The organism is Cellulomonas sp. P24 (genome assembly GCF_024704385.1).
GTDB lineage: Bacteria > Actinomycetota > Actinomycetes > Actinomycetales > Cellulomonadaceae > JAJDFX01.
Window position 1 is genome coordinate 1434603 of sequence record NZ_JAJDFX010000002.1, and the last position, 115343, is coordinate 1549945.

Sequence of the window (115343 nt, forward strand, 5' to 3'; positions counted from 1 at the left end):
CCAGCCGTACTCGCGGGACGCCACCCAGCTCATCGTGCTGAGCATCGTCGCGAAGTACAGCGTGCGCGGGACGATGCCCTGAATCCTCAGCAGGTCAAGCACGAAACCAACGGCGATGAACGCGAGCGCCACGGCGATGATCTTCTTCATTCCCCTGTCACCTCAGCCCGTGCAGGTGCCGCCCTTGAAGAGCCGGACGTCGCCCACGCTAGCCAACTCCGACAGCGACGGCGGTGGCGATCGCCATCGCGATCGCCACCGCCGTCGTCCGTACGCGAACGGTGGGTACGTCACCGGTCGCCGGGTACCCCTCTCACCGGCACCCGGCCGACCGACCCGTCACCTGCCGATCACCAGTGCCAGATCGACCACCAGCCGCCATGCCCGTGGCGGGGCCACGCCTTGACGGTCAAGGTCTCCGAGTCCGAGGACGGCGCGAACGTCGCGCTGCCCAGGTACTCGACCGTGACCGTGTGCGTGCCCGTCGCGAGGTTCCTCGGCAGCAGGACCCCGGTGACTCCCCAGCTGAGCGTCCGGGTCGCCACGACGGTGCCGTCGACGCTGATCTGCACCTGGCCGGCCGGCCGCGCGTGGTGCGCGGAGACCTGCACCAGGACGACGGACGGCATCCCCTCGAACGTCGTGCGCGGCACCAGGGTCGCGCGCGTCGTGGTCGCGATCCGCGCGGCCTCGACCGTCACCGGGACACGAACCGTGGTGCCCGACGGGGTCGCCACCAGGACCAGCGTCGCCGCACCGACCACATCTGTCGGGACCGTGACGTCGACCTGCGCCGCGCCGTCCGTCACCGGCACGTCCACCGCTGCGGCAGAGCTGCCCTCCCACGTCGCCCGCAGGCTCGTGTTGGCCGGGCTGCCGAGCGACGTGAGGTCGAGCTTCGAGACGCCGAAGCTCACCGCATCGCCCTGCGTCACGGTGCCGGGAAGGCCCGACGCCGCCACCGCGTGCCGTGCGAAGTCCGGGCTGACCGGACGGTTCGCGGACAGGTAGGCGATCCACGCGTCCCGGTCGATCAGACCGGAGTCACGCACGTCCGTCGCCTCGGTGAAGACGCGGAAGTTGTCGCCGCCCGTGGCGAGGAACGAGAACGTCCCCACCCGGTACGACGCCGCCGGGTCGAGCGGCACGCCGTCCACCGAGACCGACGTGATCCGGCTGCCGGCCGGCAACGTCGCGTCGTACGTGTACGAGACGTTGTCGGAGAGCCCGAGCTGCAGGTACGGCCGCGACGGCACGGTGCCGTCCGGGAGGGTCTGCCACTGCTGCTCGAGCATCGTGCGGACCTGCTCGCCCGTCATGGACATGGTCCACAGGTTGTTGACGAACGGCAGCACCGCGTTGGCCTGCGCGTACGTGATCTCGCCGTCGGCCGCAGGCCCGGGCGGGCTGTAGGACGACTGCGACGCGAACAGGTCGGACCGGAGCCCACCGGGGTTCACCACCCCGATCTGCGCCCCGCCGCGGTCGGCGCTCGCGAGCGAGTCGCGCAGCGCGTCGGCCACCAGGTTGCCCAGGGTGGACTCGGACGCCCGGTCGTCACGCACCGGGCCGATGTAGGCGGTCGTGATGTCCGCCGTGAGCGAGCCGATCACGACGTCGCCCTGGGTCTTCGCGTTCGCGAGGGCGGCGTCGACGACCTCCTTGACCGCGGCGACCCGCGGGTACGTCGCGACCAGGTCGGCCGCCGGCGTCGTCGTGCGCGGCACGTTGGTCGCGGTGTAGGCCGTGACGGTGTCGGTCGCGTCGTCGATCGTCAGGGTGACCTCGCCGATGTACGCCCCGTAGGAGCCGGTCTGCACGATCGGCCGCGTCGTCCCGGGCTCGCCCGGTACCGGTGCGTCCCACGCGTACAGCTTGTGGGTGTGACCGGTGAAGATCGCGTCGACCGACGCAGCGGTCTGGTTCACGATCTCGGCGAACGCACCGCCCGCGGCGACCTCCTGCTCGAGGGTCGCGCCCTCGGCCAGGCCGGCGCCGGCACCTTCGTGGTACTCGGCGACGAGCACGTCGGCCTCACCGTTCGACGGGTCGCCGTCGCTCAGCTGGGCTGCGACCCGGTTGACTGCGGCGACCGGGTCGCCGAAGTCGAGCGTCGCGATCCCCGCCGGGCTGACCAGTGACGGCGTCTCCTGCGTGATGGCCCCGATGATGCCGACCTTCTTGCCCGCGACGTCGAGGATCGCGTACTCGGGCAGGGCGGGCGTCTGGGTGCCCTTGAGGTACACGTTCGCCCCGAGGTAGTCCCACCGGGCATTCGTGCCACCCGCGACGACACGGTCCGTGAGGTCCGTGAAGCCCTGGTCGAGCTCGTGGTTGCCGACCGCCGACGCCTTCAGGTCCAAGGCGTTCAGCACGTCGATCGTCGGCTGGTCCTGGGCGATCGAGGACGCGAACAGCGACGCCCCGATGTTGTCGCCCGCCGAGAGCAGCACGGTGTTGCCCTCACCCTTGGCGGCGCGCTGCTGCTCGATCGTCCCGGCGAACGCGACGGTGTTGCCGTCGATCCGACCGTGGAAGTCGTTGATGTTGAGGAACGTCAGGTCCGTCGTCGAGGCCGGTGCGGTCGCGCTGAAGCCCAGCAGCACCGGGTCGTGGTCGGAGGACCGGTACGGGTCGGCCGCGTAGAACAGGGTGCCGTGGTAGTTGTACCGGCTGTACTCGAGGGCGATCGACTCCTCGGCGTTGATCCCCCAGATGTCCGCCCCGGTCGCCCGCGCGAGGAGCGCGTCGTTCACCAGGACGTGGTCGAGGGAGCCGGAGAGCCCGCTGTAGCTGTACGACTGCTTGCCCGTCGCGAAGCCCGTGTTCACATCGGTGTACCCGGCTGCGTAGAGCACCTGCAGCGGGTCCTCCTGGGTGTAGGAGTTGAAGTCGCCGACCAGCGCGACCGCCTCGACCGGTGTGGTCGTGTAGGTCGCGAGGACCGTCGGGATCCAGTCCTTCAGCGCGGTGGCCTGGGCGACCCGGGACGCGTTCGACGCGCCCTGGCCGTCACCGGAGTCGACGTCGCCCGGCAGCGGTCCCGCCGAGCCCTTCGACTTGAAGTGGTTCACCGCGACGAAGAACGGCGCGCCCCCGGCGACCGGCGTGAACGCCTGGCCGATGGGCTCGCGGGCGTTGTCGAACGCCTGATCGGTCCCGCTCAGCGTCCCCAGGGCGTGCGAGACGCCCAGCGGGCTGACCGCGCCGGTCCGGTAGATGAGCGCGTTCGAGATGACGTCCATCTCGGCCGGGTCGGGGAGCTCCGTCGACGACGGCACGTACGCCCAGTGCGCACCGGGGTCGGCGGCGTTGAGCGCGTCGACCAGGGTGCTGACGGCGGTGTCGGGCGCGTCACCGAGGACCACGGAGTTCTCGATCTCCATGAGCCCGACGACGTCCGCGTCCAGCGCGTTGATCGCCGCCACGATCTTGTCCTGCTGACGCTGCAGGTTCGCGGCGTCCCACGCCCCGCGCGGACCGGTTCCCGGGCAGCTCTTGACCGTGATCGGGTTGCCGTCACGGTCGTTGTACGACGTGCAGCCGGCGACGTCGGCGCCGAGCGTCGTGAAGTAGTTGAGCACGTTGAACGAGGCGACCCGCAGTGCTCCGGACCCGAGCGCCGTGGCGTCCGGTGCCGAGGTCCGCGTGTTGCTGAACTGCGTCCGCTCCGCGAGCGGGGTCGCGGCGGTGACCTGGGAGGTCGGGTTGAGCTTCCAGGTGCTGTTGCGGTAGTCGACGATCAGCGGCGTCACGAAGTCGACCTGCGCGCCGACCCGGACGGGGTTCGTCAGTGAGACGTACGGCGGCGTGAGGCCGGAGTTCGCCGCGGACAGGAAGTTGGTGGTCGCGCCGTCGTCCAGCACGACACCACGGGCGGCGTCGTCCGCCACGACCGCGGCGGCCTCGGCCGAGCCCGGCAGGGCGACGTCCGTGGGCTGCAGCAGCGGGGTGGTCCCGGCAGCCAGCCCGACCTCGCCGTACTGGTTGGTCGAGTAGGTGTTGGTGACCGTGAAGTCACCCGCCGGTGCGACGAGCATGGACTCGAGCCGCTCACGCTCGTCTGCCGTCGTGGGCCACGCCGTGACAGACGCGGTGACCGGCGCTGCCGGGTCGGCGTCCACCGCGTAGCCCGCGGCGCTGGAGATCGTGAGCTCGGTGAGCCCGTTGTACTCCGAGACGGAACCGGTCACCGTGAGGTGCTGGCCGATCGTCGGGAGCGTCCCGGACTGCTGGTACACGAAGATCGCGTCCGACGCGGTGCGGGTCGCCGGGTCCGTCGGACCGCCCGTCCCGGGCGTCTGGATCACGAACCCGGAGAAGCCACCCGTCGGGTAGGCCGCGGTGACGATGCCGGTGGTGGTGACCTGCTGGCCGACGTACGGGCTGCTCGCGCCGGTGCCCTGCACCTCGGCGATCGTCAGCGTTCCGGCCGGCGGCGGAGGCGGCGTGGTGCCGGACGCGGCCGGCGTCGGCGCGGCGACCGTGAAGTCCGCGCCGTTGTCCGCGGTGTTCACCCCGCCCGTGCGGTTGACGGAGGTGGTGTTGCTCGGGGCCGGGGCGGCGGCCGTCCCGGCGAACGCCTGACCGGTGCCGTAGCCCACGAGGTCGACGACGGCGGGGTCGGTCGCGCACGCCGACGTCACGCACGTCAGTGCGCTCGCAGCGGAGACGAGGGCCACGTTGCCGTTCGTCGCTGAGAGGTTGACGGTGCCGCTCGCGTCGGCTGGCGGCAGGTTCGAGACCGTGCCCGTCCCGAGCTGCGAGGCGCCCTGCACCAGGTAGGTGGCCCCTGCGGCGATCGACCCGGTCAGCGGGATGACCCCGCTCCAGGTCGTGCCGGCGGACGAGGCGTACTGGACGGACCACCCGGAGAGGTCCACCGGTGCGGAGCCCGGGTTGTAGAGCTCGACGAAGTCGTGGGTCAGCGGCGCGCCGGAGTTGCCGCCACCCCCGTAGACCTCGTTGATGACGACAGGGGCCGTGACGGACACCGCACCCTGCGCAGGTGCGAGACCGACGACGATCATGGCGAGGGTGGCGAGGACTGCCGAGACGATCTGTCTGGGCCTACGCCTGCCGCCCTGTACGGGGACTTGTGACATGAGGGGTTCTCCTCCGGAGGGGTGTCGAGACCGACACGCCAGGTCTACCGGGGAGCGGGTGAAAGCGCGCGCTGAAACTGTGAACTGACAATGTCCAGCCCATGAATGTCCTGTTGCAGCGTCGCGCCACCCGTCGCGGGGCGGGACGACGACGCCCGCGCCTCCGGACCGGGGCGCGGGCGTCGGGACGTGCGGTCAGACCCGCTCGGCCGCTTCCACCACGTTGGCGAGCAGCATCGCCCGGGTCATCGGCCCCACCCCGCCGGGGTTCGGGGACAGCCAGCCCGCGACCTCGGCCACGCCCGGATCGACGTCCCCGGCGAGCCGGGTCTTGCCGGTCACCGGGTCGACGACGCGCGTGACGCCGACGTCGAGCACGACCGCACCCGGCTTGACCAGGTCCGCCGTGACGATCCCCGGCACGCCCGCCGCCGCCACGATGATGTCGGCGTAGCGCGCGTGCTCGGCGAGGTCGGCCGTGCCGGTGTGGGTGAGCGTCACCGTGGCGTTGTGCTCACGGCGGGTCAGCAGGAGCCCGATGGACCGACCGACCGTGGTCCCCCGGCCGATCACCAGGACGTCCGCGCCCGCGAGCGCCACACCGTGCCGCGTCAGCAGCTCGATGATCCCGCGGGGGGTGCACGGCAACGGCGAGTCGATCGGGCCGTTCACGCGGAGCACGAGCCGCCCGAGGTTGGTCGGGTGCAGGCCGTCGGCGTCCTTCGCCGGGTCGATCAGCTCGAGGACGCGCTGGGTGTCGATCCCGCCCGGCAGCGGCAGCTGCACGATGTACCCCGTGCACGCGGGGTCCGCGTTGAGCTGCTCCACGGCCGCCTCGACGTCCGCCTGGCTCGCATCGGCCGGCAGGTCGACGCGGATCGAGGCGATGCCGACCTCGGCGCAGTCCCGGTGCTTGCCCGCGACGTACGCGCGGCTCCCGGGGTCGTCGCCGACGAGGATCGTCCCGAGGCCCGGCACGACGCCGCGGGCGGCCAGGGCCGTCACCCGCTCGGTGAGCTCCGCCTTGATCGCGGCGGCGGTCGCCGTCCCGTCGAGGACCCGAGCCGTCACTGCTGCAGCCCGGCGTAGAGCGGGAAGTCCGCGGCGAGCTTCGCCACCCGCACGCGGAGCGCGTCGACGTCGGCGCCGCCCTTGAGGGCGGTGGCGATGACGTCGGCGACCTCGGTGAACTCCGCGTCGCCGAACCCGCGCGTCGCGAGCGCCGGGGTGCCGATCCGCAGACCGGACGTCACGCGCGGCGGGCGCGGGTCGAACGGCACCGCGTTGCGGTTCACGGTGATGCCGACGGAGTGCAGGAGGTCCTCGGCCTGCTGACCGTCGAGGTCGCTGTTCCGAAGGTCCACGAGCACGAGGTGCACGTCGGTGCCACCGGTCAGCACGGAGACACCGGCACCTGCGACGTCCGGGGCGCTCAGACGCTCGGCGATCAGGCGCGCGCCGTCGATCGTGCGCTGCTGGCGCTCACGGAACTCCTGCGTCGCGGCGACCTTGAAGGACACGGCCTTGGCGGCGATGACGTGCATGAGCGGCCCGCCCTGCTGGCCCGGGAACACCGCCGAGTCGATCTTCTTGGCGAGCTCCTCGCGGGAGAGGATGAAGCCCGACCGCGGGCCGCCGATGGTCTTGTGGACGGTCGAGGACACCACGTCGGCATGCGGCACGGGGCTCGGGTGCAGGCCCGCGGCCACCAGGCCCGCGAAGTGCGCCATGTCCACCCACAGCTTCGCGCCGACCTCGTCGGCGATCGAGCGGAACGCCGCGAAGTCCAGGTGACGGCTGTACGCGGACCAGCCGCCGATGATCACGTCGGGGCGCTGCTCGAGCGCCTTCTCGCGGACCTTGTCCATGTCCACCAGGAACGTGTCCGGGTCGACGCCGTACGCGGCGACCTCGTACAGCTTCCCGGAGAAGTTGATCTTCATGCCGTGGGTCAGGTGCCCGCCGTGCGCGAGCTCGAGGCCGAGGATCTTGTCGCCCGCGTTGATGAGCGCGTGCAGCACCGCCGCGTTCGCCGTCGCGCCGGAGTGCGGCTGGACGTTGGCGTGCTCGGCACCGAAGAGGGACTTCGCGCGGCTGATCGCGAGGTTCTCGGCGATGTCGACCTGCTCGCAGCCGCCGTAGTACCGCTTGCCGGGGTAGCCCTCGGCGTACTTGTTGGTCAGCACCGAGCCCTGCGCCTGCAGGACGGCTCGCGGCACGAAGTTCTCGCTCGCGATCATCTCGAGGGTGCTCTGCTGACGCAGCAGCTCGCCGTCGAGGACCGCCTGGATCTCGGGATCGAGCTCGGCGAGGGTCTGGTCGAGGATCGGGGTGGAGTCGGAGCTCATGGTTCTCCTTGCAGACAGCGGTGGTCGGTTGACGTCCACGAGGGACTGGCGGGCGACCCGGCGGATGACCGGGTTCGCGCACCACGAGGTGCGGTGACCCGGGGCCCAGGCGTACGACCCGTCGTCGGCTGCTGCTCGTCGCTCCCCGGTGGTGACCCACCCTTTCGCCAGTCGCGACGCGCACAGCCTACCAAGGGGACAGGTCGGGGCAAGGGGCGACGAGGCCCCGGGCGCACGGGAGCCCGAGGGGCCGCACGGGGCGTGCGGGGTCAGGCGTCGCCGAGGATCTTGCGCAGGTAGGCGTACGTCAGGTCGCCGGCCGTCTGGTCGTACTCGTGGGCGTAGCCGTGCTTGGCGTACAGCGCGAGGTTCTGGACCGAGTCACGCCCCGTGAAGACCCACACCTCTTCGATCCCCTCGGACAGGTGCGGCACGACGGCGAGCAGGAGCTCGGTGCCGATCCCCATGCCCTGCAGGTCCGGCGCCACGGCGAGCCGCCCCAGGGTGGCCTTCTTGCCCTCGAGCAGCACCCGGATCGACCCGACGAGCCGGTGACCGAGCCACGCCCCGAGGGTGATCACGTTCTCGTCGGCGAGGTCCTCGACGAGCTCGTCGAGGGTCTGGGTCAGGGGTGGGATGTGCGGGTCGTCGTAGAGCTGCGCCTCGCTCACGAACGCGGCACGTCGCAGCGTCAGCAGCTCTCCGGCAGCGTCGCGACTGACGACGTCGATCCTCACCTCGGGCGCACTCATGCGGCCATCGTCTCAGAGGACCGCGCGTGGAGCACGCACGTGACCATTCCCGGCGCGGGCCGGCGGTCAGGACTACCCTCAGCACTCGTGTCCCCCGCCATCGAGGTCCCGCAGCGCACCGACTCCCCCGACGCGACCGCGACGCACTGGGTGCTGACCCTCTCGTGCCCCGACCGGCCCGGGATCGTGCATGCCGTCGCCGGTCTCCTGGCCGAGAACGGCGGGAACATCACCGAGTCCCAGCAGTTCGGCGACCCGCTCACCGGGCTGTTCTTCATGCGGGTGCAGGTGACCGCGACGGCGTCGCGCGCCACCCTCGAGGCGGCACTGGCGGACCTCGCCGCCACCTTCCAGATGACGTGGGGCCTCGACGTCGCCGGCCGGCCGGTCCGGACGCTCGTGCTCGGCTCGACCGCGGCGCACTGCCTCAACGACCTGGCGTTCCGGCAGCGGTCCGAGAACCTGCCGATCGACATCGTCGCAGTGGTCTCGAACCACACCGTGCTGCAGGAGCTCGCGGAATTCTACGGCATCGCGTTCCACCACGTCCCGGTCACGGCGGCAACCAAGCCTCAGGCGGAGGCCCGGCTCCTCGAGCTCGTGCACGACCTCGACGTCGAGCTCGTCGTGCTCGCGCGGTACATGCAGATCCTGTCCCCGGAGCTGTGCCGTGAGCTCGCCGGGCGGGCGATCAACATCCACCACTCGTTCCTGCCGTCGTTCAAGGGCGCACGGCCGTACGCCCAGGCCCACGACCGCGGCGTCAAGCTGATCGGCGCGACCGCCCACTACGTGACCGGCGACCTCGACGAGGGGCCGATCATCGAGCAGGACGTCGAGCGGGTGGACCACACGCGGAGCGTCGAGGACCTCGTGGCCCTCGGCCAGGACGTCGAGCGTCGGGCCCTCGCCCGCGCGGTGCGCTGGCACGCCGAGCACCGCGTCCTCCTCGACGGGCACCGGACGATCGTCTTCCGCTGAGCGGGCGCTGTCGGCCCGCACGTCCTGCACGGCGCGCACGGTCGATCGGACGGTCGATCGGACGGTCGGAGCAGGCGTCCGGACGGCAGCCCTCAGATCAGCACAGACTGGTCAGCACAGGCTGGTCAGCGCGGGCGTGCGACCGCTCGCGGACGACGTGCGACGGCGTCGTCGGTCGCCCCGGTCACGGCCGCGATGATCGCCTCGTAGCTGGCGTCCGCCGAGTGGAAGCTCCCGTTGTTGCGGCCGAGTCGCAGCACCACGATCCGATCGGCGACGGCCTGGACGTCGGCCATGTTGTGGCTGATGAACACGACGCCGTGGCCACGATCACGCAGGTTCTCAACGAGGTTGAGGACCTCGGCGACCTGCGCGACCCCGAGGGCGGCGGTCGGCTCGTCGAGCACGACCACGCGCGGGTCGCCCAGGAGCGCCCGTGCGATCGCGACCGACTGCCGCTGGCCACCGGACAGCTGCGCGACCGGGACCCGGGTCGCCGGGATCCGCACCGAGAGCTGACGCATGAGCTCCCACGCACGCTGCTCCATCTCGACGTCGTCGAAGATGCCGTAGCGGTTGATCTCGTGACCGAGGAACAGGTTCGCGACCACATCGAGGTTCTCGCACAGCGCGAGCTCCTGGTACACCGTGGCGATCCCGAGGTTGCGCGCCACGGCGGGGGTGCCGAGCACGGCCTGCCGTCCGTCGACCCAGATCTGCCCCGAGTCCGGCTGGAGCACGCCCGCCATGATGTCGACGAGCGTGGACTTGCCGGCGCCGTTGTCGCCGACTACGGCGACGACCTCACGGCTGTGCACGTCGAGGTCGACGTCGACGAGCGCCTGCACCGCACCGAAGCGCTTGTGGATGCCGCGCAGCGAGAGCAGTGGGACACGTGCCGACGCTGCCGGTGCGCGCGCAGGCTCCGGCACCGCAGCACGACCGTCGACCTCCGTGTGGGTCCAGGTCATGACGTCCTCCTCGTGTTCTGCCGCCGGTCTGCGTCCTTGCAGGCCTGCCCGTAGGACCGTCCGTGCGACGCGCGTCGGGTCGCACCAGCCCGGTCCACGCGCCCCCACCTGACACTCTTCACGCTCAGTGGTGCGCGTGTCATCAGCCACACGCGAACTTCTTTCGCGAGCGGTGCCGGGGATGTCGTGTGGGCGGGTCGCTGCCACGCGGCGCAGGACCCGCTCCCGACGCGGACCCCGCTAGCCATGGAGCACCGCCAGGGACATGGTGTCGATCTTGACGGAGTCGAGGGCGAGGGCGACCGCTCCCCTGACCTCGACGTCCTGACCGAGTGCCGCGGGCAGCACCGGGATCAGCTGCTCGCTGTTCGGGATCACGCTGCGACCGAGGACCTCCCGCAACGGGTCGAGCACGAGGTCGCCGGCCGCCGCGAGCTCTCCGCCGACCACCACGACCTCAGGGTTGAGGAGGTGGCACATGTTCGTCACGGCGACCCCGACGCGCCGGCCGGCCTCCTCGATCACCTCGACGCACGCCGGGTCGCCGTTCCGTGCGTCCACGATGATGTCGCCGAGGGTGAGGTGGCCGTGGCTCGCCTCGAGCCGGCTGACCAGCGCCGACGCGCCGACGAAGGACTCGAGGCAGCCGCGGTTGCCGCACCGGCACAGCGGGCCGGTGTCGTCGACGATCGTGTGGCCGAGCTCCCCCGCCGTGCCGAACGCGCCGTGGAACACGGACCCGCCCAGGACCAGCCCGGCGCCGACGCCGTGCGACAGGTGGATGTAGGCGGCCGTCTGGTACCCCTGGATCGCCCCGTACCGCAGCTCCGCGAGAGCGCTGAGGTTCCCGCTGTTGTCCACCCGCACCGGCACCCCGAGCCGGGTGCCGAGGCTGCCGGCGACATCCACCCCGTCCCACCCTCGCAGGATGCCCAGCGCAGGGACCCGACCGGAGCGGGGATCGACGGGCGCTGCCACCCCGACCCCCACGGCCAGGAGCTCGTCGAGCGAGGAGCCGACCGACTCGATGAGCTCGGTGACGAGCAGCGCGACCCGGTCCAGGCCGCTGTCCGCCCGGTGGTCCGGCGCGAGCGGCAGCCGCCGCTCGGCGATGAGCTGGTGCGCGACGTCCACGACCTGCAGCCGGAGGTTGCGGACCCCGAAGCTCGCGCCCACCACGAGCCCGAGCTTGCGGGCCAACGTGACCTCTTGCGCCCGTCGTCCGCTGCGGGACGTCGGGGACGTGTGCAGGAGCCCCGCGATCGAGAGCTCCTTGACGATGTTGGACACCGTCGCCGGGGACAGCCCGGTGACGCCGGCGAGCTCCACCTGGGTCAGCGACCCGCGCTGCGTGACCGCGCTCACGATCCGCGCTCTGTTGGCCTCTCGCAGCGAAGTCTGGGACCCGGGGGTGACCCGGCCGACGCTCACGGGGGCATCATAGAGGTCACGCCGCACGCGCTCCAAGGTTCCCCGTCGTCGCTGCCGCACGTCACGGCCGCGGTCGGAGCCGCACATCGCTGCCGCACGAGACCGACGCGTCCGGCTCTCAGCGTTCCGTGGCGGGTGTCAGGAGCCGGCTCAGCTCCCGTGCGACCTCCTGTCGGCGGACCTCGTCGGCGCAGGCGATCTCGACGACCTTGTCCCGGCTCGTGACGCCGGACGCCAGCCGCACGTCGCGCCGTCGCGCACCGAACGCGTCCGCCACCGCCGCGAGCGCGGCCTCGGTCGCCTTGCCGTCCACGGCCCGCGCGGACACCGCCACCACGAGCCGGTCCCCGTGCGCACCGCCGACCCGCACCCGCGACGCACCCGGCTTCACCCGGATCGGGACCCTGGCCCACTCCTCCGCGCTCACCGCTGCACCTCCTGGTCGTCGTGCCGGTCGCTGCGAACCGTCAGGGACGAGCATGACGCAGGGCCCGGCGGTACCGACCACCGGGCCCTGCGTCGAGTCGTCGTGCGGTTCAGACCAGCCCGAGCTCCTGCACGGCAGCGCGCTCCTCGACGAGCTCGGCGACGGACGCGTCGATCCGCCCCCGCGAGAACTCGTCGATCTCCAGGCCCTGGACGATCTCCCACGCCCCACCGCGCGAGACCACGGGGAACGACGAGAACAACCCCTCGGGGACCCCGTAGGACCCGTCCGAGACGACCGCTGCCGAGGTCCAGTCCCCCTCCGGCGTGCCGTTGACCCAGTCGAAGACGTGGTCGATGGCCGCGTTGGCCGCCGAGGCCGCCGAGGACGCGCCCCGGGCCTCGATGATCGCCGCGCCACGCTTCGCGACCGTCGGGATGAAGTCGCCCTCGAGCCAGGTCTGGTCGTCGACGACCTCCGCGGCGGAGCGCCCCCGATCCGGGCCCGGAAGATGTCCGGGTACTGGGTGGCGGAGTGGTTGCCCCAGATCGTCAGGTTCGTGATCTCCGCGAGCGAGACCCCGGCCTTCTTCGCGAGCTGGGTCAGGGCACGGTTGTGGTCCAGGCGGGTCATCGCCGTGAAGCGGTCCGCGGGGACGTCCGGTGCGTGCGCGGACGCGATCAGGGCGTTCGTGTTGGCCGGGTTCCCGACGACGAGCACGCGGATGTCGTCCGCCGCGCCGGCGTTGATCGCCTCGCCCTGCGGCTTGAAGATCCCACCGTTCGCCGAGAGCAGGTCCCCGCGCTCCATGCCGGCCGTCCGCGGCCGCGCACCGACCAGCAGCGCGACGTTCGCCCCGTCGAAACCGGCGCGCGCGTCGTCGAAGATGTCCGTGCCCGCGAGCAGCGGGAACGCGCAGTCCTCGAGCTCGAGCGCGACGCCCTCGGCGGCCTTGACCCCCCTGCGGGATCTCGAGCAGCCGGAGCCGGACCGGCGTGTCCGGCCCGAGGAGCTGACCGGAGGCGATGCGGAAGAGCAGCGCGTAGCCGATCTGCCCCGCAGCGCCCGTCACGGTGACGGTGACGGGGCTCGTGGTGCTGGCAGTCATGATGAACTCCTTCGTCCAGGTCCTGCGGTGCGCCCGGTCGTGCCGTGCGTCCGGTCGTGCGGTGGGTCGGTCGTCGGTGAAGGTCGGGCGGCGACCCGTCGGCAGCAGGCCGTCGACGGGTCGCCGTGCGCGACGGGTCAGCGCAGGCGCGCCGCGAGGTTCTCGTCGAGCGTCGCGAGGAACTCCTCCGTCGTCTGCCACGCCTGGTCGGGCCCGACGAGCAGGGCCAGGTCCTTGGTCATCGCCCCGCCCTCGACGCTCGTGATGACGACGTCCTCGAGGGTCTGCGCGAACGCGGTGACCTCCGGCGTGGAGTCGAGCTTCCCCCGGTGCTTGAGGCCGCCGGTCCACGCGAAGATCGACGCGATCGGGTTCGTCGAGGTCGGCTTGCCGGCCTGGTGCTGGCGGTAGTGCCGGGTGACCGTGCCGTGCGCGGCCTCGGCCTCGACGGTCTGGCCGTCCGGGGTCATGAGGATCGACGTCATCAGGCCGAGCGAGCCGAACCCCTGAGCCACCGTGTCCGACTGCACGTCGCCGTCGTAGTTCTTGCAGGCCCAGACGTAGCCGCCCTCCCACTTCATCGCGGAGGCGACCATGTCGTCGATCAGCCGGTGCTCGTAGGTCAGCCCGCGCGCGGCGTAGTCGGCGGCGTAGTGGGCCTCGAACACCTCCTGGAAGATGTCCTTGAACGCGCCGTCGTAGGCCTTGAGGATCGTGTTCTTGGTCGAGAGGTACACCGGGTAGCCGCGCTGGAGGCCGTAGGCGAACGACGCGTGGGCGAAGTCCTCGATCGACTTGTTGAAGTTGTACATGCCCATCGCGACGCCGCCGTCGGCACCGTAGTTCGCGACCACGTGCTGGATCGGCTCGGAGCCGTCCTCGGGCGTGAAGGTGATCGTGAGCTGGCCCGCACCGGGGACCTTGAAGTTCGTCGCCTTGTACTGGTCGCCGTGCGCGTGACGACCGATCACGATCGGCTTGGTCCAGCCCGGGACGAGCCGCGGGATGTTCGAGATGATGATCGGCTCGCGGAAGACGACGCCGCCGAGGATGTTGCGGATCGTCCCGTTCGGCGACACCCACATCTTCTTCAGGCCGAACTCCTGCACCCGCGCCTCGTCCGGCGTGATCGTCGCGCACTTGACGCCGACGTGGTGCTCCTTGATCGCGTTGGCCGCGTCGATCGTGACCTGGTCGTCCGTCGCGTCCCGGTTCTCGATCGACAGGTCGTAGTACCGCAGGTCGACGTCGAGGTACGGGTGGATCAGGCGGTCCTTGATGAACTGCCAGATGATCCTGGTCATCTCGTCGCCGTCCATCTCGACGACGGGCCCGTCCACCTTGATCTTGGCCATGGGAGACCTTCCTGTGCGCGTGTGGGTGCTCCGACAGATTACTCGACATCGAGAGATCTCGGTGCGGGGCCGCTCGGCGAACCGACTGTGACGCGGCGGCGAGGCCTGACATGCTGGTGTCGCCCAGCGGGCGCACAGGCGCCGCTGACATCATGCGCCGGGGGCCCGGACGGGTCCCCCGACATCGTTGCAACGACAGGATGATCATGGCCAACGACCACCCCGAGAACCTCCCCGGAGACGACGCGGACCTCGTCGAGGTGACCGCGACCCCGGAGACCCCCTCCGACGCCCTTCCCGACGAGCTCGCGGACCTGCCCGAGGACGCGGACGACGACTACGACGACCTGGACGACGAGCCCACCGGCCCGTCCCTGGCCGCCCGGGCCGGCGCAGAGGCGCTGGGCGCGTTCGTGCTGGTCCTCGCGAGCGTCGGGATCGCCGTGTACACGGTCCTCACCACCGCGGCCGACCTCGGCATCGCCCTCGGCTCCGGGATCGCCGTGCTCGGCGCGATGCTGGCGTTCGGGAACGTCTCGGGCGGGCACTTCAACCCGGCCATCACTCTCGGCTCGGCGATTGCCGGTCGCCTCCGCTGGGCCGACGTCCTGCCGTACTGGCTCGCCCAGATCGTCGGTGCCGTCGCTGCTGCCGCGGTGATCCTCGTGACGATCCCGAGCGCACTCCCCGCACTCGTCGCCTCCGGGGCGGCCAGCTCGCGGCAGACCTTCTTCGGCGGGGTGGCCAACGGGTTCGACACCCACTCGCCGCTGCACACGCTGTCCCAAGGACGCGCCACGTTCAGCCTGATGTCCGCGCTCCTCATCGAGGCCGTGCTGGCCGCGGTGCTCGTCGCGGTCTACCTCGGCGCGACCCGGCGGCGCACCGACCGCACCGTCGCACCGGTCGCCGTGGGTCTGACGTTCGGCATCCTGATCCTCATCAGCCTCCCGATCACGAACGGCGCGCTGAACCCCGCCCGGGCCACCGCGGTCGCGCTCTTCTCGGGCTCCGCAGCACTCGGCCAGCTCTGGCTGTTCTGGGTCGCCCCGCTCGTCGGAGCGGGCGTCGCGGCGCTGCTCTACCGGGTGTTCTCCGGCTCCCCGACCGAGCAGGACGAGTACGACCAGGACGACGACGCCGTCGAGGAGCTCGACGTCACGTTCGTCTCCCAGCGCTGAGCGGCATCAGCCAGCGCTGATCGCCGTCCGGACCCGACCGACACGTGCGGCCCGGCACCCCTCGAGGTGCCGGGCCGCACGCGCGTCCGGGCACTGCTCCGGTCAGGCCTCGGGGATGAGCTGCGCGAGGATGCCGACACCCACCGCGAGCAGCACGAGGACGACGACGTCGACCGGTCGCGACCGGACCGTGAGCGCGACGGGTCCCGGAGCCGGAGCTACCACCCGTGCCACCGCCGCGGCCCCCAGCAGCAGCGCCATCGTCGTCGCCCCGGCCCAGGCCGACACGACGACCGCGAGCAGCACGACGACCACCACACCGGCGCAGACCCACCACAGCGAGAGGGTTGCGCCCGGCGATCAGGGACGCACGCGCGATCTCACGTGGGTCCGGCAGCAGCTCGGGCGGGACGTCGTCGAGCAGACCGGGACCGACCACGACCTCCGGGTCGTCGTCGTGGTCGGGACCGTCGACGCGAACCCGGTCGTCGTCTCGGTCGGGATCACCGACGTGACCCGGGTCGTCGTCGTGGTCGGAACCGTCGTCGCGACCCTCGCCATCCGGTGCCGGGCTCGACGCGACGTGCCGGCCGGCCGGTGCACCGGCGTCCGTGGGCTCGTCCGCGCCGTCGAGCAGCTCCCGCCCGGGTTCCTCAGTCATCGATCCCGCCTCTCCGCGGCGCACACTACCGTGGCCGGGTGAGCATCACGGGGGTCCCCGCACCGGACGCAGCCACGCGGCACCGCGAGCAGGAGCGACCCGCGTCGATCGTGGTGGTCGGTGCCGGTCTCGCTGGGGCGCAGACCGTGGCGGCGCTCCGCCGGCACGGTTTCGACGGGAGGGTGACGCTCGTCGGCGCCGAGAAGACCCTGCCGTACGACCGCCCACCGCTGTCCAAGGAACTCGTCACCCGTGCCGAGCCGGCCTGGCTCTCCGACGAGCTCGACGTCGACGTCCTGACCCTGGCGGACGACGTCCGGCTCGCCGAGAGCGCCGTCGGCCTGGAGCTGCTGGAGGATGGCGTCGTCGTGAGGACCCGCCGCACCGCGAGCGCCCACGACACCGACGACACGATCAGTGCCGACGCCGTGGTGCTCGCGTGCGGGGCCCGGGCGGTGCGGCCGACGGCCTGGCCGGACGCCCTCGTGCTGTACACCGCCTCCGACGCCGCTGCACTGCGGCAGCGACTCGCCTCGGCCCACCGGCTCGTCGTGGTGGGCGCGGGCTGGATCGGTGCGGAGGTGGCCGGTGTGGTCGCCGCCTCCGGGACGGCGGTCACCGTCGTCGAGGCGGCGCCGGAACCGCTCGCCGGGCAGCTGGGAGCCGACGTCGGCGCCTTGACCCGGCAGTGGTACGCCGACGCCGGGATCACCCTCCTGACCGGCGTGACCGTCGGCGGAGTCGACGCCACCGGCGTCGTGCTCGCCGACGGGACGCGACTGCCGGCGGACGTCGTGCTCGCCGCCGTCGGGGCGGTCCCCGCCACCGCCTGGCTGCGCGGCACGCTGCCGCTCACCGCCCGAGGCGCCGTCCCGGTGGGCCCCACCGGGAGCCTCGAGGTCGGCGGGGCTGTCGGCGGCCCGACGCTCAGCGAGCGTGCCGCCACCCGGATGTGGGCCGTCGGTGACTGCGCGGACCGCCGCACGGATCGCTTCGGCGTGGTCGCCGGGGCGCACTGGACCGGCGCCCTCACGCACCCCGAGGCGGTCGCGTGCGCGATCACCGGCCACCCGGCGCCGCCCGAGTCCGCGCCGTACGTGTTCTCCGACCAGCTCGGACATCACCTGACGGTGGTCGGGACACCGGAGCCGGACGCCGAGGTCGTCCACCGAGGTTCTCCCGGGGGCCCCGACGGCTGGACGACCCTGTGGGTGCGCCGCCCCACCGACGGGGCCGCGGCAGATGTCCGCGAGCTCCTCGCGGTCCTCACCGTGGACCGCCCGCGGGACGTCGGACCCGCGCGACGGCTCCTCGCCGGGAGCCGACCGCCCATGATCGACGTGCTCCGCGCATGCGACCCGGCCGTCCCGCTGAAGGCGAGCGTCGTCGGCCCGGCTCCGTCGGTCTGACGGAGCCGGGTCCGGACGGCGTCGTCGGGGATCTGGGGTTGTCGGGGAGCTGGGGTCGGCGGCGACCTCAGTGGGCGAAGTGGCGCGTCCCGGTGAGGTACATCGTCACGCCGGCGGCCTCGGCCGCCGCGATCGCGTCGGCGTCCCGGATCGATCCGCCGGGCTGCACGACGGCGCGCACCCCGGCGTCGATCAGCACCTGCAGCCCGTCCGCGAACGGGAAGAACGCGTCCGACGCCGCCACCGAGCCGACCACCCGGTCGCCGGCACGCTGCACCGCGAGCCGACACGAGTCGACACGGTTGACCTGACCCATGCCGACGCCGACGGACGCGCCGCCGGAGGCGAGGAGGATCGCGTTGGACTTCACGGCCCGCACCGCACGCCACGCGAACGCGAGGTCCGCGAGGGTCGCCTCGTCGGCCGCCGGACCCGCAGCGAGGGTCCACCGTGACGGGTCGTCGCCACCGGTCTCCGTGACGGCGTCGACCCGGTCCGCCTGCTGCATGAGCAGGCCGCCCGAGATGTTCCTGACCTCGACCGGCGCCGAGTTCGGCACGCCGGCGACGGTCAGCAGGCGGATGTTCTTCTTCTTCATGAGCAGCTCGAGCGCGGCAGGCTCGTAGGCCGGGGCGAGGACGACCTCGGTGAAGATCGGGGCGATCTGCTCGGCGGCGGCGAGCGTCACCGTGCCATTCGTCGCGATGACCCCGCCGTAGGCCGAGACCGGGTCGCACGCGTGGGCCTTGGCGTGCGCGTCGGCGATGTCGGTGCCGACGGCGATCCCGCACGGGTTCGCGTGCTTGATGACGGCGACCGTGGGGCCGCTGTGGTCGTGGGCGGCACGCCAGGCGGCGTCGGCGTCGACGTAGTTGTTGTAGCTCATCTCCTTGCCGTGCAGCTGGGTCGCCCCGGCGAGCCCCTCACCGGCGAGACCCTCCGGGGCGAGGTACAGCGCGGCGCCCTGGTGCGGGTTCTCGCCGTAGCGGAGCACCGCGCCACGTTCCCAGGTCGCGCCGACGACGGCGGGGAAGCCCGACTCAACAGCGACGTCGTCGGCCGCGTAGCCGGAGGCGAACCAGGACGCGACGGCGACGTCGTACGCGGCTGTGTGCGCGAACGCGTCGGCCGCCAGCCGACGACGCTCGGCGAGCGTGAAGCCTGCGGACGCTGCCGCGGCGACCTCGCCGTAGCGGACCGGGTCGACGACCACGGCAACGCTCGGGTGGTTCTTCGCGGCGGCCCGCACCATGGACGGACCCCCGATGTCGATCAGCTCGACGCACTCGTCGGGACCGGCGCCGGAGGCCACCGTGGCGGAGAACGGGTACAGGTTCACGACGACGAGGTCGAACGGCGCGATGTCGAGCTCGGCCAGCTGCGCGAGGTGCTCGGGCCGACGGGTGTCCGCGAGGATCCCGGCGTGCACCCGGGGGTGCAGCGTCTTGACCCGGCCGTCGAGGCACTCGGGGAAGCCGGTGAGCTCCTCGACACGGGTCACCGGGATCCCGGCGGCAGCGATCGTGGCGGCGGTGGACCCGGTCGAGACCAGCTCGACCCCGGCCGCGTGGAGCGCCGCGGCGAGCTCGGCGAGGCCGGTCTTGTCGTAGACGCTGACCAGCGCGCGGCGCAGCGGGCGGCGGGTCTCGGGTGCGCTCGCGTCGGCGACGGAGGCGAGCGGTGGCAGTTCGTGGGACATGCGGGTGACCTCCCGGGTCGTTGCGGTCTCGTGAGACTTCATGGACCCGAGCACCCAGGCGAACGGTGCACCGGCGGGGACTTCCGGCCGCTCCCCGGTGGTTCGGTCCACCTCAGGTACGCCAGTCACGGCCAGGGGTAGTTTAGCGGGGCGCCGGGACTCCCGGCACCCCCCGACGAGCACCGAGGACTGACATGACGGCATGGATCGACCAGCCCAGCCACCACGCCTGGCTCGAGGCCGAGTCGCAACGCCTGCTCGCGTTCGGGCGCCGCTTCCCCGCACCCGACGGCGGGTCCCGCTGGCTCGACGACGACGGCGTGCCCGACCCCGACCGGCCGGTGTTCACCTGGATCTCGGCCCGGATGGCGCACGTCTACGGCCTCGCGCACCTTCGCGGCACCCCGGGCGCGGGGATCCTCGCAGGCCGCGCGCTTGCCGGGCTCACCGGCCCGCTGCACGACGACGTGCACGGTGGCTGGTTCGCCTCGGTCGGACCGGACGGTCAGGTGGCGGCCGAGAAGTCCGCATACGCGCACGCGTTCGTGATCCTCGCGGCCTCCACCGGCACCGTCGCACACCTGCCCGGCGCGCGCGACCTGCTCGACGACGCCCTGGCGGTCTACCTCGACCGCTTCTGGGACGAGGCCGACGGCCTGGCGCGCGACGGCTGGGACCGCTCGTGGACGACGCTCGACGAGTACCGGGGGGTCAACGCGAACATGCACTCGGTCGAGGCGATGCTCGCCGCCGGGGACGCGACGGGCGACCCGTCCTGGCACGCGCGCGCCCTGCGGATCGTCTCCCGGGTCGTCGACGGGTGGGCGCGTGACAACGACTGGCGGATCCCGGAGCACTTCGACTCGTCGTGGAGCCCGCTGCTCGAGTACAACGCCGACCGGCCGGACGACCAGTTCAAGCCGTACGGCGCGACGATCGGGCACGGCCTGGAGTGGGCGCGGCTGACGCTGCACCTGCGCGCTGCCCTGGGTGACGCGGCCCCGACGTGGATGCTCGACGCGGCGGTCGCCCTGTACCGGCGCGCCGTCGCGGACGGCTGGGCGGTCGACGGTGCACCGGGTTTCGTCTACACGACGGACTGGTCCGGCACGCCGGTGGTCCGTACCCGCCTGCACTGGGTGCCGGCCGAGGCGATCGGGGCCGCCGCGGCCCTCTACCTCGCGACCGGCGACGAGGCGTTCGACGCCGACTACCGGCGGTGGTGGGACTACGTCGCCACCGACGTGATCGACCTCGATCGCGGGTCCTGGCACCACGAGCTCGACACCGACAACCGCCCCGCGGCCACGGTCTGGCCCGGGAAGGCGGACATCTACCACGCCTACCAGGCGACGCTCGTGCCGCGCTCACCGCTCGCCCCCGGGCTGGCGCTGGCGCAGCGCGCCGGGGTCGTCTGACACGTCGGCCCGGTCGATCGGGCCCCGACGAGGCAAGGAGGCGCCAGGTGGTGGCTCACACCTCGGCGTGCAGCCCGACTCCGGCCGCGGCGGTGGCGATCGTGACGTCGAACAGGAGCGCAGGGTCTCCGGCGATCCCGTGCAGGTGGCCGAAGAGCTCGGCCGTGAGTGCCCCGATCAGGCTCGTGAAGAGCGTCACCGACCGGGCGACGGCCTGGGCGACGGGGCGCGGTGGCACCGCGCCCGGTGCGGCGAGACCGGAGAACGCATAGACGGACGGGTCGAGGGTCGGTCCGGGGGTGAAGTCGGGACCCGCGGGTCGCAGGGTGTGGTCCTCCAGCCCGGCCCGGAGGATCCCGGCGATCACGTCCCAGATCCGGACCGCCGCAGGCACGGTGTCCTGTGGCGCCCGATACCCGGGGACCGGGGTCCCGTAGATCAGCTCGAAGGAGTGCGGGTTCTCGAGTGCCCAGGCGCGGACGGCTCGCGCGACCGCGAGCCAGGTGGACGCGGGGTCGGCGCCGTCTGCTCTCGCGGCGGCGGCGGCATCCTCGGCGACCTGGCCGACCGCGTCGTACGCGTCGATGATGAGCAGCGTGAGGAGGGCGTCCCGGGACGCCACGTACCGGTACACCGCCGACGAGGCCACCCCGAGGTCGCGCGCCACCGCACGCAGGGACAGGTTCGCCGGCCCGTCGGCGATCAACCGGGAGCGCGCGCTCGCCAGGAGCTCCGTCATGACCTCGACCCGGGCTCGGTCGCGCGCGGACTGGGGAACGCTCCGCTCCGTCGGCACCGCCCGATCATCGCGCGCCGAGAGCGGCGATCGCAAACGAGAGCAGCGCTCTTGACTCCGGACCCTCCCGCTGAGAGCATCGCTCTCAGAAGAGAGCGGTGCTCTCACAACGGATCGATCGGAGCAGACCATGTCTCGCCACCTCGTCCTCGGCAAGGGGCCCATCGGGACGACCCTCGCCGGCCATCTCGCCGCGCAGGGCCACGACGTCGTCGTCGTCAGCCGCACAGGTGCACCGACGGCAGGTCACCGCGCCGCCCCGGTGACGACACCGCACGTCTCGGCGACGACCTCGACCGCCGTCTCGACATCCGCGGCCACCCGGCCCGGGCGCTTCGCGCACGCGGCGGCCGAGGCCACCGATGTCGCGCGCCTCACCGACCTTGCCGCCGGGGCCGAGGCGATCTACAACTGCGTCAACCCGCCGTACCACCGGTGGCCGGCCGACTGGCCCCCGGTCATGTCGGCACTGCTCGACGTCGCGGAGGCGACCGGAGCCGTTCTCGTCACGGCGGGCAACCTCTACGGCTACGGCGCGGGGACACGACTCATGCGCGAGGACTCACCGCTCGCGAGCGCCGAGAGCAAGGGTCTGACCCGCGCCACGCTCTGGCACGACGCCGAGCAGAGGCACCGCGCCGGGCGCGTCCGCGCGACCGAGGTGCGTGGAAGCGACTACCTCGGTCCCGGCGCGGGCTCGACCGCCCATGCCGGAGACCGGCTGATGCGTCCCCTTCTCGCCGGCGCGACCATCCGTCCTGTCGGGTCCGCGGACCAGCCGCACACCTGGACCTACCTCCCGGACTTCGCCCGCGCTCTGGCCGCCGCCGCGGTGGTCGAGGCCGCGTGGGGCTCGGCCTGGCATGTCCCCTCACCCGAGCCGCTGACGTTCCGGGAGCTTGCCGGGCGGTTCGCCTCCGCCGCCGGAGCCCCCGAGCCACGGATCCGTCCCCTCCCGATCGGGATGGTGCGCGCGCTCGGTGTCGTCTCCCCGCTGATGCGCGAGGTGGCCGCGGTGGGCTACCAGTTCACCGAGCCGTTCGTGATGGACTCCGCATCGTCTGCGCAGGTCCTGGGTCTCACCCCGACTCCCTGGCCGACGATCGTCGACGCCACGCTCGCCGCCTGGCCGTCCGCAGCCCACCACTGATCGTCGCCGGCCGGACCGCGCCGGCACCGCTCCCGGCACCGGCGGCGGAACCCACGGTCAGCCGACGCGGACCTGTCGACCGTCGATCTCGAGACCGCCGCGCGCGATCCGGCCGACCCAGTCGACCAGCAGCTGCCGTTCGGCGATCTTGATCCGCGCGTGCAGCGACGCCTCGTCGTCGTCCGGGAGGACCTCGACGGCCGTCTGCGCGACGATCGGCCCGGTGTCCGTCCCCGCGTCGATCACGTGCAGGGTGCACCCGGTCACGCGGACACCGTAGGCGAGCGCGTCACGCACGCCGTGCGCGCCGGGGAACGCCGGCAGGAGGGCGGGGTGCGTGTTGAGGATCCGCTCGGGGAACCGGTCGAGGACGGCAGCGCCGAGGATCCGCATGAACCCCGCGCTCACGACGAGATCCGGCCGGAACACGGCGATCGCCTCCGCGAGCGCGGCGTCCCAGCGGCTGCGGTCGGTGAAGTCCCCCGGGGTGACGACCACGGTCGGGACGCCGGCCTCGCGCGCGAGGTCGAGGGCGGCGATGCCGGTCTTGTCCGCCACGACCCCGACGACGCGGGCGCCGTACGCCGGGTCGCCGTGCGCGGCCAGCAGGGCGCCGAGGTTGGTGCCGGTGCCCGACACGAGCACGACCACACGACGCGCCGACGTCGTGGCGACGGGTTCCCCGGAGGGCGTGCGGACCGGCGGACGCGGGCCTGGACGACCTGCGGTGTCGGCAGGGACGTGCGGGGACCTGTCGGCTGGGCTCACGTCCTGGACTCTATCCGCGTGCGCGACAATGGACCGTCGGCGGACCACAGCCGACCCCAGCAGAGCAGGGAAGGACGCGGTGAGCAACCCGTACGCGCCACCGTCCGGAGACGGACGACCGGGCCCCGTCGGCCGACCTCCTCACGGACCGACCGGATCCCCGCCGGCACCCCCGCCCGCCCGTCCACCGATGCCGCCCCGGCAGCCGGACCCGGAGGCGATGCGGCGGACGAGTCGCCACGTCATGCACTTCGGGGTCCTCATGCTCGCGACCCTCCTGGTCAGCTCGCTCCCGTTGCCGTGGCAGGCGGCGGCCCTGCTCTTCGCGATCGCCGCGCTCGTCGAGGGGATCCGTGGCCTGCGATCGGCGTGGACGGCCGGGGTGCGTGGCGCTCTGGTCCCGATGCTCGTGATGGGCATCGCGGCCTCGTCGTTGCTGACCGTCGGCACCGCCGGGATGATCGCCCTCTGGCCCATCCAGATGGAACGTCAGACGTGCCTGCGTGACGCCCTGACCATCTCGTCGCAGGAGCAGTGCGAGAACGCGTATCAGGCCTCGCTCGACTCGCTCCGCTCCCGGCTCTCCGGAACCACGCCCTGAGCTGACCCGAACGCACGGCGGGCCGTCCGGACCACCGCGGCCCGGACGGACGCGTCGGCGGGAAGCATGACGAGCAGCGCGCCGAGCAGCACCTCCCCGGCGACCGCCGGTCCGACCGCCCACGCCTGGGCACCGACGTCGAGCATGCGCCCGGGGCCCACCGCACCGCCGGCGAGCACCACGAGGGCGGCCGCCCCGAGCCCGGCGGTCCCGGCGAGAACCGCTGCGGCCGTCAGGGCCTGCCACCACGGTCCGCCCGGACGTCGCCGGAGCGTCCACAACCCGCACACCGCCCCGACCGCCACGAGGACGACCGGCGCCCAGCGGAGCAGCCCACCGGCACCGTCCGGCTGCGGCAGGGCACCGAGCAGCGGGAGCGCCGGGAGCGGCCCGGCGACGACATGGCCCGGTGAGAACAGCGACCCTGCCCCGACGGCGAAGCCCGGACCCGCCAGCCAGGACAGGCCCCACACGACCAGGTTGGGCACGAGCACGGCCTCGGCGAGGCCGAGCACGACTCCCCCGACGGGATCCAGCCCGAGACCGGCGAGGAGGTCCGAGATCGTCGCGCGACCGCCCAGCACCCAGGCGACGACGAGAGCGCTCGAGGCGAGCACCAGCAGGGCGAGGGCCAGCACACCACCGGCCGCCCCGACCCGCACCGGGGCCGGGATTCGCACCCAGCCGACGCGGGTGACCTCGCGCAGGGACGGTGCGCCCGGCCGCGCCAGCAACCCGGCGCCGAGCCCGATCCCGCCGACGACCGCCGCACCCAGGAGGGTCAGCACGATCCCCTGCGCCGTCCGGTCCACGACCACGGCGACGACGACGGCGACGGTCACGTAGGCGCCGACCGCCCCGAGGAACCCCGACCGCGTCGCACGCCCGGAACGCCGCGCGGACGCGTAGCAGGAGAACAGCGCCAGACCGGTGATCCCGAGCGGGACGATCGTGACGGTCGCGCTGGAGGTGACGATCGGGACGCCGTGGGCGAGCAACCACAACGACGACGCGAGTGCGGCCGAGCCCTGCCACCCGACGTCGGCGTTCGTCGGGTCGGCCGAGGTGGCGACGTACGTGGCGAGCGCCGGGGCGACGACCACGAGCAACGAGAGCAGCGCCGCCTGGACCCCGGCGAGGACGCCGGCCGCCCACCGGGGCGCCCCGTCGATCGCGCTGCCGGTCCAGCCACCGGCGACCGAGCCCCGCAGCGACTCCCAGCCACCGTGGACCCGCGCGCCCATCGTCCCGACCAGCCCGGGCTCGGCCTTCCGGGACGACGGCGCCCCGGTGCGGGTCGGGCGACGGGTCGGGAGGCGGAGCGAGGGGGACTTCACGCCTCCATGGTCACCCGGGCAGGGACGAGAGGCGGCGAAGGGGGCCGCCACGCCGGTGCGTGTCGGCCCCCTCGCATCCGAGTTGTCGGGCGTGCTCAGGCGAGCAGGGCCCGCATGAGCTCGGCGGTCTCGCTCGGCGTCTTGCCGACGCGCACGCCGGCGGCCTCGAGGGCCTCCTTCTTCGCCTGCGCCGTGCCGGACGAGCCGGAGACGATCGCACCGGCGTGCCCCATGGTCTTGCCCTCGGGGGCGGTGAAGCCCGCGACGTACCCGACGACGGGCTTGGTGACGTGCTCGGCGATGAACGCCGCGGCACGCTCCTCGGCGTCCCCGCCGATCTCGCCGATCATGACGATCGCGACGGTCTCCGGGTCGGCCTCGAACGCGGCGAGGGCGTCGATGTGCGTGGTCCCGATGATCGGGTCTCCGCCGATGCCGATCGCCGTCGAGAACCCGATGTCACGGAGCTCGAACATCATCTGGTAGGTCAGCGTGCCGGACTTCGACACGAGACCGATCGGGCCGGGGCCGGTGATGTCCGCCGGGATGATCCCGACGTTCGACTTTCCGGGGCTGATCAGGCCGGGGCAGTTGGGGCCGATCAGCCGCACGCCCTTGGCCTGGGCGTAGGCGAAGAACTCGGCCGTGTCGGCGACCGGGATGCCCTCGGTGATGATGACCACGAGCGGCACACCGGCGTCCGCCGCCTCGATCACGGCGGCCTTGGTGTGGGCCGGCGGCACGAAGATCACCGAGACGTCCGCACCGGTCGCGGCGACCGCGTCGGCCACCGTGCCGAACACGGGGACCGCGACGGTGCTGTCGCCGACGGTGAAGTCGACCGATGTGCCGGCCTTGCGCGGGTTGACGCCGCCGACGACCGTCGTGCCCGAGGCGAGCATGCGGGCCGTGTGCTTCTGGCCCTCGGAGCCGGTCATGCCCTGGACGATGACCTTGGAGGACTCAGTCAGGAAGATTGCCATCTGTCAGTTCTCTCGTCTCTGCGTCAGCGGTCTCAGGCGGCGTCGCGGCGGGCGGCGGCGAGGGCGGCGGCCGCGTTGGCGCCACCGTCCATGGTGTCGGCGAGGGTCACGAGCGGGTGCGCCGCCGCCGAGAGGATCGCGCGGCCCTCGGCCACGTTGTTGCCGTCGAGGCGGACGACGAGCGGCTTCGTCGCGTGGTCACCGAGGATCTCGAGAGCGGCCACGATGCCGTTGGCGACGGCGTCGCACGCGGTGATCCCGCCGAAGACGTTGACGAACACCGCCTTGACCTGCGGGTCCGAGAGGATGATGTCGAGGCCGTTCGCCATGACCTCGGCCGAGGCGCCGCCACCGATGTCGAGGAAGTTCGCGGGCCGGACCCCGTCGTGGGACTCGCCGGCGTAGGCGACGACGTCGAGGGTGCTCATGACGAGCCCGGCGCCGTTGCCGATGATGCCGACCTCGCCGTCGAGCTTGACGTAGTTGAGGCCCTTCTCCTTGGCCCGGGCCTCGAGCGGGTCGGCCGCGGCGACGTCCTCGAGCTCGGCGTGGTCGGCGTGCCGGAAGCTCGCGTTCTCGTCGAGGGTGACCTTGCCGTCGAGGGCGACGATCGCGCCGTCCTCGGTGCGCACGAGCGGGTTCACCTCGACGAGCGTGGCGTCCTCGGCCTGGTAGACGGTCCAGAGCTTCTGGAAGACCTCGGCGACCAGAGGCGCGACCTCGGCGTCGAAGCCGGCCGTCGCGGCGATCTCCGCGGCCTTGGCGGCGTCGATCCCGACGAGCGGGTCCACGGCGACGCGGGCGAGGGCCTCGGGGCGCTCGACGGCGAGCTGCTCGATCTCCACGCCGCCCTCGACCGATGCCATCGCGAGGTACCGGCGCTCGGCGCGGTCGAGCAGCACCGAGAAGTAGTACTCCTCGGCGATCTGGGCTCCGGCGGCGATCATGACCCGGTGGACCGTGTGGCCCTTGATGTCCATGCCGAGGATCTCGGCGGCCTTCTCGGCGGCCTCGTCGGCCGACCGCGCGAGCTTGACTCCGCCGGCCTTGCCGCGTCCGCCCGTCTTGACCTGCGCCTTGACGACGACCACACCGGGCTTGCCGCCGAGCAGCTGCTCCGCTCCGGCGCGGGCCTGCTCGGGTGTCGTGGCGACCACGCCGCCGAGCACGGGAACCCCGTGCTTCTCGAAGATGTCACGTGCCTGGTACTCGAACAGGTCCACCTGGCTTGGTCCTTCCGTCGACCCGCGTGCGACCTCGGTGGCCGCAGCGCCCCGACCGATCGTAGCCGCGCCGCGCAAGTATCTTCACATCGAGAGATGTTGGCTCGGCCACATCGACGGCCGGGCGGACGCGTCAGAGCTTGGTGACCGGTGAGTACCGCAGCAGCAGCCGCTTGGTGCCCTCGGTGCCGAAGTCGACCTTTGCGACCGCGTTCGGGCCGCCGCCCTCGACACCGACCACGGTGCCGAGGCCGTACGCGTCGTGCGTCACGCGGTCGCCGACCGCGAGGCTCGGGACCTCGGCGTCCGGACGCGGCGTCGCGGAGCCGAAGCGCGGACCGTCGGCCGCGGGCACCCCCGTCTTCCGCGCGGTGTCGCTGCGCCCACCGGCGCCACGGGTGGTGTACCCGCCCGAGCCGTGCGCGCCAGAGCCGTACCCGCCGGAACCGAAGCCGCCCGCCCCGAACCCGCCGGGCCCGCGAAGCGCTGACATGGACGACTCGCGTCGACGCCAGTCCAGCAGGTGCTCCGGGAGGTCGTCGAGGAACCGGCTCGGCGGGAACTCGTTGGGCACCCCCCACGCCGTGCGCACGGCGGCGCGCGAGATGTACAGCCGCTCCCGGGCACGGGTGAGCCCGACGTAGGCCAGGCGCCGCTCCTCGGCGAGCTGGTCGGTGTCGGCGAGGGACCTCATGTGCGGGAAGGTCCCGTCCTCCATCCCGGTGAGGAAGACGACCGGGAACTCGAGGCCCTTGGCGGTGTGCAGGGTCATGAGCGTCACGACGCCCTGGTCCACGGTCGAGGTCTGCGCCGCGTCGTCGCCGCCCGCGTCGGGGCTGGGGATCTGGTCCGAGTCCGCCACCAGGGACACCCGCTCGAGGAAGTCCGCGAGGTCACCCTCCGGCTCGCTCTGCTCGAACTCGCTCGCCACCGCGTGGAGCTCCGCAAGGTTCTCGACCCGGGACGCGTCCTGCGGGTCGTCGCTCCCGCGCAGCTCCGCGAGGTAACCGGTCCGGTCGAGGACCGCACCGAGCACCTCCGCCGGCCCGGCACCGCTCGAGGCGAGCGCGCGGAGGTCCGTCATCAGGTCCGCGAAGGTGCGCAGCGCGTTCAGGGACCTGGTCGCGACGCCGGGGACCTCGTCGACACGGTCGAGCGCGGCACCGAACGAGATCCGCTCGCGCTCCGCGTAGGCCGCCACCATCGCCTCGGCCCGGTCGCCCAGACCACGCTTGGGGACGTTGAGGATCCGCCGGAGGTTGACGTCGTCGTCGGGGTTCGCGATCGCGCGCAGGTACGCGACCGCGTCCTTGATCTCGCGACGCTCGTAGAAGCGGGTGCCACCGACGACCTTGTACGGCAGGCCGACGCGGATCAGCACCTCCTCCATGGCGCGGGACTGGGCGTTCGCGCGGTAGAAGATCGCGACGTCGCCCGGCCGGACCCCGTCGGAGTCGGCCAGTCGGTCGATCTCCTCGGCGATGAACCGGGCTTCCTCGTGCTCGTTGTCCGCGACGTACACGACGATCGCGGCGCCGTCGCCGGAGTCGGTCCACAACCGCTTGGGCTGACGCCCGGGATTCCGGGAGATCACCGCGTTGGCGGCCGAGAGGATCGTCTGCGTCGAGCGGTAGTTCTGCTCGAGCAGGATCGTCGTGGCGTTCGGGTAGTCGTGCTCGAACTCGAGGATGTTGCGGATCGTCGCACCGCGGAACGCGTAGATCGACTGGTCGGAGTCCCCGACGACGGTCAGCTCGCCGGTCTCACCGGCCAGCTCGCGCACGAGCGTGTACTGCGCGTGGTTCGTGTCCTGGTACTCGTCGACCAGCACGTGCCGGAACCGTCGGCGGTAGTGCTCGGCGACCGCCGGGAACGCCTGCAGCAGGTTGACGGTGGACATGATGAGGTCGTCGAAGTCGAGCGCGTGCGCCTGCCGCAGCCGGGTCTGGTACCGCTGGTAGACCTCGGCGAGCGTCGCGTCGAAGTCGTTCCCGGACCCCGCGGCGGATCCCGACACCCGTGCGTACGTCTCGGGGTCGACGAGCTCGTCCTTGAGGGCCGAGATCTTCGAGGCGAGCGCCTTCGCCGGGAACTTCTTCGGGTCGAGGTCGAGCTCGCGGGAGACCATCGTCAGCAGGCGCTGCGCGTCGGCGGAGTCGTAGATCGAGAAGCCGGAGCGAAGTCCGAGCGTCGCGGCCTCCTTGCGCAGGATCCGCACGCAGGCCGAGTGGAACGTCGAGACCCACATCGACCTCGCGGCCGGGCCGACCAGTGCCTCCACGCGGTCGCGCATCTCCGCCGCGGCCTTGTTCGTGAACGTGATCGCGAGGATCTCGCCGGGCCGGGCCCGCCCGGTCGCGAGCAGGTGACCGATCCGGTGGGTCAGGACGCGCGTCTTGCCGGAGCCCGCGCCGGCGACGATGAGCAGCGGACCGCCGGCGTGCAGGACGGCGGCACGCTGCTCGGGGTTCAGCCCGACGAGCAGGCGCGCGGCCTCCTCGGCGTCGGGCCGGCCCGTGGCCCCGGTCGTGGAGCGACCGGACGGCCGGTCGCCGAGCGACTCGTCGCGTCCCTCTCCGCCGACGGACGTGGTGCTGCGCGCGGAGGACTCAGGGACGTCGTCGGCGTCACGCAGCTCGTCGTCGTCACGCGGCGCGACCACGGGCAGGCGGGCTGCTGCGGTGGGGCCGAGTCCGGGCAGGGGGAGGTTCTCGAAGAGCGACGTCATGGCACCTCTAGCCTAGGCAACGTCACCGACACCCACCGACACCCACCGACAGCCGCAGCCACCCCGAGGCCCGGCTTCCCCCGGGCGCCGGACCGCCCACCGGAGCGGCCCGGATCCCGCCCGACGCTCCGCTTCCGGCGGCGCAAGGTCTCAGGCAGCCTCAGGCTCGGTACACCGTCACCGCGGACTTCAGCCCGGCCGAGGTCCCGACGAGCTCGCGGGCCTCGGAACGGATCGTCTCGAGCTCACGGGTGGTCTCCGCGGTGCCGTGACCGACCTCCTCGAGGTTCGTGACCATCGTCCGGCTGTGGTCGGCGACGCTCGACACGCTCTCGGCCATCGCCGACGTCGTCGCCGTCTGCTCCTCGACCGCACCCGCGATCGTCACCTGGTAGTCGTTGATGCGCCCGATGATCTCGGCGATCTCGGCGATCTCGGCGGCGGCCTCCTGGACGGCGGTCTGGATGGACTCCACGCGGTCGGAGATGTCACCGGTGGCCCGGGCGGTCTCCTGGGCGAGCTCCTTGACCTCGCCGGCGACGACCGCGAAGCCCTTGCCGGCGTCCCCGGCCCGCGCGGCCTCGATCGTCGCGTTGAGCGCCAGCAGGTTCGTCTGCTCGGCGATCGCCGTGATGACCTTGACGACGCTGCCGATCTCGGCGGACGAGGCGCCGAGGGCGGCGACGGTCTGGTTGGTCGTCTCGGCGACCCGCACCGCGTCCGCAGCGATCCGCGCGGCAGCGTTCGCGTTCTGGGAGATCTCGCCGATCGACGCCCCCATCTGGTGCGTGCCGGAGGCCACCATGTCGATGCCCTCGCTGACCTGCAGCGCGGCGGCGGTGACGGCAGCGGTCTGACGCTGGACACCGTCGGCCGTCCGCGCCATGCCGTCGCTGCTCCCGACGAGCCGGCCGGCTGCTGCGTCGAGCTGGGCCACTGCTGCCGACACCTCGCTGGCGACCGACGCCGACCGGTCGAGGGTGCGGTTGAGCGCAGCGCCGAGCTGCTCGAGCTCGGTCCGTCCACGTCCGGTCTCGAGCCGCGTCGAGATGTCCCCGCTCGCGAGCACCTGCGTCGCGTGGCGGATCGGGCGGACAATGCTCCGGCCGACGACCATCCCGAGACCGGCGACGGCAGCCAGGATGGCGAGGGCGCTGAGGCCGAGCGCCCGGGTGTCGGCCAGCGCGACGCTCTGGACGTCGTCGACGTAGATCCCCGACCCGACGACCCAGCCCCACGGGGCGTAGCCGGCGACGTAGGAGACCTTCGGCTGCGGCTTGTCGGAGCCCGGCTTCGGCCAGAGGTAGTCGACGAACCCGGCGCCGTGCGCCTTGACCTCGTCGACGAACGCGACGAAGAGGTGCTTCCCGTCGGGGTCGACGGTCGCGCTCAGGTTCGTCCCGTCGAGCTCCGGCTTGATCGGGTGCGCGATCATCGTCGGCGTCATGTCGTTGATCCAGAAGTACTCGTTGCCCGCGTACCGCAACGACAGGACGGTGTCGATCGCGGCCCTCTTCGCCTGCGCCTCGGTGAGGGTCCCGGCGGCCGCCTCGTCCCCGAAGTGCGTGACGACGCCGAGCGCCTCCTCGACGACCGAGCGCGTGGCGTTCTCACGCTCGGTCATGATGCGGGTGCGGATCTGCGCCGCGGCGATCGCGGCGAGGCCCGCCATCCCGAGCGCGACGACCACGACGACGGCGACGAGGCGGGCAGAGATCGACAAGGACGACAGTCGGCGCATGGGGGGCTCCTGGGGGAGAGAGGACGACTCCCCTCCCCTATCGGCCGAGTCCGTTGCGCCGTAAGGGGTACACCCGGGACGTCACCCGCCCGGGTGCACGACGGTCAGCCGAGCGTCGCGCTCAGCTCCACAGCACCGCGAGGCAGACGTTCACGACCACGAGGCCGGCGATCGCCCCGAGGAATCGCGTGGTGACCTTCGCGGGCTCACGGGTCCCGACGATGACGAGCGCCGTGACGACGATCGCGATGACCAGCTTGATGCCGAACTTCGCCATGACGAGCTTGGGGTCGCTCGGGTACACCGAGTCGTGCATCCCGACCATCGCGATGCCGGTGACCAGGGCGGTGAGGATCCCATGGAGCACACCGGGCGCGATGCGCGGGGACTTCATCGACACCAGGGTGCCACCGAGCACGATGGCCCAGCCGAGCAGGTGCAGGACGAGAAGGATGCCGTAGACGATGGTCATGCGCCCACCCTAGGTCACGTGCTGACATCTTGTCGCAAACCTGCCGTCAGCCCGATGCGCGCCCGGCTGGACACCGCGCCATCCCAAGGAGCGGGCACGCATGGACATCAGGTGAGACGCCACCTAGCCTCGTCGCGTGACGTACCGACTGAGCGCCGCCCGCGCCCGCACCACGACCGCCTCGGCGCGTCGTGCGTGTTGTTGTCGTTGACCGTCGCGTGACGCGGTCCGCCTCAGCGCCTCGTCGCTGAGCGCAGGACACCCCGCCACCACCCGAGGTACCGCCCCGGCCGTCTCGTCGCCGACGACCTCCTGCGCGCACGCAACCAGCTGAGCCCGCGCGCGACGTCGGCCACGCCCACCGCGGCCGGTCGCCACGCTGGTCCGCGCCCGTCCGGCCCCTCGGTGATCTGCGCGGACCCGGCTCCTGCCTCGGTCCCCGCACGCCCCTCGCGTCACGTGCCCGCCGCCGGCACGCCCTCGCCCCTGCGCCGGTCCCGCGCACCGGGACCTGCTCACCTCGCCCCCACCCGCCCCGGCACGTCCGCCCGCACACGTCCGCCCCGATCCCCGGAGGAACCGAGCACCGCCATGACGCCTACCCGAGCCACGCCCGCCAGCACCCTCACCTCGACAGACGCTCCCGCCGCCGCGGTGCCCGCACGTCCGCGCACCACCCGGTCGAACGGCCAGTGGGCCGTCGACGGTCGCACCCCGCTCAACGCGAGCGAGGAGATGAAGGCCGAGGACAACGGCCTGAACGTGCGCGAGCGCATCGAGCGCGTCTACGCGGTCCAGGGCTTCGACTCGATCGCCGACGACGACCTGCACGGGCGCTTCCGCTGGTGGGGCCTGTACACGCAGCGCAAGCCCGGGATCGACGGCGGACGGACCGCGACGCTCGAGCCGCACGAGCTCGAGGACCGCTACTTCATGCTCCGGGTGCGGGTGGACGGCGGCGCACTGACGACCGAGCAGCTCCGGACGATCGGCGGGATCTCGACCGCGTTCGCCCGCGACACCGCCGACATCACCGACCGGCACAACATCCAGCTGCACTGGGTCCGCATCGAGGACGTCCCCGAGATCTGGCGGCGGCTCGAGCACGTCGGGCTGAGCACGACCGAGGCGTGCGGCGACGTCCCGCGCGTGATCCTCGGCAGCCCGGTCGCCGGCATCGCGGCCGACGAGATCATCGACCCGACCCGCGCGATCCAGGAGATCGCCCGGCGGTACATCGGCGACCCCGAGCTCGCGAACCTGCCGCGCAAGTTCAAGACCGCGATCACCGGGCACCCGAGCCAGGACGTCGTGCACGAGATCAACGACGTCGCGTTCGTCGCGACCGTGCACCCGGACCTCGGCGCCGGGTTCGACCTGTGGGTCGGCGGCGGGCTCAGCACGAACCCCCGCCTCGGTGAGCGCCTCGGCGCGTTCGTGTCCGAGGAGCTGGTCCCGCAGGTCTGGGTCGCGGTCACCTCGCTCTTCCGTGACTACGGCTACCGCCGACTGCGCACCAAGGCCCGGCTGAAGTTCCTGCTCGCGGACTGGGGTCCGCAGGAGCTCCGGCGCGTCCTGCAGGACGAGTACCTCGGCTTCGCGCTGCCCGACGGACCACCGCCTCCGCAGCCGACCCGCTCCGGCGACCACGTCGGCGTGCACCGCCAGAAGGACGGCCGGTACTACGTCGGCGCCGCACCGTACGTCGGGCGGGTGTCCGGATCCGCACTGACCGGTGTGGCCGACCTCGCCGACGCCGCCGGGGCGCACCGGGTCCGCCTCACGCCGTACCAGAAGCTGCTCGTGCTCGACGTCCCCGAGGACCACGTCGACGCCGTCGTGTCCGGTCTGCGCACGCACGGCCTCGAGACCGACCCGAGCCCGTTCCGACGGGCGACGATCGCGTGCACGGGCATCGAGTTCTGCAAGCTGGCGATCGTCGAGACCAAGGCCACGGCCGCCCGCGCGATCGACTCGCTCGAGGAGCGCCTCGGCGACCTCGGCGACCTGACCCCCATCCGGCTGCACGTCAACGGCTGCCCCAACTCGTGCGCCCGGATCCAGACCGCGGACATCGGCCTCAAGGGTCAGCTCGTCCTCGACGACGACGGCACCCAGGTCCCCGGCTACCAGGTGCACCTCGGTGGCGGTCTCGCGTCGGCCGACCGTGAGGAGGCCGGGCTCGGCCGCACCGTGCGCGGGCTCAAGGTCACGGCCGACGGCGTCCCCGAGTACGTCGAACGCGTCGTGCGCCGGTACGTCGCCGAGCGCGAGACGGGCGCGGACGGACCCGAGTCGTTCGCCGTCTGGGCACACCGCGCGGACGAGGAGGCGCTGCGATGAGCACCCCGACGACGCCACGCACCTCGGCGCTCCCCGGTCTCCGGGTCGCGCCGACCGCCGCGACCACCTCCACACCGACGGTGCAGGTCACTCGCCGGCCGCGTCGCACCGCGGACGAGCTCCGGGCCGTCGTCGAGGAGGCCGCTCCCCGGCTCGCCGACGCCGGCGCGCAGGGCGTGGCAGCGTGGGCTGTGCAGGAGTTCGGCGGGTGGCTCGCGGTCGCGTGCTCGATGGCCGACGCCGTCCTGCCTCACCTGGTCGCTCAGGCGGGCCTGGCCGCCGGCGTCGCGCCGGTCGACGTGCTGTTCCTCGACACCGGCTACCACTTCGCCGAGACGCTCGCGACGCGGGACCTCGTCGCGGCGCGGCTGCCGGTCCGGGTCGTCGACGTCACGCCCCGGCTCAGCGTCGCCGAGCAGGACGCCGCGCACGGCGTCGACCTGTACGCCCGGGACCCGGGCGCGTGCTGCCGGATGCGCAAGGTCGAGCCGCTCACGGAGCAGCTCGCCGGCTACGAGGCGTGGGTGACCGGCGTGCGACGCGAGGAAGCACCGACGCGTGCCGGGACGCCCGTCGTCACGTGGGACGCGGCGCACGGGCTCGTGAAGATCAACCCCCTCGCGGCGTGGACCTTCGACGAGCTGCTCGCGTACGCGGCCGAGCACGAGGTCCCGCTCAACCCGTTGCTGGACGACGGGTACCCGTCGATCGGCTGCCGCCCGTGCACCAGCCGCGTCGCCCCCGGAGCAGACCCCCGGTCCGGCCGTTGGGCCGGGCTGGCCAAGACCGAATGCGGGATCCACCCATGACCACCACCGACGCACCGACGACCCCCCGCGACCACGCGGGCGCCGGCAGGCAGCCGGGCACCGGCGACGAGCTCGGGCCGACCGCGACGAGTACCGCACCACGCGAACGCCGCCTGACGCAGCTCCAGGCGCTCGAGAGCGAGTCCGTGCACATCATCCGCGAGGTCGTCGCGGAGTTCGAGCGACCCGTGCTGCTGTTCAGCGGCGGCAAGGACTCCGTCGTGATGCTGCACCTCGCGGTCAAGGCGTTCTGGCCGGGACCGGTGCCGTTCCCGGTGCTGCACGTCGACACCGGGCACAACTTCCCCGAGGTCCTCGCGTTCCGGGACGCGACGGTCGAACGCCTCGGGCTGCGCCTCGAGGTCGTCCGCGTGCAGGACTACCTGGACGACGGACGACTGCGTGAGCGGGCGGACGGGACGCGCAACCAGCTCCAGACGATCCCGCTGCTCGACGCCGTCTCACGTCACGACGCGGTGTTCGGGGGTGGGCGCCGGGACGAGGAGAAGGCGCGCGCCAAGGAGCGCGTCTACAGCCTGCGTGACGAGTTCGGGCAGTGGGATCCGCGTAACCAGCGGCCCGAGCTGTGGAACCTCTACAACGGTCGGCACCGGCCGGGTGAGCACGTCCGCGTCTTCCCGCTGAGCAACTGGACCGAGCTCGACGTGTGGCGCTACGTCGCGGTCGAGCAGATCGCGCTGCCACCGCTGTACTACGCGCACGACCGCGAGGTCTTCTCCCGCGACGGCATGTGGCTCGCCGTCGGGCCGCACTCGATGCCTCGCGCAGGCGAGGTCCCGACGACGCGCCGGGTGCGCTACCGGACCGTCGGTGACGCGTCGTGCACGGGCGCCGTCGAGAGCGACGCCGTCCACGTGGACGACGTCGTGCGGGAGATCGCGGCCACCCGGATCACCGAGCGAGGCGCCACCCGGGCCGACGACCGCGCGTCGGAGGCCGCCATGGAGGACCGCAAGAAGGAGGGGTACTTCTGATGAGCACGCTGCTGCGACTGGCCACGGCCGGTTCCGTGGACGACGGCAAGTCCACCCTCGTGGGCCGTCTCCTGTACGACTCCAGGTCGGTGCTGACCGACCAGCTCGACGCGGTCGAGCGTGTGAGCCGTGACCGCGGGCTCGAGCAGACCGACCTCGCGCTGCTGACCGACGGCCTGCGCGCCGAGCGCGAGCAGGGCATCACGATCGACGTCGCGTACCGGTACTTCGCGACGGCCCGACGCTCGTTCATCCTCGCCGACTGCCCCGGTCACGTGCAGTACACCCGGAACACCGTGACCGGGGCGAGCACCGCGGACGCCGTCGTGCTGCTCGTCGACGCGCGCAAGGGGCTCCTCGAGCAGACGCGGCGGCACCTGGCCGTCGCGAGCCTGCTGCGGGTGCCGCACGTGGTCGTCGCGGTGAACAAGATCGACCTGGTCGACTTCGACGAGGCCACCTACCTCGCGCTCGCGGCGCAGGTCGGTGCGGCCGCGACCGACCTCGGGCTCGCCGACGTGCGGACCCTGCCGGTCTCGGCCCTCGCCGGGGACAACGTCGTGGACCGGTCCGGCCGCACCCCCTGGTACGGCGGGCCGAGCCTGCTCGAGCTGCTCGAGGAGCTCCCGGCCGGCGACGACCCGTCCGCGGAGGCGTTCCGGTTCCCGGTGCAGGTCGTCCTGCGTCCGCAGGGTGCCGCGCGCGACGCACGCCACCGTGACTACCGCGGGTACGCCGGGCAGATCGCGGCAGGCGTCGTCACGGTCGGCGACGCGGTGATCGCCCTGCCGTCCGGGCGTCGCAGCACCGTCGTCGGGATCGACACCGCTGACGGCGAGCTCGCCGAGGCGTTCGCGCCGCAGTCGGTGGCCCTCCGGCTCGCCGACGACATCGACCTCGCGCGGGGCGACCTGCTCGCGGCCGTCGCCGACGCCCCGGTCCCGACGCGGGAGCTCGCGGCCACGATCGCCTGGTTGTCCGACCGCACGCTGCTCCCGGGCACACGCGTGCTGCTCAAGCACACGACCCGCACGGTCCAGGCGGTGGTGCGCGACGTCGTCGGGCGCCTCGACCTCGATTCGGCCGAGATCGTCCCGGCCGAGCAGCTCGGGCTGAACGACATCGGGCAGGTGCAGCTGCGGCTCGCCTCGCCCGTGGTGGCCGAGGAGTACGTCGACGCGCGGCGCACCGGCGCGTTCCTGCTGATCGACCCGCACGACGGCGCGACGCTCGCGGCCGGGATGGTGGGCGAGCCGCTCGCGGAGGCGCGGTGTCCCGGACGCCGCCCCGCCCAGTACGCGATCTGACGCGTACGTCCGCACGCCCCAGCTCGAGAGGCCCTCATGACGACGACCCTGATCGACGACGCCGCCCGTCTGCGCACGACGCCCGCGGTCCGGCTGCACCAGGTGGGCAAGCGGTTCTCCGCCCACGGGACCGCTGCCGTGGACCGTGTCGACCTGACGATCGCACCCGGTGAGTTCGTGTGCCTCGTGGGCGCGTCCGGGTGCGGGAAGACGACGTTGCTGCACCTCGTCGCCGGGATCGAGACGCCGACGTCGGGCACCGTCGAGGTCGCGGGTGCAGGTGTCGGGACGGGGGCAGCCGTGATGTTCCAGGACGCGGCCCTGTACCCGTGGCTCTCGGCGCGCGGCAACGTCGAGCTCGCGCTGCGCCTGGGCGGCGTGGCGCGGCGCGAGCGGCGTGCGCGCGCCGAGGACCTGCTCCGGCTGGTGCATCTCGGGGAGCGCGGCGAGTCGGCCGTGCACGAGCTCTCCGGCGGGATGCGTCAGCGGGTCGCGCTCGCGCGGGCCCTCGCCCAGGACCGCGAGGTGCTCCTCATGGACGAGCCGTTCGCGGCGCTCGACGCGATCACTCGCGACCTGCTGCACGACGAGCTCGAGCGGGTCTGGCGTGCGACCGGGCGCACGGTTGTGCTCATCACCCACGATGTGCGCGAGGCCGTGCGTCTGGGGCAGCGCGTCCTGCTGATGGCGGGCCGGCCGGGGCGGGTCGTGCACGAGTGGCAGGTCGAGGATCGTCGTGAGCCGGTGGCCGCCGCCGCCCTCGCGGCCACGATCACCGACCGGTTGCGCGAGGAGATGCACCGCGATGCCCGCTGACCACTCCCTGCTGACCGCGCTCGCGACCAGCCTCGGGCGCGGCGTCGTCGGGTTCGTGCTCGCCGTCGCGATCGGCACGCCGATCGGGATCGCGGTGGCACGCGTGCGCTGGGTCCGGACCGCGCTCGGGCCGCTCCTGAAGGCCCTTCAGGTGCTGCCGTCCGTGGCGTGGGTCCCGGCTGCGGTGCTCTGGTTCGGGCTCACCGACGCGACGGTGTACTTCGTGGTGCTCGTGGGGTCCGTCCCGTCCGTCGTGACCGGCCTGGTGACCGGCATCGACCAGGTACCGGCGTGGTACCGGCGCGTGGGCACCGTGCTCGGCGCCGGACCGCTCGCGATGACCCAGCACGTGATCCTGCCGGCGGCCCTCCCCGCGTACGTCTCCGGGCTCCGGCAGAGCTGGGCGTTCGCGTGGCGGTCGCTGATGGGCGCCGAGCTGATCGCCGGTGGCGACCGTCTCGGCTTCGGGCTCGGTTCGCTGCTCCACGACGGCCGGGTGCGGGACGACCTCCGCACGGTGCTCGTCGCGATGCTCCTGATCCTCGCGGTCGGCGTCGTGGCGGAGCTCGCCGGCTTCGCGCCGCTCGAGCAGCGCCTCGCACGCCGCCGCGGTCTCGTCACCGAGGTGGCCCGGCGACCGCGCCGCGGGCTCGCTCCGGAGCTGGCCCGGTGAACGCGTCGCAGGTGAGTGGGCCCACCGGGCGGTCGGCTGGGCAGCCGGGCGGGTTCGACCACCCGGACTACCCACTGACGCTGCGGGTCGCCGGTCGCCGCGTTCTCGTCGTGGGCGGCGGTCCGGTGGCTGAGCGACGGGTTCGCGGGCTCCTCGACGCCGAGGCCGACGTGCACGTGGTCGCCCCCGAGGTGACTCCCGGTCTCGGTGCGCTCGCAGCAGCGGGCCGGCTGACCTGGCGTGATCGCGTGTACCGCGACGGCGACCTCGCCGACGCGTGGCTCGTGCACACCGCAACCGGCTCGCGCACGGTCGACGAGCGCGTCGCGGCCGACGCGGAGGTCGCACAGGTGTGGTGCGTCCGCACCGGCGACCCTGCGGCCTCGGCGGCGTGGGTTCCCGCGGTGACCCGCGTCGACGACGTCCTCGTCGCGGTCAACGCCGGCGGCGACCCACGCCGTGCGATGCGGCTCCGGGACGCCGTCACGACGCTGCTGCGCTCCGGGCGCCTGCCGCTCCGGCGCCACCGACCGGGCCCGGGTTCTGTCGCGCTGGTCGGGGGCGGCCCCGGCGACCCCGGTCTGCTCACGGTCCGCGGGCGAACCCTGCTCGCCGAGGCGGACGTCGTGGTCGTCGATCGCCTCGCGCCCCGAGCGGTGCTCGCCGAGCTCGACCCCGACGTCCTCGTGGTCGACGTCGGCAAGTCACCCGGTCACCACCCGGTCCCGCAGGACGACATCAACGCGCTGCTCGTCGAGCACGCGCGGGCCGGACGCCGAGTAGTACGACTCAAGGGTGGCGATCCGTACGTCTTCGGCCGCGGCTCCGAGGAGGCCTCCGTACTACGGGAGGCCGGGATCCCGGTCGAGGTCGTCCCCGGTGTCACGAGCGCGGTCTCGGTCCCGGCAGCCGCCGGTATCCCGGTCACCCACCGGGGTCTGTCGCGCGGGTTCAGCGTCCTGACCAGCCACGACGAGCTGCACACGCTCCCGCCCACCGAGCAGCACACGATCGTGCTGCTCATGGGCGTGAGCCGGCTCGCAGAGAGCTGTGACGCCCTCGTCGCGGGCGGTCGCTCGCCGCACACCCCGGTGGCCGTCGTCGAGGACGGCTACGGTCCCGGCCAGCGCGTCACCACTGGAACGCTGGCGACGATCGCGGCCCGGGCGACGGAGGTCGGCGTACGGTCACCGGCCGTGACGGTGATCGGCGACGTCGTGCGGCTCTCACCGGCGTGGGGCGTTCCCGCGACCGGTGTCACCCCAGCGCGACCAGGCGTCCCCCTGGCGTCGTGGTGAAGAGCTGGCCTGCGAGCACGAGCAGGGAGACCACGCTCCCCGTCAGCGTGCTCGTCCACACGAGCGACCCGTCGGACAGGCTCACCGCCCGCAGGGTCGAGGCGACCGACGACGCGCTGATCGTCGTGACGTACAGCGACTGACCGTCGGTCTCGAGCGTCGGCATCGGGCCGTAGTGGTTGCGACGCGTCCACCGGACCGTGCCCGTCTCGGCGTCCTGGGAGCGGAGCACGTTCGAGCTCACCGAGTACACGGTGCCGTCGAGCACGACGACCGAGTCCGCCGGGCCGTCGACGTGCCAGCGCTCGGCCCCCGTCGCGAGGTCCCACGCCGTCAGCCGCGCACCGCCAACAAGGAGGAGGTCCGGGGCCGACCCGTCGTCCACCCCGACGAGGTTCTGCACGGTGCCGGACGTCACGACGCGCACCCCGGTGTCGAGATCCGTCACGGTCGTCTCGCCGCCGAACGGCGCGAACGTCGCCCGCAGGAGGTGCCCGCCGGTCGTGCGCCAGATCGACCACGTCGTGCTGGTCCGCAGGTCGCTCCAGTGCCCCTGCACCACGCCGGTGCCGGACACCTCCCACGCCAGCGCACCCGCGTCGACCACCACGTGGCCGGCGAACACCCGGAGACCCGGAGACGACGCTGCGGCACCTGCTGGATGGGTCAGGTCGGTCGTCCACACCACGGAACCCGTGCGGGGGTCGATCCGGGAGAGCTGCACACCCCCGGTCAGGACCCGTGAGACGACGATGTCCGCGCCGAGCCCGGCGATCACGTCCGTCGGTGCGGCCGGCAGGGTCGACAGGACGGCCCCGGTCCGTGGGTCGAGGACGTCGAGGTGCACCTGGGTGGGCACGGATCGCGCACCGGCGTCGGCGGACGTCGCCGCGTCGACGACCATGCACACCAGCACCGCGCGGTCGGTCCCGGCGACCGGACCGTCGGCCAGCGCGCAGCGGCCCACATGACTGCCGGCGCCTTCCAGCGGCCGCGACCACACGTCGGTGCCGGTCTGCGGGTCGATCCCCCGGACGACCGTGCCGTCCGGTCCGCTCCAGGTGTCGACCATCACCCCGCCGACGTCATGGGCGCCGGCAAGGTCGGGCTGCCGGTCCGTCGCCCAGAGCTCGTTCACCGGCCCGACGACCGGCGAGACGACCCCCGGCACGCCCGCCAGCCGTGCCAGTCGCCCACGCTCCCGCACCACCTGGACCACCGACGACGCCGTCGCCACGAGCGCCACGACGACCAGAGCGGCCCAGAACCGCCGCCGGCGCCAGAGCGACCGCGGTGCGCGGCGCTCGTCGGCGTCGACCGGCCCGCCGACCGTCCCGGTCGGCGGGTGGATCTGCGGGTCGGCGGAGATGGGGTGCGTCCTTCCAGGTCAGGTCGTCGGAGAGCAGCGGCCCGGACCGTCCGCGGGCGTGGGGACGGTGGTCCTCCGACGTCGTGGCGCGCAACCACGGTGCGAACCGGTCGGGATGCTCGTCCTGCACGGTACCCGACGTGCCCCGCGAGAACCCTGTCGAGAGCGTGTGGTGACGGTCTCAGCCGAGCACCGTGAGCCGGCCTGCCTCGGTGTAGCTGAGCACCGCCAGGCGACCACCGACCACCTCGAGGGCGTCGAAGCCCTGCGACAAGGTGCTCGTCCAGGTGACGGTCCCGTTCTCGAGGTCGAGCGCCTCCACCGTCGAGACGCTGCTGCCCGCAGGGGTACTCATCACGATGAGCGAGCGTCCGTCGGTCGCCAGCATCGCCGGGCTCGCGGAGAAGCTGTGGTGGGCTGTCCACCGGGTCGCCCCGGTCCGTGCGTCGATGGCGCTGACCGTTCCGGCCCCCACCGCGTAGACCGTGCCGTCGAGGACCACGAACGCGTCGATCCCGTGGTGCACCCGCCAGATCACGTGACCGGTCCGCAGGTCGTACGCGACCGGGTCGGATCCCGCGACCAGCAGGAGGTCCGGAGCCGAGCCGTCGTCCACCGTGGCGAGCACCGAGTTCTGGTACGCGAGCCTGAACGTGGTGTTCTCGCCGAGGTCGGTGATCACCGCCGTCCCGTCCGTGACGACGTACGTGCTGACTGTCGCATCTTCTGGCGGTGCGGCGACCTGGACGTACGTCGCGCGGAGCACGTGCCCACCAGCGGTCCGCCACAGCGAGTAGACGCCATCGGTCGACAGCCCGCTCCAGGACCGCAGCTCGGTACCCGACGCGGAGACTTCCCACACCTCGCCCATGTTCTGGACCAGAAGGACACCGCCGGACTCCTGGATGCCGGTCGACGACCCGCCACCACCAGGCGGGTCCGGGTGGCGTGCCGTCCACGCCACGGTCCCGGTCCGCGGGTCCCAGCGTCGGACCGTGCTCTCACCCCCGGTCGGACCCGTCTGGTGGGAGGCGATCGCGACGTCGCTGCCGAGCGCGGCGATCGTGTCGAGCGGGTCCGCCCGGACCGTCCCGAGCACGGCACCGGTGCGCGGGTCGAGCGTCGCCAGGTGCACCTTCGCGGGCGGCCCGAGGCTCGAGTCGCCCGCAGGTGCGAGCTGCGCCTCGTCCACGACGAGGCACGCGAGCACAGCCTTGTCCTGACCGGAGACCGGGCCGTCGGTGAGCACACATCCCCCGCCCCACGTGCCCGGGACGGCCACCTGGAAGGACCACCTCACCGCTCCCGTGGTCGCATCGATCCCCCGAACGGTCGGCACGCCGGTCCCGGATCGCACCGTGCCGATGAGATCACCACCGACCTCGCCGAGCGCCTGGAACGTCGCGTCGACCGACCACCGCTCGTGCACCGGCCCGTCGATCGGCGCAGCGATCCCCGTCACCCCGGCCAGCTGGGCCAGGCGCACCCGCTCCTGCACCGCGTGCACCACGGAGGGCGTGACGCCGACCAGCACCACGAGCCCCGAGGCGAGCCACCACCGGTACCGGCGCCGCCACCCGACCCGGACCGGCGCGGGTCTTCCCGCCTCACCCTCCGGTCGCCCGGCCACCGCCGACGGCCCGCCGTCCGGCTCCACCTCGACGAGCTCGACGTCCTGCGTGCGCTGCGCGCGCTCACCGCCCATGCGATCCCCACCCCCGGGCACCGACCCTAGCGGCCGGCAGCACCGCGACCGGCGTGACAGCAACAAGCGTCACAGCGACAGGCGTCACAGCAACCGGCGCGCCGCCGCCCACCGGGTGAGCTCGTGCCGGGACGAGAGCTGGAGCTTGCGCAGCACCGCGGACACGTGCGTCTCGACGGTCTTGATCGAGATGAACAGCTCGCTCGCGACCTCGCGGTAGGTGTAGCCACGGGCGATCAGCCGCATGACCTCACGCTCGCGCGCCGAGAGCCGGTCGAGCTCGTCGTCGGTGATCGCGACGTCGCCGCCGACCACCCCGAACGCGTCGAGCACGAACCCGGCCAGGCGCGGCGAGAACACGGCGTCGCCGCCGGCGACGCGCAGCACCGCGTCGACCAGGTCGGGGCCGGAGATGGCCTTGGTGACGTAGCCGCGTGCACCGGCGCGGATCACCGCGACGACGTCCTCGGCGGCGTCCGAGACGGACAGCGCGAGGAACTTCGAGTCGCACAGCACGTCGGCGCAGGCGCGGATCACCTCGGCGCCACCACCGCCGTCACCGCCAGGCAGGTGCACGTCGAGCAGCACGACCGGCGGCCGGAACCGCCGGACGACGGCGATGGCCTCGTCGACCGACGCGGCCTCGCCCACGACGCGCACACGGTCGTCGAGCGACGCGCGCACCCCGGTGCGGAACATCAGGTGGTCGTCGACGAGCACGATGTCGACCGGCCCCGGCTGCCCGGTTCCCGACTCGTTCATGGGGTCTCCATCCCTGCAGGTCGCGGAGCGACCGGGTCGTCGGCGAGCGCCCCGGGCCCGTCCACGGGCACGGTCAGGTGCACCTCGGTCCCCCGCTCCGGGTCCGACCGTACGCTCGCGGTGCCACCGCGTCGTGTCACCCGACCGATGATCGACTCCCGTACGCCGAACCTGTCCTGCGGGACGTCGGCGAGGTCGAACCCGTCGCCGCGGTCGCGGACGAACACCTCGACGGTCTCCGGGGACACCTCGAGGTAGAGCGACACCGGCGGACGCCCGTGCACGACCGCGTTGACGAGCGCCTCCCGGGTCGCCTGGAGCAGCGCGCGGGTGTCGTCGTCGGGGACGCGGTCGCCGACGACGACGACGTCGATCGCCACCGCGCCGGTCTGCCCGGGCATGCGACCGTCCTCCACCTCGGCGACGACCGCCCTCAGCGCCGTCGCGAGCGACGTCCCCGCCGGGGCCCGGTCGCTGTAGAGCCATTCGCGCAGCTCACGCTCCTGGGCCCGGGCCATCCGGGCGACCTCGTCCGGCTGGTCCGACCGGGCCCGGATGAGCGCGAGGGTCTGGAGCACCGAGTCGTGCAGGTGCGCCGCGATGTCCGCCCGCTCCGACTCGCGGGCCCGGGCGGCGCGCTCGTCGCCGAGCTCCGAGACGAGCCGCAGCCACCACGGCGCGAGCGCGAGCGCCGCACCGGCGAGCACGGCGATCGCCGCCACTGCGGAGCGGACGAGCAGGATGGGCGACTCGTCCTGGCCGATCAGCAGCAGCACCCCGGCGCCGACGAGCGTGAGCCCGCCGGCGAGCCGGAGGACGCTGACCGGGGTGCGCCCGCCGGCCCGCGAGCGCCAGAGCTCTCGCTGCCCCGCGTCGAGCTGGCTCCAGGCGAGCGCGATGCCGCCGAGCAGCAGCAGCGTCGGCAGCACCCACGACCACTGGATCTGCGCCCCCTGCCGGACCGCGACCAGCGTCGCGGCGACGAGGACGAGCAGCAGGCCGATGCCGATATCCGTGACGGGGACCTGCCGGGCGTCCTCCCGTAGCCGCGGCGCGAGCCGGGCCATCGCGGCCGGGCGCAGGTCCTCGGCGATCTGCGCCGGATCCCCGCTCGGGACCGTCACCCACCAGAAGACGTACAGCGCGGCGCCGACGCCCCCGACGGCGGTGAGCAGCACCATCACGGCGCGGACGAGCCGTACCGGGACGTCGAGGTGGGCGGCCAGACCGAGGCAGACCCCGCCGATCCGGCGGCCGTGCACGGGTCGGCGCAGCGGCAGCCGCTCTCGGCTGCCTGCCACGGTCCCGGTCGTCTGGCTCACCCCCTGATCGTCACACGCTCGGCTGCCCCTGGGTACGCCCCGAGCCGTTGTTCAGGGAGCGCGCCCCGGAGAACCAGGGTCACGTCAGGGTGGTTCCCGATGGTGGGTCGTCACGGGCGGCGACAGGATCGAGACATGGAATCGACCACCCCCCCGACGGGCCCGGGCTCCCCCGCTCCGTCGACGCCGCCCCCGACCGCCGGGGCCTACGGCCCCTACGGCCCCTACCGCAGCTCGCCCCCTCCCCCCTCGCGGCCGGGGTCCGACGGGTTCTTCGACGCGATGCGGCGGATCGGCGTCGTCCGCACCGAGGCCCGCTGGATGGGTGGTGTCGCCGGTGGCATCGCGCGGCGCTTCGGGATCGACCCGTTGCTCGTCCGCGGGATCTTCGCCGCGAGCCTCCTGCTCGGCGGGGTCGGGTTCGTCGTCTACGGGCTGGGCTGGGCCCTGCTGCCGGAGGAGAGCGACGGTCGGATCCACCTGCAGGAGACGATCCGTGGCCGGTTCGACATCGGGCTCCTCGGGGCCGTCGCGATGCTGCTCCTCGGGCTCAACAGCGGGAGCGGGATGATCCGCTGGTTCGGCTGGGGCACCGCGTTCCAGTGGTTCAACGCCGTTCTGTGGATCGCCGCGATCGCGGTGATCATCGCCCTCGTGATCGCTGCCAGCGGGCAGCGGCACCGACCGGAGGCCACCATGAGCACGCCCAGCAGCATCCCGCCGGACGCCGGCGGCACGCCGACCGGCGAGGTCGGTCCGGAACCCGGACCCGCACCGGCACCGGCACCGGCACCGTCCAGCGGCGCCCCGTGGTCGACGACCAACGCGTTCGGCCCGTTCGCGGCCGAGGCTGCTCCCACGGCGGCGACCACCGTGCCCATCCCCGCCCCGCCCGTTCCCACCCCGGGTCCGGCGCCCGAGCCGCCCGCCGGTCCGTACTCGACCGGTCGGTTCAGCGGACGCACCTACCCCAGTGGCGGCTACGGCGCGTACGCGCCGCCGGCCCCGCCCCGTCCGCCGCGGCCTCGGCGTCCGGTCGCCCGGGGCGCGGGCCCGGCGGCCACCGGCACGGTTCTCGCCCTCGGGCTGCTGAGCCTCGCGTGGTTGATGCTGTCGGAGCGTGCCGGGGTGTTCGACGGCCCCGTCCTGCTCACGGCCACCGGCATCACGATCGTCCTGGCCGGCGTCGGGATCGTGGTCGCCGGTCTGCTCGGGCGGCGCGGCGGTGGTCTCGGGGCCATCGCGGTGCTCGGCATCCTGCTCTCGATCCCGCTCGGCCTGAGCACGACCTCGCGGGTCCCGTGGTACTCGACGTGGGTGGCGTTCGGGCAGGAGTCGTACCAGCCGACGGACGTCTCGGCGGCCTCCGGTGGCTACTCGGTGTTCGCCGGTGATCTGAGGATCGACCTCACCAGCCTTCCGGTGAGCGCGGCCGACCCGGTGACGGTGCCCGTGTCGGTCGGCGCTGGGAACGTGACGATCGTCGTACCGCGCGACGTCCCGGTCACCGCGACGACGCACACCCTCGCCGGGCAGGTCGACTGGCTCGTCGACGGCTCACGGAGCTCGTCGACCAGCGCCGGCGTCGGCCACTGGCTGATCGACGGTTCCGGCAGCTCGAGCAGCGCTGGGGTCGGGCAGGCCCGTACCTGGGAGAGCGCCGAGGTGCGCGCGGGCGAGCCGGCCGAGATCGTCCTCGACATCCACGTCAACGCAGGCCAGATCACGATCGAGGAGGCGAGCTGATGTCCACCCACGACGACGTGCCCGACAGCGTGAGCGGGTCGACCGGCCTACCGGAGAGTGCCGCACCGGAGAGCACCGCACCTGACAGCGCCGCACCGGTGGAACCGGCACCGCAGCGCGCACGCCTGCGCGTCTCGACAGTGGTCTGGGGCCTGGTCGTCGCGGCGATCGGCATCCTGGTGCTCGCGACCGCGAGCGGCGTGAGCTTCGACCTCGGGCTCGTGATGATCGGCCTCATCGGCTTCGCGGGGATCGCGCTCCTGATCGGGTCGATCGCCTCCGGGATCCGCAACCGGCACCCGTAGGGGGCGCTGCCGACCGGACCGGGCACGACGAAGGGCCGGTCCCACCGGAGGGGTGGGACCGGCCCTTCGTCGTGCCCGGTCCGTGGGGGCGGACCGTCGAGGCGGTCCGTCGGGGACGGACCGGCGTCAGTGCTGCGTCAGACCGCTGCGGCCGGAACCGACGTCACGACGACGTCGCCGGCGAGCTTGCGCATCGCCCAGCCGATCAGGATGAACAGGACGCCAAGGCCCATGACCAGGGCGGCGACGCCGAAGGCCACGACCGAGGTGAACAGCGAGGCCCGCAGGAAGGAGCCGTTCATCGCGGTGGTGCGCTCGGCCGTCAGCTTGACGACGGTCTCGTCCTTGGCCTGGTCCGCGGTCGACACGCCCTCAGCCTTGAGCTTCGCCTTCTGCTCGTTGATCGCGGTGCCGAGCTGGGCGTAGGTCAGGCCACCACCGGCGGTCAGAGCGTGGTGCTTGATCGCGTTGGCCTGCGCGTACGCGGTGAACGGGTCCTGGACGGTCTTGCCGGCGAGCGAGCCGGGGTTGTCCGCGGTCACAGCCGCAACGGTGATGCCCTCTTCCTTCAGCTGCGAGGTGACCATGCCCCAGGTCACTGCGCCGGCGACGAGGAAGACGAAGCCCGCGATGATCGTGATGAGGGCGACGACGCGCACCGCGCCGCTGCTCTTGGTGACGGTCGTGCTCGTCGTGCGGTTGTCGACTGTCGTGCTCATGTTGATGCTCCCACCAGAGTCTGGTCGCCCCCGGCTTGTGCCGGAGGTGCTGGACCTTCGTGAGGCCCACAACCCACATCCTCTCCACAGGTTCGGGGCCCGACGTGAGACGAAAGTCCGTACTTAAGGATTAACCCCGGTCTGATCCGGCACCAATCCTGTGCGCCACCTGGGAAACGCTACCGGATTAAACCCGTCGCCCGTGAATATTCTGACTCCGCGGCAGCCAGGACGACGTCCCAGTCGAACGCCGGTCGCACGCTCCTGTTGTGGGACCGGATGCTCGCGAGGAGCCCGTCGTCCTGCACGAGCCGCATCACGGCCTCGGTCATGTCGTCGTCGTCGACCGCCAGCAGCCCGTCGACACCGTCCTCGACGAACTCCTCGATCCCCGTCCCCCGGCGGGCCACCACGGCGAGCCCCGACGCGCGCGCCTCGAGCGCGGCGATCCCGAAGGCCTCGAGCTCTGCCGGCGCGAGGAAGACGTCGGCGTCGGCGTAGGCCGTGCGGATCTCGTCCCGGGTCAGCCGCCCGGCCAGGGTCACGACACCGTCCAGGCCCGACCGCCGCACCTGCGCCTCGACGCGGTGCTGCTCCGGGCCGGAGCCGATCAGCGTCATCCGCAGGCTGCCGACCGGCAGTCGCGCAGCCGCCGCACCGACCAGCTCGACGAGCGGCACCGCCCGCTTGCGCGGCGCCAGACGCATCGTGCTGACCAGGTGCACCGGGCCCGACCGGACGTCCGCCCCCGCCGGCGTCCACAGCCGCAGGTCCATGCCGTTGGGGACGATGCTCACCGGCACCTCGAAGACCTCGCGGACCCGGCCGGCCGCCGCGCTGCTGACCGCGCTGAGCGCTGCCGCCGCATGGTCCCAGCCCGCCAGCCGGACAGCCGCCCGGAGCGAGCCGACGACACCGTCGAGCATGCAGTGCCACGTGATCGCGACCGGCAGGTTCAGCGCCATCGCGATCCGCGCGCCGTCGTACGCGAACGGGGACAGCACCCCCGCGTGCACGTGCACCGCATCGGGCTTCACCTCCCGGAACGCCGCGCGCAGCAGACGCGGCCCGGACGGTGTGACCGGCAGCGCGAACGGCATCCTGGCGCCGAGCCGGTGGACGTGCACCCCGTCGACGACGTCGACGACCCCACCCCGCTCCCCGGCTGCACCGAGGGTGGCCGTCAGCACGTGGACCTCGTGACCGGCGGCGACCTGATGCGCGGCGAGATCACTCACCTGCGACTCGATCCCCCCGGTCCTCGGCAGGTAGCAGTCCGAGACGTGAACGATGCGCACCCGGCCACCCTAAGCGCTGCCCTCCGGAACTCACCCCACCTCGGGACGACAGGAACGCCGCCCAGATGCCGATACTCGGAGCATGGAGCGGACGCAGGCGCGACGCGCACACCTGGTGTTCGTCGGCACCAGCGCTCCGCTGTGCATCGGGTTCGCCGGGTCCGGTGGTGCGCTGCGCGGCCTGTTCCTGGTCCTCGCGGTGGTGCTGCCGACGGGCATCGTCCTCACGCTCCTCGTGCGCCGCGTCGTCCGCCACCCGCTGCCCTGGTGGCTCGTCCTCGCCGGCCTCGGCCTGCTGACCGTCAACTCGGTCGCCTGGCTCGTCCAGCTCGAGCTGCAGGGCCGTCCCGTCGCCACCGGTGCGGTGGTGTCCGTCACCTTGCCGCTCGGCTACCTGTGCCTCCTGGTCGCGAGCTCGATCGTCGTGTCACCGTTCGCGCGGCTCGACGCCGGCGGGGTGCTCGACGCCGCGATCTTCGGGCTCGGCGGTGCGAGCGTCCTGTGGACGCTGATCGTCCGGCCGCCACCGCTGGACGACGTGGTCGCGCGCGTGACGGGACTGAGCGACCTCGTCGTGGTCGTGATCATCACGATGATCGTCGGGACCATCGTGCGGGCCTTCACGACCACGCGCAGCGCCGCCCTCGGCTACATCGGTCTGTGCACGGGACTCACCCTGATCGGCACGATCGCACGCCTCGCGACCCGGACACCGAACGGCACGTCCGCATGGTGGGTCGAGCTCGTGTGGATCGTCGCCTACACGTCGCTCGGCGCCGCTGCGCTCCACCCGACACGGGACGCCCTCCCTCGCGCACCTCGACGCGCACCACATGGCACGGACTCGCTCACGCCCGCACGGCTCGTCTTCCTGGGTGTCGCCCTCTCGCTCAACCCGGCGATCACGGTGCTGATGGCGCTCGGGGACCGCATGGTCGACCTGGCGCTGCTGAGCGTCACCTCGCTCACGCTCGTCCCGCTCGTCCTCACGCGCATCGCCCTGCTCGCTCGGCGCCAGGCGTCTGCCGAGGCGTCGCTCGAGCACCTCGCGACGCACGACGAGCTCACCGGGCTGCTGAACCGTCGCGCGGCGATCGCCCGGCTGGACACGGCGCTCAGGCGCGTCGATGCGCGCGAGGTGTCCGCCGCCCTCGTCGTCTACCTCGACGTCGACGGGCTCAAGCGGATCAACGACAGGTACGGGCACGCGGCCGGCGACGCCCTCCTGGTCGCCGTCGCCGAGCGGCTGCGCTCCGCGGTGCGCGCAGAGGACACCGTGGCGCGGATCGGCGGCGACGAGTTCGTCGTCGTGAGCGTCGGCCCCTCGGGCGCGATCACCCCGATCCCGGACCGCATCGACCTCGCGCTCACCGACCCGGTCGCCTGGGAGCACCTCACGCTCGCGACCGAGGCCAGCTCCGGTGCCGTGATCGCGCACGCCGGCGAGTACGCCGGCGCCGACGAGGTGCTCGCCGTCGCGGACGCCCGCATGTACGCGGCCAAGCAGCGCCGACGGTCCGGTCTGGACCGCGACGCCGACGAGTCGGCTCAGCGCGGACGCTGAGGCGCCGTCACTCCCACTCGATCGTGCCCGGCGGCTTGCTCGTCACGTCGAGGACGACGCGGTTGACCTCGGGCACCTCGTTCGTGATGCGGTTCGAGATCACCGCGAGCACGTCGTAGGGCAGCCGCGTCCAGTCCGCCGTCATGGCGTCCTCCGAGGACACCGGACGGAGCACGACGGGGTGACCGTACGTGCGCCCGTCACCCTGCACACCGACCGACCGCACGTCGGCGAGGAGCACGACGGGGCACTGCCAGATCTCCCGGTCCAGGCCGGCCTTGGTGAGCTCCTCGCGGGCGATCGCATCGGCCGCGCGCAGCGTGTCGAGCCGATCCGCGGTGACCTCGCCGACGATCCGGATGCCGAGGCCGGGTCCGGGGAACGGCTGGCGCCACACGATCGCCTCGGGCACGCCGAGCTCGAGCCCGACGGCGCGGACCTCGTCCTTGAACAGGGCACGCAAGGGCTCGACGAGCTCGAACTGGAGGTCGTCCGGCAGCCCGCCGACGTTGTGGTGGCTCTTGATGTTCGCGGCACCCTCGCCGCCGCCGGACTCGACCACGTCGGGGTACAGGGTGCCCTGCACGAGGAACCGCACCTCGGTGCCGTGCTCCCCCGCCTCGGCGACCACCTCACGCGCGGCGTCCTCGAAGACCCGGATGAACTCCCGACCGATGATCTTCCGCTTGGTCTCCGGGTCGCTCACGCCCGCGAGCGCACTGAGGAACCGCTCACGCGCGTCGACGACCATGAGCCGCACGCCGGTCGCCGCCACGAAGTCCGTCTCGACCTGCTCGGCCTCACCGGTCCGCAGCAGCCCGTGGTCGACGAACACGCACGTCAGCTGGTCCCCGACGGCCTTCTGCACGAGGGCCGCCGCGACGGACGAGTCGACGCCGCCGGAGAGCCCGCAGATCACCCGGGCGTCGCCCACCTGGGCGCGGATCCGCTCGACCTGCTCCGCGATCACGTTGCCCGGGTTCCAGTCCGGCGTGAGACCGGCACCCTGGTACAGGAAGTTCTCGAGGGCCTGCTGACCGAGCGGCGAGTGCTTGACCTCGGGGTGCCACTGCATGCCGAACAGCCGCCGGTCGCGGTCCTCGAAGGCGGCGACGGGCGAGCCGGTCGACGTCGCCAGGACCTCGAAGCCCTCGGGTGCGGTGTGCACGGAGTCGCCGTGGCTCATCCAGACGACCTGCTCCTGCGGGCTGCCGGCCAGCACCGTGCCGGGGCCGTCGACCTGGACCGTCGTGCGGCCGTACTCCCGGGCCCCGGTCTCCGCGACCGTGCCGCCGAGCGCGGCCGCCATGGCCTGGAAGCCGTAGCAGATCCCGAGGACGGGGACGCCGGCGTCGAACAGCGCCGGGTCGACCGACGGCGCACCGGGCGCGTAGACGGACGACGGGCCACCGCTGAGGATGATCGCGACCGGGTCCTTGGCCAGGATCTGCTCGACGGAGGCGGTGTGCGGGACGATCTCGGAGTAGACGTTCGCCTCACGGACGCGTCGGGCGATCAGCTGCGCGTACTGCGCACCGAAGTCGACGACGAGTACCGGCCGGTGCGTCGGGGTCGCGGTCACGCGGCAAGGGTATCGGGCTCGAGGACCGCCTCGGCGTCCGCGTGGACGCGACGCTCGAGCACGAACGACATCACCGGGACGACGCCGGCGAGCACCATCGCGACCAGGCGGCCGTAGGTCCACCGCATCTTCGACCAGAGGTCGAGCACCGCAGCGAGGTACACCACGTAGATCCAGCCGTGGGCGAACGGGACGTACTGGAACGGGCCCAACCGGTCCTTGCTGATCCCGACGACGTAGTGGAGCACGACCTCGAGGCACAGCAGCAGCAGCATCGATCCGGTGATCCATGCCATCACGCGGTAGCGGCCGAGAGCGGCGCGAGCCTTGTCCTGGGGGTTCGTCTGAGCCACTGTCCTGGTTCCTGTCCTCGGGGCGCGGAGCCGGTCGCGTGCGCGGCGCCCGGCAGCACGATTGTCCACCACCTGCCTGAGCGGGTGCGCCCGGCTGGTGCCGGGTCGGCGGCGGGTGGGCGGCGGGCCCGTGACCTGGGAGCCCGTGACGTGGGAGCCCGGGGCCGCACGACCGAAAATGAGTCGGCCATGTCCGCGGTCCGGTCTAGCGTTCACAGATGTGCGCCCCCTCCCTCCGGCCGACCCCGGCACCCCGCCGCTGACCTCGCCACAGGCCTACCTGTGGTGGCAGGCACGTCGTCAGGGCGCGCTGCTGCTCGGGGCCGTCGGGGTCGAGGTCGTCGGTCAGCTCGCCGGCGCCGCGATCCCCGCAGCCCTCGGCCGGGTGATCGACGACGGGGTCGCGCGCGGGCTGTCGGCGTCGCTCCTCGTCGGGTGCCTGCTGCTCGCCGGGGCCGGGCTGGTGCAGGTCCTGGGCAACGTCGTCGGGCATCGGCTCGCGGTCGAGAACTGGCTGCGCAGCGCGTTCTCGTCGTCTCAGCTCATCGGTCACCACGTCACGCGGACCGGGGACGCGGTCACCGACGTGCTCCCGACGGGCGAGGTGGTCGCGACCGTGGCGACCGACGCGCTGCGTACCGGCGAGCTGTTCGCGATCGCCGGCCGGTTCGTCGGCGGGATCGCGGCGTACGCCGGCATCGCCGTCGTCCTCATGCGGACCTCGGCCGTGCTCGGGGTGCTGATCCTCGTCGGCCTGCCGCTCGTCGTCGCCGTCCTCGCGCTCCTGGTCACCCCGTTGCAGCGCCGTCAGTCCGCCCAGCGTGAGGCCGCCGGGCGCCTGACCACCCTGGGCTCCGACACCGTCTCCGGTCTGCGGATCCTCCGGGGCGTCGGCGGCGAGGAGGTCTTCAGCGCCCGCTACCGCGAGCAGTCCCAGCGGGTGCGTCGCGCCGGGGTCGCCGTGGCGCAGACCCAGTCGTTGCTCGACGCCCTGCAGACGCTCCTGCCCGGGCTGTTCCTCGCCGCCGTCGTCTGGGTCGGTGCGCGCCTGGCGATCGCGGGGCAGATCTCCCCCGGGCAGCTCGTCGCCTTCTACGGCTTCGCCGCGTTCCTCACCCAGCCGCTGTGGACCGCGACCGAGACGATGCGGGTCGCCACCCGCGCGGTGGTCGGCGTGCGCAAGATCCTCGCCGTGCTGAGCGTGCCGGTGGCCGGGGCCGACGTCACGCAGCCACGACCGGCACCGGCGCCCGGCGCCGAGATCGTCGACGTCGCGACCGGCCTCGTCGTGCGACCCGGCGAGGTCCTCGCCCTGGTGAGCGCCGACCCCGACGAGAGCGCGCGCGTCGCCGCACGCCTGGGCAGGTTCGACGACGCGCACGCGGCCGACCCCACCGGGACCGGGCACCCGTCCGTCCGGTGGGGCGCGGCGTGGCTGCACGACGTCGCCCTCGCCGAGGTCCGCGAGCGCATCGTCGTCTCGGAGTCGACGCCGCACCTGTTCACCGGCGTGCTCGCGGACGAGCTCGACGTCCGTGGCACCGCCACGGCGACGCAGCTCGAGCACGCGCTGCACGTCGCCGACGCCGCCGACGTGCTCGACTCCGTCCCGGGGGGACTGGTCGGGGAGATCGCCGAGAAGGGGAGGTCGCTCTCCGGCGGCCAACGCCAGCGGGTGGCCCTCGCGCGGGCGCTGCTCACCGACGCCGAGGTCCTCGTGCTCGTCGAGCCGACCAGTGCGGTCGACGCGCACACCGAGGCCCGGATCGCACGACGGCTCGCCGCGACCAGGCGCGGACGCACCACCGTGATCGTCACCGCGAGCCCGCTCGTCCTCGACGCCGTGGACGACGTCGCCCTCCTCGCCGGAGGCACCGTCGTCGCGCGCGGCCGCCACCGGGACCTGCTCGACCCGCACCACCCGGCTGCGGCCGCGTACCGGGCCGTCGTCTCCCGGGCGTCGGAGGACACCGACCCAGCGCACGACACCACAGCGCACGACGAAGGGATGGAGGACCGCCATGAAGCTGCCCGTCGCTGACGCGGCGACCGTCCGCCGCCAGACGGCCGTCCTGCTCCGTCGGCACCGGCGCTCCCTCGCCGGTGTGGTGACCCTGCACGCGCTCGCCGCGGCGACCGGCCTCGCCGGGCCCTGGCTGCTCGGGCGGCTCGTCGACGACGTGACCACCGGCACCACGGCGGCCGCGGTGGACCGCCTGGTCGCCGTGCTGGCGGTCGCCGTGCTCACGCAGTCCGTGCTGATCCGGTTCGCCCAGCGCTCGGCGATGGTGCTCGGGGAGTCCGTCTTCGCCGAGCTCCGCGAGGAGTTCCTCACCACGGTCGCCCGGCTGCCGTTGTCGACCGTCGAGCGCGCCGGCACCGGTGACCTGGTGGCCCGCACCACCAACGACATCGACCGCGTCCAGTACACGGTCCGCTTCGGCATCCCCCGTGTCCTCGTCACCGTCGCGACGATCGTGCTGACCGCCGTCGCGGCTGCCCTCACCGACCCGCTCGTGGCGCTCGGCCTCCTCGCGGGCGCACCGTCGCTCCTCGCGGTGACCCGCTGGTACCTGCGCCGCGCCGCGCCCGCGTACCTGCGCGAGTCGGCGGCGTACGCCACGCTCAACGGCACCATCACGGAGTCCGTGGAAGGCGCCCGGACCGTCGACGCGCTCGGCATGGGAGGACGCCGCCGGGCGCGCGTCGACGCCGACCTGCGCGAGGCGTTCGCCGCCGAGTCGGCGACGCTCCGCCTCCGCACGGTCCTGTTCCCCGGCGTGGACGCGTCGTTCCTGCTCCCGGTGCTCGCCGTGCTCGTCTGGGGTACGTACCTGATCTCCACAGGCCACGCGACGATCGGTGCCGTGACGACGGTCGCGCTCTACGCGACGCAGGTCATCCAGCCGATCGGGGAGCTGATCTTCTGGCTCGACGAGATCCAGGTCGGGACCACGTCGCTCGCGCGCATCCTCGGGGTCCAGCAGGTGGCCCCGGACCGGACCGTCGGGAGCCGCACCCCCGTGGACGAGACGATCGTCGGGCGCGACGTGCGCTACGCGTACCGCGAGGGTCACGACGTGCTGCACGGGATCGACCTGGACCTGCGCCCCGGCGAGCGACTCGCGATCGTCGGGCCCTCGGGCGCCGGGAAGTCGACGCTCGGCCGGATGCTCGCCGGCATCCACCCGCCGACCGGCGGCACCGTGACCGCCGGCGACGTGCCGTTGGTCGAGCTCCCGCTCGACGACCTCCGTGGGCACGTCGCCCTCGTCACCCAGGAGCACCATGTGTTCGTGGGCACCCTGGCCGAGAACCTGCGCCTCGCGCAGGTCGACGCGGACGACGACGCGCTGCTGCGCGCGCTCGACGCCGTCGACGCCCGCGCCTGGGTCGAGGCCTTGCCCGACGGTCTGGACACCGTCGTCGGCTCGGGTGGTCGGCCCCTGACGCCGGCGCAGGCGCAGCAGGTCGCACTCGCGCGCCTCGTCCTGCTCGACCCGCACACCCTCGTGCTCGACGAGGCGACCTCCCTGCTCGACCCGCGCGCCGCGCGCCACCTCGAGAGGTCGCTCTCGGCGGTCCTCGCCGGCCGGACCGTCGTGGCGATCGCGCACCGCCTGCACACCGCTCACGACGCGGACCGGGTGGCCGTCGTCGACGCTGGTCGGATCACGGAGATCGGGTCGCACGACGAGCTCGTCGACGCCGACGGCGACTACGCCGCGCTGTGGCACTCGTGGCAGCAGGACTGAGCCGTGCACCGGCCGCTCGTCCTCGCCCCCGGTCTCGTCGTCCCTGACGCAGCACTGACGTGGCGGTTCTCCCGGTCGAGCGGACCCGGCGGCCAGTCGGTGAACACGGCCGACTCGCGCGTCGAGCTGTCCGTGGACCTCGAGGCGATCCCCTGGCGGGACGACGCCCAGCGGGACCGGGTTCTCGAGCGGCTGCGGTCACGACGCGTCGGCACCGTGGTGACCGTCACGGCCTCCGAGCACCGCGCCCAGCTGCGCAACCGGGAGGCCGCCCTGGCGCGTCTCCTGGTCCTGCTGACCGATGCCGTCGCGCCGCCCGACCCGCCGCGCCGCGCGACCCGACCGAGCCGCGCCTCGCGCGAACGCCGGGTGCGTGCGCAACGTCGACGGCAGGAGATCAAGGCGCTCCGGCGTCGACCCGATCACTCGTAGGGCGTGCGGCGGACCGCGAACCACGGACCCCGTCGGCCTCGTCCCGCACCATCCGGGTCCAGAAGAAGATCGCGAAGCCGCCGAAGATCCACCACTGCGCCGCGTACGCAAGGTTCTGCAGGTTCAGTCCGGCGCCCTGGACCTTCGGCGGCTGCAGGAGCCGCACGTCCGCGCTCTGGGCCGGCTGGACCTGTGAGAGGACCAGGTAGCCGGAGTAGATGGGTCCGCCCCACCGGTTCACGAGCTGCGCCGAGCTGATCGCGTCGGTCTGCGCGGTGGCGTCGTCGATCGTCCCGGCCGCCTCGGAGGCCTGCAGGAACCCGGTGATCTCCACTGCCCCGGCCGGAGCATCGAGCACCGCAGCCCCGACGTCCGCGGACGGCACCCAACCGCGCACGACGGGCAGCACCGCACCGGCGGACGTGCCGGTCGCCTCGACCCGCAACGGCGTGAGCACGAGGTAGCCGGTCTTCCCGTCGAGCGCACGGTCGCGCACGAGCAGCTGGCCGCCGGCGTCGAAGGTCCCGGTCACCGCGACACGACGGCCGACGAGCTCGGCCGTGAAGCGGGTCTGCGGGGCGAGGACGGTGTCGAGCGCGACCGGCGCGGTGGTCTCCCGTGCGGCCTGCACCGCGCGCTCGTTCTGGGCACCGCGCTCACGAGCCCGGTCGAGCTGCCACACACCGAGACGACCGCACACGCCGGCCGCCGCGAGGAGGATCAGGAGCAGCGCGATCATCCGGGGCCGCACCGCCGCGCGCGCGAAGCTGGTCGGCGCAGGCCTCGACGGCTCCGGACCAGGGATCGGGGGCGCAGGGGGCACGTCAGAACGCTACCTGCCCGGCCGGAGCCGGAGCGCCCCGACCGGGCAGGGCGGCAGGTGGCGCACGGCCCGCCGACGGGGACGCGCGGCGACGGTGCACGTCGCGCCGCCAGCTACCCGGCGCACGGCACGTCGATGAGGTTGTATGGGACCAACGTCACACTCCCGGCGCCCCGGTGGCGATCACCGCCTGGGTCAGAGGTCCCCGCGACCTCGCCGACGGTCACGGCACAGTAGTCATGGGACGTTTCAGGACCTCGGGGGCGCGGCAGCAGCACCCTGCGGCGCGCCCGCGTCGCAGGACGGGTAGCACAGGAGACACGTGATGAGCACTGAGGCCGAGCAGAAGTCCACCTGGGTCCATCGACCCCCCGCCCCCCGTGACCGACGAGTCGCTCGCCCTGATCGACGCGTGGTGGCGTGCGGCGAACTACCTCTCGGTCGGGCAGATCTACCTGCTGGACAACCCCTTGCTGCGCGAGCCGCTGACCCGCGACCACGTCAAGCCGCGGCTCCTCGGCCACTGGGGCACCACCCCGGGCCTCAACTTCCTCTACGCGCACCTCAACCGCGCGATCGTCGAGCGGTCGCAGTCGACGATCTACATCACCGGCCCGGGCCACGGCGGTCCGGGACTGGTCGCCAACGCCTACCTCGACGGCACCTACTCCGAGGTCTACACCGACATCACCCCCGACGCCGAGGGCATGCGGCGCCTGTTTCGGCAGTTCTCGTTCCCGGGCGGCATCCCGAGCCACGTGGCCCCGGAGACCCCCGGGTCGATCCACGAGGGCGGCGAGCTCGGCTACGCGCTCTCGCACGCGTACGGCGCCGCGTTCGACAACCCCGATCTGCTGGTCGCCGCCGTGATCGGGGACGGCGAGGCCGAGACCGGCCCGCTCGCCACGAGCTGGCACTCCAACAAGTTCGTGAACCCGCTCCACGACGGGGTCGTCCTGCCGATCCTGCACCTCAACGGCTACAAGATCGCGAACCCGACCGTGCTCGCGCGCATCCCGGAGAGCGAGCTCCTCGACCTCATGCGCGGCTACGGCCACAAGCCGCACCTGTTCCACGGGGGCTTCGACGGCGAGGACCATGCGGCGGTCCACCGCCGGTTCGCCGAGCTGCTCGACGTCGTCCTCGACGAGATCGCCGACATCAAGGCGCGCGCGGCCGCCGGGGACACCGAGCGCCCGCAGTGGCCCATGATCATCTTCCGCACCCCCAAGGGCTGGACCTGCCCGCCGGTGATCGACGGCAAGCACGTCGAGGACTCGTGGCGCGCGCACCAGGTCCCGCTCGCAAGCGCACGGGACACCGACGCCCACCTCCAGGTGCTCAAGGGGTGGCTCGAGTCGTACCACGCGGAGGAGCTGTTCACCGAGACCGGTGCCCTGCGGCCGGACATCGCGGCGCTCGCCCCGCGGGAGCACCTGCGCATGAGCGACAACCCGCACACCAACGGCGGTCTGCTGATGCGCGACCTGCGCCTGCCGGACTTCCGGGACTTCGCCGTCGACGTCCCGGTGCCGGGTGGCTCGATCAGCGAGGCGACCAAGGTGCTCGGTCAGTGGCTCGCGGAGGTCATCCGCCTCAACCCGGAGAACTTCCGGATCTTCGGCCCGGACGAGACCGCGTCGAACCGCCTCCAGCTCGTCTTCGACGTGACCGACAAGCAGTGGAACGGCGAGTACCTGCCCACGGACCTCGACGACCACCTGGCACGCGCCGGCCGCGTCATGGAGATGCTGTCCGAGCACCAGTGCCAGGGCTGGCTCGAGGGCTACCTGCTCACCGGCCGCCACGGCATGTTCAACTGCTACGAGGCGTTCATCCACATCATCGACTCGATGTTCAACCAGCACGCGAAGTGGCTCAAGGTCACCGACGAGATCCCGTGGCGTCGGCCGATCGCGTCGCTCAACTACCTGCTCTCGAGCCACGTCTGGCGCCAGGACCACAACGGCTTCAGCCACCAGGACCCCGGGTTCATCGACCACGTGGTCAACAAGAAGGCCGAGGTCGTCCGCGTCTACCTGCCGCCGGACGCGAACACGCTGCTCTCGACGTACGACCACTGCCTGCGGAGCCGGCAGTACGTCAACGTCGTGGTCTCCGGGAAGCAGCCGGCGCCGAACTTCCTCACCATGGAGCAGGCCATCGCGCACTCCGCCCGCGGTCTGGGGATCTGGGAGTGGGCCGGCACCGAGGTCGCGGGCGAGGACCCCGACGTCGTGCTCGGCTGCGCAGGGGACGTCCCCACCCTGGAGACGCTCGCGGCTGCCGACCTGCTCCGTCAGCACCTGCCGGAGCTCAAGGTGCGCGTGGTCAACGTCATCGACCTGATGCGGCTGCAGGACGAGAAGGAGCACCCGCACGGCATGTCCGACCGGGACTTCGACACGCTCTTCACCGACGACAAGCCGGTCATCTTCGCCTACCACGGCTACCCGTGGCTCATCCACCGCCTCACCTACCGCCGGGCCGGTCACGCGAACATCCACGTGCGCGGCTACAAGGAGGAGGGCACGACGACGACGCCGTTCGACATGGTCATGCTCAACGACCTCGACCGGTTCCACCTGGTCATCGACGTGATCGACCGCGTGCCGTCCCTCGGCTCGAAGGCCGCGGTCCTGCGCCAGCGCATGGTCGACGAGAGGCTCCGGGCCCGCGAGTACACCCGCGCGCACGGCGAGGACCTCCCGGAGGTCCGGGACTGGGTCTGGCCCGAGGCCGTCGCGGCCGTGACGGCCTCGGGTGCGTCGGCGACCGCGACCGCCGTGACCGGCGGCGACAATGAGTGATCGACAGCCAGGCGCGTGACGGGCCAGTGACCGACACGTGACACTGCACAGCTGACGTCGGACGGTGCACCGCGACCCGGTGCACCGTCCGACGCGGGACGAGGGTCCGCGCACCAGCCGGACCGACGCGCACGAGAAGGAAGTCCACCCGGTGGCCACGAGCATCTACATCACCTCCCCCGAGGGCGACACAGGGAAGTCCACCGTCGCCCTCGGCGTCGTCGACCTGCTGACCCGCACCGTCCAGCGGGTCGGGGTGTTCCGGCCGATCGCCCGATCGACCGACTCCCCCGACTACGTGCTCGAGCTGCTGCTCGAGCACGACGGCGTGGACCTGCCCTACGAGCAGTGCGTCGGCGTGACGTACGAGAAGGTCCATGCGGACCCCGAGGCCGCGCTGTCCGAGATCCTCACCCGGTACCACCAGGTCGAGCAGCAGTGCGACGTCGTCGTGATCGTCGGGACGGACTACACCGACGTCGCCGGCCCGACCGAGCTCGCGTTCAACGCCCGGATCGCCACGAACCTCGGCGCACCCGTTCTCCTCGTCGTCTCCGGCTACAACCGGACGCCGGACGACGTCCGTCAGGTCGCCGAGGTCTCGATCGGTGAGCTCGAGGTCAACCACGCACAGGTCATCGGCGTCGTCGCCAACCGGTGCACGTCGCCGGACCTCGAGGCGATCCGCGCGACGATCGCCGCGTGCCAGCTCCCTGCGTGGGCCATCCCGGACGACCCGCTGCTCATGGCCCCGACCGTGCGGCAGCTGATGGACTCCGTGAACGGCCGGCTCGTGGTCGGCGACGAGGCGCTGCTCTCACGCGAGGTCGTCGACGTCCTCGTCGGCGCGATGTCGTTCGAGCACCTGCTCGACCGGCTGCACGACGGTGCGGTCGTCATCACCCCCGGTGACCGCTCGGACATCGTGCTGGGCCTGCTCACCGCGCAGACCGCCGAGGGCTTCCCGTCCCTCGCCGGCATCATCCTCAACGGCGGCTTCTACCCGACCCCCGGCGTCGCCCGGCTGATCGAGAGCCTCAACCCGCGGCTCCCGATCATCCGCACCGACATGGGGACGTTCGCCACGGCGTCGGCGGCGTCACGCGCCCGCGGCCGGCTGTCGCGCGAGTCGCAGCGCAAGATCGACCGCGCCCTCGCCCTGTTCGAGCAGCACGTCGAGGCCCCGCGGCTGCTGACCGCGATCGACGTCCCCCGCCCGAGCGTCGTGACACCGCTGATGTTCGAGTACACCCTGCTCGACCAGGCCCGCCGTCACCGCAAGCACATCGTCCTGCCCGAGGGCGACGACGACCGGATCCTGCGCGCGGCGAGCACGCTGCTCCAGCGCGGCGTCGCCGCGATCACGCTGCTCGGCAACGAGACCGCGATCCGGGCCCGGGCCGCCGAGCTCGGCCTGCAGCTCGACGAGGCGCAGGTCATCGACCCGCTCGCCGGCGAGCTCCACGAGCGGTTCGCACGGGAGTACACCGAGCTGCGCAAGCACAAGGGCATGACCGTCGAGCGTGCGCGCGAGTACGTCTCCTCGGTGTCGTACTTCGGCACGATGATGGTGCAGGACGGCCTGGCCGACGGCATGGTCTCGGGTGCGCTGCACACCACCGCGCACACGATCCGCCCGGCCTTCGAGATCATCAAGACGACGCCCGGTGTCTCGATCGTCTCGAGCGTGTTCCTCATGTGCCTCGAGGACCGCGTCCTGGTGTACGGCGACTGCGCCGTCAACCCGGACCCGACCGCGGAGCAGCTCGCCGACATCGCGATCTCCTCCGCCGCGACCGCGGTGCAGTTCGGTATCGAGCCGCGCATCGCGATGCTGTCCTACTCGACCGGCGAGTCGGGGACCGGGGCGGACGTCGACAAGGTCCGCGCCGCGACCGCCCTGGTGCGTGAGCGTCGCCCCGACCTGAACGTCGAGGGCCCGATCCAGTACGACGCCGCCGTGGACGCCTCGGTCGCGAAGACCAAGATGCCCGACTCCGCCGTCGCCGGCCGGGCGACCGTGTTCATCTTCCCGGACCTCAACACGGGCAACAACACCTACAAGGCCGTGCAGCGCAGCGCCGGCGCGATCGCTGTCGGACCCGTGCTCCAGGGCCTCCGCAAGCCCGTGAACGACCTCTCGCGGGGCGCCCTGGTCCAGGACATCGTGAATACTGTCGCCATCACGGCGATCCAGGCCCAAGCACTGGGCGAAGCCACCTCGGAAGGCCTGCAGTGAACTCTCTCGTCCTCGTCATCAACTCCGGCTCGTCGTCGATCAAGTACCAGCTCGTCGACGTCGGCACCGAGGAGGCCCTCGCGACGGGGATCGTCGAGCGCATCGGCCTGGAGATGGGCAAGATCAAGCACGAGGGACCCGACGGCACGACCGTGCTCGAGCAGCCCGTCCCGGACCACGACGCCGGCATGGCGGTCGTGCTGTCCCTGTTCGAGAAGCACGGACCGCACATCGACGAGTCGCTGCTCGCTGCCGTCGGCCACCGGATCGTGCAGGGCGGCAGCATCTTCGCCGGTCCGGCGGTCATCGATGACACGGTCCTGGCCCAGATCAGCGACCTGTCCTCGCTCGCCCCGCTGCACAACCCGGCGCACGTCTCGGGCATCAAGGCCGCCCGGCACGCGTTCCCCACGGTCCCGCACGTGGCGATCTTCGACACGTCGTTCCACCAGACCCTGCCGCCGGCGGCGTACACCTACGCGATCGACCGGGAGCTCGCCGCGAAGTACGCGATCCGGCGCTACGGCGCCCACGGCACGTCACACCTGTATGTGTCGCACAAGACCGCTGCCCTGCTCGGCAAGGACCCGAGCGAGGTCAACGTCATCGTCCTGCACCTCGGCAACGGCGCATCGGCGACCGCGGTCCGCGCGGGGAAGTCGGTCGAGACCTCGATGGGCCTCACCCCGCTCGAGGGCCTCGTGATGGGCACCCGCTCGGGCGACATCGACCCGGCGGTCCTGTTCCACCTGTCACGCCAGGCGGGAATGACCACCGACGAGCTCGACGACCTGCTCAACCGCCGGTCCGGGATGCTCGGCCTGTGCGGCTACACGGACATGCGCGACCTGCACGACGCGGTCGCGGCCGGGGACGAGGTCGCCCGCACCGCCCTCGAGGTGTACTTCCACCGCATCAAGGGCTACGTCGGCAACTACTACGCCCAGCTCGGTCACGTCGACGCGATCGCGTTCACCGCCGGGATCGGTGAGAACGACGACGTCGTGCGTGCGGGTGCCCTGGCCGGCCTGGAGCGGCTCGGGATCTCGGTCGACCCGGAGCGCAACGCGGGTCGGAAGAAGCAGCCCACCGTGATCTCCCCGGACGGTGCCGAGGTGACCGTGATGGTCGTCCCGACCAACGAGGAGCTCGAGATCGCCCGCCAGTCGCTGGAGACCGTCAGCGCCTGACGCACCACAACCGCAGCCCGCACTCGTCCGCTGACGGGTGCGGGCTCCGTCGTGCAGGGGGCCCGTCAGCGCAGCCTCCGGACGCACCACGACACCGCGATCAGTGACCCCGCGTCGTCCATGCTGACGGCTATGCAGCGCGGTGCACCCGGCAGGACTCGTCTCGACGGGTTCACCGAGACCCCAGTCTCGAGCAGGCGGTCTCTCATGACGTCGACAACGTTCTTGACCAGACCGTCTAGAGCGACCGTTCACCAGCCGAGACCTGATCGGCCTCACCTGCACGAACCGGCACCAAGGACTCGACCGGAAGAACAGGAAGTGCGATGGAGGCGCCTCTCGCGCCGCCCACCCTGACTCCGTTCGTCGCGATCCTGGCAGCGCTGCCACCAGCACTCTCGAGAACGTTGGGGTTGACGTCCACCCGCGGGAAGTTGGACGACGTCACGTCCACACGAATGCGATGGCCGGTCGAGAAGCGATTAGCGATCGGCGGCAGCTCCACTCGCACGTGGACAACGCGATGATCGTCGTCGCTCTCGACCACCGCGATGCTCTGCTGACCGCTCAGACGGACGACCGTGTCACAGAGATTGGGACTGCCCCGGGTCTGGTTGACACCTGATCTGTGAGGATCTGGTCCTCGCTGGAAGGATGTCCCCGTGGCAAAGCCCTATCCTCAGGAGTTCCGCAACGACGTCGTGGCCGTGGCCCGCAAGGGCCAGGCACCGCTGTCTCAGATCGCGAAGGACTTCGGCGTCTCCGAAGGCTCGCTGGCGAACTGGATGAAGCAGGCCGATGTCGAGGACGGCAAGCGTCCCGGTCTGAGCGAAGACGAGCGCAAGCAGTTGCGTGAGGCGAACAAGAGGATCCGCCTGCTCGAGCAGGAGAACGAGGTCCTACGGCGCGCTGCTGCCTACCTGTCGCAGGCCAACTTGCCGGGAAAATAGTCTTCCCTCTCGTCCGTGAGATGGCCGCGGCCGGCGCCCGCATCAGGGTGCCGGTCGCGGTGGCGTGCAGGGTCCTGGGTCTGACGACGCAGGGGTACTACAAGTGGCTCAAGAACCCCGTGTCCCAACGGGACTGGGACGACGCCCACCTCATCGACGTCCTTTACGAGATCCATCAGGACGATGCGACGCTGGGCTACAGGTTCCTCACCGACGAGCTGGCCGACGAGCACGGCATCGTCGTGGGCGAGAACCGCGTGCACCGGCTGTGTGGCATCGCCGGCATCTACGCCTCTCATGCGAAGAAGAAGACCAGCAAGCCAGGTGCCACCGGCCCCGCTCCGCATGACGACCTCCTCGCGGTGGTTGACGAGCACGGCGTGGTCCGTCACGAGTTCGTCGCCGAGGCTCCCAACAAGGTCTGGTTGTGGGATATCTCCGAGCACCCCACGCGCGAGGGCAAGCTCTACATCTGCGCGATCAAGGACCTGTACTCCAACAAGATCGTGGGCTACTCCATCGACTCGCGGATGAAGGCGTCGCTGGCGGTCTCAGCGATGCGGAACGCGATCGCCCTGCGCTCACCGGTGAGAACGATCTGTCACTCGGACAGGGGCGGTCAATTTCGCGCCAAGAAGACCCAGCGCCTGCTCGCGAACAACGGCCTGGTCGGTTCGATGGGCCGCTCATACGGAGCCGGCGACAACGCCAGCATGGAGAGCTTCTTCTCCCTGCTCCAGAAGAACGTCCTGGACACCCGCCGCTGGGACACCCGCCAGGAGCTCCGGCTGGCGATGGTGACCTGGATCGAGACCAAGTACAACCGTCGCCGCCGACAGCGCGCCCTGGGCAAGCTCACCCCCGTCGAGTTTGAGATGATCTACGCAGCCGCAGACGCGGCCTGAGAACCATCAACCCCGAGTGTCAACCAGACCGGGGGCAGTCCCATTCATGGCAAAGCCATCAGGGCGGTCGGACGACGGCGGGTAGTGATCCACGAGCTTGACAGCGACATCGGTGTCGGCCGCGGACGTCAGGAAGTCCATGGTTACCACCGGGGAGCCAGCGACGATGAGGTCCTCACCTAGGGGACCGGTCGAGAAGCTGAGCACGTCAGGCCGTGCCATGAGAGGCAAGTACGGCTCCGAGCACCCGAGGACTCCGGGGCGCTCGACCTGATCGAAGGCTCCCGGCGCAAACACGCCCGGGTGCGAGCCGATGCTGCCGCCGATCGTCGGGACCGGATGAGCTGGGTCGTACTCATAGAGGATGAAGCACTCGGGGTCCTCTCGGGACTCTTCGCCGAGCAGGTCGCCGCGAGAACCAAGCTTCAAGGTCAGGGTCGTCGTTGCCGTGGGGGGCCAACAACTGGACGTATGCCAGCCGCCTCCGTGCAGGAGACGCCCGTCAATGACGTCGCCGCTGCCTCCACCCATCACGAAGAACAGCACTCGCTCACTGAACGGCTCGCTCCCGAACGCGCAGTACTCAAGCCACTTCTGACGAAGTCCCAGGAGATCCGTGCCAACGGCCTCCTCGATTCTCGCCGCGGGTCCGAACTCGACTTCACCGGCGAAGGTGTCAGCCATCCCCGAGTGCGTCCACGGACCGAGCACCAGATACGCATCTCCTCCGGGGCGCGCTTGCATGGCCCTGAACAGCTTCGCCGCCGAGGAGGCGTAGAGGTCGTACCAGGAGCTGATGTGCAGCGAGGGAGCGACGGCGATCGCCTCCACTCTGCCTTCGGCCATGAGTCCCGGCTGCGTCCAGAAGCCATCGAAGGCTCGACGGCTCCAGAGATCGAGCAAGTCTGCCTCGCGCTGAGGGTCGAAGCGCAGTGGTGACCTGCCGTGCCGCCAGGGCAAGCGAGTCAGCCACGAACCAAGGTCCTGACTGCCCAAGGCGAGCTCCCGCAGACGATCCTGATCGTCGCGCGCTGCGCGCTGCGCCTCGCCGAGTGCCCAGGAGGCTTGCTTGAGCTCGAATGCGCCATTGAGTCGAATCCCTTCGTGGAACGCGCTCCACAAGCCACCGCGATCCAGCAGCAGGCCGGCGACTCTCTCTCCAGCGCCCAGTGCCGCACCGAGCGCGGCGTGGGCCCCGTACGAGACGCCTACGAGAATCGCGCCGTGCGTCCACCACGGTTGCCGTTCCGCCCACGCGACGGTCGCGAGGCCGTCATCCGCCTCGTTCACGTACTTCGTGAACGTGCCTTCGGAGTCGCCCGTGCCGCGGCAGTCCTGGGTCACGACAGCGAACCCCGCCGCGCACAGGTCGTCGATGTGACGCCGCATGCGGTCGAGAGCGACGTCACGGACCACGTGAGTCCGACCGTACGGCGTGCGCTCGATGATCGGTCCAAGCGTCGCCCCGTGATCCGGAAGGTAGACGTCGGTCGCGAGGCGGACACCGTCGCGCATCGCAACCATCTCGGTGAGCTTGACCGTCACGACTCGGGCCCATCCGGATCAGGACCAGCGATGCGCGCTGCGGCGACCAGGGTCTGCGTGTACGGATCCTGGGGACTCGACATGATCTCCGCAGCGCAGCCACGTTCCACGACTTCTCCGTGGTGCAGCACCGTCACCTCGTCGCTCATGAAGTTGACGACCCCGAGGTCGTGCGAGATGAACAGCATTGTCAGTCCGCGATCCTCCTGGACGTCCTTCATGATGTTGAGCACCTGGGCTTGAACCGAGACATCAAGCGCCGACACCGGCTCGTCAGCAGCGATGAACTCGGGCTCGAGAACGAGTGCGCGCGCTATTGAAATGCGCTGGCGCTGGCCACCGGAGAACTCATGAGGCAATCTCGCGAGCCAACGTTCACTCAACCCGACCTCGTCCGCGACCCTCAGAACACGACGAGCCCGCTCGGCACGGGTTCCTTGCCGCTGCACGACGAGCGGCTCTTCCAGCAGCTCTCGCAGGGTGAGGCGTGGGTTGAGCGAGCTTCCGGAGTCCTGGAAGATCATCTGCATCCGCAGCCGGTGCCGACGCAGGCGCTCGCCCCGCAACGCGACAATGTCCTCACCCGCGCACTCGATGCGTCCAGCCGTCGGCGGGATGAGTCCTATCGCAAGCCGTCCGAGAGTCGACTTGCCACTTCCGCTCTCACCGACCAACCCCATGACGACGTTGCGACGCACGATCAGGTCGATGTCCTTGACGGCGAACAGCGTGGTCTTCTTGCCGACGGGCCCGACCCGATAGCTCTTGCGAACCTGCGTCATCCGCAGCACAGCATCGTCACTCACTCGGCACCACCCAACGGATTGCAGCAGCGCGCGAGGCGCTCCACGCCTTGCGGGCGCAGCGCCTGAGGCTCTGAGCACCCGTCGACTGCGAACGTGCATCGTGGCTGGAATCGGCAGCCGAGTGGCAGCTGATCCAGCGCAGGCACCTGCCCCGGGATGGTCGGGAGACGCCTCGGTGCGCGAGCCCGTTCCGGCGACGCGTCGATCAGTGCGCGCGAGTACGGATGCCGGGCGCGGTTGATGACCTCGCGTGTCGGCCCCGTCTCCACGATCTGTCCGGCATACATGACCGCCACACGGTCGCTGTGTCGCGCGACGATGGAGATGTCGTGGCTGATAAGAATCATCGCCAGGTCCTCTGAACGCCGCAATTCACTGAGAAGCTCCATGATCTGACCTTGCACGGCCGCGTCCAACGCTGTCGTCGGCTCGTCGGCGATGACCAGCCGTGGACCGTTTGCGAGCGCCATCGCTATCATCACACGCTGGCGAAGACCCCCAGATAGTTGGTGGACGTAGCTGCTGAGCACATTGCGGTCGCGCGGGACCCCGACTCGTTCGAGCATGTCGCGCGCACGGGACTCCGCCGCTTTGGCGGAAACCCCCTGATGATGCCGGATGGGACGGATCATCTGTTCCCGGATCGACATGAGAGGATGCAGCGCCGACATCGCATCCTGGAAGACAAATCCGATCTCCTGGCCGGCTAATGCCCTACGTCGGTCCGGCTCGAGCTCAGTGAGCTCGCGACCGTCGTACTCGATGCAGCCTGCGACTGACATGTTCGAGTCGAGCAGGTCAGCTATCGCAAGGGCTGTGATGCTCTTTCCCGATCCTGACTCCCCGACGATGGCGAGGCACTCGCCTTCACGGACATCGAGGGTCACGCCGGTGACGAGCTCAAGTGCATCCTGCCCCCGGTGCGAGACGGACACTGTGACACTGTCGAGCCGCAACAGCGTGCTCGACGTGGGAACGGGAGAAGCCATCTGCATCATTCCGCCTTCCCGTAGCGGATCCGAGGATCGGCGTAGGCATAGAAGAGGTCGACGGCCAGATTCGCGAGAACCATGATGACGGCGATGAAGAAGGCGCATCCCTGGATGAGCGGGTAGTCGCGCCGCTGGACCGCGGTGAGCAACAGCTGGCCCAGACCCGGAAGCGAGAACACCGTCTCGAGAATCACCGCACCGCCGAGCAGGGTTCCAAGACTCAAACCGAAGACCGTCACCACAGGAACAAGGGTCATACGCGTGACATAGCGACTGTGGATGGTCTTCTCGGGCAGTCCGAGCGATCGCGCCGTCGCGACGAAGGGCTGATGCATCGAGTCCAGCATCGCCGTCCGGGCGTAGCGGAAGAGCTGCGCGCCCTGGAGGACGCCGAGACACACCACGGGAAGGACGAGGTGCCGCGCCCATGCTGCGGGATTGCTCGGCGGAGCGTAACCCGCCACAGGTAACCATCCGAGCTGCACGGCAAAGATCCCTACCAGCATGACGGCGAGCCAGAAGCTCGGTATCGCGTTGCCGACCACTGCGAGTCCGACCAGCAGTCGATCCGGCAGACGGTTGTGGAAACGAGATGCCACGCGCGCTCCAGCGACCCCCGTGACGAGAGCCAACATCATGGATAGCGTCACGAACGTTGCAGTCACGACAAGCCTGTCCAGCACGAGCCCGGTGACGCTGGAGTGCAAGAAGAGCGAGTCGCCGAAGTCGAGACGCACGAGTCCCGCGAAGAAGTCGCCGAACTGCCGCCACAAGGGTTCATCGAGGCCGAGCCGCTGTTGGAGCACCGCGATCTGCTCAGGCGTCGCATCGTCTCCAAGGAGCGCTGCAGCCGGACCGCCAGGTGCGAGACGCAGGAGTACGAAGAGGAGAACCATGGGCACGACGATTGTCGGCAGGAGGGCGAGTAGCCGCCGAAAGGCGTAGACGATCATGCCATCCCCCTCGACGGTGAGCGCGGATCGAGGACGTCGCGCAGGGCATCGCCGAGGAGCACGAGCCCGAGCACCGTCACGAAGATCGCCAGGCCGGGAAAGACCGCCATCCACCACGCCGGCTTGAAGTACTGCTGTGCAGCGGAGAGCGCCCCGCCCCATGTCGGCGTCGACGGATCGAGCCCGATGCCGATGAAGGAGAGTGCGGCTATCACGAGGATCCCGGTGGCGAGAGACATGGTGACTTGCACGATCACGACTGAGACCCCTTCAGGGGCGATGTAGCGCAGGAGGATGCGCGGGACGCGGGTTCCGATGGCGCGTGCCGACTCGACAGACGTCTGCTGCTTCGCTGCGAGCGAGGTCCCTCGGACCAGCCTCGCAGTTGCCGGGACCATGGTGATCGCCATGCCCACGACAAGCGGTGTGGGGCCGTTCCCCATGACTCCGACAAGACTGATCATCAGCACCACGGTCGGGAACGACATCAGACCGTCCATGACACGCATCACAACGCCGTCGAAGGTACGGAAGTAGCCGGCGAGGACACCGATGATGAATCCGACGGTCACCGCGAGCAGCGTCGAGGTGACCGCTATCACCAACGCGACTCTCCCACCCCAGATGGTGAGCGCGAAGACGTCCCGTCCGAGGTTGTCCGTTCCGAAGAGATGCAAGGCGCTCGGGGGAGCGAGCCGATTGAGCGGTTCCACGCGAGTCGGGTCCCCACTGATCAGCGGAGCAAGGAGCGACGTCGCGGCGATGAGCAGGAGCAGACCCGCGCCCACCAGAGCATGCGGCTCACGAAGGAGACGTTTCGCGATTCGGCCTTTGCGAGACATGCGTCCTCCTCTGGTGGGCGACGGGCCGTGGTTCACTTCTTGACGGTCACGTTGTAGAAGCCGCGCGCGGTGCCCCTCACCAGCGGGTAGTTGCCGATGTTGCTGCTCGTCAGATCGATCTGCGATCGACCGCCGAACCGCACGAACGGCACCTGTTCGTAGATGAGTCCCTGAAGTTCAGTCCACACCGCCTGCCGGGTCTTCTGGTCGGCCCCCTCCTTGAACTTCGCCAGCAGTTGCTGCTGCTGCGGGGTGTCCCACCAACCGGGGAACGACGGGCTGAGGAACACCACGGTCAATGGGTCTCCATAACTCGTTCCGCCAGACATGAACAGGTTCCATTTCGCGTCATCCTTGCGAGTCGCGACGAAGGCCGCCGTGTCCAGCAGAACCGCCTTCACGTTGAAGCCCGCATCCTGCAGCTGCTGCACGACCACCGGCGTGTACGTGTCCGAGGCGCGGTAGATGAGGACGATCTGCTCTCCTGCGTAACCTGCCTTCTTCTGGAGTTGCCTCGAGAGCTCGACGTTGTGCATGTTGTACGAGTCGGCGCCCGCTTGGCTGTACCACGGCGACCCCTTGGGCATCAGGCTGGAGTCAAGCGTCACATACTTCTTGTTCGGCGCGACCGCAGCCATGATCGACGTGTCGTCAAGCGCGGCTTGAACCGCCTGTCGCAGTGTCTGGTTCGCCATCACGCCGGTCTTGGTGTTGAACTCCATGAGCGGGAACGCACCGCTGGGGATGGCGTTCACGGTGACGCCAGGCTCGGATTCCACAGTGGGGACCTGGTCGAGCGCGAAGTCCGGCGCAACGTCCGCCTCGCCGGAGATGATGAGGTTGGCGACGTTCGCGTCGGAGCTCGGGACGAAGTCGATCTCATCGGCATACGCGACCTTCGCGCCTGCCGCTCCATCGCTCGGCTCGGTGCGTGCGGCGTACTTGTCGAATCGCGTCAAGACGACGGACTCGTCGGGAACGTAGCTGTCCAGCTTGTAGGGACCGGTGCAGACGAGCTTCTGCAGCGCATCGGTCGGATCGCGACCTTCCACCAAGCTCGCCGGCATGATGTACGCGGCGGTGTCCGGCGTTGCGAGCAGCGCCGGGATCGCCCCACTCGGGGTCTTGAGGACGAGGTCCACATCGAAGTCGCCCTTCGCTTCGATGGTCTTCACGAGCCCGCCGAAGGTTGCTCCTGGTGCGCTCGCCGCGTACCGGTCGAGGGAGGCAACCACGTCAGCCGCCTTGAGCATGGTTCCATCCTGGAAAGGAACGCCATGCCGAAGTGCGAAGTGGTACGTGAGAGTGGCCTCGTCGTAGGTCCACGTGTCGACCAGACCATCGGCGACGCCGAGGTCCGCCGTGCTCGCGAACAACCCTTCGCACGCTTGAGCGGCGACACGCCCCGCGGCACGTTGGCTTGTCGACATCGGGTCAATGGTTGCCGGAATTCCCGCGACGCGAATCGTGCCCCCGAATCCGGCAGATGCGTTGTCACTCGATGCGGTGCTGCTCCGATTGCCGTCCCCGCCTGTGCAGGCAGACAGTACAAGCGCTAGCGCGGCGACGGCTGTGGCCGCCATCAAGTATTGGCGCTTCATGTGCTCACTCCAATGTGAGATCAAGTCGTCCCCGACGAGTCTCTCTCGTCGGCGCTCGTGGCGAACCAGGTCGAGGTGGGTGATGGACCGGGTGCACGCCGCGAGATGAGCCGGGCCGATGGTCGTCGAAGTCGGTGGGAGCGGTCGTGCCAGCGCCTCCGTACTCCGGTCTGGTCGTCGTGCCGCACACCGTAGCATTCGATTTTCGAACGAAGCAAGTGGATGGTCGGCCAATGTCGTTCGAGACTGAGAGGTATAGTGACGCCATGACGCCTTCCACACACCATGGGGACCGAGAGTCCGGCACTGGCACCGTCGGCGATGTTCTCTGGCTGATCCGGTCGAAGGTCGCCACCTCACGCTCGGAGATCGCTCGACACACCGGCCTGTCACCCTCGACCGTCGGGCTGCGCGTCGAGTCGCTGCAACGGCTCGGCCTCGTGACCGAGGACGGTGCCCTCGAGTCGCGCGGCGGGCGAAGGGCGCGTCATCTCAGGATTGCGTCCACGTCCGGATACGTGGTCGCGATCGAGCCCGGAGTCCGCGTTCATCGTGTGGCGATTGCGGACCTTGAAGGTGTCATCGTCGGCGCGACCCGCCTGGACGCCCGCGCGGGCGAGACGCCGGCCGAGGCCGTGTCGATGATCTGGGATGCGGTGAAGACGATGACCGGCCCCCTCGAGGTGCCGACCGAGCGGATCCGAGGTGTCGCCGTCGGCCTCCCCGCGCCGGTCGAGCAGTCCGTTGGCCGCGCGGTGCTTCCGTCCTTCCTGCAGACGTGGAGCGACGTCGTGGTCCCGGACCTCTTCGTGCCGCACACAGACGCGCTCGTCCTGGTCGAGAACGACGCGAACCTGGTCGCCATCTCCGAGATGTCGGACGGCGACAGGAGCGGTGACTACTTCCTGGCGGTCCTCCTGGGACGCAGGATCGGCAGCGGCATCGTCGCGGGAGGCGCGCTACTTCGCGGTGTCAATGGCGCCGCAGGAGAGTTCAGTCACTCGCCCGCTGCCGCGTCGGCGGCGATCCGCTGTGTCTGCGGCATCGAGAACTGTCTCGAGTCGACCGCCAGTGGAGCGGCGATCGCAGCGCAGCTCGCCGAGCTCGGGTACGAGCTCGACACACCGCGAGACATCGTCGCGCTGGGGCAGAGCGGAGACCCACGGGTTGTCGCGGTGCTCCGCGAGGCCGGCTCGCACATCGGTGCAGCTCTGGCGGGTGTCGTGAACTTCATGAACCCAGGTCGAGTGATTCTTGCGGGCAGCCTGTCGCAGTCCGCCCCCCTCGTCGCATCGGTGCGCGCCGAGCTCTTTCAACGGTGCTTGCCGATCGCCGCTCAGAATCTGGTCGTCAGCGCGACCACAGATCCTGACACCGCGGGTGCGCGAGGAGCATTCCGGTTGCTGCTCGATGAGGTGCTCGCGCCTGCGCGAGTCGACGAGATGGCCAGGGTCGCTGGCGACGAGCCGAGCCGCAGCGCGTAGGTACGTCTGCCCGTCACACGTGATCGCGACGAGATCCCCGTCCTTTGACCATCGCCCGCCCCGGCCGGTGTGGGCTCCGCCGCCCAGTGGGCCCATCTGCGCGGTCAGGTACACCGGGCCGGCGCGGTCACGCGCGCCGCAGCGCCTTCATCACCCGCAGCGCCCGGGTGAACGCCGCCGACACCTGCTGCCCCGGCAGGGCGTACAACCGCCCGAGACCCACGCCGGTCGGGTTGCCGGGGAACAGTGACCGCAGTCCCGGGATCCCGTGCACCCCGCGCTGCACCGCAACCGTCTGGACCCGTGTCGTCGCCCAGATCCCCTCGGCACCGTGACGGTGGCCGAGACCGGAGGTCCTGGCCCCACCCTGAGGCGCGGCGACGGACGCCCACGCCGCGGCATACCCCTCGTTGACGTTGACCGTCCCGGCGACGACCCGCGCGGCGAGGCGCCGTCCCCGGGCCACGTCCCGCGTCCAGATGCTGGCGTTCAGGCCGAGGTCCCCCTCGTTCATCGCGGCGACGGCCTCGTCGTCGGACGCGACCCGGTAGACGGACACCACCGGGCCGAAGGTCTCGTCGGAGTAGAGCCGGGCCTCGCGTGAGACGTCGGTCAGCACGGTCGGCTCGTAGAAGAGCGGCCCCAGGTCCGGACGTCGGACGCCACCGGTGAGCACCCGGGCGCCGTGCGCGAGGGCGTCCAGGACGTGATCCGTCACCGCCGCGAGCTGCGCGGCCGACGTCAGCGACCCGACGTCCGTCCGGTAGTCGAGGTCGGTCCCGAGCCTCAGAGCACGGGTCCTGCGCACGAACGCCTCGATGAACTCGTCGGCGACGGCCTCGTGGACGTAGAGGCGTTCGACCGAGAGGCAGAGCTGGCCGGTGCTCGAGAAGCACGCGCGGACGGCTCCCTCGGCGGCCGTGTCGACGTCGACGTCCTCGGCCACGTACATCGCGTTCTTGCCGCCGAGCTCCAGGCTCGCGCTGATCAGCCGCTCGCCGGCACGGGCGGCGACGACGCGGCCCGTCGCGGTCGAGCCCGTGAAGGCGACGTGGTCGACGTGGTCGATCACCGCACCGCCGATCGTCGGGCCGTCGCCGACGACGACCTGGACGACACCGGCCGGGAGGCCGGCGGCCTCGAGCTGCTCGACGCCCCAGAGCGCCGTCAGGACCGTCTGCGTGTCGGGCTTCAGCAGGACGGCGTTGCCTGCCAGCAGGGCCGGGAGGATGTCCCCCATCGACAGGGTGAGGGGGAAGTTCCAGGGCGAGATGACGCCGACGACGCCCAGCGGGTGCCGCAGCACCCGCACCGACGTGAGGACCGGCGCGAACCCGCGCGTGCGCTGCGGTGCGAGGTACTGGGCGCCTCGCCGCGCGTAGTGCCGCGCGACCATCGCGACGTCCGCGACCTCCTCGAAGGCGCTGAGCCGCGACTTCCCGCTCTCGAGCTGCACGAGGTCGAGCACGTCCGACTGTTCCTCGAGCACGAGGTCGTGGAACCTCAGGAGCACCGCCGCGCGATCCGCCAGGTCGACGGCGGCCCAGGTGCGCTGGGCTGCGCGGGCCTGCCGGGCGGCCCGTGCGACGTCGTCCGGGGTGGAGAGCGGGACGGCCGCGAGCGGCCCGCCGGTGAACGGGGCGTGGGTCGTCTGCGTGGCCGCGCCCGGTGACACGACGATGCGCGCGAGCAGCGAGCGGATGTCGTCCGGCTCGAGCACGTACGTCCCGCGCGGGTCGGTCCACGGGTCGACCAGGTCGGTGTGCGAGGCCCCGTCGGGCGCCGTCTCACCGTGGGGGGTGCTCTCGTCCAAGGGCTCGGAGCCCGGCTCGTGCGACATGACACGAGGCTACGACGCCACGCCCCGGAGGGCGCCGGACCACGCCCGTGGTCTCACCCGGCGGTAGGGGCCGCGGCCCGGCACGCCGGGTTCCCGGTGTCCGGCCCTACAGGAGGGTGTCGCGGGTGTGGGGGGCGAGCAGGTCGCCGACGGCGGCACGCGCGGCGCTCGCGTCGGTCGCAGCCAGCGCGGCGGCGGCCATCTCCTGGCACTGGGCGTGGGTGTGCTGCCGCAGCGCGTAGCGCACGGTCGCGGTGGAGGCCGGTGACATGGACAGGCTCGTGATGCCCAGCCCGGTCAGGACCAGGGCCATCAACGGGTCGCCGGCGGACTCCCCGCACACGCCCACGGGCTTGCCTGCCTGCACCCCGGCTCGCGCGGTCGCGGCGACCAGGTCCAGCACCGCGGGTTGCCAGGGGTCGAGCAGGTCGGCGAGCTCTCCACGCAGCCGGTCGGTGGCCATCGTGTACTGGGCCAGGTCGTTGGTGCCCAGGGACACGAAGTCGACCTCGGCGAGGATCTCCCGGGCGCGGAGCGCCGCGGCCGGGACCTCGACCATCACCCCGACGGTCGTCAGCCCGTGGGCGCGGGCCGCGGTCGCGAAGGCGGCTGCCTCGGCAGGCGTGGAGACCATCGGCGCCATCACCCACGGCTGGATCCCGGTGCGGTCCTGCGCCGCTGCCAGCGCCCGGAGCTGGGTGTCGAGCAGGTCTGGGCTGGTGCGCACCAGCCGGTACCCACGCACGCCGAGCGCCGGGTTCTCCTCGGACGCCTGGTGGGCGAACGCCAGCGGCTTGTCCGCGCCGGCGTCCAGGGTGCGCACGACGACCTTCCGTCCGCCGAGAGCGCTCAGCACCTGCGCGTACACGTCGGCCTGCTCGTCGACCGTCGGTGCGGTCGACCGCTCCAGGAACAGCACCTCGGTGCGGAACAGCCCGACGCCCTCGACCGACGTGGTGGCTGCCCGCACCGCATCGGCTGCCGTCCCGATGTTCGCGAGCAGCCCGACGACGCGACCGTCGGAGGTCCCGCCCGCGGCCACGTCCGACGCCAGCGCGTCGAGCGCCTGCTGCCGCTGCACGAAGCTCTGCTGCACGTCGACGCCCGGCTCGACCTGCACCGTGCCGGCCTTCGCGTCGACGCCGATCACGAGGCCGTCGGCGAGGTCGGTCGCACCCGACACCTGGACCACGCACGGGATGCCGAGCTGCCCGGCGATGATCGCGGTGTGCCCGGTCGGGCCGCCGAGCTCGGTCACGATCGCCAGCACCTTGGCCAGGTCCAGTGCCGCGGTGTCCGCCGGCGCGAGGTCCCGGGCCACGACGACGCTCGGGACGACGAGCTCCGGCACCCCCGGCGTCGCGAGGCCGAGCGCGGTCGCGACGACGCGCTCACGCACGCTGTGCAGGTCGGTGACGCGTTCGGCGAGGTACCCGCCCGCGGCGGCGAACATCTGGGCGAACCCGTCGACCACCGCGTCGATCGCGGCGACGGGCGGCTCCCCCGCGGCGATCCGGGTGCCGACCTGCGAGCGGAGCGCGGTGTCCGCCGCGATGCCGGCCGTGGCGGCGAGCACCTCTCGGACCGTGCCTGCTGCGGCCTCGGACTGCGCGCGGAGCTTCTCCGCGACGGCCAGGAACGCCGCCTCGACGATCTCGCCCGACTCGGCCGGGCTGGCGCCGACGACTGCGTCGGGGGCGACGTCCAGCGGTGGCTGCGCCTGGGCGACCGGCCCGACGACCGCGCCCCGTCCGACGCCGACCCCGGTCAGCAGCAGAGGCGCAGCGGTGGGCATCAGGACGCCTCGGGCGCGTCGAGGTCGGTCTCCAGGAGCTCGACGAGCTCGCCGAGCACGCGGTCGGCCTCCGGGCCGTCGACCGTCACGGTGACGAGGGCCCCGTGGCCGGCTCCGAGCGTCATCACCATGAGGATGCTCGACGCGTCGACGGCGGGGCCGTCGCCGTTCGCGATCGTCACGGTGTGCCCGGACGCCGCGACGGCCTGGGTGAACAAGGAGGCGGGCCGGGCGTGGAGCCCGACGCGGGACGCGACGGCGACGGTGCGCTGCGGCATGAGCGGTGTCCAATCTGGAGGCGTCGGAGGGCGTACCCCTCCGCGCGGGGAGGTCGAGGGGCCGCACCCGGGAGGGAGCGACGTGGACGGGTGGGGGTCGACAGCGGGACCGCCGACAGGTGAGGGTCGACAGCGGGACCGCCGACAGGTGGGGGTCGACAACCCGTCGACCCCCCACCCCGGGAGCGCTGAACCGGTCAGGCGGCCTGTCCGACGAGCGCGGCCTGCTCGTCGGCGGCCTCTTCGGCCACGGCGATCGGGCTCGGGCTCATGCTCTTGAGTGCGACGACGATCGCTGCCGTGATGAGGACGCCGATCACGAGGGCGACGAAGAACCCGAACGGGCTCGTGATGAGCGGCAGGATCCAGATCCCGCCGTGCGGGGCGATCTGCCCGGACCCGAACGCCATCACGGCGGCACCGGTCGCCCCCGACCCGACGACGGACGAGACGATCACGCGCCACGGGTCAGCGGCGGCGAACGGGATCGCACCCTCGGAGATGAACGACAGACCGAGCAGGATCGCGGCCTTGCCGTTCTCGCGCTCCGCATGCGTGAAGAGCGACTTGCGGACGAACGTCGCGAGCGCCATGGCGAGCGGAGCGACCATGCCTGCGGCCATCACGGCCGCCATCACGCGGTACTGCACGGCACCGGCCGTCAGGCCCTCGGTCGCCAGGCCGGTGACCGCGAACGTGTACGCGACCTTGTTGACCGGACCGCCGAGGTCGAAGCCCATCATCGCGCCGAGCAGCGCGCCCATGAGGATGAGGTTCGCACCGGACATCCCGTTGAGCCAGCTCGTGAGGCCGGACATCATGCTCGCGATCGGCTTGCCGATGACGACCAGCATGACGATCCCGGTGATCGCCGTGGACAGCAGCGGCGTCACGACGACCGGCATCACCCCGCGCACGCCCTTGGGGACGTTCCAGCGGCTGATCCACAGGGCGAGGAATCCCGCGAGGAACCCGGTGGCCAGACCACCGAGGTAGCCGGCGCCGATCGCGCCGGCGATCGCGCCACCGACGAACCCGGGCACGAGGCCGGGTCGGTCGGCGATGCCGTAGGCGATGAAGCCCGACAGCACGGGGACGAGGAACCCGAAGGCGAGGGCCCCGGTGTGGAACAGCACGCCGGCCCAGTCCCGACCGGACAGGACGTTGAAGTTCGCGACCAGGTCCGTCACCGAGACCTTGGTGACCTCGATGGCCCCGGTGTTGCCCCACGCCGCCTGCGCGACCATGAAGCCGAGGGCGATGAGGATGCCGCCTGCGGCGACGAACGGGATCATGTAGGACACGCCGGTCATCAGCCACTGGCGGATCCGGGTGCCGACCGGCGCGTTCATGTCGACCTTGGTGGCCGGGCCCGAGCCGCTGCCGCGGGCGGCGCCGCGAGTGGCTTGCGCGGGGACGATGCCCTGCTCGACGGCGGCGACGGCCATCGCGATGACACCGGTGGGGTCATGGACCGCCTTCTTCACGCCGACGTCGACGAGCGGCTTGCCGGCGAACCGGTCACGGTCCTTGACCTCGAGGTCGGCGGCGAAGATGACGCCGTCGGCCTCGGCGATGAGCTGCGGGTCGAGCGGGGTCGAGCCCGCAGCACCCTGGGTCTCGACGTGCACCTCGTGACCGGCTGCCTTGCCGGCCTGTTCGAGGGCCTCGGCGGCCATGTACGTATGGGCGATGCCCGTCGGGCAGGAGGAGACGGCGACGAACTTCATGACAGGACGACCTCTCGGGTGATGATGTCGGCGACGGTGCCGGCATCGGGGGCCTGGAGCAGGGACGTGCGGAAGGACTCGTGCACCAGACGACGCGCGAGCGCCGCCAGGATCTTGAGGTGGTCGCCATCGCCCTCGGCCGGCGCGGCGATGAGGAACACGAGCGTCGCGGGGCCGTCCGGGGCACCGAAGTCGACGCCACCCGGCACCTTCGCGACGGCGAGACTCGGCGCGACCACGTGGGCGGACCGCGCGTGCGGGAGGCCGATACCGCCCGGCATGCCGGTCGCCATCTGCGCCTCACGGGCCCGGACGTCGGCCATGAAGCCCTCCGGGTCCGTCACGCGTCCGGCGGCGTGCAAGAGGTCGACGAGCGTGCGCGTGACGGCGTCCCGGTCGGACAGCGTCAGGTCGATCGCGACGAGCTCGGGAGTGATCAGAGGGGTCGTGCTCATGTCACAGCTCCTTCAGGGTGAGTCGCGGGTCGGGATCGTCGACGACCCGGACGTCCGCGATGTCGATCCGGGTCGGGTCGGGCACGTCGCTGCCGGGCAGCAGGACGGCTGCGCGGCCCCAGGCCACCGCGCGACGGAGTCGGTCGGACGGTGAGCCGTCCGTGCTGAGATAGCCGGCCAGGGTGGTGTCACCGGCGCCGACGGTGGAGAGCGGCACGAGCGCGGTGCCGCCGGCCCACCAGGAGCCGTCCGGGGTCACGAGCATCGCGCCGTGCGCCCCCAGGCTGACGAGCACGGCCCCGGTCCCGGCGGCGATGAGCTCCCGAGCGGCGTCACGGACGTCACCGACGGTGTGCAGGTCGGCGCCGACGAGCTCGGCGAGCTCGTCGTCGTTCGGCTTGACCAGGGCGATCCCGCCCGTGGCCAGCGTGTCGCGGAGCGGCGCACCGGAGGTGTCGAGCGCGAGCGGCACCCCGCGCCGCCGGGAGACCTCGACGAGACGTGAGAAGAGGTCACCGGACCCGTCGGGCAGGCTGCCGGCGGCGACGATCCACCGCGCACCGCGTGCGGCCTCGGCGTCGACCGCCTCGACGAGCGCGCGGATCTCGTCCGTGCTGAGCTCAGGGCTCGGTGCGTTGATCTTGGTCGTCACGCCGTCCTGGTCCACGAGCGTGACGTTGCTCCGGGTGTCGCCGGCCACCGGGACGGGGCGGCTCGAGACCCCTTGACGCTCGAGCGCGACCAGGAGCTGCTCGCCGTCCGGTCCCCCGGTCGGCAGCACCGCGACCGTCGCGACCCCGTTGCGCGCGAGCGCCCGCGAGACGTTGATGCCCTTGCCGCCGGCGTGGACGTGGGTGCCGCTCGCGCGGTTGACCTCGCCGACGGCCAGCTCCGCGACGTCGTACGCCCGGTCGAGGCTCGGGCTCGGGGTGAAGGTGAGGATCATGCCCGCACCACCGAGAGGCCGGCCGCCTCGAGCTCGTCGGCGAGCTCGGGGTCGACCTCGGAGTCGGTGATCAGGGTGTCGACGCTGTCGATCGGTGCGACCAGGGCGAAGTCGGTGCGCCCGACCTTGCTGTGGTCGGCGAGCACGACGGTGCGCCGGGCCGCGTCCACGAGGGCGCGCTTGACCTGGGCCTCGGCGAGGTCCGGCGTGGTCAGCCCGTGCTCGACCGTGATGCCGTTGGTCCCGAGGAACGTGACGTCGGCGTGGATCTCGGCGATCGCCTGGCGAGCCCAGCCGCCGACCGCGGCCAGCGTGCGCCAGCGGACCAGCCCGCCGACCAGGTGGAGCGTGATCCCGGGCCGGCTCGCCAGGATCATGGCGATCGGCAGCGAGTGGGTGACCACCGTGAGCTCGCGGTCGGTGGGCAGCAGCTCGGCCAGGCGTGCGGTCGTGGTCCCGGCGTCGAGGATGATCGAGCCGCCGTCCGGGAGCTCGTCGACCGCGAGCTTCGCGATCCGGTCCTTGTGCTGCGCGTAGCGGCCTTCGCGGTCGGCGAGCCCGGGCTCGACGCCGAGGCGCTCGACCGGGATCGCGCCGCCGTGGACGCGGCGCAGCAGCCCGCGGCGCTCGAGGGTGGTGAGGTCGCGTCGGACCGTCTCCGGGGTCACGTCGAGCTGGCGCGAGAGGGCCGTGACGTCGACCCGGCCGTCCGTGCGTGCGGCGGTCAGGATCAGCTGGTGTCGCTCCGGTGCGTACACGTCGACTCCGTCGTCCACCGACATCCGCCTGTCGGATGTCTGTGTCGTATTGTTTACGCCCGTTTCACAGTCATGTCAACATTTTCGGACACACTCGGGCATCGGTCGAGGTCGCAGCGTCATCGGTGACGGCACGATCAGAGCCGTCACGATCTCGGCGCCGCCGACCCACCTCCCCCGACCGCCGCCCACGAACGACGATCGCCGCCCGTCCTGACGGACGAGCGGCGATCGGGAGAACGTCGGGAGCAGGCTCAGTGCGGCTGGTACGGGGACACCACGACCTCGACCCGCTGGAACTCCTTGAGGTCCGAGTACCCGGTCGTGGCCATCGCCCGACGCAGCGCACCGACGAGGTTGAGCGTGCCGTCCGCCTGCCGGCCGGGACCGAACAGGATCTCCTGGAGCGTGCCGGTCGTGCCGACATGGACCCGCTCGCCGCGCGGGAGCTGCGGGTGGTGCGCCTCGGAGCCCCAGTGCCACCCGGCGCCCGGGGCCTCGGCCGCGCGCGCCAGCGCGGCGCCCACCATCACGGCGTCCGCACCGCAGGCGACGGCCTTCACGAGGTCGCCGGAGCGCCCGACGCCGCCATCCGCGATCACGTGCACGTACCGCCCACCGGACTCGTCGAGGTAGTCACGACGCGCAGCGGCGACGTCGGCGACAGCGGTCGCCATCGGCGCGTGGATCCCGAGCGACACCCGGGTCGTGTGAGCGGCGCCGCCGCCGAAGCCGACGAGGACCCCGGCCGCACCCGTCCGCATGAGGTGCAGGGCGGCGGTGTAGGTCGAGGCGCCACCGACGATGACGGGCACGTCGAGCTCGTAGATGAACCGCTTCAGGTTGAGCGGCTCCGCGCGGCCCGAGACGTGCTCGGCGGAGACCGTGGTCCCGCGGATGACGAACAGGTCGACGCCCGCGTCGACGACCGTCTGGGAGAACTCCTGCGTCCGCTGCGGGGACAGCGCGCCGGCCACCGTCACACCTGCGGCGCGGATCTCCTTGAGGCGCTGCGTGATCAGCTCGGCGCGGATCGGCGCGCCGTAGAGCTCCTGCATCCGCGCGGTGGCACGGGACGCGTCCAGCCCGGCGATCTCGGCGAGCAGCGGGCGAGGGTCGTCGTAGCGGGTCCACAGCCCCTCGAGGTCGAGCACGCCGAGCCCGCCGAGGCGCCCGAGCGCGACGGCGGTGTCCGGGCTCATCACGGAGTCCATCGGCGCCGCGACGATCGGGAGGTCGAAGTGGTAGGCGTCGATCTGCCAGCCGACGGACACCTCCTCGGGATCACGCGTCCGGCGGGAGGGGACCACCGCGATGTCGTCGAAGGAGTACGCGCGGCGTCCGCGCTTGCCGCGACCGATCTCGATCTCGTTGCTCACCGGTCCAGGCTACCGGGGCCTGTGGGTCACCGGTGGCACGCTTGTCCCAGGACGACCACCAGGAGGAACGATGAGCTGGACCGACGGACCCCTGCTCGGCTTCGACACCGAGACGACCGGGGTCGACGTCACCCGGGACAGGATCGTGACCGCCGCCGTCGTGCGGCGGGACGCAGCGGGGACCGTGGTCCGGACCTGGCTGATCGACCCCGGCATCGAGATCCCCGCCGCCGCGACCGCGATCCACGGGATCACGACGGCCCAGGCCCGCGCGCACGGTGCGGCGCCCGCGGTCGCGCTCGAGGAGATCGCGGTCGCGCTCACGACCGCCCTCGCCGCGGGGACGCCGGTCGTCGCGTTCAACGCGTCGTTCGACCTGTCGCTGCTCGACGCGGAGCTGCGCCGCCACGGGCTGCCGACCCTCGCCGGACGCCTCGGGGCGCCCGTCTCCCCCGTGATCGACCCGCTCGTGCTCGACAGGTCCGAGGCCCGCTACCGACGCGGCAAGCGCACTCTCGCCGACCTGTGCGCGGTGTACCAGATCTCCGACACCGCGAACCTGCACTCTGCCGACGCCGACGTCGTCGCCACGCTCGACGTGCTCGCCGCGATCGCGGCCAGCTTCCCGCACCTGCGCGAGCTCACCCCGGATGCGCTGCACGCGCACCAGGTCGCCGCGCACCGGGCATGGGCCGAGGAGTTCAACTCCTGGCGGGCCTCACGGGGGATGAACGGCCCGGGCGCCGAGCTCACCTGGCCGGGGCGCGACGCCGCTCCGGCGGAGACCGTCGCCGACACCGCGGCTCTCCCGGCATGAGGTCGACATCACGAAACGGGTACTGACCACGCAGTTTGCCCGGCCGCCCTCCTCCGGGCCGCACGACGACGTTGCGTTATCTCATATATGAGTTAGCGTCGGGGCATGACCATCGTCACCGAACCGGCCGGCTACCTCGCCCAGGTCGGCGCGCTCGTCCGCGGCGCACGCCAGAACCGCGGCCTCACCCAGGCCCAGCTCGCCGAGGTCCTCGGCACCAGCCAGAGTGCGATCAACCGCATCGAGCAGGGCGCGCAGAACGTGAGCCTGGACATGCTCAGCCGGATCAGCGCGGCGCTCGACAGCGAGATCATCTCGATCGGCCAGGCGAAGCACTCCCACCTCCGGGTCACCGGTGGTCGCAGGCTCTCCGGCCGGATCGACGTCAAGTCCAGCAAGAACGGCGCCGTCGCGCTGCTGTGCGCCTCGCTCCTCAACCGCGGTCGCACGACGCTCCGTGGCGTCGCGCGGATCGTCGAGGTCGACCGGATCGTCGACGTCCTCCGGAGCATCGGGGTCTCCGCCGTCTGGTCACCCGACGGCAGGGACCTCGAGATCCACGTCCCCGGTGAGCTCGACCTCGAGGCGATCGACGTCGACGCCGCGAAGCGGACCCGCTCGGTGATCATGTTCCTCGGCCCGCTGCTCGGTCTGCTCCCGGAGTTCCACCTGCCGTACGCGGGCGGCTGCGACCTCGGGACCCGCACGGTCGAGCCGCACATGATCGCCCTGCGCCCGTTCGGGCTGTCCGTGCAGGCCACCGCAGGCAGCTACCACGCGACGGTCGCGCCCCGCGAGGACGGCGAGGTCACGGTGGTGCTCACCGAACGCGGCGACACCGTCACCGAGAACGCGATCATGGCGGCGGCCCGGCGTCCGGGCGTGAGCGTGATCCACAACGCGAGCCCGAACTACATGGTGCAGGACCTCTGCTTCTACCTCGAGCTCCTCGGCGTGCGGATCGACGGGATCGGCACCACGACGTTGCGCATCCACGGCCTCGCCGACATCGACGCCGACGTCGACTACGCACCGTCCGAGGACCCGGTCGAGGCGATGAGCCTCCTCACCGCCGGCATCGTCACCGGTTCGGAGATCACGGTCGCGCGCATCCCGATCGAGTTCATGCGGATCGAGCTCGCGACCCTCGCCGAGATGGGACTGCAGTACACGCAGTCCGACGAGTACCTCGCCCGCAACGGACGCACCGCACTCGTCGACGTGACGGTGCACCCGAGCGCGCTCCGCGCACCGCTCGACAAGATCCACCCGATGCCCTTCCCCGGGCTCAACATCGACAACCTGCCGTTCTTCGCCGTCATCGCCGCCTGCGCCGAGGGGCACACGCTCGTGCACGACTGGGTCTACGAGGGCCGCGCGATCCATCTGACGGACCTGACACGTCTGGGCGCCGACGTCCGGCTCCTCGACCCGCACCGGCTCGACGTCGTCGGTCCGACCCGCTGGTCGGGCGCCGAGGTGAGCTGCCCGCCTGCGCTGCGCCCGGCCGTCGTGATCCTGCTCGCGATGCTCGCGGCGCGCGGCACCTCGGTGCTGCGGAACGTCGACATCATCTCGCGCGGCTACGAGCAGCTCCAGGAACGCCTGATCGAGCTCGGCGCGCAGATCGAGACGTTCCGCGACTGAGCCGCGTGAGGTCGCGCGGTCAGCGCGTCGTGTAGTTCGGTGCCTCGATCGTCATCTGGATGTCGTGCGGGTGGGACTCCTTGAGCCCGGCGGAGGTGATCCGCACGAACTGGCCGCGGTCCTGCAGCTCGGGGATGGTGCGCGCCCCGACGTAGAACATCGACTGGTGGAGCCCCCCGATCAGCTGGTGCGCGACCGCGCGGAGCGGACCGCGGTAGGGCACCTGGCCCTCGATCCCCTCCGGGACGATCTTCTCGTCCGAGGCCACGTCCGCCTGGAAGTACCGGTCCTTCGAGTAGGACACCCGACCGCGCGACGCCATGGCCCCGAGCGAACCCATCCCGCGGTAGTGCTTGAACTGCTTGCCGTTCACGAAGACCAGGTCACCGGGGCTCTCCTCGCAGCCGGCGAGCAACGAGCCGAGCATGACGCTGTCCGCCCCCGCGACGAGCGCCTTCGCGATGTCCCCGGAGTACTGCAGCCCACCGTCGCCGATCACCGGCACCCCGGCCGGGGTCGTCGCCTTGGACGCCTCGTAGATCGCGGTGATCTGCGGCACCCCGACACCGGCGACCACCCGCGTCGTGCAGATCGATCCCGGACCGACGCCCACCTTCACGCCGTCGACGCCGGCGTCGACCAGCGCCTGGGCACCGGCACGCGTCGCGACGTTCCCCCGATCACGTCCACACCGCGCGCGGCCGGGTCGGACTTCAGGCGTCGGATCATCGCGAGCATCGCCTGGGCGTGACCGTGCGCGGTGTCCACCACGACGACGTCCACGCCCGCCTCGACGAGCGCCATCGCGCGCTCCCACGCGTCGCCGTAGAACCCGACGGCCGCCGCGACCCGCAGGCGACCCTCGTCGTCCTTCGTCGCGTCGGGGTACTGCTCCGTCTTGACGAAGTCCTTCACGGTGATCAGGCCGGAGAGCCGCCCGGCGGCGTCGACCAGCGGGAGCTTCTCGATCTTGTGCTTGGCGAGGAGCGCGGCAGCGTCGTCACGCGTGATCCCGACAGGTGCGGTGACCAACGGCATCGGGGTCATGACCTCACGCACACGCCGGGTCGCGAACTCCGACGGCGGCACGAACCGCAGGTCGCGGTTGGTGATGATCCCGAGCAGCGTGCGGTCGCCGTCCACGACGGGAAGGCCCGACACCCGGTACTTGCCGCACAGGGCGTCGAGCTCGGCGAGCGTCGCGTCCGGTCCGACGGTCACCGGGTCGGTGATCATCCCGGACTCGGACCGCTTCACGAGGTCCACCTGGTGCGCCTGGTCGTCGATCGACAGGTTGCGGTGGAGGACGCCGATGCCGCCCTGGCGCGCCATCGCGATCGCCATCCTGGCCTCGGTGACGGTGTCCATCGCGGCCGACAGCAGCGGCACCGCCATCGAGATGTTCCGGGTCAACCGCGTCTGCGTGCTCACCTCGGAGGGGATCACGTCGCTCTCGCCGGGGAGCAGGAGGACGTCGTCGTACGTCAGGCCGGTGAAGGCGAAGGGGTCGCGGGGGGGCGTCGGGTCCAACGGTTCCGGGCTCAACCATCTGCCGATGATACGTCGGTCGCCTGGGCGTCGAGCGCGCCCCGGAGCCCGCCGGGTCAGCTGATCAGGCCGCGGCGGATGCCGATCGCGACGGCCTGCGCACGGTCGGCGGCGCCCAGCTTGCGGAAGAGCCGACGGGCGTGGGTCTTGACGGTGTCCTCGCTGAGGAACAGCTCGGCCCCGATCTGCGAGTTCGAGCGACCGTTGCTCATCCCGGTGAGGACCTCGAGCTCGCGCTTCGTGAGGACCGTCTCGGTGGCGACTGGTCTCGGGGAGTGAGCGCTCATCGAGGCGACCTGCGCACGCGCGCTGGTCGGGCTGCGCGGCGGCTGGGGCGCGGCAGGCGCCGTCCCGTCCACGCGCGCGTGGAGGACCGGTCCCGTCGTGAGGTGGGCGACCACCGCGGCAAGCTCGGGGACGCCGACATCCGGTGCCAGGTAGCCGCGCGCACCCAGGTGGATGGCCCGGTCGAGAGCGACCTCGTCACCGGGGACCGCGAGCATGACGACGGTCGTCCCGTCCGCGACCATCCGCAGCCGGCGGATCGCCTCGACCGGTCCGGTGCCGGGAAGGTGGGCGTCGAGCAGCACGATCGTCGGCGCGGCGCGGCGCGCGAGCACGAGCAGCTCTTCCGCAGACGCCGCCGACCGCACCGGGGCGAGCCCCGGGACGCCGTGCGCCGCAGTGACCAGTCGATCGCGCACCGCCGATGACCCGTGGCACACCACGACACCGCCCATTCGGGGGTCCCCTCTCGCTCTGTGCCGCAGTCCCAGCCTGGTCCGGTTCCGCGTTGGTCCTTCAGGTATCGACCCGTCGGGCCCCCGAGGTGAGCCCTGGACCGGGGTGAAAAGGATCACCCCTGGTGGCAGGGCATCAGGGACAGACTGCGAGGACCTCGTGGAGCAGCCCGGTGAGGCTCCGGTTGCGGTGCACGATCGGCCCCCACGGGAGCGCAACCGCGGAGGGTTCGTCGGCGACGGACAAGAACAACGGCAGCTCCGGGCGGGCCTCGTGCAGGGCGTGCACGACCGTCAGGTCCGGCGAGCTCCCGTCGGAGAGCAGGACGACCGCAGCGGGGTTCGTCATCGCGGAGATCTCGAGCACGCGGTGAGGCTCGAGCACGCCGGTGACCACCCGTGCATCCACCTCACGGTCGGACAGCGCCGCCGCGAGCACATGCAGGCCGACCGGCCGGGCCTCGCCCGGCCCGGCGAGCAGGAGCACGACGGCGTTCCGTTCGGACGAGGCGGAACCGCGTGCTCTCCGCCGCCGGAGCGCCCCGAGCACCGCCCCGTAGAGCACCGCGTCGGGGTCCTCCCCCGGTCGTCCGAGGACCGTGCGGGTCGCCAGGCCGGCACGGGCAGGTTCGACCAGCTCGCTCCACCACGAGAGCACGTCGTCGTTGTCGGAGAACTCGAGCAGTCGTCGAGAGGTCGCCTCGTCGCCGGCGAGCACGGCGTCGACGACCGCGGTCGGCGTGGAACGGTCGCGCGACGAGACCGAGACGAGATACGCGCCGCGCGCGTCACCGAGCTGCGCGACGTCCCCGCCGGGCGCGGCCGCGAGCGCGACCCGAGCGGCCTCGGACGGCGCGACGCCGTCCAGCGTGAGGCTGCGCATGACCATGAGCCGGGCCACGTCGTCACCGGTGTACCGACGATGCGAGCCGGCCAGGTGCGCCGAGGGTCCGAGGCGGTAGCGGCGGTCCCAGGTGCGCAGCGTCGCGGGCGCGACGCCGAGGCGACGTGCGACCGCGGCGACGGTGAGGGCCGGCGCCGTCGGCTCGCCCGAGGCCGGTTGCCCGGCCGAGCCACGAGGGTGCGCGGAGCTGGGCATGCCTCGATTGTGCCCACGGTGCGTGGCGAACGCACGTCGGCCCACCGGGTGAAACGGGGCGAATCGTTCCAACCGATCGCGACACGCCGCAGATCTGAACCAGATCTGACCAGAGCCTTGAACAACTTATGACGCGGTTATAGCGTGGCAACGCAGATGAGGTCGACGGCGCCGCATCGCCGCCGCTCGGACTCACCGACAGAACGTCGTCACGGATGACCGGGGCGACGGGCACCGGCGCACGACGTGGAGGAGTGCAGATGGCCGAGATCTCACGACTGCCCGGTCCAGTGATGGATCTGTGGGAGTGGCAGTTCGACGGAGCCTGCCGCGAGGCCGACCCCACGCTGTTCTTCCACCCGGAGGGCGAGCGCGGCGCCGCACGCCGCCGGCGCGCGGAGGCGGCCAAGGCCGTGTGTGCGACCTGCCGGGTGCTCGAGCAGTGCCGACGCCAGTCCCTCTCCGTCCGCGAACCCTACGGCGTGTGGGGTGGCCTCTCCGAGGACGAGCGCGTCGCGATCCTGGCCAACCCGGTGCGCCGGGCCGGCTGAGACCCGTACCCCCTGGCGCGACGCACCACGGACATGACGAGGCCCCGCCCGGCAGCTGCCGGGCGGGGCCTCGTCATACGCTCCGGTCGACGGGCGACCGGCCGTGCAGGAACCGCAGCGTTACTTGACGACGATCGCGAGGATGTCGCGCGCCGAGAGGATCAGGTACTCCTCACCGGAGTACTTCACCTCGGTCCCGCCGTACTTGCTGTAGATGACCTTGTCGCCCACGGCCACATCCAGCGGGATGCGGTTGCCGTTGTCGTCGACACGACCCGGGCCGACAGCGAGGACCTCGCCCTCCTGGGGCTTCTCCTTGGCACTGTCCGGGATGACAAGACCAGAGGCCGTCGTCTGCTCTGCCTCGAGAGTCTTGACGACGATCCGGTCCTCGAGCGGCTTGATGGAGACCGACACAGCGGACCTCCCCTTCGCATGTGAGTTCTTCAGTGATGTCCGATGCCGCACCGCAGGGCCGCCCGTCGTCGCGGGTGCCGGACAGACCGACCAGCGCAGCTGGCACTCTCCTGCGGAGTGTGCCAGCAGCAAATCTAGGCGCGACCTAGCACTCGGTCAAGGCGAGTGCCAACAGGCCTGCTCGTCGCCCGTCCCCGCGCCGATCCGACCGCCGCCGTACGTGGAAGGATCGCGGGCATGGACGCCGCCGCCGTGACCCACCTCCTGAGCCCCCAGGGCTGGGCCCTCCTCGGCGCGCTCCCGCCGTACGACGAGTCGCGCACGCTCGCGATCTCCGAGCGGTTGCGGCGCGAAGGGCTCGACCCGGACCTCGTCGCCGCGGCGCTGACCCAGTCCCGCCTGCGCGCCAAGGCGCACGACAAGCTCGGCGCATTCGCCGACGGCATGCTCTTCACCCAGGCCGGCCTCGAGCAGGCGACCCGCCTCGAGGTCGCGGCACGTCACGCGCAGCGCTACGTCGCCGCCGGGATCACCCACGTGGCGGACCTCACCTGCGGGATCGGCGCGGACGCGATGGCCTTCGCCGGCATGGGCCTGCGCGTGCTGGCGATCGACGCCGACGAGGTGACCGCCGCCCTCGCGACGGTCAACCTGCGGCACTTCCCCGAGTCCGAGGTGCGGCACGCCAACTCGCTGACCGTCGACCTCACCGGGATCGACGGCGCCTACGCCGACCCGGCGCGCCGGACGACCTCCGGCAGCCGGGTCCACGACCCGACGGCCTACTCCCCGCCCCTGGACGCCGTGCTCGCCGTGCGGTCCCGGGTACCGGCCCTCGGCGTGAAGGTCGGCCCGGGGATCCCGCACGGCGCGCTCCCCGCGGACGCCGAGACGCAGTGGGTCTCGGTCGACGGCGACGTCGTCGAGGCCGGGCTCTGGTTCGGGCCGCTCGCACCTCAGGGCCCCGGGCGGAGCGCCCTCGTGCTGCGCGACGGGGGGCGCCCACGCGCTGCGTGCGGACGCCGCCCTCGGCCCGGCTCCGGTCGGTGCGGTCGGCGAGTACCTGTACGAGCCGGACGGAGCGGTGATCCGTGCCGGGCTCGTCGGTGAGCTCGCGCAGCTGATCGACGGTCGGCTCATCGACCCGACGATCGCTTACGTGACCGCCGACCAGCAGCACGCGACACCCCTCGCCACTGCGTACCGGGTCCTCGACACGCAGCCGTTCGGTCTCAAGCGCCTCCGGGCGTACCTGCGCAGTCGCGACGTCGGGCGGCTGACGATCAAGAAGCGCGGCACGGCCGTCGTCCCCGAGCAGCTGCGCGCCCAGCTCGACCTGCGCGGCAGCGCCGAGGCCACGATCGTGCTGACCCGCGTCGCGGGCCGCCAGGTCGTCCTGCTCGTCGACCCCGTCTGACCCGGCAGACCCGATCCGGCGGGTCCGCCGGACCCGACACCCCGGGAACGGTCCCGCATCCGCCACCGCACGGCAGGATGGTCCCCATGGAGATCCCGTTCGCCCGGTCCGCTCGCTCGAGCGTGGGCATCGAGTGGGAGCTCGCGCTCGTCGACAAGGACTCGGGCGACCTCCGGCAGGTCGCGCAGACCGTCCTCGACGCGGTGCGCCCGCCCGAGGGCGGCGAGCACCCGAGCATCCGGCAGGAGCTGCTGCTCAACACCGTCGAGGTGGTCTCCGGGGTGTGCCGGACGGTCGGCGAGGCCGGCAACGACCTCGAGCGCGCGATCGCCGAGGTACGGACGGTCACCGACCCGCTGCGCGTCGAGCTGATGTGCGCGGGGACGCACCCGTTCGCGCAGTGGGCCCACCAGAAGGTGACGGACAAGGAGCGCTACGCGACCCTGATCGACCGCACGCAGTGGTGGGGCCGCCAGATGCTCATCTACGGCGTGCACGTGCACGTGGGCATCGAGGACCGCGACAAGGTGCTGCCGATCTCGCGCGCGATGGTCACGACGTTCGCGCACCTGCAGTCCCTCTCGGCGTCGTCGCCGTTCTGGGGCGGCAAGGACACCGGGTACGCGTCGAACCGCGCCCTGATGTTCCAGCAGCTCCCGACGGCGGGGCTGGGCTTCCAGTTCGAACGCTGGGAGCAGCTCGAGGCGTACGTCGCGGACATGCTGCACACCGGGGTGATCGACCAGTTCGACGAGGTCCGGTGGGACATCCGGCCGTCGCCGCGCTTCGGCACTCTCGAGATGCGGATCTGCGACGGCGCGTCGAACATCACCGAGGTCAAGGCGCTCGCCGCGCTCACCCACTGCCTCGTCGAGCACTACTCGACCCTCCTCGACGAGGGCAAGCCGTTGCCCACGATCCCGCCATGGTTCGCGCAGGAGAACAAGTGGCGCTCGGCGCGCTACGGCATGGACGCGATCATCATCCTCGACTCGTCAGGCGAGGAGGGGCTCGTCACCGATGCCGTCACCCAGCTCCTGGCCGACCTCGAGCCGGTGGCGGAGCGTCTCGGCTGCTCCGCTGAGCTCGACTCGGTCCGGGTGATCCTGCGCCGCGGTGCGAGCTACCAGCGGCAGCGCGCCGCCGCGCGGCGGGCCGGAGGCGAGCTCGATGCGGTCGTCGCGTCGCTCGTCGCCGAGATGCGGGCGGGACGCCCCCTGTAGGGCGAGCCGGCGACTGCTCAGACGAGGACGAGCTCGAGCGGCATCGACGAGTCGACGGGCAGGTCCAGGGCCGACGGCGGCAGGCCGCGCCGCACGGCGGCCGCCCCGACCGCGGCGATCATCGCGCCGTTGTCGGTGCAGAAGCGGATCGGGGGGATGCGCAGCTCGATGCCCGCCTCGGCGCAGCGGACGGCAGCGAGGTCGCGCAGCTGCGAGTTCGCGGAGAAGCCTCCACCGATCACGAGCGTGTCGACGCCGTGCCGTCGGCAGGCTGCGATCGTCTTGGCCGTGAGGACGTCGGCGACCGCATCGGCGAACGACGCCGCGACGTCGTGGAGCGGGATCTCCTCGCCGGCGTCCTGACGCGCCTCCACCCAGCGGGCCACCGCCGTCTTGAGCCCGGAGAACGAGAAGTCGTACGCGTGCGCTGCCTGGTCCTTCGCGGCGGTCAGTCCGCGCGGGAAGCGGATCGCCGTCGGGTCACCCTCCCGTGCGAGGCGGTCGATGTGCGGGCCGCCGGGATACGGCAGCCCGAGCAGGCGGCCGACCTTGTCGAAAGCCTCGCCGGCGGCGTCGTCGAGCGTCGAGCCGAGCTCGGTGACGCCGGTGACGATGTCGTCGACCAGCAGGAGGCTCGAGTGCCCGCCGGACACGACGAGGGCCATCAGCCGCTCGGGGAACGGCCCGTGCACGAGCTCGTCGACCGCAGCGTGCCCGATCACGTGGTTCACCCCGTAGAGCGGGACGTCCAGCGCGACCGCCAGGGCCTTCGCCGCCGCAGCGCCGACCGTCAGCGGCCCCACCAGACCGGGGCCGGCCGTGACCGCGATCGCGTCGAGGTCCGTCAGCCCGACGCCGGCGCCTGCGAGCGCATGCTCGATCGTCGGGATCATCGCCTCGAGGTGCGCCCGTGAGGCGATCTCCGGGATGATCCCACCGAACCGGGCGTGCTCGTCCATCGAGCTCGCGACGGCGTCGAACAGCAGCTCGGACGAGTCCGGCCCGACCCGCACGACGGCGACGCCGGTCTCGTCGCACGAGGTCTCGATCCCGAGGACGAGAGGGGCGGGAACCAGCGCGTCAGCCATGCGGTCAGGGTAGTCGGCGCGCACGCCGTCCGCGGCAGTCGGGGACGGCGGACGTGATCGGGGTCACAGTCGACGACGGAATCCGGCAAACAATTTGACCGTTCAAGCAACCGTGACCATCGACGCGCAGGCCCTCGACTCCCTCGACATCGACGCGGGCACCCTCGCGATCGACGACACCACCGCGGACCTGCTGTTCAGGGCCGCTCGCACCGTGAACACGTTCACGGACGAGCCCGTCTCGGACGAGCAGATCCGTGCCGCGTACGACCTGCTCCGATGGGGTCCGACCGCCATGAACACGAGCCCGCTGCGACTGCTGCTCGTCCGCTCCCCCGAGGCCCGCGAGCGGCTCGCCGCCCACATGTCCGAGGGCAACCGCGCTCGCGTGCTCGCCGCACCGCTGACGATCGTCGCCGCCGCCGACACCGACTTCCACGAGCGCCTCGCCACCCTGGTACCGCACCAGCCGGACGCGCGGGACAGGTTCGCCGGCGACGCGGAGAAGCGACTCGGGATGGCACGCACGTCGGCCCTGATCCAGATCGGTTACCTGATCGTCGCCCTGCGCGCCGTCGGCCTGCACGTCGGCCCGATGGGCGGCATGGACGCCGCCGGCATCGATGCCGAGTTCTTCGCCGCGAACCACTGGACCGCGCTGCTCGTCCTCAACGTCGGGCAGCCGTCCGGCCCCGAGGCCGTCCGCCCCCGCGCACCCCGGCTCGAGCTCGACGACGCCGCCGCGACGGTCTGACCACCGGCACCGGACCGACGCCGCAGGGTCACCCCCCGGTCGCGACGGGTCGGGCCGGATCGGCCGACCACTGCGACCAGGACCCGGCGTACAGCGCCGCGGGGACCCCGACCGCGGCCAACGCGGCGATCTCGTGCGCGGCAGTGACTCCCGACCCGCAGTAGACGGCCACCTGCGCACCCGGGACGGCACCGAGCCGGGAGAACCGCGCCCGTAGCACGTCCGACGAGAGGAACCTCCCGGTCCCGTCGAGATTGTCCCCGGTCGGTGCGCTGGTCGCACCGGGGATGTGCCCGGCACGCGGGTCGACCGGTTCGACCTCGCCACGGAACCGCTCACCCGCCCGGGCGTCGAGCAGCACCGGCGTCCCTGACTGCGGCTCGGCACCGCCCCGTGACGCCTGCGAGGCGAGTGCCGCGACCTCGTCGGCTTCGAGGACCGCCAGCGTGCCCGGGACGAGCACCACGTCACCCGGCGCCGGCACGACGTCTCCGACCTCGAGGACGCCGCCGTCGGCCACCCACGCGTCGAGCCCACCGTCGAGGATCCGCACGTCCGCCACGCCGCACCAGCGCAGCAGCCACCAGGCGCGCGCCGCCGACATCCCGCCCACCGCGTCGTACGCCACGACCGGGACACCGGCGCGAACCCCCCACCGGCGTGCCGCCGCCTGGAGATCGGCGACCGTCGGCAGCGGATGCCGTCCGTCCTCGGCGGTCGCCGGCGCGGCCAGCTCGGTGTCGAGGTCGACGTACACCGCGCCCGGCACGTGCCCGGCACGGTGCTGGTCGGCCCCGTCGGTCCGCCCGAGCGCCCACCGGACGTCGAGCACGCAGACCTCCTGGCCCGCCGAGAGGAGCCGCCGGAGCTCCTCCGGTGCGGCCAGCACCTCACGCCGTGCCGGGTCGCTCGTCATCTCCCGTTCCCCTCGTCCGGGGCGCCTGCGCCCGTGAGCTCGAGCCGCATGGTCCACGCATCGACGTCCTCCGGCTGGTAGTAGCGCCGACGACGCCCGATCCGCTCGAAACCGAACCTCTCGTAGAGCGCGAGCGCGGGCACGTTGTCCACCCGCACCTCCAGGAACGCGGACCCCGCACCGACCTGCCGGGCGTGCTCGAGAAGCGCGCCGAGGAGCATCCCGCCGACGCCGTGGCCCTGGGCCTCCCGAGCGACGCCGATCGTCATCACCTGCACGTCGTCCCCGTCGTCCCAGCTCCCCGCGTAGCCGATGAGCTCCTGGCCGGCGGCTCCACCGCGGACCGCACCGACGTACCAGCGACCCGGCCCCGCGAGCTCGTCGGCCAGCATCGTCGTCGACCACGCACCCGCACCGAACAGCTCGACCTCGAGCGCGGACAGGCGGTCGAGATCATCGGGCACGATCGGGCGCAGCACCACCTCGGCCGCGCCCTCCGTCACCCGATCACCCGCTTCCGCGCGGTCGGCGGGACGACGTCCGGGCGACGCAGATACAGCGGCGCGGTCGGCAACGACGCCTCCCCGTCGGCGAGCCGGGCGAGGGCCAGTCGGGCGAGGAACGACGGGTCAGGACCTTCGGTGCCGATGCTCGTCGCACCGGGCGGCACGAGCGCACCGAGCTCGCCGTACAGCGCCGCACCGCCACCGACGACGACGTCGTCGCGAGGCATCCCGGCCAGCTCCGCCGCCAGCTCGGCCGGTCGTGCCACGCCAGGACCGTCCACCAGGACCACGGGCGGCCCGGCCGGCCACGTCCCGACGTGGTTCTCCGCGACATCGCCGCTCGACGGGTCCGACGCGTGCGTGCCACCCCATGCCACGCGGTAGCGCGCCCAGTACACCTCGTGCCGTCGCGCATCGGTGGCCACGAGCACCGTGCTCCCGCTCGGCAGCCCGAGCTCCGACGCCGCCTCGGCAGCGAGCGCATCGAGGCTGCTGACCCCGTGCACGGGGATACCGAGCGCCATCGCGAACGTCCGGGCCGTCACGAGCCCGGCACGCAGACCCGTGAACGGCGCCGGGCCGGTGCCGACCACGACAGCGGTCAGGTCGCGGCGGTCGACCCCACTGAGCGCGAGGACCTCGACGACGAGCGGCGCGAGGAGCTCCGCGTGACGACGTTGCTCGAGGACGCGTCGCGCGGCCAGGACGCCGTCCCCCCGGCGCAGCGGCACGCCGCCGGGGACGTCGTCCTCGACCACGGCGACGGAGACGGCAGAGGACGTGTCCAGGGCGAGAACAGGCACGGGCGTCAGCCTACGACCGGGAACGTGATGCCCGCCCAGCGCGGTCCGACGGCGCGAACGGTCACCGTACGCATCCCGCGCGAGCCGTCGTCCAGCGGGTCGTCGTCCAGCGCGTCGGCGTCCCGTGCGTCGCCGCCAGGAGTGTCATCGCCACCGATCGCCTCGTCCGCCCTGTCCTCCGCTCCGCCGTTCGCCGTGTCGCCCGCCGCGCGACCCACCCCGTGCGGCCGCACGATCGTGATCTCCAGGCGGTCCTCCGCCAGTCCCTCGACGAGCCCCTCGCCCCACTCGACGACCGTGACCGACTCGTCGAGGCTCGTGTCGAGGTCCAGCGCCTCGAGCTCGTCGAACGAGCCGAGCCGGTAGGCATCGACGTGCACCAGCGCGGGTCCGCCCGTGGTCGACGGGTGCACCCGCGCGATGATGAACGTCGGCGACGCGACCTGGCCGCGGATGCCCAGCCCCGCACCGATGCCCTGGGTCAAGGTCGTCTTGCCCGCGCCCAGGTCACCGCTCAGGACGACGAGGTCACCCGCGCGCAGCAACGCCGCGAGCGCTTCCCCGTAGGCCCGCGTCGCACGTGCGTCGGGAAGGTGGACCAGCGTCTCGTTCATGCCTCTTCCTCGTGCAGGTAGGTGCGGGGGATCCGCGGTGCCATCCGCGTGACGATCTCATAGCTGATCGTGCCGGCCGCACGCGCCCAGTCCTCCGCGGTCGGACCGCCGTCCGCACCCGTGCCGAACAGCTCGACCCGGTCGCCCGCGACCTCCCGCGCACCCGGGCCGAGATCGAGCACGAACTGGTCCATGCACACCCGACCCGCGACGGTGAGGCGCCGACCGCCGACCAGCACCGGGCCACCGGGCTGCCCGGACCCACCGGACGCGTGCCGCGGGACACCGTCGGCGTAGCCCATCGGCACGACGCCGAGCACGGTGTCCTCCGTCGTCGTGTAGGCGTGCGCGTACGAGACACCGTGACCCGCACCGATCGGCTTCACGGTCGCCAGACCGGCGTCGACCGTCATCGCCGGGCGCAGTCCGAACGCCTCGGGCCCCCCGAGCTGCGGGACCGGTGAGAGCCCGTACACCGCGAGCCCCGGTCGCACGAGGTCGAAGTGCACGTCCGCGTTCGTCAAGGTCGCCGCCGAGTTGGCCAGGTGCCGGACCTCGAGCGCCACCCCCTGCGACTCGACGAGCGCCACCATCTCCCGGAAGACCGTGGCCTGTGCGAGCACCGTCGGGTGCGTCGGCTCGTCCGCGAACGCGAAGTGCGACCACACCCCGACGACGTCGACGGTCCCCTCGGCCTCGGCCGCCAGTACGGAGCCGAGCAACTCCGGGAGCTGCGCCGGGGTCAGCCCGTTGCGCCCGAGCCCGGTGTCGACCTTCAGGTGGACCCGCGCGGTCCGCCCCGTCCGACGCGCGGCCGCCCGCACCGCGGCCAGCGCCCACGGCGCCGCGACGGACACGTCGACGTCCGCCTCGAGGACCGCGTCGAGCGGGGCGTCCGGCGTGTACAACCAGGTCAGGATGCGTCCGCCGAGGCCGGCCCGGCGCAGCTCGAGCGCCTCGTGGACCTGGGCCGTCCCGAGCCAGGTCGCGCCACCCTGGACGGCGGCGCGGGCCGCAGGGACGAGCCCGTGGCCGTAGGCGTCGGCCTTCACGACGGCCATGACCTGCGCCGTGCGGGCGTGCGACACGAGCGAGCGGACGTTGTCTCGGATGGCCGCGAGGTCGACGACGACGCGTGCCGAGGTGGAGGTCACGGGGTCAGTCTCCCATCGTGCGAGCCCTCGACGAGGTGCACGACCACGTCCGCGAGCGGAGCGGTGCCGGCGATCAGCCGCGCGTTCCGCTCGTCCGGGCCGGTCGCCCACGCCCGGGCCGCCTCCGGTGCCTTGCCGAACCGGACGTGCCGCTCCACGAGCCGTTCGAGCCGCACCGCGGGATCGGCCGTCAGGAACCACGACTCCGTCAGCAGACCGGCGACCGGGGCCCACGGGCCGTCGTCGAGCAGCAGGTAGTTGCCCTCGGTGACGACCAGGCGCACCTGGGGACCGATCGCGATCGCCCCGGCCACCGCCTCCTCGATCTCCCGGCGGTACTCCGGGGCGTGCACGACGCCGCGCCCGGGTTCGCCGAGGCGACGGAGCAGCACCGCGTACCCGGTCGCGTCGAACGTGTCCGGCGCGCCCTTCCGGTCACGCCGACCGAGATGCTCGAGCCGGCTGTTCGCCAGGTGGAAGCCGTCCATCGGCAGCAGCGCGACCGGCCCACCGGCCTCCGCTGCGTCGTGTGCGCCCCGGTCACCGGCCGCCGCTGCGGCGCGCACACCCTGGTCCCCGGCAGCTTCCGAGAACGCAGTGACCACCTGCGCGGCAAGGGTCGACTTGCCGACACCCGGTGCGCCGACGATGCCCAGCACCGCAGGACCACCGGACGGTGCCGCGCGCTCGAGAAGTCGGCGCGCTCTCGCGGCGAGCGCCTGCGGAAGGGGACCTCCGGGCCGGACGTCGACGTCGAGCTCCACCGGTTGGGCCGACGTCACGTCAGGAGACCCGCGACGGTCGCCGGGACCGCGGCAGCGACCGCAAGAGCGGACACCGGGCCGCCCGGGTTGGCGAGGTGCGCCGCTCGGCCGTGGACGAGAGCCGCTGCCGCCGCGAGTGCCGCAGCGAGCGTCGGGTCCTCGACCACGTCCGTCGCACGCGATGCGAGCAGCGCTCCCAGCACACCGGTGAGCACGTCGCCCGCCCCTGCCGTCGCGAGCCAGGCCGGGCCGTCCGCCTGCGCGTAGACGGCGCCGTGCGGACCGACCACGACCGTGACCTCGCCCTTCAGCAGCACGGTCGCCCCGGTCAGCTCGTGCGCGAGCCGGGCCCACCGGAGCGGTTCGGCCTCGACCTGGGCGCGCGTGATCGACCCGTCAGGACCGTCACCGCCCGGCCCCCGTCCGGCGACGTGGGGCTCGGCACTGTCCCGTCGGGCACTGTCCCGTCGGGCACTGTCCCGTCGGGCACTGTCCCGTCCTGCGCTGTGGGCCTCAACCTCGGCGCCGACCGTGCCCGGCCGTGTCAGGCCCAGCCGTGCCGTGAGCAGCCGGGCCAGCTCACCGGCGTGCGGCGTCACGACGACCCACGGCGGCAGCCGTTCCGGCAGCAGCGCCAGCGCACCCGCGTCCGCGACGGTCGGCACCGAGTGTGCGACCGCCCGGGCGAGCACCCGGCGCAGACGTTCGACCTGCTCGGCCGTCGGGTCCGCCGCGGGCACACGCGTCGGGTCCACCCCCGAGCCGATGGCCCAGGCCTGCACACGGCCGTCGCCGACCACCACCTCGGGTCGCGCCGCGAGGACGGCCCGTGCCGCGACGTCGGGCCCGAGGTACCGGACCATCCCGACGCCGGCGAGCACCGCACCGCTCGCGGCGAGGACCGCCGCTCCGGGATACGCGGCCGTCCCGGCGACGAGGCCGAGGACCCCACGCGTGTACTTGTGGGCGGCAGGCCCCGGCACGGGCCACAGCGCCGCGACGTCCGCGGGCTCGAGCCGCACGACGGCCGGGACGCCGAGCCCGGGGCGGAGCCCGATGTCGACGGTCTCGACACGTCCCGCGGCGGCTGCGGCCGGCGGGAGCAGGAGGCACGGCTTGGCGGCCCCGAACGTGACTGTGACGTCCGCCGGCAGCACGTACTCGCCCGAGCCGTCGGCGGCAGCGCCGACGTCCCCGGTCCGGTCCGTACCCGCGCCCACGCCCGCGCCCGGCGAGCCCGTCCCCCGGGGCAGGGTGCCGTCGTCGACCCCGACACCGCTCGGGACGTCGACGGCGACGACGCACGGGCGGTCCGCACCCGTCGAGCCCAGGACGTCGTCCGTGAGGAGCTCACCGAGCAGCCGCACGAGCTCCCCGCCGACCCCGCGCACCGCACCGTGCGCCCCGATGCCGAGCAGGCCGTCCAGCACGACGTCGGCCGTGCACGCCTCCGCGACGACGTCACCAAGCCACGCCCGGTCGAGCACGTCATCGGTCCCGTCGACCGTGACCACCCGCGCGGACGACCTCCGGACCGCGGCGAGACCGGCCGGGTGGACCCGCGCGGTCGTGAGCACCGCGAGCGCCCGGACCCCGCGGTCGGCGAGCATCGCCAGGGCGTGCAGGGTGTCGCCGCCGTTGTTGCCCGAGCCGACCAGGCCGACCACCGACGCGCCACACACCCGGCCACGGCGACGGACGAGCTCCCGGACCACCTCACCGGCGAGGCCGAACGCCGCGCGATGCATGAGCTCGCCCTCGGGTCCGGCCGCGAGCAGCGGCTCCTCGGCGGTCCGGATCTGCTGCGCGTCGTAACCGAGGATCACACCCGCCATCATGCTCCGTTCAGCCGGCACCGCTAGGTTCGGACCATGCGATTCGGACTCTTCATCCCTCAAGGCTGGCGTCAGGACCTCACGGGCATCGACGCCAAGGACCACTGGGCCGTCATGCACGGTCTCGCCCAGCACGCCGACGACGGCGACACCTGGGAGTCGATCTGGGTGTACGACCACTTCCATGCGGTCCCCGAGCCCAACGGCGAGGCGACCCACGAGGCCTGGAGCCTCATCTCGGCCTACGCCGCCAGCACCAGCCGGGTCCGCCTCGGCCAGATGTGCACGTGCATGTCGTACCGCAACCCGGCGTACCTCGCGAAGGTCGCGGCCACCGCGGACATCATCAGCGGGGGTCGTGTCGAGATGGGCATCGGGGCCGGCTGGTACGAGCACGAGTGGCGCGCGTACGGCTACGGCTTCCCGCGCGCAGGTGAGCGCATCGCGGCGCTCGAGGAGGGCGTGCAGATCTTCCAGCAGATGTGGAGCGGTGGGACGGCCACGCTCGACGGCACGCACTACCAGGTGGCCGGCGCCCAGCTCTCCCCGCTCCCGCTGCAGGTCGACGGTCCGCCGCTCTGGATCGCCGGAGGCGGCGAGCGCAAGACCCTGCGCATCGCCGCGCAGTACGCGCGGTACACCAACTTCGACGGGACGATCGACGGCTTCACGCACAAGTCGCAGGTCCTCGCGGGCCACTGCGCCGACCTCGGGCGCGACATGGACGAGATCACCCGGTCCGCCAACTACAACGTGGTGATCGGCGAGACCGAGGCCGACGTCGCCGATCGTCTCGCGTGGATCGGCGACCACTACCGCCGCACCGTCCCGGCCAAGGCCGACGACGTGCTCGAGGACTTCCGCAAGGGTCCGCTCGTCGGCACCCCCGAGCAGATCGTGGAGACGCTGCGTACCCTCGAGGCCGCCGGCATGACCTATGCGATCACGTACTTCGCCGAGGCCGCCTACGACCGCTCCGGGATCGAGCTGTTCGAGCAGCAGGTCGTTCCCGCGCTGCGCTGACCAGGACCGTCCTGCCCGGTCCCTGCGGCGCACTCCTGCCGCCGGACCGGGCGGGGCGGTCACCCCTCGGCGACGACCATCGCCGAGGCGATCCCGGCATCGTGCGAGATCGACAGGTGCAGACGCGTGACCCCGAGCTCGGCGGCGCGGGCGGCCACCGTCCCGGTCATCTCCACGACCGGTTGCGCACCCGCGACCCGCCGCACGGTCGCGTCCTGCCAGCTCAGCCCGGCCGGTGCACCGAGCGCCTTGGCGACGGCCTCCTTCGCGGCGAACCGCGCGGCGAGCGAGACCGGCGGGAGCCCCCGCTCTGCCGGGGTGAACAGGCGGACGACGAGGCCCGGGACACGTTCGAGCGTGGCGGCGAACCGCGCGACGTCGACGACGTCGATCCCCACACCGACGATCACGCGCGCGCTCTCACTCGACCGTGACGGACTTGGCCAGGTTGCGCGGCTGGTCGACGTCCAGCCCCTTGGCCGTCGCGAGCTCGCACGCGAACAGCTGGAGCGGGACCACGGCCAGCAGGGGCGACATCAGCGTCGGGCACTGCGGGATGCGGAACACCTCGTCGGCGAACGGCAGGACCGCGTCGTCCCCCTCCTCGGCGATGACCAGCGTGTGCGCACCGCGGGCGCGGATCTCCTGGATGTTCGAGATCACCTTCGAGTGCAGCGAGTCGCGGCCGCGGGGGGACGGCACGATGACGAACACCGCCTGTCCCTCCTCGATGAGCGCGATCGGGCCGTGCTTGAGCTCCCCCGCCGCGAAGCCCTCGGCGTGGATGTACGCGAGCTCCTTGAGCTTGAGCGCCCCCTCGAGCGCGACCGGGAACCCGACGTGCCGCCCGAGGAACAGGACCGACGGCGTGTCCCGCATCGACCGGGCCACCTCGCGCACGTGCTCCGCCCCGTCGAGCACCGTCTGGATCTTCGCGGGCATCGCGCGGAGCTGCCCGAGGAGCTCGGCGATCTCGTCGGGGAACTTGTTGCCCCGGAGCTGGGCGAGGTACAGCCCGAGCAGGTACGCGGCGGTGATCTGGGAGAGGAACGCCTTGGTCGAGGCGACCGCGATCTCCGGGCCGGCATGCGTGTAGAGAACGGCGTCGGACTCGCGCGGGATCGTCGAGCCGTGCGTGTTGACGATCGCGAGGACCTTCGAGCCCTGCTCGCGCGCGTGCCGCACGGCCATCAGCGTGTCCATCGTCTCGCCCGACTGCGAGATCGCGACCACGAGCGTCTTCTCGTTCACGACGGGGTCCCGGTACCGGAACTCGTGGGCGAGCTCGACCTCGACCGGGATGCGGCACCAGTGCTCGATCGCGTATTTGGCGACGTGGCCGGCGTAGGCCGCGGTGCCGCAGGCGATCACGACGATCTTGTCGATGCTCCGCAGGAGCGACTCGTCGATGCGCACCTCGTCCAGCACCAGCGCGCCGTCGAGGCCGGTCCGGCCGAGCAGCGTGTCGGCGACCGCCTGCGGCTGGTCGTCGATCTCCTTGTCCATGAAGGAGCGGTAGCCGCCCTTCTCGGCCGCCGCCGCGTCCCAGTCGACCGTGAAGGCACGCCCCTGCGCGGGCGCGCCGGTGAAGTCCGTGACGGTGACCGAGTCGGGCGTGAGGGTGACGACCTGGTCCTGGCCGAGCTCCAGGGCACGTCGCGTGTGGGCGATGAACGCGGCGACGTCGGAGCCCATGAAGTTCTCGCCGTCACCCAGGCCGACGACCAGCGGGGAGTCGTGCCGGGCACCCACGACCACGTCGGGGACGTCCGCGTGCACCGCCAGGAGCGTGAACGTGCCCTCGAGGCGCTGCGCGACGGCGCACATGGCCTCGGAGAGGTCGCCGAGGCGCGCGTAGGCGCGCGCGAGGAGCTGCGCGACGACCTCGGTGTCCGTCTCCGAGAGGAACGTCGCCCCGTCGGCGAGGAGCTCGGCCTTGAGGACCGCGAAGTTCTCCACGATGCCGTTGTGGATGACGGCGATCTTGCCCGCGACGTGCGGGTGCGCGTTCACGTCGGTCGGGGCGCCGTGGGTCGCCCACCGGGTGTGGCCGATCGCCGCCGTCGCCCCCGGCAGCGGCCGGGCGTCGAGCTCGTCCGCGAGGTTGACGAGCTTGCCGGCTTTCTTGGCCGTGACCAGGACCCCGTCACGGCCGACGAGCGCGACCCCGGCCGAGTCGTAGCCCCGGTACTCGAGGCGGCGCAACCCCTCCATCACGACCTCGAGGGGCTTGCCGTTGGGCTGCTGTCGTCCGACGTACCCCACGATTCCGCACATGGCCTGGAGTCTACCCAGCGGGTTCTGCACGCCCGGTCGGTTCGATCATGACCGTCCGTCGACACCCTCGCGGTCGTCGCTCGGCCACGCGTCCCGTCGACCGCCCCGGATCAGGCACAATCGACGGGTGCCAGCCGAGCCCACGCCGTCGACGCCGTACGTCGAGCTCGATCGCGAGGCGTGGACGCGGCTCTCGGCGTCGACACCCCTGCCGCTCACCGTCGCGGACGTCAGTCGGCTGCGCGGACTGGGCGACCCGATCGACCTCGCGGAGGTCGACGCGATCTTCCGACCGATCTCTCGGCTGCTCGACCTGTACGTGTCGGCGACCCGTCAGCTCCACGAGGCCTCGAGCACGTTCCTCCGCGAGGACCCGGGCCGCACCCCGTTCGTCATCGGTGTCGCCGGTTCGGTGGCGGTGGGCAAGTCGACGACCGCGCGCCTGCTGCGCGAGCTGATGGCCCGCTGGCCGCAGACCCCGCACGTCGAGCTCGTCACCACCGACGGCTTCCTGTACCCCAACAAGGAGCTCGAACGGCGCGGCCTGATGGACCGCAAGGGGTTCCCCGAGTCGTACGACCGTCGTGCCCTCGTCCGGTTCGTGTCGAAGGTCAAGGCCGGTCGTTCGGAGGTCCGCGCACCGGTCTACAGCCATCTCACGTACGACATCGTCCCCGGCGCCGAGGTGGTCGTCCGCCGCCCCGACATCCTGATCGTCGAGGGCTTGAACGTGCTCCAGCCGGCCCGGCCCGCCTCCGAGGGCGCGTCGAGCCTTGCCGTCAGCGACTTCTTCGACTTCAGCATCTACGTCGACGCCCGGACGGCCGATGTCCGCCAGTGGTACGTGGACCGGTTCCTGTCGCTGCGCCGGACGGCGTTCACGCAACCTGAGTCGTACTTCCGGCGCTACGCGTCGCTCACCGACACCGAGTCGATCGACAAGGCCGAGCAGATCTGGGACTCGATCAACGAGCCGAACCTCATCCAGAACATCCTGCCGACGCGGTCACGGGCGACCTTGGTCCTCACCAAGGGGGCGGACCATAGCGTGCAGCGCGTGAGGCTGCGCAAGCTCTGACGCCTCGGCGTGCACCCGGAGCGCGGCTGCGGTCGCCTCGCGACGCTGGACGATGACGTGGATCGTGCGGTCGACCAGCACACCGAGCAGGACGCCACCGACCACGCCCACGACCACCGCCAGCAGCGGGTTGGCGGCGAGCGCCGCACCGGCGCCGATCCCGATCAGGGCCGAGTACACGGTCCAGGTCACCGCTGCGATCACGGTCAGCGGGACGAAGCGACGACGCGGGTAGCCGACCGTGCCGGCCATCATGTTGACGGCGACCCGCCCGACGGGGATGTACCGCGCCGCGATGATGAACGCACCACCTCGGTCGTCGAGGGTCCGCGCCGCGGCGTCGAGGGTGCGCTGCGCTCGTCTCCCCTGCAGGAACCGCACCCGGCGGACGTTCACACGGCTGCCGATCCAGTAGGCGACCTGGTCACCGACGAACGCACCGGCAGCGCCGGCCAGGAGCACGAGCACGAGGTTCGGGGAACCGAGCGTGACCGACGTCGCCGCCAGCGCGATCAGGACGGTCTCGCTGGGAACCGGGGGAAGAACCCGTCCACGACCGCGAGCGCGAACAGCAGGAGGTAGACCCACGGGGTGGCCGTGAGAGCGAGGGCGGCGTTCTCCAGCACGTCTCATCAGCTCCGGGGCGTCGATGTCGTCGAGGCAACGGACGAAGGTCCGTGCCGTGATCTCAGGCTACCGAGCGCCACACGGGCTGCCATCGGTGATCCCCCTGATCTTCACCGACCCTCCCCCACCAGTCATCCTCCTGCAGACGGACCCCACCCCCGCCCCCGTCATCCCACCCGGGCCGGACCAGCCCAGCCCGGGCCAGGCCGCCGAGATCGCACCTCCGCGCCGAGATCGCACGGAGGGACCCCCGATCTCGGCGCGGGTGTGCGATCTCGGCGAGGGGGCGGGGCGGGTCGGGGTGGGGTCAGGGGAGCGGGAAGCCGAGAACCTGGGCTGCGGTGCGGGGGTGGGGCTCGGAGGCCCAGACGGCTGCCATGCCGTCGGTGGCCGCCAGCGAGCGCAGCTCGGCGGCGTCGACGTAGAGCCGCCCGTTCAGATGGTCGGTCTCGTGCTGGATGATCCTCGCCTGCCAGCCCGTGAGCACCTCGTCCACCGGCACGCCACGTTCGTCCGTGGCCGTGAGCCGCACCGAGCGATGACGCACCGTCACCGCACTCCACCCATGGACGCTCAGACACCCCTCGTAGAACGCCGCCCGATCGGTGCCGACCGCCTCGTAGCGAGGGTTCACGAGAACCCGGAACGCCAGCGGCTCTCGCTCCCGCGCCACTGCGAGGTCCGGGTCCAGCGGGCCGGGGTCCTCCACGACCGCGAGCGCGAGCGAGATGCCGATCTGCGGCGCCGCGAGACCGACGCCGGGAGCGTCGCGCATCGTGACCCTCATGACGTCGATCAGTGCATCGAGCTCGGCCTCGGAGAGCTGCCCGTCGAACTGCACCGCGACCGCACGCAGCACCGGGTGGCCCGCCTGGACGATCGGCGCGGGCGTCGGCCCGTCGAGGACCCGCCTCACCTGGTCACGCACACCACGGGGTACCGGCCCGAGTGCGGACGGGATCTGCACCGGTCCGGTCACAGCACCAGACGCTCGCGGACCACGTCCGCGAGCGACGCGGCGATGAGCTCGGCGTGGTCCAGCTCCGCTGCCTCGACCATGACCCGGACGACCGGCTCCGTCCCGGACGGTCGCAGCAGCACCCGACCCCGGCTCCCGAGCTCCGCCTGCGCCTCCTCGACGGCCGCCAGCAGGGCGACGTCCGACCCCGCGCGCGCCTTGTCGACGCCACGCACGTTCACGAGGACCTGCGGCAGCCGGGTGACGAACCGTGCGAGGTCGGCGAGCGACCGGCCCGTCGAGACGACCCGGTGCGCGAGCTGCAGGGCAGAGAGCACTCCGTCGCCCGTGGTCGCATGGTCGCCGAGGATGATGTGACCCGACTGCTCGCCACCGAGGGAGTAGCCGCCCGTGCGCATCTCCTCGAGCACGTAGCGGTCGCCGACGCCGGTCTCCAGGACCGTGATGCCCGCGTCCGCCATCGCGAGCTTCAGCCCGAGGTTGCTCATGACGGTCGCGACGAGCGTGTCGTGGGCGAGCTCGCCCCGCTCGTGCAGCGCCACCGCGATGATGCCCATGATCTGGTCACCGTCCACGAGAGCCCCGGTGTGGTCCACCGCGAGGCAACGATCGGCGTCACCGTCGAACGCGACCCCGAGGTCGGCACCGGAGGCGACGACGACCGCCTGGAGCTGCTCCGGGTGGGTGCTCCCGCACGCGTCGTTGATGTTGCGTCCGTCCGGTGACGCGTTGATGACGACGACGTCGGCGCCCGCACGACGCAGGGCGGCCGGCCCGACCTCGCTCGCGGCGCCGTTCGCACAGTCGACTGCGATCCGCAGACCGGCCAGCGGCGCGCCGACCGTCGACACGAGGTGGTCGATGTACGTCTCGCCGGCGGTCCCGGTGTCGAGCTGGATACGGCCGACGTCCGCCCCGGTCGGACGTTCCCACGGCTCGCGCAGCCGTGCCTCGATCGCATCCTCGACGTCGTCGTCGAGCTTGTGCCCACCGCGGGTGAAGAACTTGATGCCGTTGTCCGGCATCGGGTTGTGCGACGCCGAGATCATCACACCCAGGTCGACACCGAGGCTCCCGGTGAGGAACGCGACCGCAGGGGTCGGCAGGACTCCGACGTTCAGCACGTCGACGCCCGCGCTGGCCAGGCCGGCCGCGGTCGCAGCCGTGAGGAACTCCCCCGAGATACGAGGGTCGCGTCCGATGACGGCCCGCGGACGACGGCCGTCGAAGGCGCCGATCGTCGCGAGCACATGGGCCGCCGCGACGGAGAGGTCGAGCGCGAGCTCAGCGGTGAGATCGCGGTTGGCCACACCGCGGACGCCATCGGTACCGAACAGTCGGGCCATCAGCTGACTCCTTCGTCGTCTTCCGGCCTCGGACGATGCCGCGACCACCGGGTGACGGCCGCGAGGTGCACGGTCGTCAGGAGAGGCCGATGGCCCCGATGGTCGTCCATCGGGGCCATCGTCGCGCGACGACTGGTCAGCGCTTGGAGTACTGCGGGGCCTTGCGGGCCTTCTTGAGACCGGCCTTCTTGCGCTCGACCACTCGGGCGTCGCGCGTGAGGAACCCGGCCTTCTTGAGCGCCGCGCGGTTGTGCTCGGCGTCGATCGCGTTCAGCGCGCGGGCGATACCGAGGCGCAGGGCGCCGGCCTGGCCGGTCACGCCGCCGCCGGTGATGCGGGCGATCACGTCGAAGCGGCCCTCGACGTCGACGAGCTTCAGCGGAGAGTTGACCAGCTGCTGGTGCACCTTGTTCGGGAAGTAGTCCTCGATGGTACGGCCGTTGATCTTCCACTGGCCGGTGCCGGGGACGAGCCGCACGCGGGCGATCGCTTCCTTGCGGCGCCCCAGGGCCTGCCCCGGAGCCGTGATGCTCTGACCGCGGCCCGTGGGGGCGACGGTCTCGGTGGTGTACGTGCTGGGCGTGTCGTCGCCCTCAAGGTCGATGTCGACCGTGGTCTCGGCCACTGGTGGTGTCCTCGCGTCCTGTGTCGTGACTGCTCGCAGCGGGCCGAGGCCTACTGCGCAACCTGGGTGATCTCGAAGGGCTGCGGCTGCTGCGCCGCGTGCGGGTGCTCCGGTCCGGCGTAGACCTTGAGCTTCCCCAGCTGCGAGCGCGAGAGCGAGTTCTTCGGGAGCATGCCGCGGACGGCCTTCTCCACAGCCCGCTCAGGCCGGGTCTCGAGCAGCTCCGAGTAGGCGACCGAGCGAAGACCGCCCGGGTAGCCCGAGTGGCGGTACGCGAGCTTGTTCTCGCGCTTGTTGCCGGTCAGTGCGACCTTGCCCGCGTTGATGACGATGACGAAGTCACCGTTGTCGACGTGCGGGGCATAGGTGGCCTTGTGCTTGCCGCGCAGCAACGTGGCCACGTGGGTGGCCAGACGGCCCAGGACGACATCAGTAGCGTCGATGACGTACCAGGTCCGCTCGACGTCGCCGGGCTTCGGGGTGTACGTGCGCACGGTCGTAAGCCTTCGTTTCGTGGAGCTGGGTGTGTTCACGGCGAGCACCCGCATAGGGCGGGAGCGCCGATGAGTGCTGTCGTCGCATCGTCTTGGGACCCGGCGAGTGGGAGCACCGGTCCTCAGGAGGACGCACAACGACACATCACAGTAGCCGCCGGGGTACTGACGGGTCAAAACGATGCGCCCGGACCGCCCCGCCCCTCGCGCTCAGCCGCTCCGGTCGGCGGCATCCGAGGCTCGGCCCCCTGGTGCAACGCGCGGCTCGCGGCTCCGACGACGCGCTCGGTCAGGTCGTCGAGCGCGGGGGTGCGGAGCCGCCAGTGCTGCCAGTGCAGCGAGACGTCGAGGTGGTGACCCGGTGCGAGCTCCACGAGCGTACCCGCCGCGAGCAGCGCGCCGGCGGCGAGGTCCGGGACCATCCCCCAACCGAGCCCGTGGCGGACCAGGTCCACGAAGGCCGACGACGACGGCACGTAGTGGACCGGAGGTTCTCCTCTGCCCGGGCCGTGCGTGCGCAGGAACGTCTCCTGGAGCGCGTCCTTGCGGTTGAACGTCAGGAGCGGCGCACGATCGAGTGCACCCAGCCCGTCGGCGAGCCATCGGTCGACGTAGGCGGGTGAGGCGACGGCGAGATACCGCATCGCACCCAACGGTCGCGCGCGACACCCCTGGACCGCGTGCGCGTCCGCGGTCACCGCAGCCATGACGGTGCCGTCCCGGAGGAGCTCCGCGGAGTGGTCCTGGTCCTCACGGTGCAGGTCGAGTCGTACCCCCTCCGGGAGCCCGATCAGCGCATCGGGGAACCAGGTCGAGAGCGAGTCCGCGTTGACGGCGACCGCCATCCGGACCACGCCCGGGTCATCGGCACCGTCTGGGCCGAGGGCACCCGTGCGGCGCACGTCGCGGAACGACTCGCCCTCGAGCAGTGCGAGCTGGCCGGCCAGACGGACGAGCACGTTCCCCGCCTCCGTCGCGCGGCACGGACGGGACCGGCGGACCAGCACCTGGCCGACGTGCTGCTCGAGCGCCTTGACGCGCTGGCTCACCGCGGACGGTGTCACGTGCAGTCGTCGCGCGGCCGCGTCGAAGGTGCCCTCCTCGACCACGGCGGCCAGGGCGTCGAGCTGCGCACCGTCGAACCTCATCATCAGAGATGCTAATGGACCGTCAGAAACATGAACTGGTGTGAACCTGGGCGGACGCCTACGGTCGGCCCATGTCCGCTCCCACCACCCGTCGGCACCCCGCCGCCGCGCCCCTGCAACGTGATCCGTCGTGCGCGCCCGTGCCGGGCCCGGCTCGATGACCATCGCCGTCCAGGGCTTCCTCACCGGGCTCTCGCTGATCGTCGCGATCGGCGCCCAGAACGCCTTCGTGCTGCGGCAGGGGATCCGCCGGGAGTTCGTCCTCACGGTCGTCACGGTGTGCGCACTCGCCGACGCCGTCCTGGTGACGGCGGGCATCGTCGGGCTCGGGGCGGCGATCACCGCACACCCGGCTGCTCTCACCGTGGCACGGTTCGGGGGCGCCGCCTTCCTGGCCGCGTTCGGCGTCCTGGCGCTCCGCAGGGCCCGACGTCCTGGGCGCCTGGTCCCGGCGGACGACGCACCCGCGACGCACCTCGGGGTCCTTGTCGCCTGTCTCGGCTTCACGTTCCTCAACCCGCACGTGTACCTGGACACGGTGGTGCTGCTGGGGAGCCTCGCGAGTCAGCACGGGGACCCGGGCCGGTGGGCCTTCGGCGCAGGGGCAGCGGCCGCCAGCGTGGTCTGGTTCACCGGCCTGGGGTTCGGTGCGCGACGTCTGCGCCCGCTCTTCGCGCGGCCACGCTCGTGGCAGGTGCTCGACTACGGAGTGGCCGCCGTCATGCTCACGCTGGCCGTCACGCTCGTCGCCTGACCCTCGTCACCCCCGGACCCACCCCGCGTCGAGTGGAGCGTTCTGCCACGGACACGCGGGCGTGTCGTGGCAGAACGCTCCACTCGACCGACCGCCGACCGACCGCCGGGCGAGCGGGCGGGCGCGCGCGCGAGCGGGCGGGCGGGGTCAGCGCGCGCGGTGCACGCGGGCCGAGTCCCAGACCGCTTCCGGGGTCTCGACGACCTCGCCGTCCGCCCCGAACACCAAGAACCGGTCGAACCCGCGCGCGAACCACCGATCGTGCGTCACCGCCAGCACCGTCCCCTCGAAGGCCGCGAGACCGGCCTCGAGAGCCTCGGCCGAGTGCAGGTCGAGGTTGTCGGTGGGCTCGTCGAGGAGCAGCAGCGTCGCGCCGCCGAGCTCGAGCAGCAGGATCTGCAGCCGCGCCTGCTGGCCCCCCGAGAGCGTCTCGTACTGCTGCTCGGCCGCGGCGACGAGCTCGTACCGGTCGAGGGCCTTGCTGGCCTGCTCCCTCCCGAGCCCGGCGCGATGGCCGGTGCCGCGGTGCAGGATCTCCAGGAGCGTGCGTCCCGTCAGCTCGGGGTGCGAGTGGTTCTGCGCGAACCAGCCCGGCCGCACCCGCGACCCGAGCACCACACGGCCGTCGTGCCGCACCGGGGCGACGACGACGTCGTCCGCGGGCTCGTGGTCCGGCCCCGGGTCCGATCCCCCACCCGCCAGCAGTCGCAGGAAGTGCGACTTGCCCGAGCCGTTCGACCCGAGCACCGCGACGCGCTCACCGAACCACACCTCGAGGTCGAACGGCTTCATCAGGCCGGTGAGCTCGAGGGCGGTCGCCACGACGGCACGCTTGGCCGTCCGCCCGCCGGTCAGCCGCACGCGCACGTTCTGCTCACGCGCCATGACCTGCGGCGGCCCCGCCTCCTCGAACTTGCGCAGCCGGGTCTGTGCCGCCTGGTAGCGGGAGGCCAGGCCGTCGTTGAACGCCGCCTTGTTCTTGAGGGTGAAGACGAGGTCCTTCAGCTTGGTGTGCTCCTCCTCCCAGCGCCGGGTGAGCTCCTCGAGCCGCGAACGCCGGTCGTCGCGCGCCGCACCGAACGTCGCGAACCCGCCTCCGTGCACCCAGACCGTGCTGCCCGACGCCGTCGGCTCCAGGCTGGCCACCTGGGTCGCGGTACGCGACAGCAGCTCGCGGTCGTGGCTGACGTACAGCACCGTCTTCGTCGACGCTGCGAGCTGGGTCTCCAGCCAGCGCTTGGTCGGGACGTCCAGGTAGTTGTCCGGCTCGTCGAGGAGCAGCACCTCCTCCGGGCCGCGCAGCAGCGCCTCGAGGACGAGTCGCTTCTGCTCACCACCCGAGAGCGTGCGCACCGCGCGCCACTGCGCCTTCTCGAACGGGATCGACAGCACCGAGTCCGTGACCTGGTCCCAGCCCGCCTCTGCCTCGTAGCCGCCGACGTCCGCCCAGTCCACGAGAGCCGTCGCGTACCTCATCTGCGACGGCTCGTCGTCGACCGTCATGATCGCCTCCTCCGCGGCGACCAGCTCGGCAGCCGCGTCACGGATCGCCGCCGGGGCGAGGGAAGCGAGGAGGTCCCGGATCGATCGGTCGTCGTCGATCCGGCCGACGAACTGCCGCATGATCCCGAGCCCACCGCTCCGGGCGACCGTCCCGCCGTGCGGCTTCTCGTCGCCGGCGACGATGCGCAGCAGCGTCGTCTTTCCCGCGCCGTTCGGCCCGACGAGTGCCACCTTCGCGCCGTCGGCGACCCGGAGGTCGACCTCGTCGAGCAGCGGTCGCCCGTCGGGCAGGAAGTAGCTGACTGCGCTGATGTCGACGTGGCCCACGTGACCAGTGTCGCGGGTGCCCCGTCGGAGGACGAATCGTTTTGTCGGCGGACGGGCGTCTTCACCCCGCCGATGGCTCGCGACCACTGGCGTGACGCACCCGGCGGTGAGACGTTGGAGCCATGAACGACGACACGCCTTCGACGAACACCGACCCGGCCCTCGGGTCCGAGGGCGAGTCCGACCAGCTCTCGCTGGAGGACACCCTCGAGGACCGAGGCGTCGACGACCTCCTCGACGAGGGGTACTCGCCCCCGGAGCGACCACGGTCGAACCACTACGGCGAGACCGCGTGGGAGCAGCACCATCGCGAGCCGCTCGACCAGCGCCTCGCCGAGGAAGAACCGGAGATCTGGGCACCGGTCCGGCGCCCGCGCCCGGACAAGCTCCGCTCCGGGCGTCTCATGGCGGACGAGTTCGCGATCGACGGCGAGTCCGGCAACGACACGATCGCGCACGACGTGGGCATCGACGGCGGCGCAGCGAGCGCCGAGGAGGCCGCGGTGCACGTCATCGAGGAACCCTGACGGGACGACGGCACCCGCGCTCGATCGGCGCCCGCCCTGATCAGCAGCCCGCGCCGCCCGCGCCTGGAACCCGCAGGACGTCGACCTCGTCGTGGGACCGGATCGCGCGCGTCTGCTCCGCGCGGGACGCGAGCTGCTCGTCCGGCGGGTAGGTGACCTCCTCGAGCGTCAGCCCGTTGGCCGGCACGACGGCTCCGGCGGGGTCACGTAGCCGCCCGCTCAGCAGCTCTGCGAGCCACCCGGTCGAACGTCGGCCCTCCCCCACGGCGAGACTCGCGCCGACGAGCGCCCGCACCATGCTGTGGCAGAACGCGTCCGCCTGCACGTGCGCCACCACCAGGGCGGCATCCGGGCCGGTGGACGGCCGCTCCCAGTCGAGGACCTCGAGCGTCCGGATGGTCGTCGCCCCCTCGCGCGGCTTGCAGAAGGCCGCGAAGTCGTGACGTCCGACGAGGGTGCGGGCTCCCTCCTGCATCGCCACGACGTCGAGCGCACGACGGTGCCACAGCACGTGGGACCGCCGGAGCGGGTCGCGGGTCACCGGGTCGTCGGAGACGCGGTACACGTACCTCCGGCGCAACGCCGAGAAACGCGCGTCGAACCCTTCCGGTGCCGGTGCTGCG

General features: G+C 72.0%; 98 protein-coding genes, 4 pseudogenes and 2 riboswitches (2 of these 104 cut by a window edge). Of the genes and pseudogenes, 35 read left to right on the forward strand and 67 right to left on the reverse strand.

Translation table 11 applies throughout. The annotated features are described in order from the left end of the window. The 5 genes from LJB74_RS06700 to LJB74_RS06720 all read right to left on the reverse strand — a co-directional run. Positions 1-150: the 5' portion of a hypothetical protein gene (locus LJB74_RS06700; protein WP_259307802.1), read on the reverse strand. 24 nt of this gene lie to the left of the window's left edge; 150 of the gene's 174 nt are visible here — the first part of the coding sequence; its start codon is at positions 148-150; its stop codon lies beyond the left edge, outside the window. Positions 151-350: 200 nt separating this feature from the next. Beyond that, complete coding sequence (locus LJB74_RS06705) at positions 351-5030, reverse strand: ExeM/NucH family extracellular endonuclease (RefSeq protein WP_259307803.1); 4680 nt, start codon at positions 5028-5030, stop codon at positions 351-353. 270 nt (positions 5031-5300) lie between these two features. Next, positions 5301-6176 (reverse strand): bifunctional methylenetetrahydrofolate dehydrogenase/methenyltetrahydrofolate cyclohydrolase, encoded by an 876-nt coding sequence (locus LJB74_RS06710; RefSeq protein ID WP_259307804.1) that lies wholly within the window; start codon positions 6174-6176, stop codon positions 5301-5303. Continuing rightward, positions 6173-7453: a serine hydroxymethyltransferase gene (gene glyA, locus LJB74_RS06715; RefSeq protein ID WP_259307805.1), complete on the reverse strand. Its 1281-nt coding sequence runs from the start codon at positions 7451-7453 to the stop codon at positions 6173-6175. The genes LJB74_RS06710 and glyA overlap by 4 nt, the downstream gene beginning before the upstream one ends. Before the next feature lie 96 nt (positions 7454-7549). Further along, positions 7550-7638: riboswitch (ZMP/ZTP riboswitch) on the reverse strand. An 84-nt stretch (positions 7639-7722) separates the two neighbouring features. After that, positions 7723-8205, reverse strand: a complete 483-nt coding sequence (locus LJB74_RS06720) for a GNAT family N-acetyltransferase (protein ID WP_259307806.1) — start codon at positions 8203-8205, stop codon at positions 7723-7725. Between the two features lie 87 nt (positions 8206-8292). Between LJB74_RS06720 and purU the strand changes: the two genes are divergently transcribed. Then, positions 8293-9186 carry a formyltetrahydrofolate deformylase gene (gene purU / locus LJB74_RS06725; RefSeq protein WP_259307807.1) on the forward strand — a complete coding sequence of 298 codons (894 nt, stop codon included), beginning with the start codon at positions 8293-8295 and terminating at the stop codon, positions 9184-9186. A gap of 125 nt (positions 9187-9311) precedes the next feature. On the opposite strand, the gene LJB74_RS06730 is transcribed toward purU, so the two are convergent. The 5 genes and pseudogenes from LJB74_RS06730 to LJB74_RS06750 form a co-directional block, all read right to left on the reverse strand. Continuing rightward, on the reverse strand, positions 9312-10157 hold the full coding sequence (locus tag LJB74_RS06730; RefSeq protein WP_259307808.1) for an ATP-binding cassette domain-containing protein: 846 nt from the start codon (positions 10155-10157) through the stop codon (positions 9312-9314). Between the two features lie 240 nt (positions 10158-10397). After that, positions 10398-11588, reverse strand: a complete 1191-nt coding sequence (locus LJB74_RS06735; protein WP_259307809.1) for an ROK family transcriptional regulator — start codon at positions 11586-11588, stop codon at positions 10398-10400. A gap of 118 nt (positions 11589-11706) precedes the next feature. Next, positions 11707-12015 carry a DUF167 domain-containing protein gene (locus LJB74_RS06740; protein WP_259307810.1) on the reverse strand — a complete coding sequence of 103 codons (309 nt, stop codon included), beginning with the start codon at positions 12013-12015 and terminating at the stop codon, positions 11707-11709. Between the two features lie 109 nt (positions 12016-12124). Beyond that, a pseudogene (locus LJB74_RS06745) lies at positions 12125-13123 on the reverse strand (malate dehydrogenase). Between the two features lie 137 nt (positions 13124-13260). After that, positions 13261-14478 (reverse strand): NADP-dependent isocitrate dehydrogenase, encoded by a 1218-nt coding sequence (locus LJB74_RS06750; RefSeq protein WP_259307811.1) that lies wholly within the window; start codon positions 14476-14478, stop codon positions 13261-13263. A gap of 206 nt (positions 14479-14684) precedes the next feature. Between LJB74_RS06750 and LJB74_RS06755 the strand changes: the two genes are divergently transcribed. Next, positions 14685-15659, forward strand: coding sequence for an aquaporin (locus tag LJB74_RS06755; RefSeq protein WP_259307812.1), 975 nt, complete (start codon positions 14685-14687; stop codon positions 15657-15659). Between the two features lie 102 nt (positions 15660-15761). Here LJB74_RS06755 and LJB74_RS06760 read toward each other — a convergent pair whose 3' ends face one another. Then, positions 15762-15965, reverse strand: coding sequence for a DUF3017 domain-containing protein (locus LJB74_RS06760; RefSeq protein WP_259307813.1), 204 nt, complete (start codon positions 15963-15965; stop codon positions 15762-15764). 151 nt (positions 15966-16116) lie between these two features. Between LJB74_RS06760 and LJB74_RS06765 the strand changes: the two genes are divergently transcribed. Both LJB74_RS06765 and LJB74_RS06770 read left to right on the forward strand, forming a co-directional pair. After that, positions 16117-16362: a hypothetical protein gene (locus tag LJB74_RS06765; RefSeq protein ID WP_259307814.1), complete on the forward strand. Its 246-nt coding sequence runs from the start codon at positions 16117-16119 to the stop codon at positions 16360-16362. After that, on the forward strand, positions 16359-17729 hold the full coding sequence (locus LJB74_RS06770) for an NAD(P)/FAD-dependent oxidoreductase (RefSeq protein WP_259307815.1): 1371 nt from the start codon (positions 16359-16361) through the stop codon (positions 17727-17729). Before LJB74_RS06765 ends, LJB74_RS06770 begins: the two co-directional genes overlap by 4 nt. Positions 17730-17796: 67 nt before the next feature. On the opposite strand, the gene purH is transcribed toward LJB74_RS06770, so the two are convergent. Continuing rightward, a complete protein-coding gene (gene purH, locus LJB74_RS06775) occupies positions 17797-19428 on the reverse strand; it encodes a bifunctional phosphoribosylaminoimidazolecarboxamide formyltransferase/IMP cyclohydrolase (RefSeq protein WP_259307816.1) in 1632 nt (543 codons plus the stop codon). Between the two features lie 45 nt (positions 19429-19473). Next, positions 19474-19567, reverse strand: a riboswitch (ZMP/ZTP riboswitch). Between the two features lie 55 nt (positions 19568-19622). On the opposite strand from purH, the gene LJB74_RS06780 reads away from it, so the two are divergent. Further along, positions 19623-20846, forward strand: coding sequence for an AGE family epimerase/isomerase (locus LJB74_RS06780; RefSeq protein ID WP_259307817.1), 1224 nt, complete (start codon positions 19623-19625; stop codon positions 20844-20846). A gap of 55 nt (positions 20847-20901) precedes the next feature. Here the strand turns inward: LJB74_RS06780 and LJB74_RS06785 are convergent, their stop codons facing one another. Further along, a complete protein-coding gene (locus LJB74_RS06785) occupies positions 20902-21642 on the reverse strand; it encodes a TetR/AcrR family transcriptional regulator (RefSeq protein ID WP_259307818.1) in 741 nt (246 codons plus the stop codon). Between the two features lie 130 nt (positions 21643-21772). Here LJB74_RS06785 and LJB74_RS06790 point away from each other — a divergent pair, with 130 nt between their 5' ends. Then, positions 21773-22792: an NAD-dependent epimerase/dehydratase family protein gene (locus LJB74_RS06790; RefSeq protein ID WP_259307819.1), complete on the forward strand. Its 1020-nt coding sequence runs from the start codon at positions 21773-21775 to the stop codon at positions 22790-22792. 57 nt (positions 22793-22849) lie between these two features. Here the strand turns inward: LJB74_RS06790 and purN are convergent, their stop codons facing one another. Further along, entirely contained in the window at positions 22850-23560 is a 711-nt protein-coding gene (gene purN, locus LJB74_RS06795) for a phosphoribosylglycinamide formyltransferase (RefSeq protein ID WP_396125131.1), read from the reverse strand. A 190-nt stretch (positions 23561-23750) separates the two neighbouring features. Here purN and LJB74_RS06800 point away from each other — a divergent pair, with 190 nt between their 5' ends. Further along, positions 23751-24161 carry a hypothetical protein gene (locus LJB74_RS06800; protein WP_259307820.1) on the forward strand — a complete coding sequence of 137 codons (411 nt, stop codon included), beginning with the start codon at positions 23751-23753 and terminating at the stop codon, positions 24159-24161. Here LJB74_RS06800 and LJB74_RS06805 read toward each other — a convergent pair. The 6 genes from LJB74_RS06805 to LJB74_RS06830 all read right to left on the reverse strand — a co-directional run bounded on the left by LJB74_RS06805 (position 24110) and on the right by LJB74_RS06830 (position 32645). Further along, complete coding sequence (locus LJB74_RS06805; protein WP_259307821.1) at positions 24110-25498, reverse strand: DUF6350 family protein; 1389 nt, start codon at positions 25496-25498, stop codon at positions 24110-24112. The genes LJB74_RS06800 and LJB74_RS06805 overlap by 52 nt on opposite strands. A gap of 95 nt (positions 25499-25593) precedes the next feature. Continuing rightward, entirely contained in the window at positions 25594-26481 is an 888-nt protein-coding gene (sucD, locus tag LJB74_RS06810; protein WP_259307822.1) for a succinate--CoA ligase subunit alpha, read from the reverse strand. A 32-nt stretch (positions 26482-26513) separates the two neighbouring features. After that, a complete protein-coding gene (gene sucC / locus LJB74_RS06815) occupies positions 26514-27704 on the reverse strand; it encodes an ADP-forming succinate--CoA ligase subunit beta (protein ID WP_259307823.1) in 1191 nt (396 codons plus the stop codon). A gap of 133 nt (positions 27705-27837) precedes the next feature. Continuing rightward, positions 27838-30432, reverse strand: coding sequence for a DNA helicase PcrA (pcrA, locus tag LJB74_RS06820; RefSeq protein ID WP_259307824.1), 2595 nt, complete (start codon positions 30430-30432; stop codon positions 27838-27840). 160 nt (positions 30433-30592) lie between these two features. Further along, positions 30593-32173: a methyl-accepting chemotaxis protein gene (locus tag LJB74_RS06825; RefSeq protein ID WP_259307825.1), complete on the reverse strand. Its 1581-nt coding sequence runs from the start codon at positions 32171-32173 to the stop codon at positions 30593-30595. Between the two features lie 121 nt (positions 32174-32294). After that, entirely contained in the window at positions 32295-32645 is a 351-nt protein-coding gene (locus LJB74_RS06830) for a hypothetical protein (RefSeq protein ID WP_259307826.1), read from the reverse strand. 591 nt (positions 32646-33236) lie between these two features. On the opposite strand from LJB74_RS06830, the gene LJB74_RS06835 reads away from it, so the two are divergent. Genes LJB74_RS06835 through cobA form a run of 7 tightly spaced genes read left to right on the forward strand, consistent with a single transcriptional unit; the run spans position 33237 to position 40886 of the window. After that, complete coding sequence (locus tag LJB74_RS06835) at positions 33237-34988, forward strand: nitrite/sulfite reductase (RefSeq protein ID WP_259307827.1); 1752 nt, start codon at positions 33237-33239, stop codon at positions 34986-34988. After that, a complete protein-coding gene (locus LJB74_RS06840) occupies positions 34985-35797 on the forward strand; it encodes a phosphoadenylyl-sulfate reductase (RefSeq protein ID WP_259307828.1) in 813 nt (270 codons plus the stop codon). The genes LJB74_RS06835 and LJB74_RS06840 overlap by 4 nt, the downstream gene beginning before the upstream one ends. Then, positions 35794-36792 (forward strand): sulfate adenylyltransferase subunit CysD, encoded by a 999-nt coding sequence (gene cysD, locus LJB74_RS06845; RefSeq protein ID WP_259307829.1) that lies wholly within the window; start codon positions 35794-35796, stop codon positions 36790-36792. The genes LJB74_RS06840 and cysD overlap by 4 nt, the downstream gene beginning before the upstream one ends. After that, positions 36792-38099 (forward strand): sulfate adenylyltransferase subunit 1, encoded by a 1308-nt coding sequence (locus LJB74_RS06850; RefSeq protein WP_259307830.1) that lies wholly within the window; start codon positions 36792-36794, stop codon positions 38097-38099. The genes cysD and LJB74_RS06850 overlap by 1 nt, the downstream gene beginning before the upstream one ends. A 36-nt stretch (positions 38100-38135) precedes the next feature. Further along, the gene (locus tag LJB74_RS06855; protein ID WP_259307831.1) at positions 38136-38915 is read left to right on the forward strand and encodes an ABC transporter ATP-binding protein; all 780 of its coding nucleotides are present in this window, start codon (positions 38136-38138) and stop codon (positions 38913-38915) included. Further along, positions 38905-39588, forward strand: coding sequence for an ABC transporter permease subunit (locus tag LJB74_RS06860; RefSeq protein WP_310650826.1), 684 nt, complete (start codon positions 38905-38907; stop codon positions 39586-39588). Before LJB74_RS06855 ends, LJB74_RS06860 begins: the two co-directional genes overlap by 11 nt. A gap of 11 nt (positions 39589-39599) precedes the next feature. Next, positions 39600-40886, forward strand: a complete 1287-nt coding sequence (gene cobA / locus LJB74_RS06865) for a uroporphyrinogen-III C-methyltransferase (protein WP_259307832.1) — start codon at positions 39600-39602, stop codon at positions 40884-40886. On the opposite strand, the gene LJB74_RS06870 is transcribed toward cobA, so the two are convergent. From LJB74_RS06870 to LJB74_RS06885, 4 genes are all read right to left on the reverse strand, one after another. Then, positions 40846-42132 carry a PQQ-like beta-propeller repeat protein gene (locus LJB74_RS06870; RefSeq protein ID WP_259307833.1) on the reverse strand — a complete coding sequence of 429 codons (1287 nt, stop codon included), beginning with the start codon at positions 42130-42132 and terminating at the stop codon, positions 40846-40848. The genes cobA and LJB74_RS06870 overlap by 41 nt on opposite strands. A gap of 304 nt (positions 42133-42436) precedes the next feature. Continuing rightward, a complete protein-coding gene (locus LJB74_RS06875) occupies positions 42437-43960 on the reverse strand; it encodes a PQQ-like beta-propeller repeat protein (RefSeq protein ID WP_259307834.1) in 1524 nt (507 codons plus the stop codon). 84 nt (positions 43961-44044) lie between these two features. Then, positions 44045-44722 (reverse strand): response regulator transcription factor, encoded by a 678-nt coding sequence (locus LJB74_RS06880; RefSeq protein ID WP_259307835.1) that lies wholly within the window; start codon positions 44720-44722, stop codon positions 44045-44047. Next, complete coding sequence (locus tag LJB74_RS06885) at positions 44719-46044, reverse strand: ATP-binding protein (RefSeq protein WP_259307836.1); 1326 nt, start codon at positions 46042-46044, stop codon at positions 44719-44721. Before LJB74_RS06885 ends, LJB74_RS06880 begins: the two co-directional genes overlap by 4 nt. Before the next feature lie 135 nt (positions 46045-46179). Between LJB74_RS06885 and LJB74_RS06890 the strand changes: the two genes are divergently transcribed. Both LJB74_RS06890 and LJB74_RS06895 read left to right on the forward strand, forming a co-directional pair. Further along, entirely contained in the window at positions 46180-47790 is a 1611-nt protein-coding gene (locus LJB74_RS06890; RefSeq protein WP_259307837.1) for a PspC domain-containing protein, read from the forward strand. Next, the gene (locus LJB74_RS06895) at positions 47790-48095 is read left to right on the forward strand and encodes a hypothetical protein (RefSeq protein ID WP_259307838.1); all 306 of its coding nucleotides are present in this window, start codon (positions 47790-47792) and stop codon (positions 48093-48095) included. Before LJB74_RS06890 ends, LJB74_RS06895 begins: the two co-directional genes overlap by 1 nt. Before the next feature lie 137 nt (positions 48096-48232). On the opposite strand, the gene LJB74_RS06900 is transcribed toward LJB74_RS06895, so the two are convergent. Together LJB74_RS06900 and LJB74_RS06905 are read right to left on the reverse strand one after the other, a co-directional pair. Continuing rightward, positions 48233-48814 (reverse strand): aromatic ring-opening dioxygenase LigA, encoded by a 582-nt coding sequence (locus LJB74_RS06900; RefSeq protein WP_259307839.1) that lies wholly within the window; start codon positions 48812-48814, stop codon positions 48233-48235. Positions 48815-48993: 179 nt separating this feature from the next. Then, positions 48994-50112: a glycosyltransferase family 4 protein gene (locus tag LJB74_RS06905; RefSeq protein WP_259307840.1), complete on the reverse strand. Its 1119-nt coding sequence runs from the start codon at positions 50110-50112 to the stop codon at positions 48994-48996. An 82-nt stretch (positions 50113-50194) separates the two neighbouring features. Here LJB74_RS06905 and LJB74_RS20620 point away from each other — a divergent pair, with 82 nt between their 5' ends. Further along, positions 50195-51676: a GGDEF domain-containing protein gene (locus LJB74_RS20620; RefSeq protein WP_310650827.1), complete on the forward strand. Its 1482-nt coding sequence runs from the start codon at positions 50195-50197 to the stop codon at positions 51674-51676. Between the two features lie 7 nt (positions 51677-51683). On the opposite strand, the gene guaA is transcribed toward LJB74_RS20620, so the two are convergent. Both guaA and LJB74_RS06920 read right to left on the reverse strand, forming a co-directional pair. Next, positions 51684-53258 carry a glutamine-hydrolyzing GMP synthase gene (gene guaA / locus LJB74_RS06915; protein ID WP_259307841.1) on the reverse strand — a complete coding sequence of 525 codons (1575 nt, stop codon included), beginning with the start codon at positions 53256-53258 and terminating at the stop codon, positions 51684-51686. After that, a complete protein-coding gene (locus tag LJB74_RS06920; RefSeq protein WP_259307842.1) occupies positions 53255-53611 on the reverse strand; it encodes a DUF3817 domain-containing protein in 357 nt (118 codons plus the stop codon). Before LJB74_RS06920 ends, guaA begins: the two co-directional genes overlap by 4 nt. A 220-nt stretch (positions 53612-53831) precedes the next feature. On the opposite strand from LJB74_RS06920, the gene LJB74_RS06925 reads away from it, so the two are divergent. From LJB74_RS06925 to arfB, 3 genes are read left to right on the forward strand one after another with little or no spacing between them, the layout of a single operon-like run. After that, positions 53832-55652 carry an ABC transporter ATP-binding protein gene (locus LJB74_RS06925; protein ID WP_259307843.1) on the forward strand — a complete coding sequence of 607 codons (1821 nt, stop codon included), beginning with the start codon at positions 53832-53834 and terminating at the stop codon, positions 55650-55652. Continuing rightward, positions 55633-57366 (forward strand): ABC transporter ATP-binding protein, encoded by a 1734-nt coding sequence (locus tag LJB74_RS06930; RefSeq protein ID WP_259307844.1) that lies wholly within the window; start codon positions 55633-55635, stop codon positions 57364-57366. Before LJB74_RS06925 ends, LJB74_RS06930 begins: the two co-directional genes overlap by 20 nt. Before the next feature lie 3 nt (positions 57367-57369). Beyond that, the gene (gene arfB, locus LJB74_RS06935) at positions 57370-57798 is read left to right on the forward strand and encodes an alternative ribosome rescue aminoacyl-tRNA hydrolase ArfB (protein WP_259307845.1); all 429 of its coding nucleotides are present in this window, start codon (positions 57370-57372) and stop codon (positions 57796-57798) included. On the opposite strand, the gene LJB74_RS06940 is transcribed toward arfB, so the two are convergent. After that, positions 57764-58621, reverse strand: coding sequence for an SURF1 family protein (locus LJB74_RS06940; RefSeq protein ID WP_259307846.1), 858 nt, complete (start codon positions 58619-58621; stop codon positions 57764-57766). The two genes, arfB and LJB74_RS06940, sit on opposite strands and share 35 nt — an antisense overlap. 380 nt (positions 58622-59001) lie before the next feature. Between LJB74_RS06940 and LJB74_RS06945 the strand changes: the two genes are divergently transcribed. The 3 genes from LJB74_RS06945 (at position 59002) to LJB74_RS06955 (ending at position 64860) form a co-directional block, all read left to right on the forward strand. Then, positions 59002-61431: a phosphoketolase gene (locus LJB74_RS06945; protein ID WP_259307847.1), complete on the forward strand. Its 2430-nt coding sequence runs from the start codon at positions 59002-59004 to the stop codon at positions 61429-61431. 151 nt (positions 61432-61582) lie between these two features. Continuing rightward, the gene (gene pta / locus LJB74_RS06950; RefSeq protein ID WP_259307848.1) at positions 61583-63670 is read left to right on the forward strand and encodes a phosphate acetyltransferase; all 2088 of its coding nucleotides are present in this window, start codon (positions 61583-61585) and stop codon (positions 63668-63670) included. Then, positions 63667-64860: an acetate/propionate family kinase gene (locus LJB74_RS06955; RefSeq protein WP_259307849.1), complete on the forward strand. Its 1194-nt coding sequence runs from the start codon at positions 63667-63669 to the stop codon at positions 64858-64860. The genes pta and LJB74_RS06955 overlap by 4 nt, the downstream gene beginning before the upstream one ends. Before the next feature lie 238 nt (positions 64861-65098). Here LJB74_RS06955 and LJB74_RS06960 read toward each other — a convergent pair whose 3' ends face one another. Then, positions 65099-65407 (reverse strand): CocE/NonD family hydrolase C-terminal non-catalytic domain-containing protein, encoded by a 309-nt coding sequence (locus tag LJB74_RS06960; protein WP_259307850.1) that lies wholly within the window; start codon positions 65405-65407, stop codon positions 65099-65101. A gap of 115 nt (positions 65408-65522) precedes the next feature. Here LJB74_RS06960 and LJB74_RS06965 point away from each other — a divergent pair. Next, positions 65523-66715, forward strand: a protein-coding gene (locus LJB74_RS06965) for an IS3 family transposase (RefSeq protein WP_259306689.1) whose coding sequence is annotated in 2 segments (ribosomal slippage) — positions 65523-65801 and positions 65804-66715 — 1191 coding nt in all. Because the reading frame shifts where the segments join, the coding sequence is not laid out codon by codon here. A gap of 6 nt (positions 66716-66721) precedes the next feature. On the opposite strand, the gene LJB74_RS06970 is transcribed toward LJB74_RS06965, so the two are convergent. From LJB74_RS06970 to LJB74_RS06995, 7 genes and pseudogenes are all read right to left on the reverse strand, one after another. After that, positions 66722-68260: a CocE/NonD family hydrolase gene (locus tag LJB74_RS06970; protein WP_259307851.1), complete on the reverse strand. Its 1539-nt coding sequence runs from the start codon at positions 68258-68260 to the stop codon at positions 66722-66724. Then, positions 68257-69066, reverse strand: a complete 810-nt coding sequence (locus LJB74_RS06975) for a dipeptide/oligopeptide/nickel ABC transporter ATP-binding protein (RefSeq protein ID WP_259307852.1) — start codon at positions 69064-69066, stop codon at positions 68257-68259. Before LJB74_RS06975 ends, LJB74_RS06970 begins: the two co-directional genes overlap by 4 nt. Continuing rightward, positions 69063-70055, reverse strand: a complete 993-nt coding sequence (locus tag LJB74_RS06980; RefSeq protein ID WP_259307853.1) for an ABC transporter ATP-binding protein — start codon at positions 70053-70055, stop codon at positions 69063-69065. The genes LJB74_RS06975 and LJB74_RS06980 overlap by 4 nt, the downstream gene beginning before the upstream one ends. A 5-nt stretch (positions 70056-70060) precedes the next feature. Then, positions 70061-71011, reverse strand: a complete 951-nt coding sequence (locus LJB74_RS06985; protein WP_259307854.1) for an ABC transporter permease — start codon at positions 71009-71011, stop codon at positions 70061-70063. After that, positions 71008-71613, reverse strand: a complete 606-nt coding sequence (locus LJB74_RS06990; protein WP_259307855.1) for an ABC transporter permease — start codon at positions 71611-71613, stop codon at positions 71008-71010. The genes LJB74_RS06985 and LJB74_RS06990 overlap by 4 nt, the downstream gene beginning before the upstream one ends. A gap of 93 nt (positions 71614-71706) precedes the next feature. Then, positions 71707-71853 (reverse strand): annotated as a pseudogene (locus LJB74_RS20845) (hypothetical protein); the annotation flags it as partial. Positions 71854-71885: 32 nt separating this feature from the next. Next, positions 71886-73454, reverse strand: a complete 1569-nt coding sequence (locus LJB74_RS06995; protein WP_259307856.1) for an ABC transporter substrate-binding protein — start codon at positions 73452-73454, stop codon at positions 71886-71888. Positions 73455-73720: 266 nt separating this feature from the next. Between LJB74_RS06995 and LJB74_RS07000 the strand changes: the two genes are divergently transcribed. Beyond that, positions 73721-74938: an ROK family transcriptional regulator gene (locus tag LJB74_RS07000; protein ID WP_259307857.1), complete on the forward strand. Its 1218-nt coding sequence runs from the start codon at positions 73721-73723 to the stop codon at positions 74936-74938. Between the two features lie 127 nt (positions 74939-75065). Here LJB74_RS07000 and LJB74_RS07005 read toward each other — a convergent pair whose 3' ends face one another. The 8 genes from LJB74_RS07005 to LJB74_RS07040 form a co-directional block, all read right to left on the reverse strand. Further along, positions 75066-76778 (reverse strand): succinic semialdehyde dehydrogenase, encoded by a 1713-nt coding sequence (locus tag LJB74_RS07005; protein WP_259307858.1) that lies wholly within the window; start codon positions 76776-76778, stop codon positions 75066-75068. 106 nt (positions 76779-76884) lie between these two features. Beyond that, the gene (gene ptsP, locus LJB74_RS07010; protein ID WP_259307859.1) at positions 76885-78573 is read right to left on the reverse strand and encodes a phosphoenolpyruvate--protein phosphotransferase; all 1689 of its coding nucleotides are present in this window, start codon (positions 78571-78573) and stop codon (positions 76885-76887) included. After that, complete coding sequence (locus LJB74_RS07015; RefSeq protein WP_259307860.1) at positions 78573-78851, reverse strand: HPr family phosphocarrier protein; 279 nt, start codon at positions 78849-78851, stop codon at positions 78573-78575. Before LJB74_RS07015 ends, ptsP begins: the two co-directional genes overlap by 1 nt. Before the next feature lie 197 nt (positions 78852-79048). After that, a complete protein-coding gene (locus LJB74_RS07020) occupies positions 79049-80581 on the reverse strand; it encodes a PTS fructose transporter subunit IIC (RefSeq protein WP_259307861.1) in 1533 nt (510 codons plus the stop codon). Next, positions 80578-81036 carry a PTS sugar transporter subunit IIA gene (locus LJB74_RS07025; protein WP_259307862.1) on the reverse strand — a complete coding sequence of 153 codons (459 nt, stop codon included), beginning with the start codon at positions 81034-81036 and terminating at the stop codon, positions 80578-80580. The genes LJB74_RS07020 and LJB74_RS07025 overlap by 4 nt, the downstream gene beginning before the upstream one ends. Before the next feature lies 1 nt (position 81037). Beyond that, positions 81038-81982 carry a 1-phosphofructokinase family hexose kinase gene (locus LJB74_RS07030; RefSeq protein ID WP_259307863.1) on the reverse strand — a complete coding sequence of 315 codons (945 nt, stop codon included), beginning with the start codon at positions 81980-81982 and terminating at the stop codon, positions 81038-81040. Beyond that, positions 81979-82740: a DeoR/GlpR family DNA-binding transcription regulator gene (locus tag LJB74_RS07035; protein WP_259310302.1), complete on the reverse strand. Its 762-nt coding sequence runs from the start codon at positions 82738-82740 to the stop codon at positions 81979-81981. The genes LJB74_RS07030 and LJB74_RS07035 overlap by 4 nt, the downstream gene beginning before the upstream one ends. 254 nt (positions 82741-82994) lie before the next feature. Further along, on the reverse strand, positions 82995-84119 hold the full coding sequence (locus LJB74_RS07040) for a GuaB3 family IMP dehydrogenase-related protein (protein ID WP_259307864.1): 1125 nt from the start codon (positions 84117-84119) through the stop codon (positions 82995-82997). A 70-nt stretch (positions 84120-84189) separates the two neighbouring features. Between LJB74_RS07040 and LJB74_RS07045 the strand changes: the two genes are divergently transcribed. Together LJB74_RS07045 and LJB74_RS07050 are read left to right on the forward strand one after the other, a co-directional pair. Then, positions 84190-84936 carry an exonuclease domain-containing protein gene (locus LJB74_RS07045; protein ID WP_259307865.1) on the forward strand — a complete coding sequence of 249 codons (747 nt, stop codon included), beginning with the start codon at positions 84190-84192 and terminating at the stop codon, positions 84934-84936. 105 nt (positions 84937-85041) lie between these two features. Further along, the gene (locus tag LJB74_RS07050) at positions 85042-86583 is read left to right on the forward strand and encodes a helix-turn-helix domain-containing protein (RefSeq protein ID WP_259307866.1); all 1542 of its coding nucleotides are present in this window, start codon (positions 85042-85044) and stop codon (positions 86581-86583) included. Positions 86584-86602: 19 nt separating this feature from the next. On the opposite strand, the pseudogene guaB reads toward LJB74_RS07050, so the two are convergent. The 3 genes and pseudogenes from guaB to LJB74_RS07065 form a co-directional block, all read right to left on the reverse strand. Next, positions 86603-88113, reverse strand: a pseudogene (gene guaB, locus LJB74_RS07055) (IMP dehydrogenase). Between the two features lie 74 nt (positions 88114-88187). Beyond that, positions 88188-88835, reverse strand: coding sequence for a response regulator transcription factor (locus LJB74_RS07060; RefSeq protein WP_259307867.1), 648 nt, complete (start codon positions 88833-88835; stop codon positions 88188-88190). 172 nt (positions 88836-89007) lie between these two features. Beyond that, positions 89008-89970: a MerR family transcriptional regulator gene (locus tag LJB74_RS07065; protein WP_259307868.1), complete on the reverse strand. Its 963-nt coding sequence runs from the start codon at positions 89968-89970 to the stop codon at positions 89008-89010. A 260-nt stretch (positions 89971-90230) separates the two neighbouring features. Here LJB74_RS07065 and LJB74_RS07070 point away from each other — a divergent pair, with 260 nt between their 5' ends. Further along, positions 90231-90521: a WhiB family transcriptional regulator gene (locus LJB74_RS07070; RefSeq protein ID WP_259307869.1), complete on the forward strand. Its 291-nt coding sequence runs from the start codon at positions 90231-90233 to the stop codon at positions 90519-90521. Positions 90522-90641: 120 nt separating this feature from the next. On the opposite strand, the gene groES is transcribed toward LJB74_RS07070, so the two are convergent. Further along, positions 90642-90938, reverse strand: a complete 297-nt coding sequence (gene groES / locus LJB74_RS07075; protein ID WP_259307870.1) for a co-chaperone GroES — start codon at positions 90936-90938, stop codon at positions 90642-90644. Between the two features lie 237 nt (positions 90939-91175). Between groES and LJB74_RS07080 the strand changes: the two are divergent. Together LJB74_RS07080 and LJB74_RS07085 are read left to right on the forward strand one after the other, a co-directional pair. After that, positions 91176-92355, forward strand: a pseudogene (locus LJB74_RS07080) (SAM-dependent methyltransferase). Between the two features lie 86 nt (positions 92356-92441). Further along, positions 92442-93578: a glutamate--cysteine ligase gene (locus tag LJB74_RS07085; protein ID WP_259307871.1), complete on the forward strand. Its 1137-nt coding sequence runs from the start codon at positions 92442-92444 to the stop codon at positions 93576-93578. 17 nt (positions 93579-93595) lie between these two features. Here the strand turns inward: LJB74_RS07085 and tsaD are convergent, their stop codons facing one another. Beyond that, positions 93596-94666, reverse strand: coding sequence for a tRNA (adenosine(37)-N6)-threonylcarbamoyltransferase complex transferase subunit TsaD (gene tsaD / locus LJB74_RS07090; protein ID WP_259307872.1), 1071 nt, complete (start codon positions 94664-94666; stop codon positions 93596-93598). Positions 94667-94778: 112 nt separating this feature from the next. Between tsaD and LJB74_RS07095 the strand changes: the two genes are divergently transcribed. After that, positions 94779-95420: a malonic semialdehyde reductase gene (locus LJB74_RS07095; protein ID WP_259307873.1), complete on the forward strand. Its 642-nt coding sequence runs from the start codon at positions 94779-94781 to the stop codon at positions 95418-95420. A gap of 28 nt (positions 95421-95448) precedes the next feature. On the opposite strand, the gene LJB74_RS07100 is transcribed toward LJB74_RS07095, so the two are convergent. Genes LJB74_RS07100 through LJB74_RS07130 form a run of 7 tightly spaced genes read right to left on the reverse strand, consistent with a single transcriptional unit; the run spans position 95449 to position 102003 of the window. Further along, a complete protein-coding gene (locus LJB74_RS07100; RefSeq protein WP_259307874.1) occupies positions 95449-96336 on the reverse strand; it encodes a sulfurtransferase in 888 nt (295 codons plus the stop codon). Continuing rightward, complete coding sequence (gene rimI / locus LJB74_RS07105; RefSeq protein ID WP_259307875.1) at positions 96333-96839, reverse strand: ribosomal protein S18-alanine N-acetyltransferase; 507 nt, start codon at positions 96837-96839, stop codon at positions 96333-96335. The genes LJB74_RS07100 and rimI overlap by 4 nt, the downstream gene beginning before the upstream one ends. Beyond that, complete coding sequence (tsaB, locus tag LJB74_RS07110; RefSeq protein WP_259307876.1) at positions 96836-97645, reverse strand: tRNA (adenosine(37)-N6)-threonylcarbamoyltransferase complex dimerization subunit type 1 TsaB; 810 nt, start codon at positions 97643-97645, stop codon at positions 96836-96838. The genes rimI and tsaB overlap by 4 nt, the downstream gene beginning before the upstream one ends. A 5-nt stretch (positions 97646-97650) precedes the next feature. Next, positions 97651-98259, reverse strand: coding sequence for a tRNA (adenosine(37)-N6)-threonylcarbamoyltransferase complex ATPase subunit type 1 TsaE (tsaE, locus tag LJB74_RS07115; RefSeq protein ID WP_259307877.1), 609 nt, complete (start codon positions 98257-98259; stop codon positions 97651-97653). After that, entirely contained in the window at positions 98256-99413 is a 1158-nt protein-coding gene (gene alr / locus LJB74_RS07120) for an alanine racemase (protein ID WP_259307878.1), read from the reverse strand. Before alr ends, tsaE begins: the two co-directional genes overlap by 4 nt. Then, positions 99410-100195 carry a nucleoside/nucleotide kinase family protein gene (locus LJB74_RS07125; RefSeq protein ID WP_259307879.1) on the reverse strand — a complete coding sequence of 262 codons (786 nt, stop codon included), beginning with the start codon at positions 100193-100195 and terminating at the stop codon, positions 99410-99412. The genes alr and LJB74_RS07125 overlap by 4 nt, the downstream gene beginning before the upstream one ends. Continuing rightward, positions 100192-102003, reverse strand: coding sequence for a bifunctional ADP-dependent NAD(P)H-hydrate dehydratase/NAD(P)H-hydrate epimerase (locus LJB74_RS07130; protein WP_396125132.1), 1812 nt, complete (start codon positions 102001-102003; stop codon positions 100192-100194). Before LJB74_RS07130 ends, LJB74_RS07125 begins: the two co-directional genes overlap by 4 nt. A gap of 45 nt (positions 102004-102048) precedes the next feature. Between LJB74_RS07130 and LJB74_RS07135 the strand changes: the two genes are divergently transcribed. Then, on the forward strand, positions 102049-103035 hold the full coding sequence (locus LJB74_RS07135) for an LLM class F420-dependent oxidoreductase (protein ID WP_259307881.1): 987 nt from the start codon (positions 102049-102051) through the stop codon (positions 103033-103035). A gap of 59 nt (positions 103036-103094) precedes the next feature. On the opposite strand, the gene LJB74_RS07140 is transcribed toward LJB74_RS07135, so the two are convergent. Together LJB74_RS07140 and glmS are read right to left on the reverse strand one after the other, a co-directional pair. After that, positions 103095-103445: a holo-ACP synthase gene (locus LJB74_RS07140; protein ID WP_259307882.1), complete on the reverse strand. Its 351-nt coding sequence runs from the start codon at positions 103443-103445 to the stop codon at positions 103095-103097. Between the two features lie 10 nt (positions 103446-103455). After that, a complete protein-coding gene (gene glmS, locus LJB74_RS07145) occupies positions 103456-105312 on the reverse strand; it encodes a glutamine--fructose-6-phosphate transaminase (isomerizing) (RefSeq protein WP_259307883.1) in 1857 nt (618 codons plus the stop codon). A gap of 127 nt (positions 105313-105439) precedes the next feature. Between glmS and coaA the strand changes: the two genes are divergently transcribed. Continuing rightward, on the forward strand, positions 105440-106390 hold the full coding sequence (coaA, locus tag LJB74_RS07150) for a type I pantothenate kinase (RefSeq protein WP_259307884.1): 951 nt from the start codon (positions 105440-105442) through the stop codon (positions 106388-106390). Here the strand turns inward: coaA and LJB74_RS07155 are convergent. From LJB74_RS07155 to LJB74_RS07180, 6 genes are all read right to left on the reverse strand, one after another. Beyond that, entirely contained in the window at positions 106319-106906 is a 588-nt protein-coding gene (locus LJB74_RS07155) for a DedA family protein (RefSeq protein ID WP_259310303.1), read from the reverse strand. The genes coaA and LJB74_RS07155 overlap by 72 nt on opposite strands. Positions 106907-107324: 418 nt before the next feature. Continuing rightward, positions 107325-107996 (reverse strand): peptide deformylase, encoded by a 672-nt coding sequence (locus tag LJB74_RS07160; protein ID WP_259307885.1) that lies wholly within the window; start codon positions 107994-107996, stop codon positions 107325-107327. Next, positions 107993-109342: a phosphoglucosamine mutase gene (gene glmM / locus LJB74_RS07165; RefSeq protein ID WP_259307886.1), complete on the reverse strand. Its 1350-nt coding sequence runs from the start codon at positions 109340-109342 to the stop codon at positions 107993-107995. The genes LJB74_RS07160 and glmM overlap by 4 nt, the downstream gene beginning before the upstream one ends. 136 nt (positions 109343-109478) lie before the next feature. Then, positions 109479-109967, reverse strand: a complete 489-nt coding sequence (gene rpsI, locus LJB74_RS07170; RefSeq protein ID WP_259307887.1) for a 30S ribosomal protein S9 — start codon at positions 109965-109967, stop codon at positions 109479-109481. 50 nt (positions 109968-110017) lie between these two features. Then, a complete protein-coding gene (gene rplM, locus LJB74_RS07175; protein WP_259307888.1) occupies positions 110018-110461 on the reverse strand; it encodes a 50S ribosomal protein L13 in 444 nt (147 codons plus the stop codon). A gap of 173 nt (positions 110462-110634) precedes the next feature. Beyond that, positions 110635-111609, reverse strand: a complete 975-nt coding sequence (locus tag LJB74_RS07180; protein ID WP_259307889.1) for a LysR family transcriptional regulator ArgP — start codon at positions 111607-111609, stop codon at positions 110635-110637. A 157-nt stretch (positions 111610-111766) separates the two neighbouring features. On the opposite strand from LJB74_RS07180, the gene lysE reads away from it, so the two are divergent. After that, positions 111767-112363 carry an L-lysine exporter gene (lysE, locus tag LJB74_RS07185; RefSeq protein WP_259310304.1) on the forward strand — a complete coding sequence of 199 codons (597 nt, stop codon included), beginning with the start codon at positions 111767-111769 and terminating at the stop codon, positions 112361-112363. Between the two features lie 147 nt (positions 112364-112510). On the opposite strand, the gene LJB74_RS07190 is transcribed toward lysE, so the two are convergent. Then, entirely contained in the window at positions 112511-114193 is a 1683-nt protein-coding gene (locus LJB74_RS07190) for an ATP-binding cassette domain-containing protein (RefSeq protein WP_259307890.1), read from the reverse strand. 122 nt (positions 114194-114315) lie between these two features. Here LJB74_RS07190 and LJB74_RS07195 point away from each other — a divergent pair, with 122 nt between their 5' ends. Next, positions 114316-114720, forward strand: coding sequence for a DUF5709 domain-containing protein (locus LJB74_RS07195; protein ID WP_259307891.1), 405 nt, complete (start codon positions 114316-114318; stop codon positions 114718-114720). 40 nt (positions 114721-114760) lie between these two features. Here LJB74_RS07195 and truA read toward each other — a convergent pair whose 3' ends face one another. Beyond that, on the reverse strand, positions 114761-115343 hold the 3' portion of the coding sequence (truA, locus tag LJB74_RS07200) for a tRNA pseudouridine(38-40) synthase TruA (protein ID WP_259307892.1). It continues 323 nt past the right edge of the window; 583 of the gene's 906 nt are visible here — the last part of the coding sequence; its start codon lies off the right edge, out of view — the gene reads right to left on this strand; it ends in the stop codon at positions 114761-114763.

What these genes read in the sequence shown, in the direction of transcription:
- sucD (WP_259307822.1), bottom strand. Translation starts at nt 26,481, where the DNA reads ATGGCAATCTTCCTGACTGAGTCCTCCAAGGTCATCGTCCAGGGCATG.
- LJB74_RS06720 (WP_259307806.1), bottom strand. Translation starts at nt 8,205, where the DNA reads ATGAGTGCGCCCGAGGTGAGGATCGACGTCGTCAGTCGCGACGCTGCC.
- tsaE (WP_259307877.1), bottom strand. Translation starts at nt 98,259, where the DNA reads ATGAACGAGACGCTGGTCCACCTTCCCGACGCACGTGCGACGCGGGCC.
- LJB74_RS07045 (WP_259307865.1), top strand. Translation starts at nt 84,190, where the DNA reads ATGAGCTGGACCGACGGACCCCTGCTCGGCTTCGACACCGAGACGACC.
- LJB74_RS07180 (WP_259307889.1), bottom strand. Translation starts at nt 111,609, where the DNA reads ATGAGGTTCGACGGTGCGCAGCTCGACGCCCTGGCCGCCGTGGTCGAG.
- LJB74_RS06985 (WP_259307854.1), bottom strand. Translation starts at nt 71,011, where the DNA reads ATGATCGTCTACGCCTTTCGGCGGCTACTCGCCCTCCTGCCGACAATC.
- LJB74_RS20620 (WP_310650827.1), top strand. Translation starts at nt 50,195, where the DNA reads ATGGAGCGGACGCAGGCGCGACGCGCACACCTGGTGTTCGTCGGCACC.
- pcrA (WP_259307824.1), bottom strand. Translation starts at nt 30,432, where the DNA reads ATGACGTCGCTCTTCGAGAACCTCCCCCTGCCCGGACTCGGCCCCACC.
- LJB74_RS06790 (WP_259307819.1), top strand. Translation starts at nt 21,773, where the DNA reads ATGTCTCGCCACCTCGTCCTCGGCAAGGGGCCCATCGGGACGACCCTC.
- LJB74_RS06800 (WP_259307820.1), top strand. Translation starts at nt 23,751, where the DNA reads ATGCCGCCCCGGCAGCCGGACCCGGAGGCGATGCGGCGGACGAGTCGC.
- LJB74_RS06855 (WP_259307831.1), top strand. Translation starts at nt 38,136, where the DNA reads ATGACGACGACCCTGATCGACGACGCCGCCCGTCTGCGCACGACGCCC.
- LJB74_RS06755 (WP_259307812.1), top strand. Translation starts at nt 14,685, where the DNA reads ATGGCCAACGACCACCCCGAGAACCTCCCCGGAGACGACGCGGACCTC.
- LJB74_RS06835 (WP_259307827.1), top strand. Translation starts at nt 33,237, where the DNA reads ATGACGCCTACCCGAGCCACGCCCGCCAGCACCCTCACCTCGACAGAC.
- LJB74_RS07025 (WP_259307862.1), bottom strand. Translation starts at nt 81,036, where the DNA reads ATGAGCACGACCCCTCTGATCACTCCCGAGCTCGTCGCGATCGACCTG.
- LJB74_RS07070 (WP_259307869.1), top strand. Translation starts at nt 90,231, where the DNA reads ATGGCCGAGATCTCACGACTGCCCGGTCCAGTGATGGATCTGTGGGAG.
- LJB74_RS07065 (WP_259307868.1), bottom strand. Translation starts at nt 89,970, where the DNA reads ATGCCCAGCTCCGCGCACCCTCGTGGCTCGGCCGGGCAACCGGCCTCG.
- LJB74_RS06750 (WP_259307811.1), bottom strand. Translation starts at nt 14,478, where the DNA reads ATGGCCAAGATCAAGGTGGACGGGCCCGTCGTCGAGATGGACGGCGAC.
- LJB74_RS06825 (WP_259307825.1), bottom strand. Translation starts at nt 32,173, where the DNA reads ATGCGCCGACTGTCGTCCTTGTCGATCTCTGCCCGCCTCGTCGCCGTC.
- LJB74_RS06850 (WP_259307830.1), top strand. Translation starts at nt 36,792, where the DNA reads ATGAGCACGCTGCTGCGACTGGCCACGGCCGGTTCCGTGGACGACGGC.
- LJB74_RS07015 (WP_259307860.1), bottom strand. Translation starts at nt 78,851, where the DNA reads ATGCCGCAGCGCACCGTCGCCGTCGCGTCCCGCGTCGGGCTCCACGCC.
- LJB74_RS07020 (WP_259307861.1), bottom strand. Translation starts at nt 80,581, where the DNA reads ATGAAGTTCGTCGCCGTCTCCTCCTGCCCGACGGGCATCGCCCATACG.
- LJB74_RS06880 (WP_259307835.1), bottom strand. Translation starts at nt 44,722, where the DNA reads ATGAACGAGTCGGGAACCGGGCAGCCGGGGCCGGTCGACATCGTGCTC.
- LJB74_RS06730 (WP_259307808.1), bottom strand. Translation starts at nt 10,157, where the DNA reads ATGACCTGGACCCACACGGAGGTCGACGGTCGTGCTGCGGTGCCGGAG.
- LJB74_RS07030 (WP_259307863.1), bottom strand. Translation starts at nt 81,982, where the DNA reads ATGATCCTCACCTTCACCCCGAGCCCGAGCCTCGACCGGGCGTACGAC.
- LJB74_RS06980 (WP_259307853.1), bottom strand. Translation starts at nt 70,055, where the DNA reads ATGGCTTCTCCCGTTCCCACGTCGAGCACGCTGTTGCGGCTCGACAGT.
- LJB74_RS07050 (WP_259307866.1), top strand. Translation starts at nt 85,042, where the DNA reads ATGACCATCGTCACCGAACCGGCCGGCTACCTCGCCCAGGTCGGCGCG.
- LJB74_RS06780 (WP_259307817.1), top strand. Translation starts at nt 19,623, where the DNA reads ATGACGGCATGGATCGACCAGCCCAGCCACCACGCCTGGCTCGAGGCC.
- LJB74_RS06705 (WP_259307803.1), bottom strand. Translation starts at nt 5,030, where the DNA reads ATGATCGTCGTCGGTCTCGCACCTGCGCAGGGTGCGGTGTCCGTCACG.
- LJB74_RS06895 (WP_259307838.1), top strand. Translation starts at nt 47,790, where the DNA reads ATGTCCACCCACGACGACGTGCCCGACAGCGTGAGCGGGTCGACCGGC.
- tsaD (WP_259307872.1), bottom strand. Translation starts at nt 94,666, where the DNA reads ATGGCTGACGCGCTGGTTCCCGCCCCTCTCGTCCTCGGGATCGAGACC.
- ptsP (WP_259307859.1), bottom strand. Translation starts at nt 78,573, where the DNA reads ATGCCCACCGCTGCGCCTCTGCTGCTGACCGGGGTCGGCGTCGGACGG.
- purH (WP_259307816.1), bottom strand. Translation starts at nt 19,428, where the DNA reads ATGTCCCACGAACTGCCACCGCTCGCCTCCGTCGCCGACGCGAGCGCA.
- LJB74_RS06830 (WP_259307826.1), bottom strand. Translation starts at nt 32,645, where the DNA reads ATGACCATCGTCTACGGCATCCTTCTCGTCCTGCACCTGCTCGGCTGG.
- LJB74_RS06875 (WP_259307834.1), bottom strand. Translation starts at nt 43,960, where the DNA reads ATGGGCGGTGAGCGCGCGCAGCGCACGCAGGACGTCGAGCTCGTCGAG.
- LJB74_RS07100 (WP_259307874.1), bottom strand. Translation starts at nt 96,336, where the DNA reads ATGACGAGCGACCCGGCACGGCGTGAGGTGCTGGCCGCACCGGAGGAG.
- LJB74_RS06890 (WP_259307837.1), top strand. Translation starts at nt 46,180, where the DNA reads ATGGAATCGACCACCCCCCCGACGGGCCCGGGCTCCCCCGCTCCGTCG.
- glmM (WP_259307886.1), bottom strand. Translation starts at nt 109,342, where the DNA reads ATGGCCCGACTGTTCGGTACCGATGGCGTCCGCGGTGTGGCCAACCGC.
- glyA (WP_259307805.1), bottom strand. Translation starts at nt 7,453, where the DNA reads ATGAGCTCCGACTCCACCCCGATCCTCGACCAGACCCTCGCCGAGCTC.
- LJB74_RS06930 (WP_259307844.1), top strand. Translation starts at nt 55,633, where the DNA reads ATGAAGCTGCCCGTCGCTGACGCGGCGACCGTCCGCCGCCAGACGGCC.
- LJB74_RS07085 (WP_259307871.1), top strand. Translation starts at nt 92,442, where the DNA reads ATGGAGATCCCGTTCGCCCGGTCCGCTCGCTCGAGCGTGGGCATCGAG.
- LJB74_RS07000 (WP_259307857.1), top strand. Translation starts at nt 73,721, where the DNA reads ATGACGCCTTCCACACACCATGGGGACCGAGAGTCCGGCACTGGCACC.
- LJB74_RS06840 (WP_259307828.1), top strand. Translation starts at nt 34,985, where the DNA reads ATGAGCACCCCGACGACGCCACGCACCTCGGCGCTCCCCGGTCTCCGG.
- LJB74_RS06995 (WP_259307856.1), bottom strand. Translation starts at nt 73,454, where the DNA reads ATGAAGCGCCAATACTTGATGGCGGCCACAGCCGTCGCCGCGCTAGCG.
- LJB74_RS06860 (WP_310650826.1), top strand. Translation starts at nt 38,905, where the DNA reads ATGCCCGCTGACCACTCCCTGCTGACCGCGCTCGCGACCAGCCTCGGG.
- LJB74_RS07005 (WP_259307858.1), bottom strand. Translation starts at nt 76,778, where the DNA reads ATGTCGCACGAGCCGGGCTCCGAGCCCTTGGACGAGAGCACCCCCCAC.
- LJB74_RS07195 (WP_259307891.1), top strand. Translation starts at nt 114,316, where the DNA reads ATGAACGACGACACGCCTTCGACGAACACCGACCCGGCCCTCGGGTCC.
- cysD (WP_259307829.1), top strand. Translation starts at nt 35,794, where the DNA reads ATGACCACCACCGACGCACCGACGACCCCCCGCGACCACGCGGGCGCC.
- LJB74_RS07135 (WP_259307881.1), top strand. Translation starts at nt 102,049, where the DNA reads ATGCGATTCGGACTCTTCATCCCTCAAGGCTGGCGTCAGGACCTCACG.
- lysE (WP_259310304.1), top strand. Translation starts at nt 111,767, where the DNA reads ATGACCATCGCCGTCCAGGGCTTCCTCACCGGGCTCTCGCTGATCGTC.
- LJB74_RS06900 (WP_259307839.1), bottom strand. Translation starts at nt 48,814, where the DNA reads ATGAGCACGACAGTCGACAACCGCACGACGAGCACGACCGTCACCAAG.
- glmS (WP_259307883.1), bottom strand. Translation starts at nt 105,312, where the DNA reads ATGTGCGGAATCGTGGGGTACGTCGGACGACAGCAGCCCAACGGCAAG.